The sequence below is a fragment of the Gillisella vitis genome (assembly GCF_021559775.1).
GTDB classification, from domain to species: domain Bacteria; phylum Pseudomonadota; class Alphaproteobacteria; order Rhizobiales; family Rhizobiaceae; genus Allorhizobium; species Allorhizobium ampelinum.
This window is the reverse complement of the sequence record NZ_CP056047.1, coordinates 460749-576091: the sequence shown is the minus strand read 5'-3', so window position 1 is coordinate 576091 and position 115343 is coordinate 460749. Positions and strand designations below refer to the sequence as shown.

102 protein-coding genes, 2 tRNA genes and 1 riboswitch (2 of these 105 cut by a window edge) are annotated in these 115343 nt (G+C 58.4%); of the genes, 51 read left to right on the top strand and 53 right to left on the bottom strand.

What is annotated here, in order from left to right; translation table 11 throughout:
• Positions 1–805: the 5' portion of a L,D-transpeptidase gene (locus AVCG78_RS02590; RefSeq protein ID WP_071202761.1), read on the bottom strand. 29 nt of this gene lie to the left of the window's left edge; only the first 805 of its 834 coding nucleotides appear in the window; the start codon lies at positions 803–805; its stop codon lies off the left edge, out of view.
• Positions 806–1013: 208 nt separating this feature from the next.
• Here AVCG78_RS02590 and AVCG78_RS02585 point away from each other — a divergent pair, with 208 nt between their 5' ends.
• The 5 genes from AVCG78_RS02585 (at position 1014) to AVCG78_RS02565 (ending at position 4774) form a co-directional block, all read left to right on the top strand.
• Complete coding sequence (locus tag AVCG78_RS02585; protein WP_071202760.1) at positions 1014–1568, top strand: hypothetical protein; 555 nt, start codon at positions 1014–1016, stop codon at positions 1566–1568.
• A 59-nt stretch (positions 1569–1627) separates the two neighbouring features.
• Positions 1628–2212, top strand: a complete 585-nt coding sequence (locus AVCG78_RS02580; RefSeq protein WP_071202758.1) for a hypothetical protein — start codon at positions 1628–1630, stop codon at positions 2210–2212.
• 58 nt (positions 2213–2270) lie between these two features.
• Positions 2271–2915 (top strand): hypothetical protein, encoded by a 645-nt coding sequence (locus AVCG78_RS02575; RefSeq protein ID WP_071584850.1) that lies wholly within the window; start codon positions 2271–2273, stop codon positions 2913–2915.
• A gap of 79 nt (positions 2916–2994) precedes the next feature.
• The gene (locus tag AVCG78_RS02570) at positions 2995–3885 is read left to right on the top strand and encodes a thermonuclease family protein (protein WP_071584849.1); all 891 of its coding nucleotides are present in this window, start codon (positions 2995–2997) and stop codon (positions 3883–3885) included.
• Positions 3886–4141: 256 nt separating this feature from the next.
• A complete protein-coding gene (locus AVCG78_RS02565) occupies positions 4142–4774 on the top strand; it encodes an NAD(P)H-dependent oxidoreductase (RefSeq protein ID WP_071202966.1) in 633 nt (210 codons plus the stop codon).
• 93 nt (positions 4775–4867) lie between these two features.
• On the opposite strand, the gene AVCG78_RS02560 is transcribed toward AVCG78_RS02565, so the two are convergent.
• The 5 genes from AVCG78_RS02560 to AVCG78_RS02540 form a co-directional block, all read right to left on the bottom strand.
• On the bottom strand, positions 4868–5467 hold the full coding sequence (locus tag AVCG78_RS02560) for a LysE family translocator (RefSeq protein ID WP_071202752.1): 600 nt from the start codon (positions 5465–5467) through the stop codon (positions 4868–4870).
• A 613-nt stretch (positions 5468–6080) separates the two neighbouring features.
• Entirely contained in the window at positions 6081–7079 is a 999-nt protein-coding gene (locus AVCG78_RS02555) for a TauD/TfdA family dioxygenase (RefSeq protein ID WP_071202749.1), read from the bottom strand.
• Between the two features lie 13 nt (positions 7080–7092).
• On the bottom strand, positions 7093–8037 hold the full coding sequence (locus AVCG78_RS02550) for an amino acid--tRNA ligase-related protein (RefSeq protein ID WP_156582902.1): 945 nt from the start codon (positions 8035–8037) through the stop codon (positions 7093–7095).
• A 398-nt stretch (positions 8038–8435) separates the two neighbouring features.
• Entirely contained in the window at positions 8436–9461 is a 1026-nt protein-coding gene (locus tag AVCG78_RS02545) for a hypothetical protein (protein ID WP_071202747.1), read from the bottom strand.
• A 63-nt stretch (positions 9462–9524) separates the two neighbouring features.
• The gene (locus tag AVCG78_RS02540) at positions 9525–10997 is read right to left on the bottom strand and encodes an MDR family MFS transporter (protein ID WP_071202964.1); all 1473 of its coding nucleotides are present in this window, start codon (positions 10995–10997) and stop codon (positions 9525–9527) included.
• A gap of 293 nt (positions 10998–11290) precedes the next feature.
• Between AVCG78_RS02540 and AVCG78_RS02535 the strand changes: the two genes are divergently transcribed.
• Positions 11291–11860, top strand: a complete 570-nt coding sequence (locus tag AVCG78_RS02535; protein ID WP_234665087.1) for a MarR family winged helix-turn-helix transcriptional regulator — start codon at positions 11291–11293, stop codon at positions 11858–11860.
• A gap of 254 nt (positions 11861–12114) precedes the next feature.
• The gene (gene ggt / locus AVCG78_RS02530) at positions 12115–13881 is read left to right on the top strand and encodes a gamma-glutamyltransferase (protein WP_174089642.1); all 1767 of its coding nucleotides are present in this window, start codon (positions 12115–12117) and stop codon (positions 13879–13881) included.
• Between the two features lie 37 nt (positions 13882–13918).
• On the opposite strand, the gene AVCG78_RS02525 is transcribed toward ggt, so the two are convergent.
• Complete coding sequence (locus tag AVCG78_RS02525) at positions 13919–14443, bottom strand: DUF2087 domain-containing protein (RefSeq protein ID WP_071202745.1); 525 nt, start codon at positions 14441–14443, stop codon at positions 13919–13921.
• 249 nt (positions 14444–14692) lie between these two features.
• Between AVCG78_RS02525 and AVCG78_RS02520 the strand changes: the two genes are divergently transcribed.
• From AVCG78_RS02520 to AVCG78_RS02505, 4 genes are all read left to right on the top strand, one after another.
• Positions 14693–15346 carry a glutathione S-transferase family protein gene (locus tag AVCG78_RS02520; protein WP_071202743.1) on the top strand — a complete coding sequence of 218 codons (654 nt, stop codon included), beginning with the start codon at positions 14693–14695 and terminating at the stop codon, positions 15344–15346.
• A 3-nt stretch (positions 15347–15349) separates the two neighbouring features.
• A complete protein-coding gene (locus AVCG78_RS02515) occupies positions 15350–15844 on the top strand; it encodes a GNAT family N-acetyltransferase (protein ID WP_071202741.1) in 495 nt (164 codons plus the stop codon).
• A gap of 203 nt (positions 15845–16047) precedes the next feature.
• Positions 16048–17721, top strand: a complete 1674-nt coding sequence (locus tag AVCG78_RS02510; protein WP_071584848.1) for a phosphoethanolamine transferase — start codon at positions 16048–16050, stop codon at positions 17719–17721.
• Between the two features lie 145 nt (positions 17722–17866).
• Entirely contained in the window at positions 17867–18481 is a 615-nt protein-coding gene (locus AVCG78_RS02505; protein WP_234665088.1) for a hypothetical protein, read from the top strand.
• A gap of 701 nt (positions 18482–19182) precedes the next feature.
• Here AVCG78_RS02505 and AVCG78_RS02500 read toward each other — a convergent pair.
• Positions 19183–19542: a DUF4406 domain-containing protein gene (locus tag AVCG78_RS02500; protein ID WP_071202734.1), complete on the bottom strand. Its 360-nt coding sequence runs from the start codon at positions 19540–19542 to the stop codon at positions 19183–19185.
• Positions 19543–19655: 113 nt separating this feature from the next.
• On the opposite strand from AVCG78_RS02500, the gene AVCG78_RS02495 reads away from it, so the two are divergent.
• The gene (locus AVCG78_RS02495; protein ID WP_071584847.1) at positions 19656–20411 is read left to right on the top strand and encodes a DeoR/GlpR family DNA-binding transcription regulator; all 756 of its coding nucleotides are present in this window, start codon (positions 19656–19658) and stop codon (positions 20409–20411) included.
• Positions 20412–20441: 30 nt separating this feature from the next.
• Here the strand turns inward: AVCG78_RS02495 and AVCG78_RS02490 are convergent, their stop codons facing one another.
• The 6 genes from AVCG78_RS02490 to AVCG78_RS02465 form a co-directional block, all read right to left on the bottom strand.
• Entirely contained in the window at positions 20442–21449 is a 1008-nt protein-coding gene (locus tag AVCG78_RS02490; RefSeq protein ID WP_071202730.1) for an asparaginase, read from the bottom strand.
• 104 nt (positions 21450–21553) lie between these two features.
• Positions 21554–23467, bottom strand: coding sequence for an O-linked N-acetylglucosamine transferase, SPINDLY family protein (locus AVCG78_RS02485; RefSeq protein WP_071584846.1), 1914 nt, complete (start codon positions 23465–23467; stop codon positions 21554–21556).
• Between the two features lie 116 nt (positions 23468–23583).
• Entirely contained in the window at positions 23584–25497 is a 1914-nt protein-coding gene (locus tag AVCG78_RS02480) for an O-linked N-acetylglucosamine transferase, SPINDLY family protein (RefSeq protein ID WP_071202725.1), read from the bottom strand.
• Entirely contained in the window at positions 25484–27421 is a 1938-nt protein-coding gene (locus AVCG78_RS02475; protein WP_071202723.1) for an O-linked N-acetylglucosamine transferase, SPINDLY family protein, read from the bottom strand. Before AVCG78_RS02475 ends, AVCG78_RS02480 begins: the two co-directional genes overlap by 14 nt.
• A 490-nt stretch (positions 27422–27911) precedes the next feature.
• Positions 27912–29927 carry a methyl-accepting chemotaxis protein gene (locus tag AVCG78_RS02470; protein ID WP_071584844.1) on the bottom strand — a complete coding sequence of 672 codons (2016 nt, stop codon included), beginning with the start codon at positions 29925–29927 and terminating at the stop codon, positions 27912–27914.
• 257 nt (positions 29928–30184) lie between these two features.
• Positions 30185–31183: an NAD(P)H-quinone oxidoreductase gene (locus AVCG78_RS02465; protein WP_156582904.1), complete on the bottom strand. Its 999-nt coding sequence runs from the start codon at positions 31181–31183 to the stop codon at positions 30185–30187.
• 144 nt (positions 31184–31327) lie between these two features.
• On the opposite strand from AVCG78_RS02465, the gene AVCG78_RS02460 reads away from it, so the two are divergent.
• Positions 31328–32458, top strand: coding sequence for a DUF1963 domain-containing protein (locus AVCG78_RS02460; RefSeq protein ID WP_156582906.1), 1131 nt, complete (start codon positions 31328–31330; stop codon positions 32456–32458).
• 13 nt (positions 32459–32471) lie between these two features.
• Here the strand turns inward: AVCG78_RS02460 and AVCG78_RS02455 are convergent, their stop codons facing one another.
• Complete coding sequence (locus AVCG78_RS02455; RefSeq protein WP_071202715.1) at positions 32472–34283, bottom strand: GGDEF domain-containing protein; 1812 nt, start codon at positions 34281–34283, stop codon at positions 32472–32474.
• Positions 34284–34517: 234 nt separating this feature from the next.
• Between AVCG78_RS02455 and betI the strand changes: the two genes are divergently transcribed.
• The 5 genes from betI to betA all read left to right on the top strand — a co-directional run bounded on the left by betI (position 34518) and on the right by betA (position 40652).
• Entirely contained in the window at positions 34518–35120 is a 603-nt protein-coding gene (gene betI, locus AVCG78_RS02450; RefSeq protein ID WP_071202714.1) for a transcriptional regulator BetI, read from the top strand.
• Positions 35121–35143: 23 nt separating this feature from the next.
• On the top strand, positions 35144–36634 hold the full coding sequence (gene betC, locus AVCG78_RS02445; protein ID WP_156582913.1) for a choline-sulfatase: 1491 nt from the start codon (positions 35144–35146) through the stop codon (positions 36632–36634).
• 2 nt (positions 36635–36636) lie between these two features.
• Positions 36637–37278: a glutathione S-transferase family protein gene (locus AVCG78_RS02440; protein WP_071202712.1), complete on the top strand. Its 642-nt coding sequence runs from the start codon at positions 36637–36639 to the stop codon at positions 37276–37278.
• Positions 37278–38741 carry a betaine-aldehyde dehydrogenase gene (betB, locus tag AVCG78_RS02435; protein ID WP_071202956.1) on the top strand — a complete coding sequence of 488 codons (1464 nt, stop codon included), beginning with the start codon at positions 37278–37280 and terminating at the stop codon, positions 38739–38741. Before AVCG78_RS02440 ends, betB begins: the two co-directional genes overlap by 1 nt.
• Before the next feature lie 258 nt (positions 38742–38999).
• Positions 39000–40652: a choline dehydrogenase gene (betA, locus tag AVCG78_RS02430; protein ID WP_071202710.1), complete on the top strand. Its 1653-nt coding sequence runs from the start codon at positions 39000–39002 to the stop codon at positions 40650–40652.
• A 4-nt stretch (positions 40653–40656) separates the two neighbouring features.
• Here betA and AVCG78_RS02425 read toward each other — a convergent pair whose 3' ends face one another.
• The 3 genes from AVCG78_RS02425 to AVCG78_RS02415 form a co-directional block, all read right to left on the bottom strand.
• Positions 40657–41022 carry a type II toxin-antitoxin system VapC family toxin gene (locus tag AVCG78_RS02425; RefSeq protein ID WP_015915238.1) on the bottom strand — a complete coding sequence of 122 codons (366 nt, stop codon included), beginning with the start codon at positions 41020–41022 and terminating at the stop codon, positions 40657–40659.
• Complete coding sequence (locus tag AVCG78_RS02420) at positions 41016–41228, bottom strand: ribbon-helix-helix domain-containing protein (protein ID WP_015915237.1); 213 nt, start codon at positions 41226–41228, stop codon at positions 41016–41018. Before AVCG78_RS02420 ends, AVCG78_RS02425 begins: the two co-directional genes overlap by 7 nt.
• Before the next feature lie 72 nt (positions 41229–41300).
• Positions 41301–42590: a phosphatidylglycerol lysyltransferase domain-containing protein gene (locus tag AVCG78_RS02415; RefSeq protein WP_015915236.1), complete on the bottom strand. Its 1290-nt coding sequence runs from the start codon at positions 42588–42590 to the stop codon at positions 41301–41303.
• A 285-nt stretch (positions 42591–42875) separates the two neighbouring features.
• Here AVCG78_RS02415 and AVCG78_RS02410 point away from each other — a divergent pair, with 285 nt between their 5' ends.
• A complete protein-coding gene (locus tag AVCG78_RS02410) occupies positions 42876–44222 on the top strand; it encodes a chloride channel protein (RefSeq protein WP_234665089.1) in 1347 nt (448 codons plus the stop codon).
• Positions 44223–44225: 3 nt separating this feature from the next.
• Here AVCG78_RS02410 and AVCG78_RS02405 read toward each other — a convergent pair whose 3' ends face one another.
• Complete coding sequence (locus AVCG78_RS02405) at positions 44226–45191, bottom strand: flagellin N-terminal helical domain-containing protein (protein WP_071202706.1); 966 nt, start codon at positions 45189–45191, stop codon at positions 44226–44228.
• 492 nt (positions 45192–45683) lie between these two features.
• Positions 45684–45760, top strand: a riboswitch (Fluoride riboswitch).
• A gap of 82 nt (positions 45761–45842) precedes the next feature.
• On the opposite strand from AVCG78_RS02405, the gene AVCG78_RS02400 reads away from it, so the two are divergent.
• Positions 45843–47291 (top strand): voltage-gated chloride channel family protein, encoded by a 1449-nt coding sequence (locus AVCG78_RS02400; protein WP_071202702.1) that lies wholly within the window; start codon positions 45843–45845, stop codon positions 47289–47291.
• Positions 47282–47692: an ester cyclase gene (locus AVCG78_RS02395; RefSeq protein ID WP_071584838.1), complete on the top strand. Its 411-nt coding sequence runs from the start codon at positions 47282–47284 to the stop codon at positions 47690–47692. Before AVCG78_RS02400 ends, AVCG78_RS02395 begins: the two co-directional genes overlap by 10 nt.
• 27 nt (positions 47693–47719) lie before the next feature.
• On the opposite strand, the gene AVCG78_RS02390 is transcribed toward AVCG78_RS02395, so the two are convergent.
• Complete coding sequence (locus tag AVCG78_RS02390; RefSeq protein WP_071202698.1) at positions 47720–48577, bottom strand: hypothetical protein; 858 nt, start codon at positions 48575–48577, stop codon at positions 47720–47722.
• Positions 48578–48812: 235 nt separating this feature from the next.
• On the opposite strand from AVCG78_RS02390, the gene AVCG78_RS27440 reads away from it, so the two are divergent.
• Positions 48813–48899, top strand: a complete 87-nt coding sequence (locus AVCG78_RS27440; protein ID WP_444875226.1) for a small membrane protein YohP — start codon at positions 48813–48815, stop codon at positions 48897–48899.
• Between the two features lie 132 nt (positions 48900–49031).
• On the opposite strand, the gene AVCG78_RS02385 is transcribed toward AVCG78_RS27440, so the two are convergent.
• A tRNA-Gln gene (locus AVCG78_RS02385) sits at positions 49032–49105 on the bottom strand.
• 204 nt (positions 49106–49309) lie between these two features.
• On the opposite strand from AVCG78_RS02385, the gene AVCG78_RS02380 reads away from it, so the two are divergent.
• The 3 genes from AVCG78_RS02380 to AVCG78_RS02370 all read left to right on the top strand — a co-directional run bounded on the left by AVCG78_RS02380 (position 49310) and on the right by AVCG78_RS02370 (position 51288).
• Complete coding sequence (locus AVCG78_RS02380; RefSeq protein ID WP_015915230.1) at positions 49310–49870, top strand: type 1 glutamine amidotransferase domain-containing protein; 561 nt, start codon at positions 49310–49312, stop codon at positions 49868–49870.
• Positions 49871–50011: 141 nt separating this feature from the next.
• Positions 50012–50308 carry a cupin domain-containing protein gene (locus AVCG78_RS02375; protein WP_015915229.1) on the top strand — a complete coding sequence of 99 codons (297 nt, stop codon included), beginning with the start codon at positions 50012–50014 and terminating at the stop codon, positions 50306–50308.
• A gap of 71 nt (positions 50309–50379) precedes the next feature.
• On the top strand, positions 50380–51288 hold the full coding sequence (locus AVCG78_RS02370; protein WP_409065488.1) for an MBL fold metallo-hydrolase: 909 nt from the start codon (positions 50380–50382) through the stop codon (positions 51286–51288).
• Positions 51289–51328: 40 nt separating this feature from the next.
• Here the strand turns inward: AVCG78_RS02370 and AVCG78_RS02365 are convergent, their stop codons facing one another.
• A complete protein-coding gene (locus AVCG78_RS02365; RefSeq protein ID WP_071202694.1) occupies positions 51329–52228 on the bottom strand; it encodes a DUF1499 domain-containing protein in 900 nt (299 codons plus the stop codon).
• An 858-nt stretch (positions 52229–53086) separates the two neighbouring features.
• Between AVCG78_RS02365 and AVCG78_RS02360 the strand changes: the two genes are divergently transcribed.
• Positions 53087–54133 (top strand): LacI family DNA-binding transcriptional regulator, encoded by a 1047-nt coding sequence (locus tag AVCG78_RS02360; protein ID WP_071202955.1) that lies wholly within the window; start codon positions 53087–53089, stop codon positions 54131–54133.
• A gap of 201 nt (positions 54134–54334) precedes the next feature.
• On the opposite strand, the gene AVCG78_RS02355 is transcribed toward AVCG78_RS02360, so the two are convergent.
• Both AVCG78_RS02355 and AVCG78_RS02350 read right to left on the bottom strand, forming a co-directional pair.
• Positions 54335–54841 carry a methylated-DNA--[protein]-cysteine S-methyltransferase gene (locus AVCG78_RS02355; protein WP_071202691.1) on the bottom strand — a complete coding sequence of 169 codons (507 nt, stop codon included), beginning with the start codon at positions 54839–54841 and terminating at the stop codon, positions 54335–54337.
• On the bottom strand, positions 54838–55770 hold the full coding sequence (locus AVCG78_RS02350; RefSeq protein ID WP_071202689.1) for a DMT family transporter: 933 nt from the start codon (positions 55768–55770) through the stop codon (positions 54838–54840). The genes AVCG78_RS02355 and AVCG78_RS02350 overlap by 4 nt, the downstream gene beginning before the upstream one ends.
• A gap of 113 nt (positions 55771–55883) precedes the next feature.
• Here AVCG78_RS02350 and AVCG78_RS02345 point away from each other — a divergent pair, with 113 nt between their 5' ends.
• Positions 55884–56468, top strand: a complete 585-nt coding sequence (locus tag AVCG78_RS02345; RefSeq protein WP_071202687.1) for a bifunctional transcriptional activator/DNA repair enzyme AdaA — start codon at positions 55884–55886, stop codon at positions 56466–56468.
• Between the two features lie 237 nt (positions 56469–56705).
• On the opposite strand, the gene cysN is transcribed toward AVCG78_RS02345, so the two are convergent.
• The 5 genes from cysN to AVCG78_RS02320 all read right to left on the bottom strand — a co-directional run bounded on the left by cysN (position 56706) and on the right by AVCG78_RS02320 (position 63465).
• Positions 56706–58244 carry a sulfate adenylyltransferase subunit CysN gene (gene cysN, locus AVCG78_RS02340; protein ID WP_081355437.1) on the bottom strand — a complete coding sequence of 513 codons (1539 nt, stop codon included), beginning with the start codon at positions 58242–58244 and terminating at the stop codon, positions 56706–56708.
• 1 nt (position 58245) lies between these two features.
• Positions 58246–59202, bottom strand: coding sequence for a sulfate adenylyltransferase subunit CysD (gene cysD / locus AVCG78_RS02335; RefSeq protein ID WP_041696300.1), 957 nt, complete (start codon positions 59200–59202; stop codon positions 58246–58248).
• Positions 59203–59359: 157 nt separating this feature from the next.
• The gene (locus tag AVCG78_RS02330; protein ID WP_071585004.1) at positions 59360–60109 is read right to left on the bottom strand and encodes a phosphoadenylyl-sulfate reductase; all 750 of its coding nucleotides are present in this window, start codon (positions 60107–60109) and stop codon (positions 59360–59362) included.
• A gap of 461 nt (positions 60110–60570) precedes the next feature.
• Positions 60571–62544 (bottom strand): methyl-accepting chemotaxis protein, encoded by a 1974-nt coding sequence (locus tag AVCG78_RS02325; RefSeq protein ID WP_071202681.1) that lies wholly within the window; start codon positions 62542–62544, stop codon positions 60571–60573.
• 504 nt (positions 62545–63048) lie between these two features.
• A complete protein-coding gene (locus tag AVCG78_RS02320) occupies positions 63049–63465 on the bottom strand; it encodes a hypothetical protein (protein WP_015915220.1) in 417 nt (138 codons plus the stop codon).
• A gap of 359 nt (positions 63466–63824) precedes the next feature.
• Between AVCG78_RS02320 and AVCG78_RS02315 the strand changes: the two genes are divergently transcribed.
• From AVCG78_RS02315 to AVCG78_RS02305, 3 genes are all read left to right on the top strand, one after another.
• Positions 63825–63901, top strand: a tRNA-Pro gene (locus tag AVCG78_RS02315).
• A 423-nt stretch (positions 63902–64324) separates the two neighbouring features.
• Positions 64325–66121, top strand: a complete 1797-nt coding sequence (locus AVCG78_RS02310) for a type I secretion system permease/ATPase (RefSeq protein WP_071202677.1) — start codon at positions 64325–64327, stop codon at positions 66119–66121.
• Positions 66122–66131: 10 nt separating this feature from the next.
• Positions 66132–67520 (top strand): HlyD family type I secretion periplasmic adaptor subunit, encoded by a 1389-nt coding sequence (locus AVCG78_RS02305; protein WP_081355436.1) that lies wholly within the window; start codon positions 66132–66134, stop codon positions 67518–67520.
• A 138-nt stretch (positions 67521–67658) separates the two neighbouring features.
• On the opposite strand, the gene thrH is transcribed toward AVCG78_RS02305, so the two are convergent.
• From thrH to AVCG78_RS02290, 3 genes are read right to left on the bottom strand one after another with little or no spacing between them, the layout of a single operon-like run.
• A complete protein-coding gene (gene thrH / locus AVCG78_RS02300) occupies positions 67659–68330 on the bottom strand; it encodes a bifunctional phosphoserine phosphatase/homoserine phosphotransferase ThrH (RefSeq protein ID WP_015915217.1) in 672 nt (223 codons plus the stop codon).
• Complete coding sequence (locus AVCG78_RS02295; protein ID WP_015915216.1) at positions 68327–68956, bottom strand: LysE family translocator; 630 nt, start codon at positions 68954–68956, stop codon at positions 68327–68329. Before AVCG78_RS02295 ends, thrH begins: the two co-directional genes overlap by 4 nt.
• A gap of 60 nt (positions 68957–69016) precedes the next feature.
• Entirely contained in the window at positions 69017–69775 is a 759-nt protein-coding gene (locus AVCG78_RS02290; protein ID WP_071202674.1) for a 2OG-Fe dioxygenase family protein, read from the bottom strand.
• 114 nt (positions 69776–69889) lie between these two features.
• Between AVCG78_RS02290 and AVCG78_RS02285 the strand changes: the two genes are divergently transcribed.
• A complete protein-coding gene (locus AVCG78_RS02285; protein WP_234665090.1) occupies positions 69890–70840 on the top strand; it encodes a LysR family transcriptional regulator in 951 nt (316 codons plus the stop codon).
• Positions 70841–70846: 6 nt separating this feature from the next.
• Here AVCG78_RS02285 and AVCG78_RS02280 read toward each other — a convergent pair whose 3' ends face one another.
• The 3 genes from AVCG78_RS02280 to ppdK all read right to left on the bottom strand — a co-directional run bounded on the left by AVCG78_RS02280 (position 70847) and on the right by ppdK (position 76274).
• Positions 70847–71890 carry a hypothetical protein gene (locus tag AVCG78_RS02280; RefSeq protein WP_071202672.1) on the bottom strand — a complete coding sequence of 348 codons (1044 nt, stop codon included), beginning with the start codon at positions 71888–71890 and terminating at the stop codon, positions 70847–70849.
• Between the two features lie 97 nt (positions 71891–71987).
• The gene (locus tag AVCG78_RS02275; protein ID WP_071202670.1) at positions 71988–73424 is read right to left on the bottom strand and encodes a vWA domain-containing protein; all 1437 of its coding nucleotides are present in this window, start codon (positions 73422–73424) and stop codon (positions 71988–71990) included.
• 165 nt (positions 73425–73589) lie between these two features.
• Positions 73590–76274, bottom strand: a complete 2685-nt coding sequence (gene ppdK, locus AVCG78_RS02270) for a pyruvate, phosphate dikinase (protein ID WP_071202668.1) — start codon at positions 76272–76274, stop codon at positions 73590–73592.
• Positions 76275–76752: 478 nt separating this feature from the next.
• Here ppdK and AVCG78_RS02265 point away from each other — a divergent pair, with 478 nt between their 5' ends.
• Together AVCG78_RS02265 and AVCG78_RS02260 are read left to right on the top strand one after the other, a co-directional pair.
• Positions 76753–77256 (top strand): invasion associated locus B family protein, encoded by a 504-nt coding sequence (locus AVCG78_RS02265; protein WP_015915210.1) that lies wholly within the window; start codon positions 76753–76755, stop codon positions 77254–77256.
• 179 nt (positions 77257–77435) lie between these two features.
• Positions 77436–77993, top strand: a complete 558-nt coding sequence (locus AVCG78_RS02260; RefSeq protein ID WP_071202947.1) for an SH3 domain-containing protein — start codon at positions 77436–77438, stop codon at positions 77991–77993.
• Between the two features lie 51 nt (positions 77994–78044).
• Here the strand turns inward: AVCG78_RS02260 and mhpT are convergent, their stop codons facing one another.
• The 5 genes from mhpT to AVCG78_RS02235 form a co-directional block, all read right to left on the bottom strand.
• Positions 78045–79295, bottom strand: coding sequence for a 3-(3-hydroxy-phenyl)propionate transporter MhpT (gene mhpT / locus AVCG78_RS02255; protein ID WP_234665091.1), 1251 nt, complete (start codon positions 79293–79295; stop codon positions 78045–78047).
• Positions 79296–79582: 287 nt separating this feature from the next.
• Positions 79583–79999, bottom strand: a complete 417-nt coding sequence (locus tag AVCG78_RS02250) for an Ivy family c-type lysozyme inhibitor (protein WP_071202663.1) — start codon at positions 79997–79999, stop codon at positions 79583–79585.
• A 117-nt stretch (positions 80000–80116) separates the two neighbouring features.
• Positions 80117–83578 (bottom strand): AAA family ATPase, encoded by a 3462-nt coding sequence (locus tag AVCG78_RS02245; RefSeq protein ID WP_071202662.1) that lies wholly within the window; start codon positions 83576–83578, stop codon positions 80117–80119.
• Positions 83579–83893: 315 nt separating this feature from the next.
• Complete coding sequence (locus AVCG78_RS02240; RefSeq protein ID WP_071202660.1) at positions 83894–84577, bottom strand: DsbA family protein; 684 nt, start codon at positions 84575–84577, stop codon at positions 83894–83896.
• A 198-nt stretch (positions 84578–84775) separates the two neighbouring features.
• Positions 84776–85324, bottom strand: coding sequence for a DUF721 domain-containing protein (locus tag AVCG78_RS02235; RefSeq protein WP_071585001.1), 549 nt, complete (start codon positions 85322–85324; stop codon positions 84776–84778).
• Between the two features lie 72 nt (positions 85325–85396).
• Here AVCG78_RS02235 and mutY point away from each other — a divergent pair, with 72 nt between their 5' ends.
• From mutY to AVCG78_RS02220, 3 genes are read left to right on the top strand one after another with little or no spacing between them, the layout of a single operon-like run.
• Positions 85397–86563, top strand: a complete 1167-nt coding sequence (gene mutY / locus AVCG78_RS02230; RefSeq protein ID WP_071202655.1) for an A/G-specific adenine glycosylase — start codon at positions 85397–85399, stop codon at positions 86561–86563.
• A gap of 3 nt (positions 86564–86566) precedes the next feature.
• A complete protein-coding gene (locus AVCG78_RS02225) occupies positions 86567–87175 on the top strand; it encodes an HAD family hydrolase (protein ID WP_071585000.1) in 609 nt (202 codons plus the stop codon).
• Entirely contained in the window at positions 87175–87450 is a 276-nt protein-coding gene (locus tag AVCG78_RS02220) for a putative quinol monooxygenase (protein ID WP_071202651.1), read from the top strand. The genes AVCG78_RS02225 and AVCG78_RS02220 overlap by 1 nt, the downstream gene beginning before the upstream one ends.
• A 36-nt stretch (positions 87451–87486) precedes the next feature.
• Here AVCG78_RS02220 and AVCG78_RS02215 read toward each other — a convergent pair whose 3' ends face one another.
• The 6 genes from AVCG78_RS02215 to AVCG78_RS02190 form a co-directional block, all read right to left on the bottom strand.
• Positions 87487–89187 carry an O-linked N-acetylglucosamine transferase, SPINDLY family protein gene (locus tag AVCG78_RS02215; RefSeq protein WP_071584999.1) on the bottom strand — a complete coding sequence of 567 codons (1701 nt, stop codon included), beginning with the start codon at positions 89185–89187 and terminating at the stop codon, positions 87487–87489.
• A gap of 25 nt (positions 89188–89212) precedes the next feature.
• Positions 89213–89821, bottom strand: a complete 609-nt coding sequence (locus AVCG78_RS02210; protein ID WP_081355433.1) for a pyridoxamine 5'-phosphate oxidase family protein — start codon at positions 89819–89821, stop codon at positions 89213–89215.
• Between the two features lie 79 nt (positions 89822–89900).
• Positions 89901–91757, bottom strand: coding sequence for an O-linked N-acetylglucosamine transferase, SPINDLY family protein (locus AVCG78_RS02205; protein WP_071584998.1), 1857 nt, complete (start codon positions 91755–91757; stop codon positions 89901–89903).
• 336 nt (positions 91758–92093) lie between these two features.
• The gene (locus AVCG78_RS02200; protein WP_015915196.1) at positions 92094–93227 is read right to left on the bottom strand and encodes a site-specific DNA-methyltransferase; all 1134 of its coding nucleotides are present in this window, start codon (positions 93225–93227) and stop codon (positions 92094–92096) included.
• Between the two features lie 184 nt (positions 93228–93411).
• A complete protein-coding gene (locus tag AVCG78_RS02195; RefSeq protein ID WP_071202645.1) occupies positions 93412–93843 on the bottom strand; it encodes a DUF1284 domain-containing protein in 432 nt (143 codons plus the stop codon).
• A 105-nt stretch (positions 93844–93948) separates the two neighbouring features.
• Positions 93949–94617: a GntR family transcriptional regulator gene (locus AVCG78_RS02190; RefSeq protein WP_071202644.1), complete on the bottom strand. Its 669-nt coding sequence runs from the start codon at positions 94615–94617 to the stop codon at positions 93949–93951.
• A 154-nt stretch (positions 94618–94771) separates the two neighbouring features.
• Here AVCG78_RS02190 and AVCG78_RS02185 point away from each other — a divergent pair, with 154 nt between their 5' ends.
• Positions 94772–95461 carry an HAD family hydrolase gene (locus AVCG78_RS02185; RefSeq protein WP_071202642.1) on the top strand — a complete coding sequence of 230 codons (690 nt, stop codon included), beginning with the start codon at positions 94772–94774 and terminating at the stop codon, positions 95459–95461.
• A gap of 37 nt (positions 95462–95498) precedes the next feature.
• Here AVCG78_RS02185 and AVCG78_RS02180 read toward each other — a convergent pair whose 3' ends face one another.
• Complete coding sequence (locus AVCG78_RS02180; RefSeq protein ID WP_071202640.1) at positions 95499–96425, bottom strand: diacylglycerol/lipid kinase family protein; 927 nt, start codon at positions 96423–96425, stop codon at positions 95499–95501.
• Positions 96426–96472: 47 nt separating this feature from the next.
• Positions 96473–97108 carry a hypothetical protein gene (locus AVCG78_RS02175; protein WP_234626816.1) on the bottom strand — a complete coding sequence of 212 codons (636 nt, stop codon included), beginning with the start codon at positions 97106–97108 and terminating at the stop codon, positions 96473–96475.
• Between the two features lie 299 nt (positions 97109–97407).
• Here AVCG78_RS02175 and thrC point away from each other — a divergent pair, with 299 nt between their 5' ends.
• The 4 genes from thrC (at position 97408) to AVCG78_RS02155 (ending at position 103825) form a co-directional block, all read left to right on the top strand.
• On the top strand, positions 97408–98805 hold the full coding sequence (gene thrC / locus AVCG78_RS02170) for a threonine synthase (protein WP_156601647.1): 1398 nt from the start codon (positions 97408–97410) through the stop codon (positions 98803–98805).
• A gap of 20 nt (positions 98806–98825) precedes the next feature.
• Positions 98826–100130, top strand: a complete 1305-nt coding sequence (locus AVCG78_RS02165; RefSeq protein ID WP_071202636.1) for a M16 family metallopeptidase — start codon at positions 98826–98828, stop codon at positions 100128–100130.
• Positions 100131–100256: 126 nt separating this feature from the next.
• The gene (locus tag AVCG78_RS02160; protein WP_015915188.1) at positions 100257–100871 is read left to right on the top strand and encodes a GNAT family N-acetyltransferase; all 615 of its coding nucleotides are present in this window, start codon (positions 100257–100259) and stop codon (positions 100869–100871) included.
• Positions 100868–103825, top strand: coding sequence for a sensor domain-containing phosphodiesterase (locus tag AVCG78_RS02155; RefSeq protein ID WP_234665092.1), 2958 nt, complete (start codon positions 100868–100870; stop codon positions 103823–103825). Before AVCG78_RS02160 ends, AVCG78_RS02155 begins: the two co-directional genes overlap by 4 nt.
• A gap of 40 nt (positions 103826–103865) precedes the next feature.
• Here AVCG78_RS02155 and AVCG78_RS02150 read toward each other — a convergent pair whose 3' ends face one another.
• The gene (locus tag AVCG78_RS02150; RefSeq protein ID WP_081355440.1) at positions 103866–104549 is read right to left on the bottom strand and encodes an ArsR/SmtB family transcription factor; all 684 of its coding nucleotides are present in this window, start codon (positions 104547–104549) and stop codon (positions 103866–103868) included.
• Between the two features lie 149 nt (positions 104550–104698).
• On the opposite strand from AVCG78_RS02150, the gene AVCG78_RS02145 reads away from it, so the two are divergent.
• Entirely contained in the window at positions 104699–105631 is a 933-nt protein-coding gene (locus tag AVCG78_RS02145) for a DMT family transporter (protein ID WP_071202633.1), read from the top strand.
• Here the strand turns inward: AVCG78_RS02145 and AVCG78_RS02140 are convergent, their stop codons facing one another.
• A complete protein-coding gene (locus AVCG78_RS02140) occupies positions 105632–106237 on the bottom strand; it encodes a YqgE/AlgH family protein (protein WP_015915184.1) in 606 nt (201 codons plus the stop codon).
• Between the two features lie 241 nt (positions 106238–106478).
• Between AVCG78_RS02140 and AVCG78_RS02135 the strand changes: the two genes are divergently transcribed.
• From AVCG78_RS02135 to AVCG78_RS02115, 6 genes are all read left to right on the top strand, one after another.
• Positions 106479–107360, top strand: coding sequence for a protein-disulfide reductase DsbD domain-containing protein (locus AVCG78_RS02135; protein ID WP_071202631.1), 882 nt, complete (start codon positions 106479–106481; stop codon positions 107358–107360).
• Positions 107361–107431: 71 nt separating this feature from the next.
• Positions 107432–107917: a peroxiredoxin gene (locus AVCG78_RS02130; RefSeq protein WP_015915182.1), complete on the top strand. Its 486-nt coding sequence runs from the start codon at positions 107432–107434 to the stop codon at positions 107915–107917.
• Positions 107918–108429: 512 nt separating this feature from the next.
• Positions 108430–108555 carry a hypothetical protein gene (locus AVCG78_RS27185; RefSeq protein WP_267889551.1) on the top strand — a complete coding sequence of 42 codons (126 nt, stop codon included), beginning with the start codon at positions 108430–108432 and terminating at the stop codon, positions 108553–108555.
• Entirely contained in the window at positions 108552–109316 is a 765-nt protein-coding gene (locus tag AVCG78_RS02125; protein ID WP_071202628.1) for a metal ABC transporter ATP-binding protein, read from the top strand. The genes AVCG78_RS27185 and AVCG78_RS02125 overlap by 4 nt, the downstream gene beginning before the upstream one ends.
• Complete coding sequence (locus tag AVCG78_RS02120; RefSeq protein WP_071202626.1) at positions 109313–110185, top strand: metal ABC transporter permease; 873 nt, start codon at positions 109313–109315, stop codon at positions 110183–110185. Before AVCG78_RS02125 ends, AVCG78_RS02120 begins: the two co-directional genes overlap by 4 nt.
• A gap of 15 nt (positions 110186–110200) precedes the next feature.
• A complete protein-coding gene (locus AVCG78_RS02115; protein WP_071202624.1) occupies positions 110201–111097 on the top strand; it encodes a metal ABC transporter substrate-binding protein in 897 nt (298 codons plus the stop codon).
• 64 nt (positions 111098–111161) lie between these two features.
• On the opposite strand, the gene AVCG78_RS02110 is transcribed toward AVCG78_RS02115, so the two are convergent.
• Genes AVCG78_RS02110 through AVCG78_RS02100 form a run of 3 tightly spaced genes read right to left on the bottom strand, consistent with a single transcriptional unit; the run spans position 111162 to position 112923 of the window.
• Positions 111162–111470 (bottom strand): Dabb family protein, encoded by a 309-nt coding sequence (locus tag AVCG78_RS02110; RefSeq protein ID WP_071202622.1) that lies wholly within the window; start codon positions 111468–111470, stop codon positions 111162–111164.
• A 26-nt stretch (positions 111471–111496) separates the two neighbouring features.
• Positions 111497–111961 (bottom strand): ribonuclease HI, encoded by a 465-nt coding sequence (gene rnhA, locus AVCG78_RS02105; RefSeq protein WP_060719077.1) that lies wholly within the window; start codon positions 111959–111961, stop codon positions 111497–111499.
• Positions 111958–112923, bottom strand: coding sequence for a homoserine kinase (locus tag AVCG78_RS02100; protein WP_071202939.1), 966 nt, complete (start codon positions 112921–112923; stop codon positions 111958–111960). Before AVCG78_RS02100 ends, rnhA begins: the two co-directional genes overlap by 4 nt.
• A 311-nt stretch (positions 112924–113234) precedes the next feature.
• Between AVCG78_RS02100 and AVCG78_RS02095 the strand changes: the two genes are divergently transcribed.
• From AVCG78_RS02095 to AVCG78_RS02085, 3 genes are all read left to right on the top strand, one after another.
• Positions 113235–113705 carry a gamma-glutamylcyclotransferase gene (locus AVCG78_RS02095; RefSeq protein WP_015915175.1) on the top strand — a complete coding sequence of 157 codons (471 nt, stop codon included), beginning with the start codon at positions 113235–113237 and terminating at the stop codon, positions 113703–113705.
• Between the two features lie 125 nt (positions 113706–113830).
• The gene (locus AVCG78_RS02090; RefSeq protein ID WP_071202620.1) at positions 113831–115033 is read left to right on the top strand and encodes a pyridoxal phosphate-dependent aminotransferase; all 1203 of its coding nucleotides are present in this window, start codon (positions 113831–113833) and stop codon (positions 115031–115033) included.
• A 66-nt stretch (positions 115034–115099) separates the two neighbouring features.
• Positions 115100–115343 carry the 5' end (the start) of a LysE family translocator gene (locus tag AVCG78_RS02085; protein WP_015915173.1) on the top strand. Its footprint extends 359 nt past the window's final position, so the window shows 244 of its 603 coding nt (coding positions 1–244); its start codon is at positions 115100–115102; the stop codon falls past the right edge of the window.

Sequence of the window (115343 nt, the reverse complement as noted above, 5' to 3'; positions counted from 1 at the left end):
GCACACGGGAATAAAGATCAATCACGTCCTGATTGAACATGCGCACGCAACCAGATGACACGGCCTTGCCGACGGACTGCCAATCGGGCGTGCCATGGATACGATAGAGGGTGTCGCGGCCATTCTGGAAGATATACAGCGCCCGCGCGCCAAGCGGATTGCGCAGGCCCGGCTCCAGCCCGCCTTGCGCGGCGGCAAACTGGCGCATGTCGGGCTGACGCTCGACCATGTCGTCGCTTGGCGTCCAGCGCGGCCAGGTCTTCTTGAACTGGATGACGCCCCGGCCCTGCCAGGCAAAGCCCTGCTTGCCGAGGCCAACGCCATAGCGCATCGCCCGGCCATTGGCCTCAACCAGATAGAGATAATGCGCCTTGGTATCGACCACGATGGTGCCGGGCCGTTCCGTGGTCGGATAATCAACCTCCTGCCGCAGGAAGCGCTTGTCCACCCGGTCGAGCGGAATGGCAGTCAGTGTATGACCGTCATCGCTCATCTGCCCGTAAATCGCCTTCTGCATCGGCGTAGCAAAGGGCGAAACATAGGGCTCGGCTGCTGGCATGCCATAGGTCTGGTGGAAAGGCGTCTTGAACAGGCCGAGGAATTTATTGGGCTTTTCCGTCGGCGGCGCGGCCATCGGCTGGTTCCAGGTCGGCGCGGTCTGGGCGGCAAACACTTCCGTATTCATCCGCTGCGTATCCGTGACGAAATAGCAACCGCCGAGTACGGACAGCGACAGGCAGCCAAGCCCTGCCAACAGGGCGCGAGCGACACGGGAAAACGGGCGGACAAAAACAGTGGACGACATTGCGCAACCTGGCCTGGTTCGAGATTGCCACGAGAATGGCAGACGCGGCTGGCGCGAAGCTGGTGAAGGGGTGAGCTTTTAACAGAAACAAAAACGATGGGGCCGCCGCGCCAATCACCTTAGAGAAACATCGAAATGCAATCAAAGATAGAAAGTTACACGCAAGCCTTGATTGATAATTCGATTAAAAATTAAAGCGGAGGTCGAGTTGAGCACAACAATTTCATCCACCACGACATCGTCCAGCAGCGTTTATCAATCAAAGCAGACGCCACGGCTGCCCGACGATTTTTACGAAACCGAATACACAACGCTGGAAGATCTTCCCGCTGAAGATACCGACAGCAAACCAGCCACCGTATGGGGCGTATTGCATCTCAGCACGGGAACTGTAACGCTCTATAATGAAGGCGGCTCCAGATACAATCCGTACGAACAGGGAACCGACTTTTCGGAATGGGGTGAGGGTATCGATTGGGAAAACCTTGATACCCCGGAAGAACGCGCCGCCGCCATCATGGAAAAACACGGCGGCAAACTCACCGCAAGCGCTGTCGAAAGCGGCGACAAGAGTCTGACCAGCGAACTGATGAGCAAGATGTTCAGCAGCGATGCGCTGGTGGATCGGATGTTGATGACCAGTTCCGGTGAAAGCCTGCAAGAAGGCTTGCTGCCCTCAGACGAAGAGGCGAATGGGGCGCAAGCGAGTGCCTCGGCCACATCAGCCGCCAACACACCGCAAGTGCAATCCACAGCCGCCTGATCGAGCGCCGCATTGCGGCACCGGGGTTTTTCATTTCCATGCTCATAGGAGGGGTCCACTTGAGCACCACGATTTCATCCACGGCAGTTTATGCAAACGCCTATACTCCAAGCCGATCCGAGGGCGTCACGGCGCAGTCAACGCAAACGACATCGAGCCAAAGCGATTCAAGCAGCACGATGGCGACGAGAGTCGCGCAGAGGTGGGCGGAAATAGCTGCCGCAGAAGCAAACACGGAGTTAGACACGACGCCTCGCCAGATCTGGGCGACGCTACAAATAGGCAGCACGCCCGTCGCCATCGATACGGAAGGCGGTGTTTCCTATAGCGGCACCGAACTGGATATCGATATCGACTGGGAAAACCTCAATGCCGCCGAAGAACGCGCCGAGGCCATCATGTCCAAATACGGCGGCACGCTCACCACGAGCGCGGTCGAAAGCGGGACAGAGAGCATGACCAGCGAACTGATGAGCAAGATGTTCAGTAGCGATGCGCTGGTGGATCGGATGTTGATGACCAGCTCCGGTGAAAGTCTGCAAGAGGGCTTGCTGCCCTCAGACGAAGACGCGAATGGGGCGCAAGCGAGTGCCTCTGCCACATCAGCCACCAGCACACCGCAAGCGCAATCCACAGCCGCCTGATCGAGCGCCGCATTGCGACATCGGGGTTTTTCATGTCCATGCTCATAGGAGGAGTCACATGAGCACTACAGTTACACCCGGCATAGCGTATGCCTATGGCTATTCCTCGACCAAGGCTGCGGAGGCCGATACCGAGTTTATGGCGAGTTTGCCTGACGATAGCCAGCCCAAGACCGCCTTGCAGGTGGAAATGGAACAGATGTGGGCGGAGGCTGCGGCGGAGCAGGCCAAGATTGAAGCCGAGAGCAAACCCGCAACAATCTATTCAAAGATGGAAATCAGCATTGGAACGGTTACCATCTACAATGAGGGCGGCTGGATGTTTACTCCTTATGAGCAAGGAGAAGGAAGTGCCGATGTCATGCAGCAGTTTAGAAACAGTATCGACTGGGACAATCTCGACACGCCGGAAGAACGCACCGCTGCCATCATCGCGGAATATAGCGGCAAGCTCACCGCAGACGATTTCGAAAGCGGTGACAAGAGTCTTAAGACCGAGCTGATGAGCAGGATGTTCAGCAGCGATGCCCTGGTCAACCGCATGTTTCTAACCGATACGGGCGAAAATATTCAGGACGATTTGGCCGAGACGGATGAAGATACGGCCACGGATCAAGGCGCAGAGGCCGCGCCGTCTCCGGCCACCACCGCGGCGGCGGCCAGCGAGTTGTTGGCGGTGCAGGGTCTGGCCGCAGCCGTCTGATCGGCCTTCTCTGTCTCACCCATGACACAGATCTGCGGTTTGCTGATGCCCAACCATTGATGGTAACGGAGGATCGCCCATGGCCTTGCAGAATTATCGCTACGTTCCCGGCACGATCATCATCATCGGCAAGCAGCCGGATGGCGATTCGGTGCGGTTTCGCCCGGATGATGAAAGCCTGCTTGCCGATATCTACCGCGCTCATCTACTGCGCCCCGCCAAGGACGGCAGCCATCAACTGCGGCTGGAAGGGATCGATACGCCCGAAACCCATTACGAGAGCAAGGCGCAGCCGCGCGGCGGGGTGGCGCGGGATTATCTGCTGCGCGATCTGATCGGCTTTTCCTCGTTTTCGCTGTCGAAAGAAACCGTCACCGCTGCCGAGCCGCAAACCATCCAGGCCGGTATTCTGACGGCCTCCGCCGATGTTCATGGGCGGCCGATCTGCTATCTGACCTTTGACGGCAATCCGTTTTCCTCCGGCGAGACCGGCGCGATTTCAACCAAAACCCTGGAGGCCAGCGCCAATTACCGGTTGATTTCCAGCGGCATGGCCTATCCCATGCTCTATAGTTCCGCGCCGGTAGATCAGCGCGAGACCATTGCACAGGCCGCAAGACAGGCGCGCGATGCGGACCTCGGCGTCTGGTCGGTGGACAAGACGGAACGGTTTGCCCTCACCGACCTCAGCGATCTTGGCTGGGCGAGCGGCAGCAAGCCGGGCGCGGACGAGGAAGACGGCACCGGCAAGGCCCAATTGATTTTCCCGAAACTCTTCCGCCGTGGCTGCGATTTTCTTAAATCCGGCGAGACCGATCTGGTCGAGTGGCTGCGCAAGACGGAAAGCGAAAACGACAAGGTGATTATCGACAACCGCACCGAAGTGCCGCTCTCGCAATTGCTGCGCCGGGAAAACGACCGCTACCGTTTCGATGCCGACCTGACACAGGCGGTGTTTGTCGAAAAATAGCTTCGCTATGCCTTCGAAAATCCGCGGCAATCCATGCGGGGTGAACGCTGTATTCATCATCCTGCCCGTTGCGGATGACTGCCTGCCCGCCTACATCGGGCAGGCAATTTTTCTTCCATAATACGCAGGGTCATCGAAGATGGCATTTCGTATTTCCTTTTCGAATATCTCAAGCCTTTGCTGCATTTGAGATATTCGAATGTCTTCAAGGCGAGGATGCGTGAGCATCTTCGAGCCTTCGCATAAGGATAGTATCGTGCTGCTTGATAAGTTGAACTGGCGTTATGCCGCCAAGAAAATGGACCCGTCGAAGACTGTTGCCGAAGACAAGGTCGAGCGTATTGTCGAGGCGGCCCGGCTGGCGCCGACTTCCAGCGGCCTGCAGCCGTTTTCCGTGCTTGTCGTGACCAACAAGGAGATCCGCGAGCGGATCAAGCCGATCGCCTGGAACCAGGGCCAGATTACCGATTGCTCGCATCTGCTGGTGTTTGCCGCCTGGGACAATTACACGGCGGAACGGATCAACACGATGTTTGATCTCACCAATGCCGAGCGCAATTTCACCAATGAAGGCTGGGAAAACTATCGCAAGATGCTGCTGGATACCTATCCGCCGCGCGACGCCGAAGTGAATTTCGAACATGCCGCTCGCCAGGCCTATATCGCGCTGGGGCTGGCACTGACGGCTGCCGCCTTTGAAGAGGTTGATTCAACCCCGATGGAGGGTTTCGACCCGGCAGCGCTGGACGAAATCCTCGATCTGCGCGCCAAGGGCCTGCGCTCCGTCGCCATCCTGCCGCTGGGCTATCGTCAGCCGGAAGGCGACTGGCTGGTCAACCTGAAAAAAGTCCGCCGCGCCCGTGAGGATTTTGTCATCGAGGTGAAGTGAATCGTTTGTCGGCAGGGATATCGAACGGCCCGTGCCGACAAATTCTGTCAGCTTCAAACGCATGCAGCAGCATGGCATCAAAAATTTAGCGTCTTATTTTGCAGCAAAGCAGGCCACCAAGACGAGACATATTGCGGATAGATACTTAAATATCTTACTATCGGCACCAGAATTCTTAAGAAAAAACTCTCGCGTCAGACCGGACGTGACAACCGTTACTATATCGAAAATAAATGCGATGACCACAAATATGATGGCCAGCTGCGATGTTTGCAAGAAATATCCTTTAGACGGATCAATAAAAGCAGGAAGGAAAGCCGCGAAGAACATCGTAACTTTCGGATTAAGTAGCGAAACGATGAGACCCTGAAAAAAATAGCTTTTTTTCTGTGTTTCTGCCTCTGCTGTACGGTCGCTTCTGGAACGAATCGTTTTCCAAGCGATATAAAGAAGATAAATCGCGCCCCCATATTTGATAATATAAAGAGACGCCGAAACCGAAGCAAAAAGCAATGACAATCCAAATGCAGAAGCAAGGGCATTTCCAAGCGCACCCATAGCGACGCCAGACGCGGAAAGTACGCCCGCACCAAACCCGCCCTCCACTGTACGCGATAAAATATAGATGACAGCCGGCCCGGGGATAGCAACAATAGCAAGGCAAGCAAGAATATAAATCCAAATATCGTTCACGTTAATACATTTCCAGAATTTGCAATTTTGGCTTCAATTCCGATCAACGTTGAAACGAAAGAAACGCTCCACTGTTAATACGAAAACCGTTATCTTACATGAATCATCACGGAAAACCACATTGACTTAATAGGAAAGCATGAAGAGGTTGCTCTCAGAGCCGCCTTAAATTCATTGAAAAATCTCAAACACATCTTGTACTTGAGATTTTTTTAAAAGAAATACAATTATTCGCTGTCAAACATTCGTTGCATATATTGATCTTTGCATAACACGACACGTTCGGGAACCGCAACCCTGGATTTTCATTCCCAGGCGGATCTGGCTTGGCTTCCTTCTGCTCCAAACGACTCTTTATAAAATATTTGAAGGCATGCAAGCGTGCCCTCGCCGGGGGTATGATACGAGGTTTCATTGAAAATGGCAGTTCGTATTCCGTTTGAAAATATCTCAAGCCTCTGAAGTATTTGAGATGTTTTCAATTTTTCAAGTCGGGGGTGCGCGCACATCTTCGAGACCTGGTATGAGACGGGAACAATCATCTTTGCCTCTTCGGATTGCGCGCTACAGCGCCGTCACCAGATATGGTGACAGCGCTGTAGAACCATGCAACCTAGACAGCAAATTGCCGCTCGTGAAAGCGTAGTTCCTTCAGACGCCTGAAATCTTGGACCACATTGATCTTCTTCAACCAGCGGTCAGAGCCGTCGTAACGCGGCTGGAAAGAACGACGCCCATGAACGGCACGATGGTTATCGACGATCAGCAGCTCGCCCTGCGCGATAACGACATCGCGTTGTGCCTGTTCGATGCGCTCTACAAGACGCTCATAGGCCGCAACGGATTTATCCTGTAAATTGATAGGCTTCATGAACTGGGGGTCGATTCTGATATAGGGATCGACGGGATTGCCGAAAAGCACACTTTCAACAGGCGGATTTTCGATCATCGCCTGCATTTTGGCGTGGGCAATCCGCCCCGCTTCATGGGTTACGTGCGCGAGATGGCTGGCATGATCCGGGTCAGGCAGAAACATGAAATTTTTGTTGAATAAAAACTTTATGTCATTTTCGTCGGTTTCTGGCGGCAGACACGCGACGGTCGTTGCCACTCCTTGCGGATTGCGCATCCCGAATAAAAGGATGAAGTCTGGCCGGTGATCAGAAAATGCATCTTCGGTATGCCAAACCAGCTCCTCCTTGCTGCCTGCACCCAATTGTGAAAATTCCGCAGTCTTCATCGGCACGATATTCTGCGTCAGATGCCCATCCTGCTGGCTCGCAAAAGAAAAAGGCGTCCCCAGACAACTGGCCATCAGGGCAAGATAAATATCTTCTCGCATGATCGTGCGCGCTGGATCGGGACGGGTTGTGGCAGGCGTTAGGCCAATTGAAGCGTCATCCACGGTAAAACCGGCAATCCGCAACGTCGCACCAAGGCCTTCCGACCGATAGTCAGCCAATAGCCTACGAATGGAAAGAGGCATCTCCTCGCAAGCTGTCAGAGCCATTCGATGGAGATGGTTTTCGTCGCGTACACGGCTATTGATTGATGCGATCAGATTTTCGATGGCTCGATATTCTTCGGGATTCAAATAATAGATATCACCCATTGCAAGCCACCCGTCACTTCATGCCGGGGATATTGCGGTTGGGGCCATGATCATGCGGCTGCACAAAGTCTAGGACCGTACGCGAGCCAGAAATGAAACGAAGAAGGCGCTCGAATCCGATACCAAATCCCGCGGTCTGGATCTGACGCGTACGTTTCCATTCAGCGTGACCATGGGTTAGGCTTTCCTTGGACTCTCCCAAATTGCCAACCGACTGCGCCAGAATTGCATCACCCGTTTTTGGGCGAATTCCTCCCGTTGCCAACTCTCCGTAACCAAATGGCAACATAAGGTCGTAGGTGTCATAATTGCCTTCAGCGTTTTCGTGATAGACGGCATCACGAACACCTTTCGGATAATTGTAAATCCAGAAGGGCCGGTCGAATTTCTTGCTCAGATTTTGATCTTCATCAAAGGTGAGATCCGTTTGTCGCCCCTTTTGCGCACCGACAAGTCGAAGCGCCTCAGCAAATGTAATTCGGGGAAAGGCACCACGCTGGATAGCGGCTATGTGGTCGTGCGAGTCTACCGTATTGACATCAGTCATAACAGCGGCGTTAGAGGACAGATATGCCGCAACACCCACCAAAAGCTGTTCTGCTGTCATGAAGACATCTTCCATCGATTCCGTCTTCCACTCGACTTCGACCTGAAAGAATGTGTTCAGATGCTTGCGAGATACCGCCTCCCCCTCCTGAAGAAGACGAACACATGGGGCAAGGCAGTAAACTTTATTTAGAAACTCTGTAGCTTGCTGCTTTTCAAAATTATGACTGACAGGAAGATAATATGCTTCTTTTCCCGTCACAGTCACCTGTCGTTCAATGTCGTGAGAAGCAAGCTTCTTGACATCGGGCCGCAACCGGTCACCGATAACGGCATAGGAGTGGAACGCGCCCGGCTCAAGCTCACGCGACAGAACTGACGGGACGATTTCGTGAAACCCATAGTCCCCCATTGTCTTTCGAACAGCTGACAATGTTGCAGCGGTCCAAAAATAGGTCTGAGAACTTGAAAAACTTCTTTTTTATTCAATCACTTTTCAGCTCCACTCAAGAATGCATGGGCGCACTTTTTAGCGAGGATTCTCACGATTACAACTATAAATTATTATTATAAATCATTTCAATCTTAGATTTAAAATTCACAACTGATCGTTGATTTCCGAAATGCACACATAGACCTCCGGCTCTTTCTACGGGTACCATCGACGGCAAGAATCGGAGGACTCGCACATCGGCTCCTGCGATGTGTGTTACGGCGCCATGCGCCATATGTGGCGCACAAAAGTCCGCCGCGCCCGTGAGGATTTTGTCATCGAGGTGAAGTGAGGCCTGCCACCGGCAGGCGCGTTCCTCATTCCCGGCAATCGGCCAGCGCTGTGACCGGCGCATTGACGATCAGCACCCCGGAAGAAGGGTAGACCCGGCTGAGAACTGCGGTTACTTCGGGACTGACCACCCAAACCTCCCGGCCCTCGCCACTGCATTGCGCATGGCGGGGGCCGAAAGTGGCTTCCAGCGCCTCTTGCGCCTTGCGAGAGCCGAACAAGTCGTTTTCGCCGGTGGACAGGAAAAGGCTGGACGGTTTGCCGAACCTGGAGACGGGACAAAGGCGCAGACTGGCTGAGAATGTGCCAATGCCGCCAAGCTGCTGCTGCGGTCTGGCGATATCCAGTTGCGCCGCGCAATTGTCCGGCCTTTCAATGGCGCTTTCACCATAGGGCTTCAGCCAGGCCGCCATGGCGTCCGCGTTGGTCCATGGCGGCGGCTCACTCTTCAGCCGGGCAAACAATGCCGCCAAAGCCGCTTTGTCCACCAGCGCATTGGGCGGCGCGGAATTGATCGTGCAATTGGCATCCGGAGGGGCCGACGCAAACAGCGTCAATTGCGCGATGGTTTCCGTCTCATAGACATCGGTCCGCAAGGCAAGCGAGTGGTCCCGGTGAGCTGCCCAATAGGCGTGGGTATCATCGCTACAGGCCGGATCAGACGGACCAAAAGCCTGGGCAAGCTTTTGGCGAAAACGATCCGCCGCCGCCTTATCCGTAAAACGCATGTCGATCAGCGTGCCGCGCACCTCACCATGAATGACCGGTAGAATATAGGCCAGACCCGGGACATTGCCCGTCAACTGGTGCAGGATGGCCGTTTCTTCCGGCGGGGAGACCAGACCGGCGAAATGCCCGGCCAGAACCGCTTCATCCCCCAGCCCCTTTTCCAGATCGCCGACTTTTTCGACGATCCGCGCCGCATCCTCATCGCCCAGAAAGCCCGGATCACGGGCGGTAAAAGGCTCCTCCGCCAAAGTGGAGACGGTAAGGGAGAGGGCCAGCAAAACAGCAGCCGCAAGGGCGAAAATTATGCGGTGTACCGGGGCCATGCTCGCTATGCTACCAAAGAGTGCTTTGCTCTGTGGTAGCATAGCACCCTTATACCGGGCAAATCACTCCGCCACGGCCTCCACCGGTTTCGGGGCCCCGCCGGTCGGCAACCGGACGTTTTTCAGGCAGCAGGATGCGATGAAGCCGCAGCCAATGATCAACGCCATGCTGATGAATACCGGCCCGAACGCATGGGCATAGGTGGCCGAGACCGCTGCGCGGGCTGCCGGGTCTAGCGCCGCAATGGCCGCCGGTGTCAGGCTTTCGATATTACTGACGCCAGGGATTGCTGCACCGCCAGTCATGAAGGCCGACAGCACCGCACCATAGATGGAAATGGCGATGGAGGCACCGCCCATGCGGGTCAGCGTCACCGTGCCGGTCGCCGCCCCGACATCCTTCTGGGCCACGGCATTCTGCACGCCAATCACCGGGATTTGTTGGCCGATACCGACGCTGATGCCATGCATCAGCATCAGCACGCCAATCACCGTGATCGGCGTGCCAACAGGCAATTGACTGAACAGGATAAAGGCAATGCAGCTGCCCGCGCCGCCGATGATACCGAAAATCTTGTAGCGACCTGTCGAGGAAATCAGCCGTCCGCTGCTAAGCGAACCTATGGCGATGCCACCGGTTACCGCAATGAACAACAGACCAGCCAGCGTCGGCGACAGCCCGGTGGTGGTTTGCAGATAGAGCGCAACGTAATTGACCGAACCGATGCCGACAGCACCGCTGGCGAGTGATATGATCCACAACAGCCGGGCGGTGGAATTGCGCATCAGGCTGATCGGCACCATTGGTTCTGCGGCCCGCTTTTCCACCTGCACGAACAGCACGGCGCAGACCAGGCCGAAGGCAACGACGCCGAGGCTTCCCGGTGCCACCAGTGAACCGAAAATCTGGCCGCTATCGGCCCAGAACACCACGCTGGTCACAGCACAGGCCAGCAGCAGCGCCCCGGCATAGTCGATTTTCGGACGCCGATGCGGCTTGCGATAGGGCAGATAGAGGCCAAGACCGACCAGCACCAGAATGCCAATCGGCAGGTTGACGAGAAAGATTGACCGCCAGCCGAACAGGTCGCTCATCGTGCCGCCCAATGTGGGGCCGACCGCGCCTGATGCCATCAGCACCAGGCTGGAATAGCTCTGATAACGAGCCCGCACCCGCGGCTCGAACAGGTCGGCATTGACGGAAAAGATCGACACCATGATGCCGCCGCCGCCAAGCCCTTGCAGCACCCGTGCGGCAATCAGCGTGTTCATCGAAACGGCCGAGCCGCAAATCAGCGAGCCAACGGTAAAAATCGCGATGGCCGTCATCATCACATATTTGCGGCCAAACAGATCGCCCAGCTTGCCGTAGAGCGGCATGACCGCGCTCATGGCCAGAAGATAGGCCGACCCCACCCAGCCGAACCGCTCCAGCTGGCCAAACTCGCCAACGATGGTCGGCAATGCCGTGGAAACGATCTGATTGTCCAGCGTCGCCATGAACAGCGCCGTCATCAGGAACAGAAACAACATCATCCGTAGGCGCGGATCAGGCACCAGCGACTGGAAGGGGGGCGGCTCGACCGTCTTGGGAGCGACAGCCGGATCGGACAGGGCAGTATCCATGCGGAAATCTCTTTGGTTGCAAGGCTGAAGGAGTTGCAAAGGCTCGATTGTCTGGGGTGCTATGGTCCGAACGAGCGAAAAACGGACGGTTCATTGCTCTTGTCATATATGTGATAAAAGCATATATTGCATTTTATTGTCAATCTGCACATATATGATAAAAGCACATATTTTCGTGAACTCCGATCTGCACTGGCTTGCGCATGACCCAACCTCAAGACCGCGCCGAACACGCAACCGCCCTGGGTGCCGATCTTGTTGGTGAGCAAGCCCCTGCGGGCGTCGAAAATGCTTTGGACGGCATTTCCCAGACCATGGCCCGGCTGCGGATGATGATGGGCCGCCGCTTCATGTCGCGCATAGCGCTCAGCCGGATGAGCGAGGGCCACGGCATGGAGCTTTCGCATTTCGATGTGGTGAAGGTGGTTTCCCATGCCGCGCGTGGCCAGGAAGTGACCGTCGGGGTGATTGCCGAGCAGATGCGCATCGATCCATCGCGGGCAAGCCGCGTCGTGGCCGATCTCGTCCGGCGCGGCGCCCTACGGCGCGAGGCGTCACAGGCCGATGCCCGGCGCACCATCGTAACCCTGACGCCAATCGGCGAGGAATTGTTGCATCACTTCGACACTGTGCGCCGCGAGGTGATTGGCCAGACCGTGGAAGACTGGAGCGCTGACGACATCATAACATTCGAAACCCTGTTCGACCGCTTCATCTGTGGGCTGGAATGCCGGGGAACGATACTGGCCAAAGAGGCCGGAGATAAGATTTAATACGAAGGGGCGCCTTCCAGTCATACCTCAGATTGCCGCCGGTTTTGCATGACGTCGGGTGCGCATGAAACGATCGATCTGAAAATCGGTCTGATCTTGCCGTTGCCGTGGTTGCAAGATCCGTTATGGGTGATACCTTTCGACCTCGCTGGATGACCGTATTCTCTTTCGGCCAATATTGTGTCCCGGAAAAGGGAAATCCGATTTTTCCGAAAAGACAAACAAAAACCTGTTGTGCTCCAGAGGTCGTTTTCATGATTATGTTCCGCTCCAGATCTTGGTTGTTCCCATCATCGAGCCTGTTGACAGCGCTGGTACTGGTGCTTGCGCCGATGACATCGCTTCATGCCGCCTCGCCTGCCCCGGTCGAAGGCCGAAACGGCATGGTGGTCACGGCTCAACATCTGGCCACCGATATCGGCGTTGCGGTGCTGAAATCCGGCGGCAATGCTGTCGATGCCGCAGTGGCCGTCGGCTATGCGCTGGCGGTGACCTATCCGACCGCTGGCAATATCGGCGGCGGTGGCTTCATGACCATCCGGCTGAAAGATGGCAGTACCGATTTCATCGATTTCCGTGAAAAGGCGCCGCTGGCCGCCAAGAAGGACATGTATCTCGACGACAAGGGCGAGATCGTGCCGCGCGCCAGCCTGGATGGTTATCTGGCCGTCGGTGTGCCCGGCACCGTCAAGGGGCTGGAATTGGCGCGGGAAAAATACGGTACCAAGGACCGCGCCGCCTTGATCGGTCCGGCGATTGCGCTGGCCCGTGACGGATTCACGCTCAATCAGGGCGATGCCGCCATTCTGGCCGGTGGTGCCAAGCGGTTGGCAAAAGACCCGGCGGCGGCGAAAATCTTCCTGAAAGCCGATGGCGCGCCCTATGGCGCAGGCGAAGTGCTGAAACAGCCCGATCTGGCCCATGTGCTGGCCAGCATTGCCGAAAAAGGCCCTGACGCTTTCTACAAGGGCATGCCCGCCCAGGCGATTGCCAAGGCCAGCGCCGATGGCCGGGGCATCTTGACCGCCGCCGATTTCGAGACCTACGCGGTGCGCGAACTCAAGCCGGTCGAGTGTGATTATCGCGGCTACCATATCATCTCCTCGCCGCCGCCATCGTCGGGCGGGGTGATCATCTGCGAAATCCTCAATATTCTGGAGGCCTATCCGCTGGCTGAACAGGGCTATGGCGCAGCCTCTACAGTCCACCAGATGGTCGAGGCAATGCGCTATGCCTATGTTGATCGCAATGCGGCGCTGGGCGATCCTGACTTCGTCAACAATCCGCTGCCTAAAATGCTGGACAAGGCCTATGCCGCCGAGATCCGCGCCAAAATTACCCCCGGCAAAGCAGGTCAATCCGCCAATCTGAAACCGTTCGGGGGCAAGGAAAGCACCGAGACCACGCAATATTCAATCATCGACGGTCAGGGCAATGCGGTGTCCGTCACCTATACGCTGAACGGTTCGTTCGGGGCGGGCGTCGTGGCCCCCGGCACCGGTATTCTGCTCAACAACGAGATGGACGATTTCACCTCAAAGCCCGGTGTGGCCAATCTCTACGGGTTGGTGCAGGGCGAGGCCAATGCGATTGCCCCGAAGAAAACGCCGCTCTCCTCGATGAGCCCGACCATCGTCACCAAGGATGGCAAGCCGTTCATGGTGATTGGCAGCCCCGGCGGCTCGCGCATCATCACCATCACGTTGGAAGCGATCCTCAATGTGGTGGATTTCGGCATGGATATTTCTGCCGCCGTCAACGCGCCGCGCATTCATCATCAATGGCAGCCGGACAAGATCTATTACGAGCCTTATGCCCTGTCGCCCGATACGCTCCAGAAGCTGAAGGACATGGGCTATACGCTGGATGGCGGCAATGACGGCCCGGTCTGGGGCCAGGCCGCCGGCATTCTGGTCGGCGGCAAGAGCGTCTCTGACATTGCCAAGGCCGCAGACAAGGCATCCGGCTATTTCGGCGCCATCGACACCCGGGCCGTCGCCGGTTCCGCCAAGGGTTATTGACGCAGCTTGCCGACAAAGACGGTGGCCTGGGCCGCCGTCACAGGCCGATCAAGGCCAGGGCGTCCGACGGCGGACGCCTTTCCACCCGCCGGTAGAGGCGGCAATCCAGCGTGCGCGACAACAGCCTGTTGTTGACCATTTCCCGACGCAGCAAGACATGGTCGCCAAAGCCGTTCAGGCTTTTGAGCAACGCATTGACCTCCACTTCCGGCAGATCCCTGTCGGCGGGAAAGGCCGCCCAAAGCTTCCACAGGCTCAACCGCTGATGGCTGGTTTTCGATGGCCAGCGGATCAGCACGCCCTTGTCATCGAAGCAGCGCGCCACTGCCTCGACAAGCCGATAATCGACCGGCGGATCGGCGGCCTTTGGCAGAGCCAGCCTTGCCTGGGCCGCACGTGACGCTTTCCAGTGCTGGAAGTTGGCGTGGCCTGAGGCGCGGGCGAGCATATTGAGAAGCTCGACATGGCCGGGCGCTCCGCCATGCTTCTGGAGCTCACGGCCAAGACTGCGGGCAAGATCGGAAATATCTGTGATTTCATATGGGTAAGTCAGACGCGACATCGCTTTATCCTTCGATAGATGCGCCCATGCAATGCCGGTAACCACCGTCCTGCCAGCGGGCGCATAAAGCGTGCCGTGGATCTTAGATGATGCAGGTTTAGCTCTCCTTTGCAGGAGCGGTGATGTCTGGGTGAACTGCGGACCCTGTTAAGAGTGATAGAAGCAAATTGTTTTCAGTGTCAATCCCGTGCTTCCCAAGGCTGCATTTCAAGGATAGCCTCACCTCCAAATCACCCTTGGGAGACTCCGATGTTGAAAGTCTATGGCTGCTATAAATCCCGCGCCACGCGCGTCATATGGCTTGCGGAAGAGCTGGAACTGGCCTTCGATCATATCCCGGTTCTGCAGGCGGTGAAGCTGGACAATCCACTGGCACCGGATGCGCCGATCAACACCCAGTCGCCAGCCTTTCTGGCGATCAATCCGTTCGGGGCCATTCCGGCCATTGAAGATGACGGGTTGGTTCTGTTCGAATCGCTTGCCATCACCCTCTACCTTGCCAAGCAATATGGCGGCGAGATCGGTCCGAAGGATCTGGAGGAAGACGCGCTGATGATGCAGTGGTCGCTGTTTGCTGCCACCGAAATCGAAGGCAATGCGCTGAAAATATCCCGGATTGCCATGGATGGCCGGTTGGACAGCGAAGCCGGTCAATCGGAAGCAGCAGCAGCCGCCCGGTTGCTAAAGAGGCCGATGGCCGTGCTGGAAAAGCATTTCTCGGCCAAGGAATTCGCCGTTTCCGACCGTTTCACGGTGGCTGACATCAATCTCGCCGAAATCGTTCGCTACGCCCAGCCTTATACGCCGGTGATGGACGCCCATCCGAGCGTCAGTGCCTGGCTTGACCGCTGCCAGAGCCGCCCGGCCTTCAAGGCCATGTGGGAAAGGCGGGCTGCGGAGTAATCGATGCACCCGGCTCTGACCCTGGCGCCGCTGGCGCGAAACGACAGCGCCCGCGTGCTGCATCTGGCTTTGCCGCCGGAGCAGCAGATGTTTGCCGGGCCCATCGAAAACGTTATCGACGACGGCGATCAAACGGTGGATTTTCACATCGGCAGTGTCAGCGATGGCCCTGTCTGCTTCTTCAAGATCGACAGGGACTATAATACCCGGCTCACCGGCTTTGACTTGGCGGAGCAGGGTTTCCAGCCCGGCGATCTCGGCCTGCGGGCGCTGATCGTCGGCAGCCAATTTCAGGGAAAAGGCTATGGCAAGGCAGCCATGGCTGCGCTACCCGCCTATCTCGCCCGCCATTATCCGGCCAGACACTGTTTTCTCACTGTCAATCTGCGCAATCCGGCGGCGATCGGCCTTTACACAAAAAGCGGCTGGCAGGATACCGGCCAAACCTATCTGGGCGGCAAGGCCGGGCCGCAGATCCTGATGCGGCTGGAGCTCTGACAGGTCCGATAGTGGCTCACCAGCAGGTGGTGCCAGCCTCTACCCCTAAAAACAACCTGAAATTGCTTTTTCCGCCAATACATTCTGTGGAAAGGTTAGCTTCTAGCGCCTGAAATCGTTATTTAGTATTTTCCAATGTTCAGCTTACTGTCAGGACTGCGTGCCATGCGACCGACATAAAACTGTCATGTGGAGGATATTGCTTGAGTTATCGTGCCGGAAAAGCCAGCCTCTTCAGATCAAGACCACAGATCGGCAGCGTGACGCTGTGCGTCGTTACCACGGCCTATCTGCTGGCGGTCACCAACACCAAGTTCTGGATCAAGGCGCATAGCTATCTGGCCGATACCTCGCCATTGGCCTTCGGCCTGTTTGCGCTCGGCATTTCCGCCATGTGCCTGGCGATCCTCACGCTGTTCTCAGCAAAATACCTGGTAAAACCGGTGCTGATCTTCCTGGTGATCACCGCCTCGCTAGCCTCCTGGTTTACCGACCAGTTCGGCACGATCATCGACCGGGAAATGATCCGCAATGCGGCGGTTTCGACCGGAGCGGAGACGGCCCATCTGCTGACGCCGCGTTTTATGATGCATGTGGTTCTAACCGGTCTTTTGCCCTCGCTGCTGATCGTCTGGCTGCGGGTTCGCCACCGGCCCTTCCTCAGCAAGCTTGCCCATAATGCTGGTATCATCATCGCCTGCATCGCGGTGTTTGCCGCCTCCGCCTTTAGCGATTACCGGACCTTTGCAGGCGTTGGGCGCGCCCATAACGATATCCTCGACCGGTTGAACCCGTTCCTGCCGATTGCCAATGCCGTGCGCTATACCATCGACGCCAACCGGGATCGGAATATCGTCGCCCAACCGATTGGCACCGACGCCCACCGGATCAATACCGCCGCCCTCACCAAGCCGCGCGTCACTGTCATCGTTGCCGGGGAAACCGCACGGGCGGCGAATTTCTCGCTAGGCGGCTATCAGCGCGACACCAATCCACAGCTAAAAGCCCGGGGCGTGACCTATTTCAGCAACACGACCAGCTGCGGCACGGCAACTGCCGTCTCCATCCCCTGCATGTTCTCCGACCTCACACGGGCAAGCTATAGCCACCGCAAGGCCGCCGAGCGGCAGAACCTGCTGGACGTGCTGGGCTATGCCAAGGTCTCCGTCACCTGGCTGGACAATGACACAGGCCATTACAATGTCGCCGACCGGGTGCCCTATACGTTCCTGCCGCCGTCAGCCGATCCGCGTTTTTGCAAGGACGGCGAATGTCTGGATGGGATCCTGACCGACAAGCTGAACGGCTGGCTTGACGGGATCAAGGGCGATAGCGTGCTGGTGCTGCATCAGCTGGGCAGCCACGGCCCTGCCTACTACGCCCGCTATCCGGAGGAGTTTCGCAAGTTCCAGCCGGATTGCCGCGCCAATGATTTTGGCAAATGCAGCCCGCAGGAAATCCGCAACGCCTATGACAACACCATTCTCTATACCGACCATATCGTTGCCGAGGTGATCGACACGCTGAAACAACGGTCCGGCACGTTGGCTGGCGCCGTCGTCTATTTGTCTGACCATGGCGAGTCGCTCGGCGAAAACGGTATCTACCTGCATGGCATGCCCTATATGGTGGCGCCAACCGAACAGACCCATGTGCCGCTGCTGTTCTGGCTGGCCGACGATCTGGCCAAGGATGCCGGATACGACCGGGGCTGCCTGGCAAAAACCACAGCCGAACCGCGCTCCCATGACAATCTGTTCCACAGCGTGCTGGGCCTGATGGATGTGTCGACCAAAGTGTACAATCCCGCCCTCGATGTGTTTTCCGGCTGCCGCCGTGCGCCGGGCGCCGTGGCAACTGCCGAACCGGTCAAGTAGCCGACACCAACGCCTGCTCTCAACTATTCGTGTCCGCGCCTTGAAAGAGCAGCGGCCGCGAACAGATCTGTTAGGATATCTCGACAGGTTGCCAACCAACCCTGCCAAAGGCTCAACAGAAAGCAGCACCATGCTACGAACGACAATGGTACGATCGAAAACAACCCTCTCTCTTCTCGCAGGCGGCTTTCTGGCGCTGGGTATTGGCATGAGCGCTGAGGCGGCGGAAGCGTTGCGCATTCGCGGCACGGTCGAAAGCTTTGAGGGCAAGGTGCTGACGGTCAAGACCCGCGAGGGGGAAACCGCGAAGATTGCCCTGAAGGACGGCTGGAAAATCTCCAGCGTCGCCAAGGCTTCCGCCGAGGCGATCAAGCCCGGCGATTTCGTTGGTATTGCCTCGGCTCCCAAATCGGATGGCGGTAACAATGCGCTGGAAGTGGTGATCTTTCCCGCCGCCATGAAAGGCACCGGCGAAGGCAGCCGCCCCTGGGATCTTCAGCCCGGCAGCACGATGACCAATGCCACCGTGGCCAATGCCGTCAAAGCCGTCGATGGCCCGACCCTGACCCTGACCTATAAGGGCGGCGAAAAAACCATCTCCATTCCCGAGGGCACGCCCATCGTCACCTTCGCTCCCGCTGTCGAAGCCGACCTGAAGAGCGGCGCCACCGTGTTCGTCAACGCCGAAAAAGCCGAGGACGGCACAATTGCTTCAAGCCGCGTGGTGGTCGGCACCAAGGGCGTCGTACCGCCGATGTGATGCTACTAAGCTCTGGCTCTCGGCAGATTTCCGGTGGCCAGAGCTTACGTGCTTTTGCTGGAAATAGCTCTTTTCCCAACGCATTTCCGATTGCCAAAACCGCTTCGCACTTTTGCTAGAAATGCTTTAATAATAGCAGCCCCAAGGTCCGCAGCGACGATAGTAATGGTGCCGGTTGTCCAGGCTGGCACCAAGAACAGCCCCTCCGAGGACGCCGATTGCTGCGCCGGCAGCCACATTGCTTTCAGCCTGCTTGGCCTGCATGCGATTGCTTTGATAGGTCGCCCCGACACATTTCCGATAACGCGCCGTTCCGGGCTTCAAACCTTGCGCGCTACAGGTCATTTCCGCATTGCTGGCAGATTCCTGAGGTGTCTGGCATGAAACCAGACCTGACAAAATCACCAGACTAAAAAGCCCGTGCAAAACTCTTCTCATCAACATCTGTCCCCTATTCTCTCCACAATCCTGGCCACAATCCTGGCAGAAACTGCGATTTGATCGCTCCTGCCGGTCACCGCCGCAATCCTGCGGGGTAATGCCGGGTCATCCAGTGGCATGGGAGATAGAGGGAATCCATTAGCTCATGTGTTCTATTGGATTTGCAACTGCGCCTCCTTTATGATCACCGGCCAAAACCGGGCAAATGCCCGGCTTCGGTTCGTCTGTTCTACGAAGGTTCGCTATCGCGCCTCCTCATATTACACGACCACATCGGGCACATCCTCCAGCCGGGTCCAGACGGGAATACCCCGCTCATTGGCAATCCGCACATCGTTGTCGGCGCCTTTGGAAGCACCGGGCAGGCGCAATACACCATCGCAAAGCGCCAGCAGCCGACCCGCGACCGGGTGGAAAATCTCCTCATAGAGCGCGTCGCCGACATCCGTGCCACCGGCCGCATGCCAGATCGGCAGCGCCACCCATTCCCCGATCATCGGCACATGACCCGCCTGAAACAGCGCATAGGACGGGGCCTCCAATGCCCTCAGATTGGCCGCCATTTTCACCGGGTCGTCACCGGTCCCCGAGCGATAAGGGCCTGCAATCAAAATCAGCATTTCTCTCTCCATTAAACTGCACGAATATCCACAAATCTGCACGATTTCTCTTGAGAGTCGAGTCAAAATCGTCAATATATGTAGTTATGTGAAATTTCAGGTATTTTCGTGCAATGCTGACTCATCAACGCAAGGCTCTCATTCTCTCCCGGCTACAACGCGACGGACGGGTGATCGCCAAGGATTTCGCCGCTGAACTCGACCTGTCGGAGGACACCGTTCGCCGTGACATGCGCGACATGGCGGCAGCGGGATTGCTGGCGCGCGTGCATGGCGGTGCGCTGCCGCTTTCACCGGATCTGCCGGATTTCTCGACCCGAAAAAGCCGGGCGGGCAGCGAGAAACAGGCTTTGGCAACCCGTGCCGTAGCGCTGGTTCAGCCGGGGCAGATGATCTTTCTGGATGGCGGCACCACCAATGCTGAAATTGCCCGGCTGCTGCCGCAAAATCTCGGCCTGACGGTGATGACCCATAGCCCGACCATTGCTGTCGAGCTGGAAAGACGCAGCGATATCGAGGTCATCCTGATCGGCGGGCGGCTCTATCGGCATTCGATGGTGGCGGTGGGTGCAGTGGCGGCAGAAGCGATTGCAAGGCTGCGCCCGCATCTGTTCTTCCTGGGTGCGACATCCGTCCACCCCCAGCATGGCGCCACCACTGGCGATGCGGAGGAAGCGGCGATCAAACGGATAATCGCCTCGGTCAGTGCCGAAACCTATCTCTGCCTGACCTCGGAAAAACTGGATACACTGTCGCCCTGCCAGATTCTGCCACTGCCAGCCCTGGCGGGATTGATCGTCGGGCCCAGTGTGGAGGCGGAGCGTCTTACCCCCTATCAGGCGACAGGGATCGCGCTTTTCCAGGCATGAGCCGTCGTCAGGATATGAAATCGCGAGAGATCAGGAAAACAGCACGTCGGTCACCCTGACATCACCGACATGGCGGCCTTTCCAATTGTGCATCGGCTTGTTGGCCATGGCCAGCAGCGCCAGCCGCTCGGGACTATCCTTTTCGAAATAGCGGGCCAGCAGCGCCGTCACCATCGCTTCGGCGGCGCGCGTCGTGCCGTCATCCGCCTTGACCGCAATCGACAGGCCCTGTTGCGGCAGAACGGCGCAGAACACACCTTCAGCACCGGTCTTGGCGAAGATCTGCCCCGGTGCGACCTGCATCATCTTCGTGCAGGCGCGTGCTGTCCCCGCCACGTAATAGGGCTCCGCCATGCAGGCATCGATCAGCCGTCTGGAGGCCTTGGCGCGCAGCGGCTCCAGCCCCTGCCCCATCGCCATCCTGGCAAAACCATGGGCCAGCGCCTTCAACGGCACTGCATAGCTCGGGATGGAGCATCCGTCGGTGCCGCAATGGTCACGGTCCAGCACGGCGCCTGTCAGGCTTTCCATGGTCGCCCGGATATCGCGTTGCAGGGGGTGGTCGTATTCCACATAGCCTTCGACCTGATAGCCAGCATGTACGCAGGCGCAGACGAAACCTGCATGTTTACCGGAGCAATTGTTATGCAGCGCCTGCGGCTTTTCCAATGTGCGGGCCTGATGGATCAGGGTTTTCTGGTCGAAAGACCAATGAGCGCCGCATTCCAGCGCATCCACATCCAGCCCGGCCCTAGCCAGCATCAGCGCCGCCAGTACCACATGCTCGTCCTCGCCGGAATGAGAGGAACAGGCCAGCGCCAGTTCCTTGTCGCCGAACCCATAGGCATCAGCAGCACCACTTTCCACCAAAGGCAGGGCCTGCATGGCTTTGCAGGCCGAGCGCGGAAACACGCCCGCCTCGATATCTCCGGCGGAAAACACCACCTGGCCATCCCCATCCACCACCACGGCCACGCCATGATGGCGGCTTTCGACGCGGTTTCCACGGGTGACTTCAACGGTAATGGGATTGGTCATGATGGCGAGGCCTTACGTGTTTGGGGACCCTGTTTGATTAACGCAGAATGCGACAGGGCGCATCCCTAAACAAGCTGGCAAGAGTCTTACAGTGCTGTGCGCACTTAGAAAGACATTGACCGGATCGGCAGGGCCGGCACGTCGATATGGTCGGGCGCAAGCCCTGCCCTGGCCCGCGCCGCCATCATCTCATAGGCGCGTTCCAGATGCCGGGTGAAGCGCTCGGTGTCGAACAAAGGCTCCCTGAGGCGGTTGGCTTCGAGCTTTTGTTTCAGGGCGACGATCTTTTCCGGGTGAGCGGCGAACTCTACCGCCCTTTCGACAAACTCTTCACCGTCCCGCGCCACCAGTTCGGGCAGGCCGATAGCCGTCAGCAGGCTTTCTGACACCCTCGCAGCAAAGCTACGACCCTTTTTCGTCAGGACCGGCAGGCCGCCCCAGAGCAGATCCGAGGTCGTGGTATGGCCGTTATAGGGGAAAGTGTCGAGCGCCAGATCGGCGAGGCCCACCCGGCTGAGATGATCAGGATAATCGACCCCTTGGGCAAAGACGATACGGTCGCGGCCAATGCCGAGGCGAGCGAATTCCTCGGCGAAATTCGCCTGCAATTGCGGCCCGCTGCACAATATCCACAGCAGGCTATCCGGCACGGCGTTCATGATCGAGGCCCACAGGGTGATGCTTTGCGGACTGATCTTGGCGGGAGAATTGAAAGAGGCAAACACAAAGACCTCTTCCGGCAGCCCGTGATCGGCCCGCTTCAACGGTTTGGGGCGCGGCTTGGTCAGGCTGCAATTGCCCTGATAGGTTTCCGGCAGGCGGCAGAGTTTTTCCTCAAACCAGGGCTTGGCATCGTCGGGTGTGACGATGGGGTCTGTTATGTGATAATCCAGCCCCGCACCGTGCACCGAGCCGGGATAGCCGATCCAGCTGGCCTTGACCGGCGCATCCGAAAGAGCGACAGCGGCAAGCCGGTTGCCCGCCGTGTGTCCCTTCAGATCGATGAGAATATCGATCCCGCGCCGGCTGATATCCTGGGCGATCCCGTCATTGTCCATCTGGCCGACAGCGATAATTTCCGATTGTAGCACTGGGTCCCAGGTCTTCTGGATGGCGGCCTGCCCAGGCGGGGTATGGCAAAAGAAAGTAATGTCGAAACGGCTGCGGTCATGGGCCAGAAAGACATCGTAAAGAAGATACATGGTGGCGTGGATGGTCAGATCCGAAGAGAGATAACCGATCTTGAGTTTTTCGCCCAAAGGGCGAACCGCGCGCCGTGGCATGACAGTGCCCACATTGCGCTGAAGCATGTCGGTGCCGCCGCAAGGACCGTTGATCACCGCCTGATCGTCGCTCCAGTAGCAGCGCGATAGAGGCTGATCACGATAAAGGATCTCCGCCGTCAACGGATCTTCAGGCGTTTTCATCATGTCCAACCATTGTCTTGCCACCGGAAAGAACAGGCTGGAGCGGCAGAACATGAAATAATTCACCGCGACAAAACTGTCCCCGGGGCTTTCCGAATAGCGCTTTTCGATGATCGGCTTCAGCTTGTCCGGTTTGCGTGTCAATTGGTAATGGTTGATGACAATCTGCAAATGCCAGTTATTGGTCATATCGAGAAGCGGCACCAATTCATCCAGTGGCGGATGCATGCCCGCCCCCAGCAGCATATTGGCGATCTCGCCGACAAAACCCGCATCATCAGCATTGGCGCGCGCTGCGGCAACAGCAATGCCTTCCAGCAGATCGACGCGCCGCTCGGCCAGATAAAGCTTGGCGGCGAATTTCAGGAACTCGGCACGCTTTTCCGGCAAAGCCGCTGCCGACCGGGCAAAGGCTTGCGCGGCCTCGATCTTCTGGCCGAGCTTCAGATAGATATTGGCGGCCAGCATTTCGGCCTGTCCGGCTTTTCCGGCCCGCGCCAATTGCTTGACTGCCGCCTGCGCATGACCGAGAGCCTTTTCGAACGCGCCCTGCCGGTAGGCATTGAGCGCCAAATCCATATCCTGAGCCATGATCCGTCAAGCCACCTGCATGTTCAATCCATGCGACGGCAGGAACATGCCGCAGCATCATCTCGGATAGAGGAAAACCATTGCCCGAGGCTTGCCCGGCGGCGGCGGCGTGACGCTTATACCGACAAGGCCGGTACGTCGATCCGGGTTGGCGCTAAGCCCGCGCGGGCGCGCTCCGCCATCAGCTCATAAGCCCGCTCCAAATGCCGGGTGAAGCGAAGCGTGTTAAACAGCGGCGCGGTATCGCGGCTGGCAGCAAGATGGCTTTTCAACGCGGCGATCTTGTCCGGTTGCCGGGCCAGTTCTGCGGCCAGACTGACGAACGCCTCCTCATCATCAGCCACCAGTTGATCGAGGCCGACAGCCTTCAACAGGCTTTCCGACACCCGCCCGGCAAAACAATGCCCACGTTTGGTCAAGACCGGCAGCCCGCCCCAAAGCATATCGGAGGTCGTCGTATGGCCGTTGCAGGGGAAGGTATCGAGCGCCAGATCGGCCAGCGGCAGCCGGTGGACGTGGTCGCCATAATCCTGCTTGGCGGCAAACAGGATGCGGGCCGGATCGATGCCTTCCGCCACAAAGGCCGCCTCCAGGTTGGTTCTTGCAATGGCATCCGGGCAAAGCATCCACAACAGGCTATCGGGTGCGGCCCGCAATACTCTAGCCCACAGGGACATGGTCTGCGGCGTGATCTTGTGGACGCCGTTGAAGGACGCAAAAACGAAGGCATGCTCCGGCACCCCATGATCGGCACGCCGCGACGGCCTTGGTTGCGGACGGCTGGCAGCGCTGTTGGCCTGATAGCACTCCGGCAGGCGGCAGAATTTTTCCTGGTAAAAAGCCTCGGCACTGTCAGGCGTCACCACCGGATCGGTGATGGCATAATCCAGATCGACGCCGGACACCGGGCCGGGAAAGCCGAGATAGGTTGCTTTAACTGGCGCCGACGACAGATTGACGATGCCGAGCCTGGCACCCGGCGTATGGCCTTTCAGATCGACCAGAATATCGACCTGCCGACGGTCGATTTCGCCAGCCGCCGCCTCGTCGGAAAGATCGCGCACGCTGACAAGCTCCTGGCGTAGCTGCTCCGGCATGGCCTGCTGATCGGCGCTGTAGGTCTTTGCGGTATAGCAAAATAGCGTGATCCTGAACCGACTGCGATCATGGGCCAGCAGGCTGTCGAGAAACAGGGTCATGGTTGCATGGGCGTGAAAATCGCTGGAGAGATAGCCGATATGCAGGGGTTGTTCGCTCTTTTCCATTATCCGGCGGCCGATTTTCCGCCGCGGCGGGCGGGCGGCAAAGCTTTGCGCCAAGGCCAAATGCTCGCGCACGGGCTTGGCCTGCACACTCTGGTCTTCGCACCAGAGCACGCGCGACAGCGCCTGCTCGACCTGCAAGACAGCACGGACGTAAGGCTCGTCCGGGGCGGCCATCAATGCCTGATGACGGGCGATGGTGGCAAGATCGACCAGGTCATGGGCGCTGGCAAAGCGCAGGCCTTCGATGGCGACATCGTCAGGCACGGTTTCGCGGGCCTCATCCAGCAGCGCTTTCAGCTCCGGCAATTGCCAATTGGCGCGGTAGAAACTGGCGGTAAAAAACATCGCCGGGCCACTCGTCCGGTCAAGATAAGGGATCAGTTGTGTCACCGCCTGACGGGCCGGGTCGTCCCAAGCTGCCAGTAGGGTCTGAGCCATAACAAGCACAAAGGCCGGATCGTTGCGGTTGAGAAGGCCCGCCTCCAACCCGATCCGACGCGCCTCATCCGCCTGTCCGGCCTGGAGAAACAGTGTCGCCGCCAGCTTCAAAAACGCAGGGGCCTCGGAGCGATTGGCCTTTGCCGCCTGGGCAAATGCGGTGGCGGCAGCTGGCTTGTCGCCGCGCTTCAGCAGGATATTACCGACCAGGGCCTTCGCCATCGCATGGTTGGGCGCTTTTTTGGCAATCACGGCGTGCGCCGCACCCAGCGCCGCGTCGAAATCCCCGGCCTGATAGGCCTTTACCGCCACATCAAACGTTGCCATGGCCTGCCTCTTGCGGCGTGAAAAACGGTTGCTTGCGCGCAGGCAAGGCGGGAACATCAATATGATCGGGTTGAAGACCCGCCCGCGCCCGCTCCGCCATCATCTCGTAGCCACGCTCCAGATGGCGTGTGAAGCGCTCGGCATCAAACAGCGGCGCGGTTAAAATCTGGGTGCGCAAACGCATTCGAAGCGCCTCCAGCCGGTCTGGGTGCTCGGCGAGATCGACGGCGCGGGCGATAAAATCATCCGCATCCTGCGCCACCAGTTCCGGCAGGCCGACGGCCTTCAGCAGGCTTTCGGAAACACGACCAGCGAACGCCTTGCCTTTCTTCGTCAGGACAGGAACCCCTGCCCACAGCGCATCGGATGTGGTGGTGTGGCCGTTGTAAATAAAGGTGTCGAGCACCAGATCGGTTGCCGACATCCGGGCCAGAAACTCCGCACTCGGGCAATTATCGAAGAAGATCAATCGCCCGGCATCGATGCCCTGCTGCGCGAAGGCGGCGCGCAGATTGTCCGCCACCGCAGCGCGCGCGCAGCTTATGGAAAGGACGGCCTCAGGCACACGTTTCAGAATCTGCGCCCAGATACGGATCGCCTGACGGTCGATCTTCTGCGACCCGTTGAACGAGCCGAACACAAACCGACCAGATGGCAACCCAACCGACTCGCGGCTTGCCCTCTGCTGCCAAGTCCGGCTAGACACGCTGTTGGCCATATAGGTTTCCGGCAAGCGGCAGAGCTTTTCCTGATAATAGGGCTTGCTGCTATCGGGCGTGATGATCGGATCGGTGATCGCATAGTCCAGATCGACCCCGATCACCGCACCGGGAAATCCCATATAGGTAACTTTGACCGGCGCGTCGCAAAGGTCAACGACATCAAGCCTTGCCCGCGCCGTATGCCCATTCAGATCCACCAGGATATCCACCTCATTTTGGCGTATCCATTCGATGATGGCGGCGCTGGACAGGTCGCGAACCCGGACGACTTCGCCGCGCAATTGCTCCGGCCACGTCGATTGATAAGCCTCGCAACCGACGGGAGAATGGCACAGCAGGATAATATCGAACCGCGAACGGTCATGCTGCAACAGGGCGTCATAGATCAACGTCATCATCGGATGAAGGCGAAGATCGCTGGAAAAATAGGCGATGCGAAGTCGGCCCTGCGGGCGGATCGCCCGGCGCGCGAGAGGTTCTGCCCCTTGCGCACGGTGACGCATGACTTCGAGCGCTCCGAAAAACGGCTTTGCCGCCTCACGCTCGTCATCGGTGCGGATGATCCTTGCCAAACCCAGCTCAAAAGCCGCCAGACGCTCCCCAAAACCCGGTTCCCGCAACCTGGCCGCAAAATGATCCGTCACCGCGAAATCGCAGCGCTCATGGGCGCGTAGCGCCAGAGCGGCAAGCAGGAAAGCATTGTTGGGGTAGCGCGCAGCATTGGCCAGCAGAATGGCATATAACGCGTCCCTGTCCCTCGAGGTCGCAATGAAAGCAATGAGAAGATTGAGATGCGGACGTTTTTCACAATCCAGTGCGCCGATAATCGCATGGGCCTCGCCGAGCCGTCCAAGCGTGGACAAGGCAGTCACAACCTTGAACACCGCTGTCTGATGATCGGCAAGCCGTTTTGCCACGAGATCGACAAGCCCGGCAAGCGGCTCGAACTGGCTCTCGGAAAACATCAGATCAATGGCCAGCACCAGACAATCATTCGCCTTGGCCGATGCACTGTGTGCCACCTTCAGAAAAGCCTTGGCCGCCCCGGCCCTGTCGGCTTGCTTCAACCGGATGCCGCCGGTGAGGAAATCCAGATCAGCGATCCGATCCGGGTCCGTTTCATCGGTCGCATCGGCCAGCGCCAGCGCCTGGTCCAGATCGCCGCTTTGATAAGCCGAAAGTACCAGTTCCAGGGTGGCCACGCGATGCTCCAACAACAAACACCCGTGTCACTGGAATTATCTATTCCACAAGGCAACACCGGGTTCCAACGCCGGATACAGATGGCCCGGCCCTCTCATCCATAAAAACAAGAGTTTGCGCGGGGCTGGAGAGACATCATGGGATGAAGAGGAACGATCAACCGAACAGCAAAAAGGGCCGCTTTCGCGACCCTTTCCTCCTGGCCTTGCGGCCATGAATTTTGCATGAGTTTGGCCTGACTGAAGACCCGGCGGCACAGCTGCCGCCGAAGGAAGATGGGATCAGATCGAGGGCTGCCCCTTTCCGACCATCACCATTCCAAAGCCCTCTACGCAGACCGAAATCTCATTAGACATTGGATCACCTTCCTTTCTTTCTGTTGACGTTGATAAGAAGGTAGGCCCGATTTTGCGGAATTTCAAGCGCCGTCTTCCAAAAGGTAGAAATGGAACAAAGGTCCAACGGGCTGGGCCAGCGTTACAGTGCGGCTCAGAACTCCTCCCAATCCTTTTCGATCGCCAGGGCGGTATTACCTCGGCTGGAGGACACGGGTCGCCGCCCCGCAGGGGCAGAGGCCATTGCGGAATGGGAGGGCGCCGAGTGGGACGAGACTGGGCGGGATGGGGCCGACGCCTGCGTACCGGTGTGTACTTTGAAACGCGCCACCAGCGTGGAGAGATTACTCGCCTCGTCGGCCAGTTTATTGGTGGCGGCGGTCGATTCCTCGACCATGGCCGCATTCTGCTGTGTCGTCTGGTCCATCTGGTTGATGGCAGTATTGATCTCGCTCAGACCGGTCGATTGCTCCCTGGCGGCCTGGGCGATGGAATGGACATGTTCATTGATCTTCACGACATGGCTGCCGATGGTGCCCAGCACGTCACCCGTCTCCGTCACCAGGGCCACGCCGTCGGCCACCTCGTTGCGAGAGCGGGTGATCAGCGTCTTGATGTCCTTGGCGGCGCCCGCCGAGCGTTGTGCCAGTTCGCGCACTTCCTGGGCAACGACAGCAAAGCCCTTGCCAGCCTCGCCTGCCCGCGCCGCTTCCACGCCGGCATTCAGCGCCAGAAGATTGGTCTGGAAAGCGATTTCGTCGATGACATTGATGATGTTGCCGATCTCGTTGGAGGCCTGCTCGATGCGCTCCATGGCGGCAACCGTATTTCTGACCACGTCGCGGGACTGTTCGGTGCTTTGACGCGCCTGGGCGACCATGTCGGCGGCCTCACCCGAACGGTCAGTGGAACTCTTCACGGCGGATGTTATCTCCTCGAGTGCTGCTGCGGTTTCCTCCAAAGAGGCCGCCTGCTGCTCCGAACGCTTGGACAAATCGGAGGAGGCATGGCGCAACTCGCCCGCGCCACTCTTGATCATGTCGATAGCGCCGCGGACTTCCGTCATCACCACCCGCAGGCTCTCCATGGTCGCGTTCATGTTTGTCTGCAAATTGAGGAACACGCCCTTGAACTCGCCACGCATGGCTTCGGTCAGATCGCCTTCGGCCAGAGCCGCGACCACGCGATTGGTTTCAGCTACACCCAGATCGACAGAGGTCACCAACTGGTTGACGCTGGCAGCGAAGCGATTCAGGTCTTCGTTGTCATAGCGCTTTTGAATGCGAGCGGAAAAATCGCCCGCAACCGCCGATGACACGACGTGGGAAATATTGCTCTGCAAATCCGCATTCTGAGCCTGAAGCGCGACTTCCTGCGCATTGAGATCACGAACCTTTTCCGCATTCTGCTTGAACACCAGCACGGCGCGGGCCATGTCGCCGATCTCATCCTTGTTACTTGCATAGGGAATGGTTTTGGACAAATCGCCCTTGGCCAGGTCTGCCATGCAATCGGTGATCCGCTGGATGGGCGCCGCAATCGCCCGGCGTCCGAAGAGCGCCGAGCCGATCATCAGCGTCACCAGCAAAACCGAAAGACAAAGGGTAATCGCCGAGGCGGTATTTTGCAGATGAAGGCGCTCTTCGTTGGTCTCCTCGACCTTCTGCTTGACAGCAATCACCGTCTCATCAACAAGGGCGGCCAGTTCGTCGTTCATTTTTTTCAGAGGCGGCAGGCTGGCGGAGACATCTGCCGAAGAACGACCGATGACGGTTGCCAATTGGGTGATGGCCGCGCTGTAATTGGTCAGCAGTTCGCCAATGCGGCGAGCCCGCTCCTGATTGGCGGGCAATCGCATGTCGGCCCTGGCGATGTTTAGATATTTCTCGGCGGAACTGTGCCGTTGCTGGAAATACTCGACTGCGGCCTGTTGCTGCTGCTGGGACGTTGCCAGGCGCAGTTCACCCACGCCGATATCCATGCCGCGCAAAGACGCTTTCATGTCGATGATATTGCGGGCGATCCCGGACTGGACCTGGCCCTGGGTGACAGCCCTGTCGACCGCTTGAGACAAAAGCCATCCGGCGACCGAGATGATGAGGACAAGGACAATGCCTGCACCGGACATGACCGAGAGTTTGCTTCCTATACGTGTAATTCCAAACGCCATGAAGATTCACCCTGACAAATAAAAGAGTTGTCATGCTTTCTTCAAGGCGGACTGGGCAAATCATTTGCTGAAATAGAAAACCGCGAAAGCAAATCGAAATTATTATGCATTGATACTTTTAATAAGCACTTAAAAAACAATCATATGCGGCGCTATTGCGAATGTTTTGTGACAGCCTCATCCGAATTAATCGCTGCCAAACCACAATCTAAAGAGGCAATTTTAACCACCTGCTCGGACGCGAGCGGAAACATCTTTCAAAGCGTCAGCACAATCTTGCCGATATGCGTGCTGTCTTCCATCAGCCGATGCGCATCCGCCACCTTGTCGAACGGCAGAACGGTATGAATGACTGGCGCGACGCTGCCCTGCTCCAGAAGCGGCCAGGCGCTCGCCAAAAGGTCATCACGGATGGCGCGTTTTTCTTCCGCGGTGCGCGGGCGCATCGTTGATCCTGTCACCGTCAGGCGCTTGACCATGATCGGGCCGAGATTGACCTTTTCGGCCACGGCACCGCCGAGAAAAGCAATGATCGACAGGCAGCCATCCTTGGCCAGCGACGCAATATTCTTTTCAAAATAGGACGCGCCGATCATGTCAAGGATGATATCGACACCTTTACCATCCGTCTCGGCCTTCACCACCTCGGCGAAATCCTCACTCCGGTAATTGATGGCCCGGCGGGCGCCGAGCTTCAGGCAGGCCTCGGCCTTTTCAGCCGAGCCAACCGTGGTCAGGACATCGGCACCGAAAGCACGGGCAAGCTGGATGGCCGTGGTACCAATGCCCGACGAGCCGCCATGGATGAGGACCGTTTCGCCTTCCGTCAATCCCGCCATCTGGAACAGGTTGGCCCAGACGGTGAAGAAGGTTTCCGGCACCGCCGCCGCTTTCACCGCATCGAAGCCCCTGGGCCAGGGCAGGCTTTGGCCTTCCGGCAGGATGCAAAATTCGGCATAACCGCCGCCATTGGCCAATCCGCAGATCTTGTCGCCAATGGCAAAATCGCTCACCCCTTCGCCCAGCGCCACCACCCTGCCAGCCACTTCCAGGCCGAGAACAGGGCTTGCGCCCTTCGGCGGCGGATAGCTGCCCTGGCGTTGCGCCACATCCGGCCGGTTGACACCTGCCGCCTCGACCTTGACAAGGATTTCACCGGCTGCTGGAGCTGGCAGCGGACCATGGGCAATTGTCATGACCTCAGGCCCGCCGAAGGATGGGGTATCGACATAGCGCATGTGCGTGGGAAGCGTCATCTTTTGCCTCTGGACTAAGTGTACCTCGACCTTATCTAGAGACCGAGAGACGAAAAGAAAAGAAGACGGATCGACGCGGGGCGGCATAAGTCCTTCTAATACCGAACGAATGACCCAGAATCCCGATAGTTCAGGACCATTTGAATGCACAAAAAGCCCCTTGCCCCGCATCTCTTCACCCGTCGCAGCGTTCTTGCCGGGGCGGCTGGCCTCCTGGCTTTCGGTAACGCCACAGGCACCTTCGCGCAGCAGCGCAAAGCTGGCCCTTATTTCAAGACAAAAGACGAACTCGACCAGTCGTTGAAGACGTTCGGCGTGGGGTCCTGGGATCGAAGCAGCCTGCTGCAACAGGCCCGGCCAACGACCATTCTTAGCTCGACAGCGCTGGAGGATAAGGACATTCCTGTCGGCGCAAGTAAGATCGGCGGCGCGCCGGACATGCCTGAGAACACGGACTGGCCAATGCGCAAGCCGTCCTCGAGCGGCAAAAGAGACGTTGACGTCCTGCGCAAGCTGAATGCCGAGAACCCCAGCCCCTATTACCAGCAGATGATTGACGCCAAGCAACCGCTCGCCAACCGGGATGCTCCGCTTGCCTTCGTCCTGCAATTCGATCTTGCCGCTGCCGCCGCAGCCGGCCCTGTCGATCCCGATATTCCCACCGACGGCCGGCTTCTGGTGTTCTTCGACCTCGTGCTGCTGCCCTGGTTTGGCGAGCAGCAGGCGGAAAAATCCTTTTCCCTTCTCTATCTTCCCGCCGCGCAGAGCGAGTTGAAACGCCGTCCCGTCCCTGATCTCGGCATGGCGCTTTGGGGCGAGCGACATGAGGGAGACACCGACGAACAGGCGATGCGATTGCCATCCGCCCGGATCGATCCAACCTTTTCCTATACGCTGCCGGGCGATGGGTCCTATCCGATGCTGACCCGCTATCCCCATCCGCAGGAGCCGCCGCATCGGGCCTGGCTGGATGCGCTGACCAGCGGCCCCGGCGACGGTTGCCAACTCTACGGTTGGCCGAACTTCGTTCAATCCGACCCCGCCATCGATCTCGGTGCCGAAGACGTGAAATTCGATCTGCCGCGCAACGACGATTACATCCGCACCATAAGGGGGCTTGCGGGCCCCATCGAAAACTGGATTCCCCTGCTGACGATCACCGGCTATGCCAGCGACAGCGTCGATTTCAACGGCGGTTATTATGTGATGATCCGCCGCACGGATCTGCGCAACAAGGATTTCTCAAAGGCGGTCATTGTTTATCAGACCGATTGAGCCGAAACCCAACTCACCCGATCGGCTGCGGCGAACGGATGCCGGAGACAAAAAGGCCGCTATCGCTGTCCTTGGCGCTTTTCTTGACGCTGGCGATTTCCGACGACAGGCGGCTGACATCATCGACAACCAGCCCCTGCGGTAATTCCAGAACACCGATGGAGCAGCGCATCAGCGGAAAATCGCGGTCGATACCATGACGGTCCGTGCCACGAATACGGCCTTGCGCCCGGTCTTCCGGTGAATAGAGAGCGGCGACATCGCCGTGGAAATCCGAGAGCAGCCGGTCGAGGATCTCGACGACTTCCTCGCCAGTCCAACCGATCAGGCCGATGAAGAAATCGTCGCCGCCGACATGGCCGAGAAACACGCCATCGGCGAAGAAATAACGGCGCATCAGCGCGGCAAACAGCGAAATGGCGTGGTCGCCCAGGTGAAAGCCGTAGTGATCGTTGAAGGGTTTGAAACTGTCGAAATCACAGTAGCAGAAATGGCGCAGGTCATCGCTATCACGACCGCTGTCCTGCATGAAATCACGAATGGCGCGATTGCCCGGCAGGCCGGTCAGCGGGTTCTGCTCCTGGGCGGTCTTCAACTGCTTTTCATTGATGATGCGCACCAGCGACGCCGCCGAGACCACGCCCGCATAGCGCAGATTTTCGGTCAGCAGCACGCAATCGCTGCCCTCGGTATTGGAGAAGATCGCCATCAGCCTATCGGCATCGGCATCAAGCCCCACGACCGGAGCGTGATCAACGAATTGCGAGATCGTCCGCTCATAGACCTTGTTCTTGAGAAGATCGCGCCCGAAGGGCTGATAGATATATTCCTTCAAATGCACTTCGTGGATAATGCCGCGCGGCTCGCCATTGGCGTTTAGAACCGGAAAGAACGACTGGCGCGGATTGCGGCGAAACAGGTCGAACACGCTATCGACACTGTCGTTTTCATAGACCGTCGGCAGGCGCTCGATCTGCTTGCGGATCAGGATTTCGTCCAGCGATTGGCTGGAGCGCCGTGACTGACCGATATCCTTCAGATGCCGATAGTGGGATTTCAGCTCGGCCAGATGGGTGGTGGGCCTGGCAATATACCAGCCCTGGACGAGATCCACGCCAAGCTCGCGACAGGCGATGAACTCGCCTTCCGTCTCGATCCCCTCGGCAATGACCCGCACGCCAAGCACATGGGCGGTCTGGACGATGTTTTTCACCAGATGACGTTTGCGCGAATGACTGTCCAGACCTGAGATGAAATGTCGGTCGATTTTCAGATAGTCGATGGGGAAATCGCAGAGCAGCTTCATCTCGGCATGGCCAACACCGAAATCGTCAATGGCAATCTTGAAGCCAGCACTGCGCAGACGCACCATCAGACCGGCAAATTCCGGCACTTCGGTATTGTTGAACCGCTCCGATAATTCAAAACACACGGACGACGGCGCAATCCTGGCGGCGCGCAGATGCGCCAAAAGCCCGTCGATAATCGTCTCTCCTTGTGCAATCAGCCGCACATCGAGATTGAGAAACAGCGTATAGGCCGCATGATCGGGCAGGCTGGCAAATTTGGCCAGCGCCCTGCTTGCCACCATCTGCTCCAGCGCCAGCAATTGCCCCGTCTCATGGGCCTGATCGAGAATATCCAGCGGGGTCTCGAAACCGATCCGTTCCTGACCGCGCATCAACGTTTCATAGCCGAAGACTGCCCCGGTCTGGACCTCGACAATCGGCTGCATGGCATTTTCCATTACGACTTTCGCCAGCGTCAGCAATTGATCGCTGGCATAGCGGCGTAATACTCCGCGTTCCGTCGCAATCGCCACCATTGAAATATCCCTGCGCCCAAATTGTTTAAGTTTACGGCACGGTGACGGCAAAGCCTGAAGGAAATCTTTACCGGGGATGAAAGTTTTGTGACAGCCCCCGGAATGGCTAAGTCAGTCGGGTGTCAGCCCACGCTCGACAATCATCTGGACCTCGGACCGGCATCCCGCTGGCTGATTTTTATTGATTGATCAGTCAATCAAGAATAGATTGATGATCATCAGAAAGGATAGGCCATGCCAAAACTGGGAATGGAGCCGGTCAGACGAAAAGCCCTTGTCGATGCAGCCTTGAAAGCCATTGGCACGCATGGCTCGCTGGCTGTCACCATGTCTGAAATTGCCCGTACCGCCGGGGTTTCTCCGGCTTTGGCCCATCATTATTTCGGCTCCAAGCAGCAATTGCTGATCGAAACGATCCGCTCGCTGTTGAGACAATTGCAAGCTGATGCCGCCAGCGCGCTGACCGCGGCAACCACCCCGCGCCAGCGGATTAGCGCCGTGATCCGTATCAGCTTCCAGGCCGACCAGTTTGCGCCCGATACCGTGGCGGCCTGGCTTGCCTTCTATTCCGAAGCGCAACGCTCGGAAGCAACCCGCCGCCTGCTGGTGATCTATGCCCGGCGGTTGCGCTCCAATCTGGTCGACGCCCTGCTACACCTGACCAGCAGGTCTGACGCCGAGCGTATTGCAGAAGGCACGGCAGCAATGATCGACGGGCTCTACATTCGCCAGAGCCTGCGGGCAGCGCCGCTGTCCATTGATGCCTCTGTCACACTGGTGGAGGACTATGTCAGTGGCCAGTTACATGCCATCAACCTTGGGGAGCCCAGACCGTGACCAGAGCCAATATTCTCATCATCATGGTCGATCAGCTCAACGGCACGCTGTTTCCCAATGGCCCAGCAGACTGGATGCATGCGCCGCACCTGAAAGAGCTGGCAGCCCGTTCCGCCCGCTTTCAAAACAACTACACATCTTCGCCGCTCTGTGCCCCGGCCCGCGCCTCTTTCATGGCCGGTCAACTTCCCAGCCGCACGCAGGTCTATGACAATGCGGCGGAATATGTGTCGTCCATTCCCACCTATGCGCATCATCTACGCCGCGCAGGCTATTACACGGCGCTTTCGGGCAAGATGCATTTCGTAGGCCCCGACCAATTGCACGGCTTTGAAGAGCGGCTGACCACCGACATTTACCCCGCCGATTTCGGCTGGACACCAGATTATCGCAAACCCGGAGAGCGGATTGACTGGTGGTATCACAATCTCGGCTCGGTGACCGGCGCTGGCGTTGCCGAAATTACCAATCAGATGGAATATGATGATGAAGTGGCATTTCTGGCCAATCAGAAGCTCTATCATCTGAGCCGTGAGAATGATGATGCAGATCGCCGCCCGTGGTGCCTCACCGTCTCCTTCACCCACCCGCATGACCCTTACGTGGCCCGCAAACAATACTGGGATCTCTATGAGGATTGCGCCCATCTTCTGCCAGACGTCGGTGCGCTAGCGGACCAAGACCCGCATTCCAAACGGCTGATCCATGCCTGTGATTATGACAATTTCAATGTGACCGAGGAAGACATCCGCCGCTCGCGCCGCGCCTATTTCGCCAATATCTCCTATATTGATGACAAGGTGGGCGAGTTGATCGACACGCTGACCCGCACAAGGATGCTGGACAACACCTTCATCCTGTTCTGCTCCGACCATGGCGATATGCTGGGCGAGCGTGGCCTGTGGTTCAAGATGAATTTCTTTGAAGGCTCGGCCCGTGTGCCGCTGATGGTGGCAGGCCCCGGCGTTGCCCCCGGCCTGCATCAGGCTCCAACCTCCAATCTGGATGTGACGCCAACGCTGTGTGATCTGGCCGGAATTTCCATGGATGAGATCATGCCCTGGACCGATGGCATAAGCCTCAAGGGCATGATCAGTGGCGAGGCCCGCACCGCGCCGGTGCTGATGGAATATGCCGCCGAAGGCTCCTACGCGCCCATGGTGTGTATCCGTGAGGGGCAATGGAAATATGTGCATTGCGCCCTTGATCCCGACCAATTGTTTGACCTTGAGCGTGATCCGCTGGAGCTGACCAATCTGGCGGGCGATCCGGCTTATGCCGATGTACTGGCCGATTTCACAGCTAAGCGCGAAGCCCGCTGGGACATGGCCCGCTTTGATGCGGCGGTGCGTGAAAGCCAAGCCCGCCGCTGGGTGGTCTATGAAGCACTTCGCAACGGTGCCTATTATCCATGGGATCACCAACCGCTGCAAAAGGCATCGGAGCGCTACATGCGCAACCACATGGACCTGAATGTGCTGGAAGACAGCAAACGCTATCCGAGGGGAGAGTGACAATGCTGACGATCTGGGGCCGAAAAACATCCTCGAATGTGCAGGCGCTGATGTGGTGCGTTGGCGAACTTGGTCTCGACTATGTTCGCCATGATATCGGCCATCGCTACGGCGGCAATGACACGCCGGAATTTCTGGCCATGAACCCGAATGGCACCGTGCCGGTTTTGCAAGACGGTAATGGTGAGCCTCTGTTTGAGACGGGAGCGATCCTTCGCTACCTCGCCAGCCGTTATGCATCGTCCCCATTTTGGCCAGATGATCTGGCGGGTCGCACCCGTGTGGACATGTGGGCTGAATGGTCCAAAGTGAATATTGCGCAAGAGTTTACCTATCCCATATTCTGGCGCGTGGTGCGCACTGCGCCGAAAGATCGTGATCCCGCCGCCATTGCAAAAGCCATGGGTGTGCTGGGCGCAAAGCTGGATATTGCCGAACAGCGGTTAGCAAACCACGCCTATCTGGCGGGTGATGCGCTGACCTTGGCCGATATTCAATTCGGCCATGTGCTGTTTCGCTATTTCGATATCGACATCATGCGCCCAGAGCGCCCCGCCCTTCACCGATATTATCAAAACCTGACCACGCGCCCCGCATTTCGCGAGCATGTGATGGTGTCTTACGAAGAATTGCGAGTTCTATGATGAAAGCCCAACCCAAAGCCTCTCACTTCATTGATGGTGAATACGTTGAAGACGCAAGCGGCACGGTGATTGACAGCATCTACCCCGCCACGGGTGAGGTGATTGCCCGCCTCCATGCCGCCACGCCTGCGATTGTGGAGCGGGCCATTGCATCGGCCAAGCGGGCGCAGAAGGAGTGGGCCGCCCTTAGCCCCACCGCTCGTGGCCGCGTGTTGAAAAAGGCGGCCGCGATTATGCGCGAGCGCAACCGCGAACTGTCGGAGCTGGAAACGCTGGACACGGGCAAGCCTATACAAGAAACCATTGTGGCGGACCCGACATCGGGCGCGGATAGTTTTGAGTTTTTTGGCGGTATCGCAGCGGCAGGACTCAACGGCAGCCACATTCCGCTGGGCAATGATTTTGCCTATACCAAACGGGTTCCCCTTGGCGTCTGCGTGGGCATTGGCGCGTGGAACTATCCGCAGCAGATCGCCTGCTGGAAATCGGCCCCGGCCTTGGCGGCTGGCAATGCCATGGTGTTCAAGCCATCGGAAATGACGCCGCTGGGGGCTTTGAAGATTGCCGAAATTCTGATTGAGGCGGGCGCGCCCAAGGGCGTGTTCAATGTCATTCAGGGCGATCGGGAGACAGGGCCTCTGCTGGTCAATCATCCCGATGTGGCCAAGGTGTCTTTGACTGGCTCAGTGCCGACGGGGCGCAAGGTTGCTGCGGCGGCGGCTGGGCATTTGAAGCATGTGACCATGGAGTTGGGCGGCAAATCACCTCTGATCGTGTTTGGTGATGCCGATATCGACAGCGCCATTTCTGGGGCAATGCTGGCGAATTTTTATTCCACGGGACAGGTTTGCTCCAACGGCACGCGGGTATTTGTTCACACGACTATTAAGCAGGTCTTCCTTGAACGCTTGAAGGCCCGCACGGAAGCGATTGTGATTGGCGATCCGCAAGATGAGGCCACCCAGATGGGGCCTTTGGTGTCGATGGCGCAGCGGGAAAAAGTGCTGTCCTATATTGACAAGGGCAAAGCCGAGGGCGCGACACTGATCACGGGCGGCGGCATTCCCAACAGTGCATCGGGCACTGGTGCGTTTATTCAGCCCACCGTGTTTGCCGATGTGACTGATAGCATGACCATCGCCCGCGAAGAGATTTTTGGCCCCGTGATGTGCGTGCTAGATTTTGATGACGAGACTGACGTGATTGCTCGCGCCAATGCCTCGGAATTTGGCCTCGCGGGCGGCGTGTTTACCGCTGACATCACCCGCGCCCATCGCGTGGTGGACCAGTTGGAAGCCGGAACACTATGGATCAACACCTATAATCTCTGCCCGGTGGAAATGCCGTTTGGTGGCTCCAAACAATCCGGTTTTGGTCGCGAAAATTCGCTGGCGGCCCTGGAGCATTATTCGGAGTTGAAGACGGTTTATGTGGGCATGGGCAAGTGTGAAGCGCCGTATTGAGGGCTTCATTTCCCTGAGTAACATTTAGGGCAGAGCAAGATTTCCCCCCCTCTGTCCTGCCGGACATCTCCCCCTTAAGGGGGGAGATCAGATCAAGTTTATCCGCTCAGTCCTTCTTCAGCGGCAACGTTTACCGTAGCCCTACGTGAAGAAAGAAAATGACGGGCAAACTCTGGGTCGATCTCCCCCCTTGAGGGGGAGATGGCTGGCAAGCCAGAGGGGGGTACATCCGCACCGCACCAAATGGAAACAACCACAATGCACCAGGCAGATTTCATCATCATCGGTTCCGGCTCGGCAGGTGCGGCCATGGCCTATCGCCTGTCAGAAGATGGCAAGCACACGGTGATCGTGCTGGAATTTGGCGGATCAGACATTGGCCCCTTTGTGCAAATGCCTGCCGCCCTCGCCTTTCCGATGAATATGGACCGCTACAATTGGGGCTATGTCACCGAGCCGGAACCACACCTCAACAATCGCCGCATGATTGCGCCGCGTGGCAAGGTGGTGGGTGGCTCGTCTTCCATCAACGGCATGGTCTATGTGCGCGGCCATGCGGAGGATTTTAACCGTTGGGACGAGCTCGGAGCGACTGGTTGGTCCTATGCCGATGTGCTGCCTTACTTCAAGCGCATGGAGCATTCTCATGGCGGTGAAGAGGGCTGGCGCGGCACCGATGGTCCCCTGCATGTACGCCGGGGCGAGGTAAAAAATCTGCTATATCAGGCATTTATTGATGCCGGAGCGCAGGCCGGTTTCCCCGTGACCGAGGATTACAATGGCCGCCAACAGGAAGGCTTTGGCCTGATGGAGCAAACCAGTTGGCAAGGTCGCCGCTGGTCCACCGCCAATGCCTATCTGAAACCGGCACTGAAGCGTGACAATTGCCTGATGATCCGCTGTTTTGCCCGCAAGATCGTGCTGGAAGGCCGCCGCGCTGTGGGCGTGGAAGTGGAGATTGGCGGCAAGATCGAGGTGATCCGCGCCAACCGCGAGGTGATTGTTGCCGCCTCCGCCTTCAACTCGCCGAAAATCCTGCTGCTCTCCGGCATTGGCCCGGCGGCGCATTTGCGCGAGATGGGCATTGATGTGGTGGTGGATCGGCCCGGCGTTGGCCAGAACCTGCAAGACCATCTGGAATATTACCACCAGTTCAAATCAAAACTGCCCATCACCCTGCATTCCAAAAACAACTGGTTCTGGAAAGGCGTGGTCGGCGCGCAATGGCTGTTGTTCAAGAAAGGCCTTGGCACCTCCAACCAGTTCGAGGCTGCCGCCTTTATTCGCTCAAGCGCGGGCGTAAAATGGCCCGACCTGCAATACCACTTCCTGCCGATTGCCGTGTCCTATGATGGCAAATCGTCAGTGGAGGGCCATGGTTTTCAGGCCCATGTCGGCTATAACATGTCGAAATCGCGTGGCTCTGTGACCTTGCGCTCACCGGATGTCAAAGACGCTCCCGTATTGCGCTTCAACTATATGAGCGATGCGGAAGACTGGGTGAAATTCCGCCATGCCGTGCGGATCACCCGCGATATTTTCGCGCAAAAAGCCTTTGATCCCTATCGGGAATCCGAAATCGCACCGGGATCGAAAGTGCAAACCAATGACGAGATCGACGCCTTCCTGCGCGAACATCTGGAAGGCGCCTATCACCCCTGCGGCACAGCCAAAATGGGCAGTAAAGATGATCCAATGGCCGTGGTCGATCCCACTTGCAAGGTGATTGGCGTCGAAGGCCTACGGGTGGCGGATTCATCGATTTTCCCGCATGTCACCTATGGCAATCTCAACGGCCCCTCGATCATGACCGGCGAAAAAGCGTCCGATCATATTCTTGGTCGTGATCCATTGCCCCGCAGCAATCAGGAGCCCTGGATTAATCCAGATTGGCAGTTAAGTGATCGGTAAGACGTCACAGCCGATAGGGAATGCGGATGCCGGGATGATTGCCCGGCAAATCCTTGGTATCCCGGGTTACCAGCAGCATGTCATGGGCCAGAGCACTTGCCCAGACAATCGCGTCAGGCAGTTTCAGCCGATGCGCACGCCTCAACGCAACTGCACGCTCGGCCACGGTCTGATCGATAGCAATGCAGCGAAAACTGCGAAGAAAAGCAGCGGTCGCTTGCCCGTTCTCATCGGATGCGCCAACCATGACCTCCATCCAGGTCACCATGCTGATCGCCTTTTCCTCGTAAAGCGAAAGCTCCTGCCTGGCTGGTTCCTTGCCGTTCAGAAAATCGATCAGGATATTGGTATCGAACAGCGCTTTTACCATTCGTCGCGCAGGGCCTGCTGATAGGCAAGGCCATCCGGTTGGTTTTTCCAGAGACCAAAGCCGTGATCCAAATCAGGCTTCTGCCGTTCTTCCAGCAACGATGCCACGGCCTGCCGGATCAACGCTGCCCGGGAAATTTTTTCCTGGCGGGCAATCCGGTCCAGTTTCACCACGGCATCGTCATCAAGGTCGATCAATGTTCTCATAGCGCACCTATCATATATCGCTATATGATATACATCGACCCATGGTTACGATCAAGCAGGCGCGAGACACCGCTATCGCCGCACCAGTTTTTTGATCCCGCCGCTGATCAGCAGCGCGGTATCGACCACGGCGGGCAATGCTTGACGCCGGTCGCTGACGGCGAGGTAGCGGGGTTGCCAGTCGGGATCGAACTTAGCCTTGAAGGCGTGGACGCCTTTGAAATTATAGAGCCGCTCGCCATTCTCATAGACAAGACGGCCAAGGCGGTGCCAAAGCGGGGCGGACGCTCGGTCCGACAGGCCGGACAGCGGCGCCATGCCCATGTCAAGCTGGCGATAGCCTTCCGCTTTCAGATGCAGCATGATCTTCACGAACAGCAGGTCCATCATGCCGCGATGCGTGCCGGGCAGATGCCGCATCAGGTCGATGAAGGCGTCCTGTTTTGTCTCGGTGGTCAGAATATTGGCAAAGGCGACAATCCGGCCTTCAAGGCGAATGATGGCAACCGGATGGGCGCAGAGATAACAGCGCTGGAAGGTGCCGAGCGAAAAGCCCTTTTCTCCGGCCTTGTGATGGGCCAGCCAGACATCCGAAACGTAAGCCAGTTCATCCAGCAATCCCGCTACTTCGGCTGGCGGCACAATGGCAAATTCCAGTCCGTCGCGCTCGGCGCGGTTGATCGAGCGGCGCAGTTTCAGCCAGTCGCCACCCTTCAGGTCGAAACGGTGCAGATCGACAATCGCCTGATCGCCCAGCTTGAACAGCCGCAGGCCCGCATCCGCCGCAACAGGCAGAAAGTCCGGGGAGACCTGGTAGAAGGCAACGCGGCAGCCGCAAGCCTTTGCCTCTTTCAGCAATTTCGTCACCAGCTGCGGCCAGGCAGCCCGTGGTCCGACCGGGTCGAACAGCACGACGAACCGACGACCGCGGCGTGCATACATCAGGAAAGCATCACCCTCATTGGAAAACAGCACCTGCTTATCGCCGAGCGCCACCAGGCCTGCCGCCGCCCGGGAATTTTCCCGCACGATGCGCCCAGCCAATTGTGTATGAGCAGGTGATGCACCCGCCCGAACCGGCCTGATCTGCTGCTGAACAACACGGCCAGCCGCGATGGCACCCAGCAATGACAGCGTCGCTAAGCTCGCGCCGCCAATATCCTGATGCAGTTTGTAAACGAGGCCAAGCTCCGCCAGGGGCTCCAGCAGGAATTCAATCGACAGCAGCGACAAAGCCGCAAGGCCAAGCGCCAACACAAGGCGCAAGAGCTTGCTGGCCGCATGCCAGCCAAGACCTATCCCGGCAACCAGGAAAAATCGTCCGGGCTTGATTGAAACGTCGGTTTCCAATGCATTCACCATCAGCCCCGACGTCCTTCGCCCGAGAAATATTAGGGATTATTCACTCCGCCATGCTTATGGCAGCGCCCGGTAAACATGTCGTGAAGCGGATACATGAACAATCGGTAAAATACCAGACCCGTGCAGGCGCAAAGGCCATTGCCGCCCTTATGGTCAAGTAACGATTTTTGAAAACCTGTCGCCAATGTTGGTCCCAAATCGCTAAATCCCCAACCTTCTAAATCTCTTGGGATTTCATCGATTTCGATTTAAGGAGTGATGCAGTAGCCATCTGGGAGTTGCCTCATGCCGCGTTCCACGCCCTCGAAAATGCTGCGGCGCTCGCGCGCGCTCAGCGGTTCCTGGCGGATGTGGAAAATGCGGCTGGTCTTCTGGGCCGGTGCCGCTGCTATCGGCGTCGTTAGCGTCGGCTTTGCCTGGCTGGCAGACCGCGCCCAAGCGCTGTTTCACACGATCACCCACGCCACGCAATGGACCTTTCTCCTTCCGCTTCTGTTGACGCCGGCAGGCTTTGCGCTTTGCGCGCTTCTGGCGGCCAAGGTTTTTCCCGCATCACAAGGCTCCGGCATTCCCCAGGCGATTGCCGCCCGTCATATCGATGATCCGGCTGGGCGCAGCCGGTTGCTGTCAATGCGGATTGCTATCGGCAAGGTGCTTTTGACCGCAATCGGTCTGCTCTGCGGCGGATCGATCGGACGCGAGGGACCGACCGTGCAGGTCGGGGCCTCGATCATGCTGTTTTGCGCCCGCATTGGCGGGATGGCGCGGGCAGATGGGCTGATACTGGCCGGATCGGCGGCGGGCATTGCCGCTGCGTTCAATACGCCGCTGGCCGGAATCGTCTTTGCGATTGAGGAAATGAGCAAGACCTATCACTCCCGCGTCAATAGCCTGGTTTTGATCGCGGTGATCGTTTCAGGCCTTGCAGCCCTCGGCCTGGTCGGCAGCTATACCTATTTCGGCACCGCCAATCCCACCGTCTCCGGCTTGCGTGATTGGATGCTGGTCGGCCTCTGCGGCATTGGCGGCGGCGCCTTCGGCGCGCTGTTCAGCGCGGGGGCGCTGACCTTTATGCGCCGGATACGCCGGTGGACTCAGCTATCGGCAATGCCCTTGCGGCGCGCCGTGTTGCTCGCCGCCGTTTGCGGACTGGGCGTGGCGCTGATCGGCATCCTGACTGGAGGTGCCACCTACGGCACCGGCTATGAACAGGCGCGCGGCGCGGTGGAGGGCCAGGCCCTGCCCCTGCTGTTTTTTGCACAAAAGCTGGCGGCCTCGTTCCTGACGATGATTTCCGGCATTCCGGGCGGGATTTTCGCACCCTCCCTATCGGTTGGGGCGGGGCTCGGCAGCACCGCCGCCAGCCTGACCGGCTCCAGCATTGCGCTTGGCGCCATTCTCGGCATGGCCGGCTATTTCGCTGGCGTGGTGCAGGCGCCAATGACCGCCTTCGTGATCATCATGGAAATGACCGCCAGCCATGATAGCGCCATCGCCATCATGACCGCAGCCATGCTGGGCTATGCGACGTCGCGGCTTCTGTCACGCGAACCGCTCTATCACGGCCTGTCGCGCCCATTCCTCGCCGAAGCGATCCGCGCCAGTCGGGCGGCGGAGCGCAGCCAAAGCTGACAGTTACAACAACTGCGAGAGGGATTGCACACTGGTATTGACGATAGACAGGGATTTGATGCCGAGTTGCTCCTTGGCCTGGAGGGCTTTCAGGCGGCTCGATTCCAGGTTCATGTCGGTATCGACCATATTGCCGACGCCCTTGCTGATCGAGCCTTGCAGGTCCTTGGAAAATTCATACTGCATCTCCACCCGGTTGCTCATCGCACCCAGCGTACTCGCTACGCCATTCATCCGTTCGGCCATGGCATCGACCACCTTGATCATGTCATCGATATCGGCATTCGTGGTGCTGTCTTCCAGCCTGATCTCGTCATGGGTCGTAGAGGCCTTGGAGCCATTGAACATCACCCAGGTCTTGGCCGTGCCAAGCTCCGTCGCAAAGCCGGACCCGGTGAGAATACCCCCTTCCCCATCCAGATCGTCGATCAGGTAATTGACCTCGGACGTGCCCGGATCGCCGCCAGCATTGTAATCAATCGTGTTGATGCTGATCCGGCCTTCGCCATCACGCACGAAGGAGCCGACCAGATTGCGATTGTCCTTGTCGCTCGTGGAAGAGCGCAATAGCCAGTTTTCCTTGGAAAAGGAGGAGGATTCGGCGATGGAGCGGAACTGATCGCGGATCTCGTCCAGTTCGGTATTGATCTTGTCGCGTGAGGTGCCGCCTTCACGCGCCAGCACCAGACGCGCCTTCACATCCATCATCAGATCGGTCGACGTACTCATGCCACTTTCAGCCGTGTCCAGCACGCCAGCGGCCATGGACAAGGCATCCTGCACCGCAGACAAGGATCGATTGTCGGAGCGCATCGTCGTGGCAATCGACCAATAGGCGGCATCATCAGCCGCGGTGGCGACCCGGTAACCGGTCGTGACCCGCGCCTGACTATCATCGCGGCTGGACACTGTATGGCGCAGGCTTTGAAGCGCGGTATACGCCGCAACATTGGTGTTTTTACTCGTCATACGCTCACTCACATACTCAGTACAAAACGGGCTCAGTACAAAACAGGCTCAATACAAAACAGGCGAAACACAAGCCGTCCGCAATACTGGACAGCATGTCACCTCGCTGTCGCGAGGGCTGCAAACATCCAGTCACCCGACGACAACAGGAAACGGTTCGTGGATGCGCAGGCAACCACGTTCAACGGCTCCAAAGTCAGAATTTCCCCAAACAGACGCCCCCGCCAGACGTTCCCAAAAGACCGAATTTCGTAAAAGCGGATGGATGATTTATAGGGCCGTTAAGGTTAAGTCCTGCCCAAGGAAGATGGTGAACGGAGGATAAACAACGCGCTTTTGCGATTAACTTTCTGGATTTTGCCCTTGGTTGCAGACATCGCTGCGACGAGAGCATCGTGCGGCAAAACCGAAACAGAACGATGCTATCAACGATGAAAAAACCGCGCCCTCCGTCCTGCCCCCATTGACTTTCATGGGTGTCAATCGATATTCGACTGTAACGGCAATGGATTCTGCCGGGCACGAAGCCGAACCGCTTCCTTGATGAAGCCGATGACTCCTACTCAACACGCCAAGGCGAAGGGGTAGAGTCATGTCCAGAATTTCCAGGCTGTTTTTTCCAATTGAATTTACCGTTTCGGGAGCGTCAAAATGAGGACGATCCCAGCATTTCCTGACCTTCGTTTATTTATTGGTCTTCGTTTGCACCAGATCCGCAGCCTGACAAAATGGATCGCCGTCACGGTGCCGATGGCCGTCATGGTTGGCTCGCTCGTCGCCCTGTTTCTGTGGAGCCTGGATGAGGCAACGCGGCAGCGGTTTGCCTATCCCGATCTGATCTATGCCATGCCAATTGCCGGGTTTGCCATGGTTTGGGCCTATCAGCGCTTTGGCAAAGCGGCAGAAGGCGGTAACAACCTGATCGTCGAGCAGATCCACGAGCCGGGCGGCGGCGTGCCGTTACGCATGGCGCCGTTCATTCTGGTGAGCACGGTCTTGACCCATCTGGTCGGCGGTTCCGCGGGACGGGAAGGCACGGCGGTGCAGCTCGGCGGTAGCCTTGCCAGCGCCTTTGCAAAGCTCTTCCGGCTGGCACAAGGCGATGTCCGCATCCTGCTGATGGCCGGGATTGCCGCAGGCTTCGGCGCGGTCTTCGGCACGCCGATTGCTGGCGCGGTGTTTGCCCTGGAAGTGCTGACCATTGGCCGGATGCAATATGAGGCCCTGCTCCCGGCTCTCCTGGCTGCCGTGGTGGCCGACTGGACCTGCCAGGCCTGGGGGGCGAGCCATACCCATTACGTCATCGCCTATCTCAAGAACATGCCGGATAGCGGCGGGTTTCATCTCGACGCACTGATCATGCTCAAGGTGGTGTTTGCCGGAGCCGTATTTGGGCTGGCGGCACATGGTTTTGCCGAGATTTCGCATCTGGCAGGTGCTGCTTACAAAGCCTTGCTTCCCTCTGCACCCCTGCGTCCGGTGCTGGCCAGCGCCATTCTGCTTGCCTTGGTCTGGCTGCTCGGCACCCGCGATTATCTGGGGCTGGGCGTCTGGTCACCCAATCCGGGCGATGTCACCATTCTCAGCTTTTTCCGCCCGGATCATGTGGATGCATGGAGCTGGGCCTGGAAGGCGCTGTTTACCGTCGTTACCCTCAGTGCCGGTTTCAAGGGCGGTGAAGTCACGCCACTGTTCTTCATCGGGGCGGGACTTGGCAATGCATTGGCGGGCCTGACCGGCGCGCCGACAGACCTGTTTGCCGGCCTCGGCTTCGTCGCCGTTTTTGCCGGGGCCACCAATACACCGCTTGCCTGCATGATCATGGGCCTGGAGCTGTTCGGCGCCACCCATGCCGTCTATCTCGCTGTCGCCTGTTTCACCGCCTATCTCACCAGCGGCCATTCCAGCATCTACCTTTCGCAGCGCATCGGCGTGCCAAAGCATGCCGCCGGTCACATCCCCGCAGGTATCGCGGTGCGCCATCTGCGCGTAACGAGGTCTGCGCCAAGCCAGGAAGACAACGACAAAAGCCGCAGCAGCAAATCCCTGAGTCAGGCATGTTCCGATGATCACCAACAAGGAGGGCCAAAATGCCGGTAAAACAGCTTGTAGACCAGTACCGTGCCTATATCGATTGCCTCAACCGCCAGGCCTGGGATGAATTGGGCATCTTTGTCGATGCCGAGGTTCGCCACAACGACCGCTTGCTCAAGCTTCATGGCTACCGCGACATGTTGGTTCAAGACTTTATCGATATACCGGACCTGCGGTTCGACATTCAACGGATCGTCTGCGAGCCACAGCAGATTGCCGCGCGCCTCTGCTTTGATTGCTCTCCCAAAGGCCTGTTTCTGGGAGTGCCCGTCAATGGGCGCCGGGTGGCTTTTACCGAAAACGTCTTCTATGACTTCAACGGATCGAAAATCGCCAATGTCTGGTCGGTCATAGACAAGGTCGCCATCGAGGCTCAACTTCGGTCGCCATCTGGCACCAAGCCTTGAAGAGGCTATTGTCGACAGAGTATGACCTTACTCGTCCGGCGCGTCCGAGGGCTGGATGGCATGTACCAGTCTTTGAACGATCTCTTGCTTGACGCGGGCCTTCTTTCCTCCCGCTTCCAGAAGCTCTTTCAGGAACTCCGAAAACAGCCGCGCTCTTTGAAAGACAATCGAGTGGTTGGACGAGGCAGCCAGAAATACGTCAATCGATGCCACATGCGCGACCTTAGCCATGTGCAAATGGTCCATCCAGAAATGATTATAATACGGATTGGTAAATTCCGAGGCTGAAAAAATTGCTGCGGCCATGCCCGTCCGGGTGGAAGCCCTATACAAATCCTCGATATCGAGCAGGTGATCTGGCGTATGCTGCACCGCCAGCGAGGGTGATATTTGCAAACGGCGCTTCAACTCCGCATCGGCAAAGGTTTGCGGTGAACAGGCAAGCACGTCGTAATGGGGGCACATGGCACCAAGCGCAAGCGCCGCATAGCCGCCGGAAGACTGGCCAAACACCAGACAGGGCCGGCTCCCAATAAATTGGCGCCCGATATAGCGACGTAAAAAGGACGCAATGCCATCGATATCCGGCAGCAAGTTCGACCCGCCATACCACCAGCTGACCGTATCCTGAAAATAGAAAACCCTTGATCCGAGGCCTCGGGCCACCGACAGCATCGAAAAGCGCTCAAGATTTCCGCCGAAGATCACCAGATCGGTCTTGCTCGATCCATCTCCCTCGAAGACCACGCAGCCCAACTGTTCGGAAAACATATTGAGTTCGGAAATGAGATGCCGCAGCTCATCCAGCGTCAGGGCAGATAACGATGTCGGGGAATATTTGAAGGATATGCCATGCCCGACACTATCCTGAAAATCTACATTCACGGCCCACAACCTTCAAAGCATGCTTTTCGGCGGCATAGGTAATCGATCTGGTATGCATTGGCAAACCATGAAACAGCGATCTCTCATTGAATTTACCAGGCAGCGGCAATGGTCCAGAAACGTCATCGCCTGGTCGGGATTGGAACTCAAGTCAGCCTAGATCGTTGAAAGACCTGAAACAGTCAGTCGCGGATCGCATCTTCTATCGGCTGCTGACAATCGAAGGAGTAGAAAAATGCTGAAATTCATTGGTGGCACGATCGGGGCCATTTTCCTGATCGGTCTGATCGTCGTCGTCTTGCTGCTCAAGCTTATTTTTTGAGAGGGCGGGCTTTCAAAAGCCCGTTTCAGGCGTTCGTCCAGCAAAAGTCTCACCCGTTTTCTAAGGCAATCCACTTTTGTTTTCGACCATCAGCCTTCTGACGTCGATCTCAACGATGTGGCATCGAAGCAGTGGCTGGGGCGCCTGGATTCGAACCAGGGATGGCGGTACCAAAAACCACTGCCTTACCGCTTGGCTACGCCCCATCACAATGCACGCGGATCAATGATGCCGCGCGTTTGGCATGCCGGTCATTAGCAAAAGCGCGCACGGGCTGCAATCGCTGATTTGATATTTTTCGTGGAAAGCGTCGAGGAGTATCGTCTTTCAAAGGTTAATAAATTTCGGAACGATCCCCCGCCCCATCTGTTGTGATGATGAACCACCACGAAACAGAAAAGGACTTAGAGATGACAAAGATTAATGAAGCAAAGATCCTTATTCTTGCCACTGATGGCTATGAGCGTTCGGAATTGCGGGTTCCGCTGGATCAGTTGAAGGCCAAGGGCGCGTCCGTGACCATCGCCTCCTTGAAAAAGCAGCCGATCAAAAGCTGGGACGACAAGAACTGGGGTGACACGGTCGATGTCGACCTCACTGTCGAAGAGGCTTCTGCCAGCAATTACGATGCGCTGGTTATTCCCGGTGGCCAGATCAATCCGGATATCCTGCGGGCCGATGCCAAGGCCGTCCAACTGGTGCGCGATTTCGTCGCCTCCGGCAAAGTCGTCGCTGCTGTCTGCCATGGGCCTTGGCTGCTGGTTGAAGCTGATGCATTGCGCGGCCGTCAGGCAACGTCCTATGCATCGATCCGCACCGATGTGAAAAATGCCGGTGCCCGCTGGGTTGACCAGACCGTGGTTGCCGATCAGGGCATTATCACCTCGCGAAATCCAGGCGATCTCGATGCGTTCGTCGCGAAAATCGTCGAGGAAGTCGAAGAAGGCCGTCATGAGCGGCGCGCCGCCTGATCTGTTTTCCCATCTGAAAAATGGAGCACCCCTTCCCTGGAACGGGGTGCTTTCTTTTGGCGCGTCAACAGCTTTACTCCGCAACCAGCATGCTTATCATAGAATTTTTTCGAGACACGCTTGCAGGATAAGGATTTCGACATGCCCGGATATTCCGCTCGCCCGCCTGCCATTTCCACGCTTTTGATCGATGATGCCGTGGTGCGGGTGACGCGCTGGGATTTCGAGCCGGGGGCCGCCACCGGCCATCATGTCCATGGACTTGGCTATGTCGTGGTGCCAATGACGGATTGCGACTTCCTGATCGAGGACACAGCCGGCGAACGACGCGTCACCAGCCGGGCTGGCGAGGCTTACCGGCGCGAGGCGGGCGTGGAGCACAATGTCGTCAATGGCGGCACGCGGCCGATGAGCTTTATTGAAATCGAATATAAATGAGGGGCCTGCCATGTCTGTTCCTGGCACCGTTCGCCCTTGAGTTTTGATAGATCATGACAAGCCAGCCCCATATCAGCCAGCCACAAATAAGCACCGATTATCGTGCCGACCATGGACGCCGCGTGCCCATTATCAATGGCGTCGAACGGGTCACCGCCAATAATCCTTCCGCCATGACCTATATGGGCACGAACACCTATATCATCGGTGAAAAATCGGTCTGTGTGATCGATCCCGGCCCCGATAACCCTGCGCATTTCCATGCTTTGCAATTGGCGCTGCGCGGTCGCGAAGTCAGCCATATCATCGTCACCCATACCCACCGCGACCATTCCGGCCTTGCCCTGCGGCTGCAAGACCTGACCGGAGCAAAGCTGGTGGCCGAGGGCCGACACCGGCTGGCGCGCCCCTTGCACCCTGGCGAGACGGCGGCGTTTACCGAGAGCGGCGACCGGGATTTCGCTCCTGACATCACCCTTGGCGATACCGAGCGGCTGGAGGGGGATGGCTGGGCACTGGAAACCGTGCTGACCCCCGGCCATGCCGCCAACCATGCCGCCTTCGCGCTTGCTGGAACCGGCATCCTGTTTTCCGGCGATCATGTCATGGCCTGGGCGTCAACGGTGATTGCGCCACCCGACGGATCGATGCGCGATTACATGGCCTCGCTGGATGTTCTGCTGGCGCGCGACGATCTGGCCTATCTGCCCGGGCATGGTGGGCCGGTTCTGTCTCCCCTCGACCACGTCTCCCGGCTGAAAGGCCATCGACTGAACCGCGAAGAGACCATTCTTGGCCGCGTTCAGGCCGGAGACAGGACGATAGACGAGATGTTGGCCGCCATTTACCACAATATCAGCCCCGATCTCTATAAGCCCGCTGCCCTGTCTATTCTGGCGCATCTGGAAGATCTGGTGGCACGGGGCGCTGTCCAATGCGAAGGGCCAGCCTTGGCCGACAGCCGGTTTCACCCGGCTTGATCAGCACATGAGCTGAAGATATCACCGGTCCGATCAGCGATCACTGGCTGGCGATACCCAGCAATTCGCCATCCAACGCCGTCAGGTAGCCATTGGCGATGGCGGCGGCAAAACCGAGATCGTGGGGACCGTAGCGGCTGGAAACTCTGATATCGACCAACACCGTTTCCTCTTCTTCCCGCAACCGAATGAGAATATCGAAGGGGAAGCCAAGAATGAAATTGCGGGTGGTGGCCTGGATGCGGATCACCCCGGGCGGCTCGTTATCGGGAATGAGATCCTGGGCCTGCGGCTGTGGACGCGGGGTTGGCACCGGCACGGGTGCAGGCCCGGTTTGTGTCCCGGAGACTGTTGCCGGGGCCTGAAAATCCGGGCGGGCATAAGCGGCCCCGCGCGTGGCCGTTACGCTCCAGCGCTGGTCGGACGCCACTTTGCGCACCGCTTGATAGACCCGGTCCAACGCCCCGTCATAGCGGCGCACGGTCAGGGTCGGATAGGCCTCGGCCTGTAGACGGGCTTGAACAACGGCATCGCTCAGTGGGCGCGGCAGCCAGCTGGATTTCGACGCTGGGGACAAGATCCAGCCGGGCGGATCGGTGGGGTCGCTGACCACTTCATAAAGCTCCGGCCGGGTCTGGTAGCGCTCAGCGGCTAGCCCCAGCACCGAAAGCGGCAGAGCCGCGATGACCAACGCCCGGCTGGCAGCCAAGCCGCCCTTTGCGCCGATCGACCAGAGCCGCCACAGGCCCCAGAGAGCAAACGGCACCGATAGCGCCGCCAACCCGCCACAGAGCAGAACCACAAGCACGAAGCTCGGCATGGACAGCGGGCCGAAACGGAACCCAAGCCAGGCCACCACCAGCAACAGCAGGGACAAAAACGCCAGCCGCCAGGCCCAGCGGGCGGCGATGGAAACGGGACGAATGAAACGGATGGTCATGCGGAATGCGCCGTCTCCAGATCTTCTGCTGAACAATGTCTGAAACCGATGGCGAGTTCTGGAATTGTGCAGCAGGTATCAAAATTTCCACGATCTCAAAGGCATCAAAAACCCCGGTCGATGACCGGACAGTGTCAGCTTTCAATGCATGTACAGCCTTGCAGCTGGAAACCATAGTCTCTCTCACCCCATACCGCATAAATTCTCCGGTCGGAATCGATTTCAGGAAAGTTGCCGCAAAACATCCTTCGCGCACTTGATAAAACGCAAGGCGCTTTGCGAGGACTTGCTGCATATATGTTGTATGAATATTCGCTATAATAGCTTATTTCTGTTGTATAATTTCATCCGTAGCGCCAACCGGAACCGAGCAACACTCTCATGGAAACACAGTACGGCCAAGCTAGCTTACCGATCTTTTCTGACTGCCGCGTCCACGCCTTTAATGTAAAGGACGAGGAATTCAGCAATTTTTAGTTGCTTTACTCTTAAGTTCAGGTTGTCTTGTTCTGAAGTGCTTATTAGAATGTGTCAATATTTATCCGGTCTATTTCTTGGAAAAAACCGGTGGGTGGGAGCCTTGGGAGGGGTGCATGACATGAACCGACATAAAAGCCTTTTGCTTAAAGGTATCCAGACATGCGGCAGATTTCAGAGGATTTAAAATCCCATCAGAATCAATGGCTTCAGATATCTTCAAAGTAACGAACATGGCTCGTTTTCAATGATTTCCGACAGGAAATCAAAAGCGGAGGGCACAATCGGCGATAACGGCCTGCATGATCCTTGCCGATCCCGATAGACGGATCGTTCAGCCAAGTGAATATCCGCAGTGCTGGCAAATGAGTGGGCAAGCAAATGACCGGGGGCAGAGTGGGGAAAAAAATCAGGGCGTCGGGCAATCGCCTGACATTGAACGAAGTTGCGGAGAAAGTCGGCGTTAGCCCGATTACCATTTCAAGGGCGCTGAACAAGCCGGAAAAAGTCTCTCCAGGACTGCGCGAAACGATTCTGAAAATCGTCGAGGAACTCGGCTATGTGCCCGACTACGCCGCGCGGGCCTTGGCGAGCAGAAACAGCAATACGATCGGCGTCCTGTCCTCGTTGCTGGGCACCAATATTTTCCCCAAGGTCATGAAGGGTATCGAGGATCGGGCATGGGGCACCGGCCTGCGCATCCAATATGTGAATACGCGCTACGATCCCGATGAAGAGCTTTACCAGCTCAGACAGTTTTTCGCGCAGAAGCCGACAGGCATCATCATTGGTGGCGTGCAAGTCGATCCGCGGGTGACGGAAATGCTGCATGATGCGCCCTGCCCTGTCGTGCAGTTTATCGATATCAGCTATCCGCCGGTCGATATGGCCATCGGCATCAACAATGCCGCCGCCGCCGATGTCGCCATCCGGCATCTGCTGGATGTGGGCTATCGCCGGATCGCATTCTGCTCGACCGGTACCGATATTCCGGTGCGGATGCGGCTGGAGAGCTATCGCAACAGGCTGAGGGAAGCAGGGCTTTACAATCCTGATCTCGAAGTCAATGTGGACGCGAACGATTGCTTCGGATCAGCGGGCAAGACGCTCGACACATTGTTTGCCGCCGATCCCGAGGTCGATGCCGTCCTGTGTTGTCATGACGACCTGGCGCTTGGCCTGCTGTTTGAATGCCAGCGGCGCGGCATCAGTATTCCCGACCGGCTCGGACTGTGCAGTTTCACCGACCTCGATTATTGCGCCCACACCGTGCCAGGCCTGACCACGGTGCGCACCCCGCTCTATCAGCTCGGCTACCGCGCCACCGACATGATCATCCGCAGCCAGGACAAAATCCGCCAGAAACACACGACGGATCTCGGTTTCGAGCTGATCGCCCGAGGCTCCACCCGCCGTCCCAAACCATGAACCATACGGTGGCTCACCAGCCGCCAACCGGGGCTTGAATATCAGCCCAAAACCTGTAGACAGACCCCGAACGCGACCGCCGTTATCTATAGAACGGGGTCGGGCGGCCGATTGACGTCACGCTGCTGCCACGAGATTACGTGGCCGTTCCTTTGGTTTTCAGACAGCTATAAGGGCCTGGCCTATGTGAGCGCGACCGCCTCACAGCAATCGCAGTTGATCACTGACAGTGCTGGCTCGCTCCAATGCGAGAAGCCACTTCTTTGTTTCGATGCCGCCGCCAAATCCGGTGAGACTTCCATTCGCTCCAATGACCCTATGGCACGGAATAATAATCGGGATTGGATTGTTGCCGTTTGCAGCACCGACGGCCCGGTTCGCCGCTGGATTATCTATGCGGCGTGCCAATTCGCCATAACTAATCGTTGCGCCAAACGGAATTCGTGTCAGCTCCCGCCACACAGAAAGCTGAAAGCTGGTTCCCTGCAGATCGAGCGGCAGATCGAAATTCAGCCGTGTCCCTTCAAAATATGCCTGCAACTGGCCCTTCACGTCGCCAAAGATCTTGTCATCAGGCCTCCATTCCGGTCGCAGCGTGATGGCACCTTTCCCCTTCGGAAAACCAAGGTGAGATAGGTGGTAGCCGTCACCTGCCAGCAGCAGGCGACCAATTGGGCTGTCCATAAATGTATAACGAACTTCTTTCATCGAATGCTCATATAGTTCTGTCTGCGAAGACATCGCAACAGGCGACCGTCGATCAACAGCAGACCAACAGAAATCAAAACCATGCCAACAAAATGGTTGATCGCCAGTACCTCCCCCAGAAAAAGGCTTCCAAGAAGAATGGCGCTCACAGGAATTAGCAACGTGACAAGCGAACTGTTGATCGCGCCGCCAACAGCGAGAATGTGAAAGAAGATGATGTAGGCAAGCGCGGTCGATAATAATCCCAATCCGATAAGGGCTGCGATAACTGTACCGCTCGGCATCACCAAAAGCCACGGCGTGTCGATCAGCAGGACAATCGGTATCATGATGATCGTTGTCGCCATCGTTTGGCCAAATGCGCTTGTCGCTGGCGCGATGCCCATCCGTCGGAAGCGCCGACCAAAGACGCCCGCGAACCCATATGACAGAGCCGATGCCAGGCAGGCGAGTAGAGCCAGGAACGGAACTGCATGCGATGAAAAGGCATTTCCCGCCATGAGCAGCGCGACACCCATGAAGCCCAAGACAATGCCAGCGAGTTTATTGAGGGTCATGCGTTCATCTGTTGTGAGGAAATGTGCCACGATGATCGAGAAGATTGGCGTGGTTGCGTTGAGGATCGACGCCAGGCCGCTGGCTATCTGCGTTTGCCCCCAGAAAAGCAGGCTGAACGGGATGAGATTGTTCAAGAGGCCCATACCGAAAAATGCGACCCATGTGCCAATTGCTATTGGAATGGCCTGTCGGGTTGCGCGCAGATAGATGAACAGCGCGAACGCAGCAATGGCGACCCGCGCAAGAACGACAATGAAGGGCGGTAATTCGGCAAGGGCAACCTTGGAGAAGAAGAAGGCGCCGCCCCACAGAACGGATAGAATTATTAGGAGAGCCCAGTCGTAGATGCCCATAGTTTGTGTTTTCTGCATTGTGTAATCCTGCCTTAAAGCGTCACGACAGATTGAACCTGCTCTCTGCTGGCCGCTCGCCGGATTCGGACTCTGTCCTTCTAAGGGGCGTCGAACTCGTGTAAAATGATGCCATGAATTTGGATATTTCCATCTGCGAGCAGGCGTGGCTGGCACGCGATCCCGGTTTCGACGGTCGGTTTTTCATCGGCGTACGAACAACTGGAATCTATTGCCGTTGTGTCTGCCCGGTGCGCCTTCCCTATCGCCGCAATGTCGAGTTCTTGCCCAGCGCAGCGTCGGCGGAGCTGGCGGGCTATCGGCCTTGCCTGCGTTGTCGGCCGGAATCTGCCCCTTTCTGTCCGGCCTGGAAGGGAAGCGTTGCGACCGTTGAAAAGGCAGCCAGACTCATTCGGGAAGAAGGAGCGCTTGATATGCGCGGTGCAACTGTTGATTTGCTTGCGGAACGTGTTGGCGTTGGCGCACGCCATCTCTCGCGGCTGTTTCAAAAACATCTCGGAGCAAGCCCGATGCAGGTGGCAAAAACGGCTCGCGTGCAACGGGCAAAGCGCCTGCTGACAGAAACAGACCTACCGATAACCGACATTGCTTTGCAAGCTGGTTTTGGGAGTCTCCGGCGCTTCAATGCCGTTTTTCAGGAGGTCTACAAACGCCCACCGACTGCCATCAGGCGCACGATGGTGTCGCAAAATTCCTAGGATTTTCAAATAAAATTCCATCGCAAAACGTTTTTGCAGAAATGGATTATTCGCCGAGAGCTTTACGTCACGATCCATGACAGCCTCGCACCGAAAGCAAGCATATCCCCGCCCTCACCGAGCCTCTCATACCAATAAAGAACCCACGCGATTGATAAAAACAAAAGCCGCCATGCGTTTCTCCAACACATGACGGCTTTCACAAATCAGTTCACCGGCCAATACAGCCGATGAAAATTACCCTTTAATCCCATCCAGCAAATCCCGCGCCGCAGCTGTCGTCACGCGGCGCAGTTCCACTTCGTCGCGGCGGGCGGCCAGCAGTTCGGTGGCCATGAGTTGGTCGGCGAGGTCGGCGGGCAGCGAGAGAAGGACGCGGGCTTCGCCGGAGTTCAGGCCATCAACATCCGAGCGCTTGGCGGTGATCATGCCGCCTGCTACCGTGTTGTTGGTGTCGGGGTCGATCAGGATGAAGGCGCCGGTCGAGCGGTTCTGCTCATAGGGGTCAAACACCGCCTTTTCGTCGAAGGCCAGATGCACCTTGCCGATGGCGTTCATCGCCAGGCTTTCCGCCGGACCCCATTTGCCGTTTTTCAGATCCAGTTGCTGAACTGGCTTGACCTGGACACGCTGGCGGCGTGAGCCGCTTTTCAGCCAGTAGCGCTTATTGGGCAGAATGCCGTCCGGCTGCAAAGCCACCAGCTGCGCATCGAAGGCGAGGCCGACCTGTGGCTCGGCATCGAGCGAAACGATCATGTCGCCGCGCGATACATCCACCTGCCGGTCGAGCACCAAGGTAATGGCATCGCCAGCCACAGCCGCATTGCGCACCAGATCGAAGGTGACGATCTGCTTGACATTGGCAATGGCACCCGACGGCAGGATGGCGACGCTGTCGCCCGGCTTGACCGCGCCACCGGCCACCGTCCCCTGGTAGCCGCGAAAGCTTTCACCCGGACGCGACACGCGCTGCACCGGCAGGCGGAAACCCGTCGATTGTGCCGAACGCGAGGTGGCGCGTTCCAGCGCTTCCACCAGCGTCGGGCCGTCATACCAGGGCATCGGCTCCTGGCCGGAATAGACGACATTTTCGCCCTTCAGCGCCGACATCGGAATGGCCGTGGTCTGGCGCACGCCGAGCGTCAAGGCGATGTCCTTGAATTCCTGGACGATGGCGTCAAAGCCTGCCTTGTCGTAATTGGTCAGGTCGATCTTGTTGACGGCCAGGACGAATTGCTTGATGCCCATCAGCGAGGCAATCGTCGCATGGCGACGGGTCTGTTCCAGAATACCGGCGCGGGCATCGACCAGCAGCACGGCGAGATCGGCGGTCGAGGCACCGGTTGCCATGTTGCGGGTATATTGCTCATGGCCGGGGGTGTCGGCGACGATGAAGGAGCGCTTGTCGGTGGCGAAATAACGATAGGCGACATCGATGGTGATGCCCTGTTCGCGTTCCGCCTGAAGACCGTCGAGCAGCAGCGCGAAATCCGGCAGGCCAAGATCGTTCTGCTTGCCGCTATCGCGTCGCAGCGTTGCCGCCTGGTCTTCCTTGACCGCCTTGGTATCCCATAGCAACCGGCCGATCAGCGTCGATTTGCCGTCATCGACCGAACCGCAGGTGATGAGACGCAAGGGGCGGGAATCGCGGCCGCTATAGGCGGCCTCGGACTGAGGGACTACATTTGCCAAGGAAAGCCCCTGCGACGGTTCTTTGGAGGAAAAATCCGATGTGGACGCCAGATTGGCGGCGAGTGCGGTTGCGCTTGCGGTCATCTCAGAAATATCCTTCGCGTTTCTTCTTTTCCATCGATCCGGACTGGTCACGGTCGATAGCGCGACCCTGACGCTCGGAGACGGTGGCAATTTCCAGTTCGGCGATCACGTCATCCAGGGTCCGGGCCTCGGATCGGAGCGCGCCGGTCAGCGGGAAGCAGCCGAGCGTGCGGAAGCGGATCGAGCCATGCTGGACCTTTTCGCCCGGCAGCAGTTCCAGCCGCTCGTCTTCGGCCAGGATCATCATGCCATCGCGCTCAATGAAGGGCCGCTTTTCGGCGAAATACAGCGGCACCAGCGGAATGTTTTCCGCCTGAATATAGCGCCAGATATCGACTTCCGTCCAGTTGGACAGCGGGAAGGCCCGCACGCTTTCACCCCGACGGATCATGCCATTATAGACATTCCACAGTTCCGGGCGCTGGTTGCGCGGGTCCCATTTATGGTCGGGCGTACGGAAGGAATAGATCCGCTCCTTGGCGCGCGAGGCTTCCTCGTCGCGGCGCGCACCGCCGAAAGCAGCGTCATATTTGCCGGCGTCCAGCGCCTGACGCAGCGCCTCGGTCTTCATGATATCGGTATAAAGCGCCGAGCCATGGGAAAAGGGTGTGACACCTTCGGTCTTGCCACGCGGATTGGTATGGACGACCAGATCCAGATCATAGCGCTTCGCCATCTCATCGCGGAAGGCGATCATTTCCTTGAACTTCCAGCCGGTATCGATATGCAGCAGCGGAAACGGCACCCGGCCCGGATAAAAGGCCTTGCGCGCCAGGTGCAGCAGCACGGAGGAATCCTTGCCGATCGAATAGAGCATCACCGGATTGTCGAACTCGCCGGCCACTTCGCGGAAAATATGGATCGCCTCGTTTTCCAGCGCCTTCAAATGCGGATCGAGCGGCGCACGCGCCACGACCTCCTTGGAATGCGGATCAAACTCGGACTGGTGCAAATGCATGACTTGATTTCCAGATGCGTGCGGCCCAGATGCGGGCTGCGAGGACGGCTGCGGGGGCAGGCTCTGTACGGACATAAAACATATTCCTAGTTGCCGATGACTGGTCTTGGCTAGCCTTGAACGGGAAAAACCTCGCCAAAAACCCAGAAAGCGGCTGTTAAAGGGAACTGGAATTCAGCGATGGGATGGCAGCGTCCGGCACATGCAGGCCGCATTCGCGCTTCTCGTCGTTTTCCCACCACCAGCGGCCGGCCCGCTCGGGCTCGCCCGGCTTGATCGCACGGGTGCAGGGTTCACAGCCAATCGAGGGATAGCCACGCGCATGCAGCGGATTGATCGGCACGACCTGATTTTCCACATAGGCGTTGATATCGTCCAGCGACCAATCGGCCAGCGGGTTGACTTTGATCAGGTTACGCTCCGCATCATATTCGGCGAACGGCGTGGTGGCGCGATTGCCGGACTGGCTGCGGCGCAAGCCCGTCACCCAGACCGAAGCACCGTTCAGCGCCCGCGCCAGAGGAACCAGCTTGCGCACATGACAGCAGGCATGGCGCGCTTCGACGCTTTCGTAAAAGCCGTTCAAGCCATATTTTGCCGCATAGGCGTCAATATCGTCCTGATCGGGCGCATATTGCGTGATGGAAAGACCGAAACGCTCTTCAGTCTCGGCGATCAGATCGAGGGTTTCCTTGAACAGGCGACCGGTCTGCAAGGTTGCAACCTCAATGGAAAGGCCGGCAAGGCCGATTGCCGCCGTAATCACCTGATCCTCAAGACCGAGGCTCGTGGTGAACACCGACCGACCGCCAAGCTCCTGCACAAGACGCAGACGGGCGGTGAGATCAAGATCAGCGAGAGCCGCGTCCAGGGTGGCAACGGCCTGAGGATTGGATTGCGATGTCATTCGTTCTATTTCCTAGAGGGCGATTTCCCAGAGGGTAATTTCCTAGCGGGCCTACTCAATGTCCGACCAAGGCCCACTCCCAGTGGCTGCGCTTGGCATAACCTGGCTGCGCCCGGCATAAGCCTGTCATTTGACCAAGTATCGATGGTTTTATCGCCAAAAGACAGGAATTGCCTTTTATGCTGCCGCCAATGCGGAGCAAATATCACTCAAAGCCAAAGATATGGCGCAATTCCTGCCGCCCCTTCATTGTACCCCTGCCCCCGTTCCTCTCTTGCCTTTGTGGCTGCCGCTCCGGCTCATTCCAAACTAAAATGCCGGCCAAACTAAAATGTCGGCCAAACTAAAACGCCGGAAAGCAAGGCTTCCCGGCGTAATATCCTTGATAACAGGGGAATCTCCCCTTTGAGCGTTGCAGTTACTGCACCTGCAACTGCTCAGCAGTCTGGCAAACCATAATCTCAGAACTCTTCCCAGGACTGATCGGCAGCAGCAGCCGTCGCTGACGATTTGCCGGAAAAGGCACTGGCGATCTTGCGGCCAAGCGCACGGGCGGGTGAAGCAACCGGAGCCTGAGCGGGATGAACAGAGGCGGGACGAACCGGGGCGGCATAGGCCGATCCAGAATTGAACCCACTTTGCCCGCCGCCAGACAGCTTGAATTGCGACAGCAACTGGTTCAGCGAGGCGACTTCTCTTGCCAGGCCGTGGCTTGCAGCCGTGGATTCCTCCACCATCGCCGCGTTCTTCTGGGTGTCCTGGTCCATCTGGTTGACGGCCGTGTTGATCTGCTGGAGGCCGGACGACTGCTCATGGGCCGACTCGACGATAGCGCTGACATGCCGGTTGATTTCCTGCACTTCGGCCACCATGGTTTGCAGTGCGGTACCAGTTTCACCCACCAGCTGCACGCCGGACTGGACCTGGCTGTTGGAGGTGGTGATCAGCGCCTTGATGTCCTTTGCCGCATTGGCGGAACGCTGGGCAAGCTCGCGCACTTCCTGGGCAACGACCGCAAATCCCTTGCCTGCTTCACCGGCACGAGCCGCTTCGACACCGGCATTCAGCGCCAGAAGATTGGTCTGGAAGGCGATTTCATCGATGACGCTGATGATGTTGGAAATCTCAGCCGATGACTTTTCGATCTGTTCCATGGCGATCACGGCGCGGCGCACCACTTCACCGGATTGCTCTGCGCCGGCCTTGGTGCGCGAAACCAGGGTTCCCGCTTCCTGGGCACGACGGGTCGAATCCTTCACCGTGGTGGTGATTTGTTCCAGGGCTGCGGCCGTTTCCTCGACGGAAGCTGCCTGCTGTTCAGTCCGCTTGGCCAGATCATCAGCTGCCGACTTTATTTCATTGGCACCCGCATCGATAGCGCTAGCATTCTGGGCGACATGGGTCAGCGCTTCCTGCAATTTTTCAGCCGAGCTGTTGAAGCTGGCGCGCACGCCATCCAGATGGGCGACGAAAGGCTGGCCGATCCGATAGGAGACGTCGCCATCGGACAGATGCGAAAGCCCGTTTGCCAGATTGTCGACCGCAAATTGGATATCCGCCGCTTCCCTGGCCTTTTGCTCCTCGCGCTCCAGACGCTCTTTTTCCGAGAGGCTGCGATTGGCCGCGGTTTCCTGCTCCAGACGGGCGCGCTCGACGGCATTGTCGCGGAACACGCCGACAGCGGCAGCCATCTGACCAACCTCATCCTTGCGCGCCAGGCCTGGTATTTCCTGCTGCGTTTCACCGTTTGCCAGCGCTATCATCCGGCTGCGAAGCTTATCGATCGGACCGATAATGCCACGCGAGGTGACGAACAGAGCCAGGATGATGGCCATAAGCATAACGCTGCCGACAATGGTCAATGACGTCAGGATGGTTGAATTCGTCTGGTCGGTCAGTGCATCACTTTTTTTCAGGAGGGCCGTCGTATTGGTGTTATTCCAGTCGCGAAGATCGTCACGCCATTTGGCAATCAATGGATCCGCCTTGACGAGAAGAGCTCTGGCTTCATCGCGCTTTCCATCGGCAACCAATTGAACCGCCTTGTCGGTCAGGGCCTGAATATCGCGGGCGCGGCTGGCAAACTGGTCGATATCACCTGACAGCTCGGGCACAAGCGCCTTGGCAGCATCCAGACGCTTGAATACGGTCGAAACCGCATCTGCATAGGCTGCCTTGACGGTAGCCACATCGAGTGAACCAACGTCGTATGCGATAAGCTGATAGGCGCCGTATCCCATCGCCAGCAGAGAGGTCGTTGTCCGATACATCTGGCTTGCCGCGATACTGTCGGTTGCGATGAAATCAGAATATTCGGTATCCGTGGACTTATAACTACTGGCCGCGTAGCCCAGCCCGCCGACTCCGATCATGCAGACCGGAACGATCAGCGACAAAATTTTCGTGCGAATGCTCGCATTGGCCAAAAAAGACATTATGCCTCGCCTCTTAAAACTGATGGGGGGTGGGGAAGGAACAGAGGGAGAGGCAAGCTCTCACGAACCTGACGCTGCTTTCTTGGCTTGGCAAGAGTGCGACAGGCCACCCATCATGGGTGTTTTAACGATAGATTTCATATAGCACAATTAAGATTTAATATTTCCCTAAAATAGGTTGGGTAAATTCGAAAGGTCGAAGTCATACCCGCAACGAAAAATCCCGCCTCACCCAGACCGTGGAAATATTCGACTAACAGGTATTGAAAACCGGTCGCTGGGACGCAGTTTTGCCGCCGGCGCAAGGCCAGATTTCCAAAGAAACCCATTTTGAGCAGGTCTGTGCGTGAAAGCACGAATCTCTAAATGACGCCCCCACCAAAAAAGGCGAGGTCGCCTGACAACCTCGCCTTGGTTCATCGTTGACCTTTAGAAGACACGGTTTCGAAAACCGAACACCATCAAATGATGTTTGCGCGGCCCCTCATCACGTGGATCACCGCATTATGCGCCGCCCAGAAACTCTTCGCACCAGGTCTTGCCGCTTTCGACAGGCCTGTCGATGACAGGCTTGATCGCACGGATGACATAATCCGGAGAGACCGTGACCCGCACTTCGCAGCGCAGATATTCGGTGCGCCCGGCCTTGGTGACCTTGCCGCGCTTGCCATCGGGCGTTTGCGCATAGGTCGGAGCGACCGTGCGGGTCCTGAAGCCACCGCGCCAGCTATAGACGGTGGCACCGCCAGCCTGTTCGTCGTTGATCGGTGGTCCGAACTTGGCAAAGAAGGCACCCGCCGGCTGGCCGACCCAGCGCTCTTCTACCAGGTTTTTCTTCTGTACAGGCATGACACCCGATGTCGTGGTACATCCAGCCAGCGCCAGCGCCAAGCCAGCCGTCAGCATGATCCGAAAATTCATAATTCTGTCCCTTGGTAACCCGCTTCAAGCGGCCCGGCCGGGCAGAGCCCTGCCCCGGCCATCCCTGTGCCACTTTGTCTTTCGCCTTTATCCCCAAAACCTGAAATTGGAAATCACCAAGTTTCTCGCTCACGTCAACTTGTTTCAAAACGGCAACAGTGAAACACCACGAGCCGAAATTGACGCAAGATAATATTATTATTTAAATACAATGAATTAACTCAATCTTACTGCAACCATTCAATGCACGCAGCACCCTCTGCTTGCGGCATTCTTGCCCCTGTTGAAAAGCCATGATTTTTTTGAAGCCGCCCGCTTGTCTATTGTGAAACCCTGGTTTATACGAGCGCCACTGGTCACGGAGTGTAGCGCAGTCTGGTAGCGCACCACGTTCGGGACGTGGGGGTCGAGTGTTCGAATCACTCCACTCCGACCAGGTCAAAGGCTTCTCCCGAAGGCTGTTTCCTCCTCAATATTTAAAGCCCCTGCTTCTCGTGGTATCATCCTATACGATGTTATTTCATGACCGTTTTTAACTGGCTGCGCAGTCAAGGGCCCGAAGTTCCTGTATCCGGGACTGGCCGAAAAAATTGTAATATGCAGGATTTTTTTAAATCCTGCATGGTGGAGGGAATTGTACCTTAACGAGAAGATTGCCATAAAGACCTAAAAGGCTGAGTTGCAGACCGTGACCTCGGAAGGGTTACCAACTATCGTCATAATAATATGTTTTTTCTGCATTATTTCTAAAAACCACTCCCATTTAAGGGGGTCGGTAAAGAGGCCGGACAGGTCTCAGCCAGGGGTGGCTGTTCTGTCGGGCTCCGATTCAGGGGTTTTCAATGATCAAGAACTATTCATGAGCCGGAGTAAGACCACGCGCGGCGGCGTCGAGGAGTTACAGGCAGCCCTGGCGCGCAGCAAGGCGGGCTTCCTGTCCATTGCCCTGTTCAGTTTCTTCGTCAACCTTCTGGTCCTGACCGGACCCTTGTTCATGCTTCAGGTCTATGACCGGGTGCTGGCGGCGCGCTCTGAGGCGACGCTTCTGGTCCTGTTTCTGCTGGTCATTCTGCTCTATGCGATCATGGGCATTCTCGACCACGTCCGGTCACGCATCGCCGCCCGGATCGGGGCACGGCTCCAGAGCGAATTCGACATCAGGGTGTTTCGTGCCCTGCTCGATCGATCCGCACTGGCATCGAAGGGCGTTGCCGGTCCACGCGGCATGCGCGATCTGGACGCCCTGCAAAAAATGCTGGCGTCCTCGGCGATTTTTGCGGTTTTTGACATTCCATGGACGCCGGTTTTCCTGTTCGTGATCTTCGTTTTCCATCCCTGGATGGGCTATCTGGCGCTGGCGGGTGGGCTGGTGCTGATCGCGCTGACACTGCTGAACCAGCGCGGCACCAAGCGCATCCAGGCAAAAGCTGCGGATGCCAGCCGGATCAGCGACGAGATGACCATGGCGCTGGCTCGTGACGCCGAAACGGTCAAGGCCTTGGGCATGCGCAAGAGTGCGGCGACCCGCTGGCAGGCGACGCGCCACACGGCGCTCGCCGCCAGCATTGCCTATTCGGATGCCAATGGCTTTTACACAGCCGTGTCCAAAACCTTCCGGATCTTCCTGCAATCGGCCATTCTGGCGCTGGGTGCCTGGCTGGTGCTGCGCGGCGAAATCAAGGCTGGCGCGATGATTGCCGGATCAATCCTGATCGGCCGGGCGCTGGCACCGATTGAGACGGCCATTTCCCAATGGGGACTAATGCAGCGGGCGCAGGAAGGCTGGCGCAATCTCTCAACCCTGCTGGAGCAGATTCCCGAGGAAGACAGCCGCACCACCCTGCCGAGGCCCCGTGCCATTTTGCAGGTTCAGCAGGTTACCGCCGTACCGCCCGGCGAAAGCGTGGCGACGCTGCGGATGATGAGTTTCGAGCTTGGCCCTGGCCATGCGCTGGGCGTGATCGGCCCCAGTGGTTCCGGCAAATCGACCCTTGCCCGGCTGCTGACCGGTGTCTGGCAGCCGATGGCGGGCAAGATCCGGCTGGACGGCGCCGCTCTGGACCAATACGGCCCAGACGGGCTGGCCGACCATGTCGGCTACCTGCCGCAGGACGTGGTGCTGTTTGAAGGCACGATTGCCGAAAACATCGCCCGCCTCACCGCCGATCCCGACCCGGACAAGGTGATTGCCGCCGCTCGCAAGGCCGCAGCCCATGAGATGATCCTGAAACTGCCACAGGGCTACGACACCCCCCTGCCCGCCACCGGCCAGCGGCTTTCCGGTGGGCAGAAGCAGCGCATCGGCCTTGCCCGCGCCCTTTACGGTGATCCGGTCCTGCTTATTCTGGATGAGCCGAATTCCAATCTCGATGCGGAGGGTTCCGTGGCGCTGAACATGGCGATCCGCGGCCTCAAGGCCAAGGGCGGAGCAGCCGTGATCATGGCGCATCGCCCGGCGGCAATCGAGGAATGCGATCTGGTGCTGATCATGGACCATGGCGCCCGCGCCGCCTTCGGCCCACGCGACGAAGTGTTGCGCGCCCATCTGCGCAATGCCCAGCAAGTGGTTGGCACGAAGACAAATACGTCATGGGGGAATGCCAAACAGGAAACCACCATGACCGGTTTCGTACCCGGCGCCCCGCGCAAGCCATAGGAGAGAGACGATGAGCCTGTTTTCCCAGACATCGACGCCAGCCTCCTCTTCCCCGGCAAGCCTGCCCACATCCCCTGTGCCAAAGCGGGTGTCGTCCACCCCGGAACGCCACGTCTGGCAGGCCCGCGGTCACACGGCGCTCGGCTATGGCGCGCTGGCGGTCTTGGTGCTGGGGCTGGGTGCCTGGAGCGCACTGACCACCATCCAGGGCGCCGTGGTCGGCAGCGGCACGGTGGAGGTGGAAACCAACCGTCAGGTGGTACAACATCAGGCTGGCGGCATCGTGCAGGACTTACTGGTCAAGGAGGGCGATGTCGTCCAGCCCGGCCAGGTTCTGCTCAGAATGGATGAAAAGCTCGACCAATCCGAGCTGACGATCATTGAAAACCAGTTGTTTTCGCTGCTCGGCAATGCCGGGCGGCTGACCGCCGAACAGGATGGCAAGAGCGAGATCAGCTTCGACCCTGAGCTTGTCGAACGGGCCAAGACCGACAGCCATGTGCGCGAGATTGTCGAGGGCCAGCGCAACCTGTTGCAGGCGCGACAGGAAAACCGCGACAAACAGGTCGGGCAATTGCAGGAGCGCAAGCACCAGACCGCCCAGCAAATCGAGGGCTTGAACGCCAAGCTCAATGCGCTGCGCCAGCAAAGGCAGTTGATCAGCGAGGAACTGGCCGTGCAGCAGAAATTGCTGCGCGACGGCCTGACCCAGACCAGCAAGGTGATGACGCTGCAACGGTCCGAGGTCGAGGCAGACGGCGAGATCGCCTCGTCCATGGCCAGCATTGCCGAAAGCCGCGCCAAGATCGCCGAGATCGAAATCGCTATTCTGAATGTTAGTGGCGAGCTGCGTGAACAATCGATCACCGATCTGCGCAATGCCGAAGCGCAGATTGCCGAATTGCGTCAGAAACGGGTCTCCTCCCTGGAAACCCTTGGCCGCACCGAAGTGACCGCGCCAACCGGCGGCGTGGTGTTCGGCCTGACCGTGCATGCGTTGCGCACCGTGGTCAAAGCGGCAGAACCGATCCTCTATATCATACCGCAGAATGTCGGGCTGGTGATCACCACCAATTTGCCGCCCAATGAAATCGATCAGGTGCATGTCGGCCAGAAGGCCGATCTGGTGTTTGCCGCCTTTGATCGACGCCAGACGCCGGATATCCACGGCACGGTGATTGAGGTCTCCGCCGACGTGTTCAATGATGAAAAGACTGGAAACAGCTTCTATAAGGCGAAGATAAAGCCCGATGAACAGGAAATTGCCCGACTGGGCGATGTCCAGGTCCTGCCGGGGATGCCGGTCGAAACCTTTATCCAGACCACGGAACGCTCACCCTTCACCTACCTCACCAAACCGCTGGCCAGTTATTTCAACAAGGCATTCCGGGAGCGGTGACGCTGCTGCATAATTCCTTAAATCGGAGTCGATTTAAGGAATTATGCAGCAGATTTAAAACGTTACAGCACCGTGCGTTTTATAAAACGCACGGTGCTGTAAGGAAAACTCTAGCATGATACGTGGTCGTATATGCTGTCAGCCGAAAGCGCTCCCCAGGAAAGTCGTGGCCCTCTTTGAGGCCGATCTGCTATTGATATAAATGGCTTCATCGAGGATATCGAGGACTTCACTATAGGATGATGTAGCCCGCAGATCCGGCGCGGCCAGCAGCGTCGCCATCGAGGGCTGAAACAGCACGCCATAGGTCGCCGCACGGATCATTGAAATGTCGTTCAACGCGTCGCCCATTGCAAAATGGGCGCACCCCTCGGTATCGACGGCGTCGAAACAGAGATGTTTTCCAGCCAGCCCATTCCAGAAGTCGAAGCCGGTGACGATATCCTCGTCATTGGTCTGAAAACTGTGACAGAGGACCTGATCAGCAGCGATCTGCTCGATAAAATGCCGGTTCATCGGGCTGAAGGAATCCGAGACGATCACCACACGCCCACGCAGCTTGAGCGCTGCGAGGAATTCCACCGCCCCATTGAACAGATCGAGTTCCGCGACACTGGCGCAGATTTCGGCCAGGGTAACGTGGTGATCGGACAGGTGCTTGATCCGCTGATCCAGCAATTGACGGTAATCGGGAATTTCCCGCGTGGTCGCTTGGAGTTCGGGAATTCCGAACGACTTGGCGATATGCGGCCACATTTCCGGAACGAGAACGCCTTCGAGATCGATGAAGGAACAGATGGATGCGGTCATTGCGCGCCACTCCCCAAAGTGCCCGCGGTGAACAGAATGGCCCCCAGCGAGGCGAGCACGACCCCGATCAGGATATTGAACAGGCGCTGGCGACGCAGCACAACGGTTCGAATGGCCGGGTTGGACAGAAAGGTCGAAACGGATGCGAACCACAGCAAATGCGACAGGGAGATGAACAGGCCCCAAAGCAATTGGTGCGACAGCGGCGTGTCCTTACCGATGAATTGCGTGTAGAGACTGATCACGAAAATCGACGTCTTCGGATTGAGACCATTGGTCAGAATACCGGTCATCATTTCCCGGCCCATGGATCTGTCGCTGGGAACCAGACTGCCTTCGACATCGCGTATCTTGCTGAAGGCCGTGGCCAGGCCCGCATAGACCAGATAGGCCGCGCCGACGAATTTGATGATATCCAGAATATTGGGGAAAATATGCTGGATGATCGCAATGCCGAACATGGCATAGATCACATGAAACCAGCAGGCGATGGCAATGCCCATCGAGGCCGCCAGCCCGGATTTGCGGCCATAGAGAAAACTATTGCGCGACACCATGGCAAAATCCGCGCCGGGGCTGAGAACGGCCAGCCAGGTTATCGAAGCAATCAGAAGTATTTGTTCCATAAATATGTGGGCTCCGGATCCGGCAACAGCCGCGCGGTTCCGCGCGGCTGACATCTGCATTTATTTGCGGCGGAAGGTCAGGACCAGAACATCGCGCAGGCCCTGCTGGTCGGGATCGAGCTTGGTGATCGGCGTTACGCCATGGGCAACGCGTTCATCATTGACAATTGCAGCATCGAAGGGGTCCGTCAGCGTAAATTCCGCCAGCTTGACGCCGTCCCGATCCAGGATGGAGGTTTCGCCACCAACAATATTCTGCCGATTGATGAGAACCATCAGCACGAAATCCACACCGTCGCGGTGAACGCCTTCAGGTGTTGGCTTTCCACCGGTCTGCACGGCTTCAATGCGGAACTGATGCAACTCCATGTGCCAGGTCGAAAAAGGCGAGAGAGCGCCGAAGGTGGAAGAGGCGAAGGAGAAAATCGCCTGCATCACCGGATTTTCAATGGTCGATGCCAATACCGGCTCGAAATGGCGCTCAATGCCGCCATTCAGAGGATTGTAGGAGGTCGTTTGGAAATGTGGCTGATGCTTTTCGAGACTGACGGGCCCGCCCTTAGGCGCGCCCGTCAGGGTTGCGTACCGGCGAAGGCGATATTTGCCGCCGTCGGCCATATAGGTATCCGGTTTAAGATCATCCCAGGACGCCTGAAAATCAGCAATGTCCTGGCTGCTAAAATGGCTTTGATGAATGACATCGAGAAAATTGTTGCCTTCAAGAAACACAAAATCGAAGTCATGCAACTGTTGGCAGACATCGATATTGGTCACATTGGCCGGATCGCTGTGCTTTAAAACTGAAATATTGCCTTGCATTAAAATGGCTCCGATTTAATCGGCGTAACCCGCCGACACCGATTATCAATCATATGTTGTGTTTCGTGAAAACCGATATATTTTCGAGCAAAAGCGTGAGGTAAATTCACACATATGACCGACAGTTCCGAATTCCGATCCAGGATGGCGCGCCTGCCACAATTGGGGGCTTTGAAGGCCTTTGCGGTGGCGGCGCGGTATGAAAGTTTTGTGTTGGCGGCCCAGGAATTGCACGTCACACACGGGGCGATCAGCAAGCAGGTCAAGAATCTGGAGGAAAGTCTGGGCGAGCCGCTGTTCCTTCGCCGTAACCGGGCGGTCTTCCTGACGGAGCGCGGTCGTCAACTGGCGGCCAGGCTTGCCTCCGTGTTCCAGGATCTGGAAAATGTCGTCACGGATTTTCGCAGCAATGCCTATGCGCAACCCCTGATCGTCTCCTGCGAACCGACGCTCTGCCTGAAATTCCTCATACCAAACCTTGGCGATCTGAAAGAAAGGACCGGTCTGGATGTCAAGGTTCTCGCCGCGGGCGGAAAAATCGATTTTCGCCGCGATCACGTCGACCTTGCCGTGCGGCGCAACGATTTTGCCATCGACCCCCGCCTGCATGTGAGGGAACTGGCGCCGGAAGCGATGGGAATGGTTTGCACGCCGCAGGTGGCGGCTGATCTCAACAACGCACCTCGCCCCAGCGTACCGGCCCTGCATACCCGCTCGCGTCCCGATGCCTGGCTGAACTGGCGCAAGACCCAGCCGGGAACCCGCAAGTTCAACTCGGACATTTTTTACGAGCATTTCTATCTGGCCCTTGAGGCGGCGATGGCTGGCCAGGGTGTCGCGCTGGCATCGATCCATATGGTGACGACGGATATGGCAGCCGGACGACTGGCCGCACTCGGTGCGTTTCATCAGGATGGCACCCATTATCTCGCCGTCTCCAATAGCGATTTTGCCGCCGATGAACGACGGCTGGTATTCACCGACTGGCTGTCGCAACGCATGCGCGCCCATCTTTCACAAGCATCAAATGCACGCCCGACCGCAGAAACAAGGCATCTGCCATAAGCATTCTCATCCACCAATCTTCGGTGTTTTCAACCCCTCGAACACGGAAGGGGCATTGGGGTCAGGCTTTGGTTCCTCTTCCAGGAAATCAGGCACCTGCGTGCCATTGGAATTCATCGAGCCGTAGGCGCCCTTATCTTGCAGGGCAGAGGGGTCCTGCAGGGCAGAGGGGTCGGTCGGAGCTGTACCGGGATCCTCGCCATCGATTGACAGGTCCGGCTGGCCGAGATCGACGGGCGGCTGGGTCTTGATTGGCAGCGGCACATAGAGCGAGACGGTGACGATAATGGCAATGACCAGCAGCCAGCTGCCGAGGATACGCGAGGGAATGTTCAGCCAGGGGCCCTTGAAGCAGCGTAGCAGAAAGGCCGGGGTGAGAATGATCCACAGGGCCGAAAGCACAGAGGCAATCGCAAAAGACGGAATGCCGACGCCGAAATCGTCCAGGCCAAGAAACAACGAGAAGGAAAAACCGACAACAGCAGCGGATGCCAGCATGGCCCGATCCCGCCAGCGCCCCGAAAGCCAGAGACTGGCACCGGTGATGGCGACGGCCAGCGGTGCGATCAGGTAAAGCACCTGCCCCAGCGCGCTTTCGCGGATGGCGACGAAAATCGGGTCGAAAAATAGCAGCATGACCGATAAGACGCCGAGAAACACGCCGATGGTAATGGCGAATTGTCGGGCGCTGGGCATCATCGCACAGGCGACCGCGATGCCTAGCATGGCCAGAACCAGATCATATACCGAGAAGGTGAACAGCGCGCCCAGCTCGGTGAAACCATAATCATGCGGCAGGCTTTGCGACACGGCCAACAGGAACAGGCCGAAACCGGCCAGCAGCGCACTGGCGCGAAAACGATCCGTCTTCATAACGCGGCGGGCCTGCGCCCATTTGTCATTACCGGAGGCAGCCGCAGGACCGGCCTTGCCCTGCCCCTCGCGCTGCTGCTTGCCAGATTGTAAGCCGGGCGGCGTGGTGTCGCGGCCCTTCTGACGGCGTTTGCGGGAGGTGGGCGCCGTGGAGGATGTCCGGTGCGTGTCGTTCATCGGGCCTGGCCTTTGCGAGTGTGACGACCCGGCCTATCTCATAATCAAGGCGATTTGTCACCCGCACTGCTATTCATCCCGTCTGTCGCCGTCCTGTTCACTGCGTCAGCCGCACCGTACTGCCGATAATGTTCTTGGAGATCGCCGTATAGACATCCTTGATATTGGTGGTGGAGGCGCTGAAGTAATATTTGGTTCCGCTGGAACAGGTCTGCAAATTCTGGACATCGGCTTCCGAACTATAGGAAATCGCGTAAATCTCGATATTGTTGGATTTGATCGAGTCGCAAGTTGTCAGAAGCGCATTGGTGGCGATGTCATTGCAGGCGCTTGTGCGGGTCTTGTTGCAGATCCAGTCCAGCTTGTCAGAGTCACTGGGTCCGTATTTCACATTCATCTCACCATCGGTCATGAAAACAATAACCTTCTTGACCTTCTCGGAATAATCGGCGGGCGAGGTCCCTCCACCCCATGCCGAACGCCATTTCGGCGACAGCGTGTACCATCCCGCCAGCATACCGGCATCGAGCCGGGTGGAGCCTTCCGACGTCATGTTGGCGATGGCGCTTTGCAACGTGCTAAAGCTCGACGTCAGGGAGACGATGGGTGGCGGGCAGAAACTGGTAGAGGAACCGCTATTGGAATCCTGGGCCACGAAGGCCTCGGTGCTGGGTGGTGCGTCGCTCAGGCCATTGGTGCCGATGCTACCACTATCTTTCATTTCGACATCGGCACGTGGCTCGACGCAGCCGATCCAATAGTAATTTTTCGAGGTATAGGCGAGCGGCGTCACATTATCGATCCACTGCGTGAAACTATAGCTTGAGGACGAATAATAGGACTTGGGATCGGTCCAACGGCTAGGAACGGCAGCATTGCCACCATAAGCCTTCAGCCAATCCTTATGGGGAAGGCCGATGTTGAAACGACTGGAAAACGGCGCGATGGCGATCTTGCTGCGTTTGGCAACCGTCGCATCATTGGCAAAGGAGGTTAGAAAGCTCTTCACCGCCGTCTGCATCGGCCCGAAACGCCCTTCCTCAATCATCGAGCTGGATACGTCGAGCACCAGGGACACTTCGAGATCGATATTGCCCGGCAGCGCCGCACAGGACTTGACGGAAACATTCACCGTCTTGACCCCGGCCAGTTGCATGAAACTGGTGGGAACGCTTTCGCCGACGACGACGCAGATTTCCTTGCCATCCGCTGACAGGGTCGGGCCGCTCAACCGTTTGGGGACTGCGGCACTATCGACATCATTGGCGCCCTGATCCGCCGTATCGGAGGCGAGATAGCTATCGATCTCCGCCGCCAGGGCATCGACGCCCGAGGACGAGGAATAGCTCGAAGCCGCCGCCAGGATAGCCGAATCGGAAATCACCTGGATATCATTGCGATGGTCCCGCGACGAACTGTAGTCCAACGCTGCACCGACGGCCAAAAGCAGCGGCATCAGCAGAATGGCCGACATGATGGCAAAATTGCCATTGTCATCAGCGATGAATTTTGAAAGCAGGTCTCTAAAGCGCATTTTACCCAACCATGTGCTGAAGCGTCCGGGACACCAGTCCTGTTCTTCAATCCTTGTTGGGTAGCTGTTTTATAAAACCATTTGAAACAAAGCCGAAATTCAATTGATAAAATGCAACTGAACAGGGCATTTTGTGCCGAAACGGCGAATAAACATTAGTTGGCTTCAAACTTCCTTCGCCATGAGGCGCCTTTGCTTGATACTTGCCTGGGCGGCGGACAGCCGGGCGATCGGCACCCGGAAGGGTGAGCAGGAGACGTAATCCAGCCCGACATCCTCGCAGAAATGGATCGAGGCCGGGTCGCCGCCATGTTCGCCGCAAATACCGAGCTTCATATCGGGCCGGGTCTGGCGACCGCGCTCGGCGGCCATGCGGATCAGCTCGCCGACCCCGTCGAAATCCAGCGAGATGAATGGATCGCGCTCGATAATCCCCTTGCGCTGATAGGTCGGAAGGAAGGCGGCTGCGTCGTCGCGTGACATGCCGAACGTCGTCTGGGTCAGGTCATTGGTGCCGAAGGAGAAAAACTCCGCAGCCTCGGCAATCACATGGGCGCGGATGGCGGCGCGCGGCAACTCGATCATCGTGCCGACCAGATAGGAGATTTCCAGCTTGCCTTCCCGCATCACTTCGGAGGCAATCCGGTCGATCACGCCCTTCACATAATCCAGCTCGGAGCGCAGCCCGACCAGCGGCACCATGATCTCAGGCACGACCGGTGCACCGGTCTCAAGGCCTGCGGCAACAGCGGCTTCGAAAATCGCCCGCGCCTGCATCTCGGCAATTTCAGGATAGGAAATCGCCAACCGGCAGCCGCGATGGCCGAGCATGGGGTTGAACTCGTGCAAAGCCTCGACCCGCTGCGCCAGCGCGCGCGGCTCCATGCCCATCGCCACCGCCACCTCGGCGATTTCCTTGACGGTCTTCGGCAGGAATTCATGCAATGGCGGATCAAGCAGACGGATCGTCACCGGCAGGCCATGCATGATGGTAAACAGCTCGGTGAAGTCCGAGCGTTGCATCGGCAACAGCTTGTCGAGCGCGGCGCGTCGTCCGGCCTCGTCCTCGGCCAGGATCATTTCGCGCATCACATGGATGCGCTCACCTTCGAAAAACATATGTTCGGTGCGGCAAAGTCCGATACCCTCAGCGCCGAAAGAGCGGGCGGCCCGCGCATCGCCCGGCGTGTCGGCATTGGTGCGCACCGTCATGCGACGCGTGCGGTCGGCCCATTGCATCAGCTGGGCAAAATCCCCCGACAGTTCCGGTTGCAGCATCGGCACGGCGCCCTGCAAAACCTGGCCGGAAGAACCGTCTATGGTAATGATATCGCCCTTCTTCAGCTTGACGCCGACGCCCAGCAGCACGCCATTGCGGATATCGACCCGCATGCTGCCGGCACCGGCCACGCAGGGAATGCCCATGCCCCGCGCCACCACTGCCGCATGGCTGGTCATGCCGCCACGGGTGGTCAGGATGGCTTCGGCGGCATGCATGCCGTGAATGTCTTCCGGGCTGGTTTCCATGCGCACCAGAATGACCTTGCGGCCTTCCTCCTTGGCGCTAACCGCATCTTCGGCGGTAAAGACGATTTCGCCGGTAGCCGCCCCCGGCGACGCCGGCAGGCCTGAGCCGATCACATCCCGCGCCACGCGCGGATCGATGGTGGGATGCAAAAGCTGGTCCAGCGACGCCGGCTCGATGCGCGACACCGCCTCGTCCTCATCGATCAGCCCTTCCGCCACCATATCGACAGCGATCTTCATGGCCGCCTTGGTGGTGCGCTTGCCGGAGCGGGTCTGCAACATCCACAGCTTGCCGCGCTCAATGGTGAATTCCACATCCTGCATGTCGCGGTAATGGGTTTCAAGCTGCGCGCAGACCGCCGTAAACTCGGCAAAGGCCTTGGGCATCAGCTTTTCCATCGACGGCTTGTCGGAACCGCTTTCCAGCCGCGCCCGCTCACTCAGGGATTGCGGGGTGCGGATACCCGCTACCACGTCCTCACCTTGGGCATTGACCAGAAATTCGCCGTAAAGCTGGTTTTCGCCCGTCGACGGGTTGCGGGTAAACGCCACGCCGGTGGCCGAACTGGAGCCGAGATTGCCAAACACCATGGCCTGGATATTGACCGCCGTGCCCCAATGGCCGGGAATATTGTGCAGCTGCCGATAGGTGATGGCGCGGGCGTTCATCCAGCTGGCAAACACCGCTGCCACCGCCCCCCAGAGCTGAACCTCAGGGTCCTGCGGAAAGGGTTCGCCCAGCTCATCCTCGATCAATTGCTTGTAGAGGTCAGTCACATGCTGCCATTCGTCGGCGCTCAGTTCGGTGTCGAGTTCATGGCCAAACCGGCCCTTCTCATGCTCAAGAATTTCCTCGAACACTTCGTGATCCAACCCCAGAACGACATCGCCATACATCTGAATGAAGCGGCGGTAACTGTCCCAGGCAAAGCGAGCGTCTCCGGCGCGATGGGCAAGACCGACCACCGTCTCATCGTTCAGGCCGAGATTGAGAACCGTATCCATCATGCCCGGCATGGAGGTGCGCGCACCCGAGCGCACCGACAAAAGCAGGGGATTTTTGGCATTGCCGAACGTGCGTCCGGTCTCGGCTTCGATCAGGTCGATACCGGCCAACACCTCTGCCTTCATGTCGTCGGCCAAACTGCGACCATGGGCGTAGAAATGCGTGCAGGCATCCGTGACAATCGTCAACCCCGGCGGCACGGGCAGGCCAAGACCCGCCATTTCAGCGAGATTGGCACCTTTACCACCCAAATGTTCAACATCGCCAGCACCGCCCTCAGCCTTGCCGCCGCCGAAGCTGTAGACCCACTTCCCCATGGTCGTTTTCTTTCTCCGCCCGACTGTTCTTGTTTTCGCATCGGATTGCCCGAAAACCGGTTTCCACTTTTCCGGTCCGATGCTTTTATCTCCGCATCGGATGATCCGAAAACCGGTTTCCACTTTTCGGTCCGATGCTTTTATCCCTCAAAAGACTTAGCGCATTCGTGATCCGTTGAAAATCTCATAATATCAATCGTATCCCGCATTGCAGCATAATTGCGGCATCCCGCGCGAAAGATCCGTGTGTCGAGGCTCGACGCGGTATAGAGCGATGACTGATACCGGAACGCGGCCTACATCTGTTTCGATGGTAATTTTCTTGGTCAATCCATTGATATTTCACGAATTTGCGACGGAATGTCGCAAATTGGCTCAACCAATTGTGAAGAGAAATTAACGTCGCGGTAACCTCATGGCTGGCGGATTGGGGTAGAGAACGAACCGCGACCCACTCAACCAAAGGAGATTGCCAGATATGTCATCACTACAAACCGTTGCATTAATGCTTGCCATTCTTGGGTTTTCGGCGAGCTTTGCATCGGCAGCCCCTCGGATGGTCAAGCAGTTCGATCACTGGGGGCTGTTTTCCTACAAGGATGGCGGCAAGACCGTTTGCTATGTGCTGTCCGTGCCTTCAAAGGAAGATCCTGTGGGCATCGACCATGGCAAGAATTTCTTCCTGATCGCCCCGAAAAAGACCGGCGGCGTCAATTATTACCCCCAGGCCGTCATGGGCTACAACGTCGCTCAGGGCTCGACCATCGATGTGAACGTCGATGACAAGACGTTTCAGATGGTGCCGAAAGCCAATGTCGGCTGGACCCGGCTGGAAGCAGAGGACGCCAAGGTGATTGCCGCCATGAAGCAAGGTCGCCGGATGACCGTGAAAACCACCTCGAAGCGCGGCACCCACACCACCTATACCTATTCGCTCCAGGGCGTTTCGGCGGCGCTGAAACAGGCCCAGGCCTGCCGCTGACATGTCCAAAACCGACCATGCCTGAGAAACGCCCCCTGACCGCCAAAGGCGGTTGCATACACAGGCTCCAAGATGATGACGCATTCTCGCCGTCAACAGATTTCGACCATCTCAAATGTATCGAGGCCTTGAGACATTTGAAAAGGGAATACGGTCCGTCATGTTCAGTGGCTCCCCGTGTGAACCGCCGCGCCCTGCTGGCCACCCTGTTGCTGACCCCGTTGATCGGGGCGGCAAGCCTGCTTGCGCCCGGCACGGCTGCGGCCATGCCGATGCTGCGGCAGACGGGTCGCGTCACCGGCTATCCCCTGCCCCGATTTGCCTCGTTGAAGGCCGACAGGGTGAGGATGCGGGCTGGCCCTTCCACCGATTACCCCGTCCGCTTTATCTACGAGGCTCGGGGCCTGCCGGTGGAAATCATCGAGGAATACGACAATTGGCGGCAGGTTCGCGATAGCGACGGCACCAGCGGCTGGATGTCGGCTGTCATGCTCAGCGGCGCGCGCACCGGCCTTGTCGCCCCCTGGCGCGGCTCAAAAGGCGATCTCGTCATGCTGCGCACTCGCCCGCTTGCCACGGCTGCCATCACCGCCCAACTCCAGCCACGGGTACGGCTGAAAATCGGTGGCTGCGACGGGCATTGGTGTTCCGTCTCGGTAGAACGAGGTGGCCCTTCCGGCTTTGTCCGGCAGGGCCTGGTCTGGGGCGTTTATCCCGGAGAAACCATCGGCAGTTGAGGTTTTACAACCAGAATGCCAGACGGTTTCCCAAGCAAGATCCGCAGCCGGTCAAGGCTTGACCATGGAGGGCGTTGCATGGCCTGGCACACCCTTCGCAGTGCTATCCTGCGGCAGGTCGCGCAGCCGCGACAACAGCAGAACGGTTGCGATACCAGCGATAACAGCCACCGGCACGATCGCCATCAACACCTCGGTCGGCGAGCGCCCAGCAGCAATCAAACCACCGGCAAACAGCGGCCCGACCACCGAGCCGACCCGTCCGACGGCGACAGCAAGCCCGACACCGGTGCCACGAACATCCGGCGCATAGCATTGCGGCGCAATGCCGTAGAGCAGCGATTGAGCCGCCATGACGCTCACCCCGATCAAGGCACCGGCAATGGCATTGGCGGCAAAATTGGCCGGTGCCAGTCCCAGCAGCACAAGAGAGACCACCAAAAGAAGGAAGCAGAGCGAGCCGTTGAAGACCTTGCGCTTCCCATCAAGGAACCATCCACCCGTCAAGCCACCCACGGCCCCGGCGATATTGAAAATCACCTGAATGAGGCCAGCCTGCTGGCGATCCAGCCCGCGCGTCACCAGAAGGGTCGGCAACCAGTTGAGAAGCAGATACAGGACCATGATGCCAAAGAAAAAGCCCGTCCAGAGCAGGACGCTGCGCAGCGCCGTATCGGGGGAGAAAACCTGACGCCAGGCACCCTCCTTCTTGGTCTTTTCTGACTTTTCGACCTTGAGCTGCGGCAACATCATAAACAGCGGCAGCACGAGCAGCATCGGCATGATACCGCCTGCGATGAAAATGGTGCGCCAGTCGTCGTGCAGACCGGCCATGGCCACCACGCTTGCAATCGCCCCGCCAAACGGAATGCCAGCATACATGATCGACACCGCCCGGCCGCGCCGCTCCGGCGTGGTCGATTCGACAGCAATGGCCACTAGGTTCGGCAGCGCCCCGCCCAGGCCGACGCCGGTGAGGAACCGCATGGCGATCAGCCCTTCCACGGATGTGACTGCTGCCGTGGCGAGCGAGAAGATCCCGAAGATGAAAAGCGCCAGGCTAAGACCCAAGCGGCGTCCGAACCGGTCGGAGATCATGCCGCCGGAAACGGCGCCAAAGATCAGGCCAAACGTTGCAGAAGAAAAGAACAGCCCCATCTGGGCGGGTGTCAGCCCGAAGACCGGCGCCAGTTTCGGCGCCGCCACGCCCGCAGCCTGAAGGTCGAAACCTTCAATCATCGCCGCCAGAAAAACCAGAAAAATGATCCGGGACGAGCCCGGTCGCGATGTTGTCGACAGCATAATGCCTCCCATTGATGCCGATAACGGTTCAACCGCTCGCCTCCTCGCGCCCGGTCAGACCTTTTTGGATAATCCTACAGCGATCATGACCACGCCATAGGCGCGGCAAGATGCTGTAAAGTATGTTGAGCATACTATTGGAATTGGCATTTAGCAATCGTGGCTTGCCAGCGAGGAGAAAATACCTCCGCAAAAAGGAAAACCTCTATTTTCTATTTCAATACAAAGGATTGCAATTTTTCATCCGTTGCAGGCAGCATGATTTAAAATCGCTATTTCTCAGAGTATCAGCCGGGAGCACGCGCCAATGCGGTCTTTTCCGCCTCGCTTGGCATGCCGAGGAAGATCTCGCCTTCCGCCTGGTCCTCAATACGCATCACCGCATGCTTGCCATCGGCGGAAAACAGTACACGAACGGCGCTTTGCTCGCATCGTTTTGGCTGGCAGGCGTAGAATAATTGCATGGGCTTGGCGTCAACAGGCATTTCGACCGAAGCCAGCCCGATATAATCATCCTTGCGGACCATGTTCAGCACCCAGAGCGGAATGCCCTGCCGCCCGCGCACCAGCCCCGTCAGCGCCTCGCGATGCGGCTTGGAGGTTTTCACGGTCTGCGCAAGGAAATTGCCGGAAAGATTTTCGGCTGCTGCCGGAATCGCAAAAAGGCAGGCAAGAGCGGTCAGCAGCAGTATCCAGCGGGGCATGCAAATCTCCTGTTTATGACTGCCCGACAGGTTCACGGTGAACAAGCCAGACCGTCCTTCCCTCTGCATGTTCCTTTCGGTCCGATGCCGGTAGCCTAGGCCTGCCGTCGAAGACGGTCACACAGCCTCGCGCAATTGCTCCGCCGTCTGCAAATCCACGGACACCAGTTGCGAGACGCCCTGTTCGGCCATGGTGACGCCGAACAGCCGGTTCATGCGGGCCATGGTGATCGGGTTGTGGGTGATGATCACGAAACGGGTCTGGGTCGAGGCGGCCATTTCGTCCATCAGGTTGCAATAGCGCTCGACATTGTGGTCGTCGAGCGGGGCGTCCACTTCGTCAAGCACGCAGATCGGAGCCGGATTGGTGAGGAAGACCGCGAAAATCAGCGCCATCGCCGTCAAAGCCTGCTCGCCGCCCGATAGCAGCGTCATGGTCTGCGGCTTCTTGCCGGGCGGACGGGCGAGGATTTCGAGGCCAGCATCCAGCGGATCGTCACTTTCGATCAGCTGCAATTCCGCCGTGCCGCCGTTAAACAAGTGGGTGAACAGCCGCTGGAACTGCGCATTGACCACGTCGAACGCCGCCACCAGGCGTTCCCGGCCCTCGCGGTTCAGGCTCTGGATGGCGCCACGCAGCTTGCGGATCGCGTCGATCACGTCGTCGCGCTCCTTGATCAGCGCGGCGAGCTTGTCGGAGAGTTCCTTCTGCTCTTCATCGGCGCGCAGGTTGACGGCACCCAGCCGTTCGCGCTCGATTTTCAGGCGGTCCAGATCGCGCTCGACCTCGCGCAGATCAGGGATCGCGTCATCGGGCTTCAGCCCCGTGAGGCGGAAGGCTTCGTGCGGGCCGACATTGAGCGCTTCCTGAATGCGGGCCTCGGCATCCTTGCGCCGCTCGCGTCCAGACAACAGCCGTTCTTCCGCCCGGCCCCGGCGCTCACGGGCTTCGGCCAGCGCCGAAAGGGCGCTCGCGGCGAGCTGATCGGCCTGACGCTGGCGGGCCTCGGCCTCCACCAACCGGTCTGCTGCGGCGCGGCGGGCGCTCTCGGCCTTGTCCAGCTCGCTCATCAGCAGGCGGCGCTTTTCGTCGAATTCGTCGGGGGCAGCGTCCAGCTCGGCCATTTCGTCGCGGGCTTCCGCCTCGCGCTCCCTCAGCGTGGCGATATGCTGAGCAGCACTTGCAGCACGCTGCGCCCAGCTTTGCCGCTCCTGACGGATCGCCATGATCCGGCGCTGGCGCTGGTCGTTTTCGCGGGCAAACCCTTCATGACGGGCACGGGCTTCGGCCACCAATCCGCGACCGGTGGCAACCTCCATCTGTAATTGCCGCAATTGTTCGTCCAGCGCCGTCAGGTCGGCCTGATCGGCAAGGGCAATCTGCGCTTCTTCGGCCAGGCTTTCAGCCTCCTCGATCTGGGCGCGAAGACCGTTGACCGCCTCTTCCACCACGGCGCGACGGCGCAGCAGATCGCCGCTGGCACGCTCGGCAGCGCTTAACGCCTCGCGGGCTTCCGACAGCTGACGCAGGATCAACCGCTGGCGCTCACGCCCTTCGCCAAGACGCGCTTCGCTCGACGTTACCGCCTCGCGCGCTGCCGTCAATTGTTCTTCAGCGTCTTCCAGCCCGATGCGAGCCTCGTCAATCTCTTCTTCCAGCGCCTTTAGACGGTTCTTCTGGGCAAGGCGAAGGGCTGCCGCACTCGGCGCTTCCGAGCCGGTAACATGGCCATCCCAGCGATAGACGGCCCCTTCGCGCGTCACCAGCCGCTGGCCGGGCTTCAGATCCGGTTGCAGGCGTTGCGCGGTATCCGCATCGGTGATGCCGATCTGCTTCAGGCGACGGGACAACGCTTGCGGCGCGGAAACATGGGCTGCAAGCGCCACGATGCCAGCGGGCAAAGCCGGATCATCACCATCCGGCCCGGGCATGGCCCAATGGGCGGGAGCCTGTGCGTCGAGCGGGCTTTCCAGATCATCGCCAAGGGCGGCCCCCAGCGCCGTTTCAAAGCCGCGCTCCACCGTCAGTGCATCGGCCACCGGCGAAAACTCTCCGGCGCTGGCCGAAGAGGCCAGCATTTTGGCAATGGTTTTCGCCTCGGTTTCCAGCGCCGCCAATGCAGAGCGGGCGGCTTCCACCGGGCCACGGGCCAGCGCCTCGGCCCGACGGGCGGCGCTTAAAGCCTCTTCCGCTTGCGCAACCGTGCTTTCGGCCTCTTCCACCGCATATTCACCGGCTTCCACCGCCTCGCGCTTTTCCTCCGGGTCCGGCAGGGCGGCGAGCTTTTCGGCCACGGCGTCCAGTTCGCGGCCTGCCTCGTCGGCCTGACGCTCCAGCCGCAGCCGCTTGTCGGCGAGGTCGCGCAGCGCCCGTTCCAGCTGGTTGCGCCCGGCTGCCGCTTCGGCGCGGTCGGCGGTCGCAGCGGCAAAGCGGGCTTCGCTGTCAGCAAGGGTTGCCGATGCTTCCTCGAAAGCAATGCGCAGATCGTCGGCCTCCTGGCCGCTTTCCGTCAGCACGTCTTCCAGTTCGGATTCCTCGGCAGCGAGCCGCTCGAGAATTTCGGCATTGTCATCGACCAGCCGTTGCTCCCGGGCAATGTCTTCTTCCAACTGCAACAGCCGCCGGGTCAGTTCGTCGCGGCGTTTGAACAGCCGTCCGGCATCTTCCTCCAACTGGCTGCGGGCAATCTGCAAGCGTTGCAGGCTGGCTGCGGCCTTGACCTCTTCGTCACGCAACGCAGGCAATTGCAGGCTGGCAATGGCTTGGGCCTTGGCCGCTTCCATCTGCGCCTGCGCCCGCTCGGCCACCAGCGAGGTCGTTTCGTTGAGCGAGGCTTCCGCCTCGGCCTCGGCCTGCCGCGCTTCCGTCCAGCGGATATGCAGCAGCATGGCATCGCGGGCGCGGATATCAGCGGACAGCATCTTGAAGCGATTGGCCTGCCGGGCCTGGCGCTTCAGGCTCTCGATCTGGCTTTCCAGCTGGGCGACAATATCCTCCAGCCGCTCCAGATTGGTTTCGGCGGCTCGCAGCCGCAGTTCCGCCTCGTGGCGGCGCGAATGCAGTCCGGAAATGCCAGCGGCTTCTTCCAGCAATTGTCGGCGTGCCTGCGGTTTGGCCTGGATGAGTTCGCCAATCCGCCCCTGGCCGACCATCGACGGCGACCGCGCCCCGGTCGAGGCATCGGCAAACAGCAATTGCACATCCTTGGCGCGGGCTTCCTTGCCATTGATGCGATAGACCGAACCGTTTTCCCGCTCAATGCGGCGGCTGACCTGAATTTCGTCGCTGTCGTTGAAGGCGGCGGGCGCGGTGCGGTCTGAATTGTCGAGATAAAGCCCAACCTCCGCCGAATTGCGGGCGGGGCGATTGCCGGAGCCGGAAAAGATCACGTCATCCATGCCGGAAGCGCGCATGTTCTTATAGGAGTTTTCCCCCATCACCCAGCGCAGCGCCTCGACCAGGTTGGACTTGCCGCAGCCGTTCGGCCCGACCACGCCGGTCAATCCGCGTTCGATGATGAATTCGGTAGGCTCAACGAAGGATTTGAAGCCGACGACACGAAGCTTGGTGAACTTCATGGGCCTATCCCAACAAAGAGATCCTCAGGAGCAGCAGCCTCTGAAGCGTATTGTCTGCCAGATTGAGAAGGTTTTTGTAAGGAACAGTCAAAGGGAAGACCGTGTGGCTCCCCCTCACCCCGCCTCCGCTGCGCTCGGCGGACCTCTCCCCGCTGGGGAGAGGAGAACCGGGACGCTGCGGCTCCTGACTCTTCTCCCCTGCGGGGAGAAGGTGGCGGCAGAGGCAAGAGGTGGGCGAAGCCCAACACTGACACCGACCACAAAAAAACGGGCGCATGGCTTTCGCCACCGCCCGTCTTGATCGGATGCGCAGTGTCAGAGAAGGCTGTCGATGAGCGCCGACATGGATTCAACCGACATATCTCCAGAATAGCTTTTGCCGTTGATCAGGAAGGTCGGGGTTGCGTTGACGCCGAATTGCTTGGCGCCAAGGTCCCGCATTGCGGTTACATCACCGGCAAGCTTGGTGTTCGTCAAGCAAGCCTGGAAGCTTTCCTGTGTGAAACCAGCCATTTTCGACATTTGCAGCATCGCACCACGCACATCGCCGTTGTCAGGCGCGGCCCAGGAGCGCTGCTGCTTCAGGAACATGGTGATGAAGGGATAATATTGATCCTTCGGGGCGCAACGCGCCAGCATGAAGGCGGCGGTGGCGGCGGGATCGAAAGGAAACTCGCGGAACACGAAATAGACCTTGCCGGTATCGATGTATTTTTCCTTGATCGTATCGAAGGTCGTGGCGTGAAAATGGGCGCAATGCGGGCAAGTCATCGAGAAATATTCAACGATCTTGACTGGCGCGTCGGGCTTGCCGAGTGCCATGTCCGGCAGCGGGCCGGGTTTCATCACCTCTGCCATATCGACATCATGGTCGGGCTTGGGCATTTCGGCGGCGGCAAAGGCCGGGCTCACCATACCGGAGACGGCGAGGCCTGTGGCCGCCGTGGCGATACCGGCCAGGAGATGGCGCTTGGTCAGGGTCAGTTCTGAATTCGACATTATTTCACCCGCATAGAGTAACGATCGTGCTGTAAACCTGCGCCCGGTTATACCTGTCTCACACACCCTGACAATACATCATCTGGCAAGACATCGCTCGCAAGACTGAGTTGTCGCGAGACAGGCACACCACCGCCCCACAGCACGGATTAGACTGTATGTGAGGGTTTTGGCCTGCCAATTCAAATTACAAAGCTGTCATTTCGGCTTTTTTTGCGACAATACCGCCCGGCCCAGCCGCTCGACTGCTTTTTTGAGCTTGTCGCTCTCAATCCCCTCAGTCATTTCCGAGAGCTTTTTCGCCTGCACCGCGTCCAGACGGCCCGGCCCGCGCCGGTGCTTGGCGGTATTCGACACCGGTTTTTGCACGATGCGAATCTGCCCGATGGCCGGATAGCCGAAAAACCCGTTGATGCGGGCAATCAACTCGCCCTGCGCATGGTTGAGAAACAGCGCCCGCGCCCCTTCGCAGGCAATGGTCAGGACGCCCGCCTGATACCCGCCGGAACGACCGGCAGGCGCACTCGACTTCGGGCCGGGTTTCTGGCCCGAATCCTGTCCGGCATAGTCGCGCCTCGGCCAGACGATCTTTTCAGGCCGTGTGCAATCGGCAAAATCGGCCCCGGCAATCTCGTCCCAGGACGACAGCAGCGCCGTCGAAATCCCGGCGCGCCGTGCAATCACCGGATCGATGATACCGTTGGCCAGTTCCGAAATCTGGGCAGCGCCGCGTTTTTTGAAGGCCATGGCTGGATGGTGCCTCGTCATTGCAATCCGGAACGCTTGATATGCGCCGTGATTCGTCACCATATATATAGTATGAGCATGAAAACCCGAAAACCTGCCGAACAAACCCTTCACGAAGACGGGCTTCACCAAGATGGGCCTCACCAAGAGGGACTAAGCGCTGACGAGCTTCTCGCCTGGTATGACCGCCATCACCGTGATCTGCCCTGGCGGATCTCGCCGCCGATGGCGGCGCGCGGTATAAGGCCCGATCCCTATCACATCTGGCTGTCGGAAGTGATGCTGCAACAAACGACGGTGCAGGCGGTCAAACCCTATTTCCTGAAATTTCTGGCCCGCTGGCCGAAAGTCACCGATCTGGCTGCCGCCCCCACCGAGGACGTGATGGCGGCCTGGGCAGGCCTTGGCTATTACGCCCGCGCCCGCAACCTGAAAAAATGCGCCGAGGCCGTCGCCGATCTGCATGGCGGTATCTTTCCCGACACCCAGGACGGCCTGCAATCGCTGCCCGGAATTGGCGATTATACCTCCGCTGCCATTGCCGCCATTGCGTTTAACCGACAGGCGGCGGTGATGGACGGCAATGTCGAGCGAGTGATATCAAGGCTATACGCGATTTCCGATCCGCTGCCCGGGGCCAAACCGGCGATCAAGGCACAGGTTGCGGCGCTGACGCCCATTGAGCGGCCCGGCGATTTCGCGCAAGCGATGATGGATCTGGGCGCGACGATCTGCACGCCAAAACGGCCTGCCTGTTCGCTCTGTCCGTTCAACACCCACTGTCTGGCGCTGAAAGCCCATGATCCCGAGCATTTTCCGGTCAAGGCAGCGAAAAAGGCCAAGCCGATACGGCTTGGTGCCGCCTTCATCGCTCTTGATGACCGCAACCGCATCCTGCTGCGCAAGCGCGCCGACAAGGGGCTTCTGGGTGGCATGACGGAAGTGCCGACCACCGAATGGACGGCCCGCATCGACGGCGACGACAGCGAGGCCAGCGCGCCGATGGACGCCAATTGGCGCGCCTGCGGGGTGGTCACTCATGTGTTTACCCATTTCGAGCTGCGTCTGACGATCTTCCGGGCCGATGCGGTCAAGGGACGGCCCGACGATTACCATTGGGCCGATCACGGATGGTGGGAGCCGCTCATCAATCTTGAAGCCCAGGCCTTGCCGACGGTGATGAAAAAGGCGATCACCCAGGCTATACCCGAGGCCTTCGCAGCCAGAAAAATGGAATAGAGCATGGCAGAGATCCGGCATATCGTTTTCGACATCGGCAAGGTACTGATCCATTACGACCCCAACCTGCCCTTCAGCCGGATCATCCCGGATGCCAAGGAGCGGCAATGGTTTTTCGACAATGTCTGCACCCATGACTGGAACATCGAACAGGACCGGGGCCGTACATGGGCCGATGCCGAAGCCCTGCTGATTGCCCAATATCCCGACCGCGAAGCGCATATCCGCGCCTTTCGCCAACATTGGCGCGAAATGGTGCCGCATGCCTATGATGGCACGGTCGAGATCTTCAATGGCCTGATTAATGAGGGCCGCGATGTGACCATGCTGACCAATTTCGCCGCCGACACGTTCACTGAAGCTCGGGAGATGTTTCCCTTCCTCAACCGCCCGCGCGGCGTCACAGTGTCGGGCGAAGTCGGCCTGATCAAGCCGGATGTGGCGATTTATCACCGCCATGCCACGGACTTTGGTCTCGATCCGGCCCATTCGATTTTCATTGATGACAGCCTGCCCAATGTGGTGGGTGCCAAGGCGGCTGGTTGGCAGGCGGTGCATTTTGTCAGCCCGGAAAAGCTCAAGACGGATCTCACTAACGTCGGTGTGCTCTGATGGCCAAAGTGTTTCTCGACGGCTATATCGACGTCACAGAGGATCGGCTGGAAGCCGTGAAGGCGGCCCTGCCTGAGCATATCGCCCTGACGCGGGCAGAGCCGGGGTGCCTATCTTTCAACGTCGAAGCTTGCCCTACTGTCGCCGGGCGTTTTCTTGTTTCGGAAGTCTTTGTTGATAAGGCCTCTTTCGACGCGCATCAGCAGCGCACGAAGGCATCGAACTGGTTCACGGTGACGCAGGGCATCGCCCGGGATTATACGATCAGGGCTTGATAGCCCTGATCGCCAGCCTACTCCCTCAAAACCTTGTCATGGGAACGGCCTTGCCGGAACATCCATATGATCCGGCTCCAGCCCGGCCTTGGCGCGCTCAACCATCATCCGGTAGGCGTCTTCGAGATGGCGGGTAAAGCGGTCGGTGTCAAACAGCGGCGCGGTGTGCCGGTTGGCGGCGATCCTGTCGCGCAAGTCTTGAAGACGGTTTCTGTTGTGCGCAAGGTCTTGCGCCTGGGCAATGTAATCATCAACGGTCTCAGCCACCAGTTCCGGTACGCCAAGCGCGGTCAGCAGGCTTTCAGAAACGCGGGAGGCGAAATTCTGGCCCTTCAGCGCCAGAACGGGCACCCCGGCCCAAAGGCAATCGGAAGTGGTCGTATGGCCGCAACAGGGAAAACTGTCGAGAACAAGATCTGCTGCGGACAGCCTGGCGAGGTGATACGGATAGGCAAGTGGCGGCGTGAAGATCAATCGTTCCGCTGACAGGCCATGGCGCGCGAACAGTGTCCGGAGATTGTCCTTGGCAATGTCGTTTCTGCACAGGATCCACAGGATGCTGTCCGGCAGATCCGCCATAATCTTCAGCCATGCCTCGACAGTTTGCGGGCTGAGTTTCTTGATGCTGTTGAAGGATGCCAGAACGAACCTGTCCTGCGGCAAGCCCAAAGCTGCTCGCGGCACTGCTGGCGGCAAGGGCCGGTTGATATTGTCATTGGGTTGATAGGTTTCCGGCAAACGGCAAAACTTTTCCTGGTAAAACGGCTTGTTGGACTGAGGCGTCACAATCGGATCGCCGATGATATAGTCGCAGTCTATGCCGATGCCGCTGCCCGGAAAACCAAGCCAGGCCACCTGTATCGGCGCAAGGCCGGAATTGACCAGACCTATTCTGGCATCCTTGGTATGGCCTTTCAGATCAACAAGAATGTCCAGGTCGTCATTCTGGATCATCGTGCTGGCCGCCGCATCAGACAGGTCGCCGATTTGCTTGATCATCCCCATGCGGGCGCGCGATCCGTTGTCGCTTTCGACCAATGCCTTGTTTGAATAGCAATAGAGGATAATCTCGAAACGGCTTCTGTCATGGCGCTCAAGCACGCCCTGCAACAGGATCATCGTCGCATGAGAACTGAAAAAATCGTTGGAAAGATAGCCAATCCTGATCTTGTCACCAAACACATGCGGTTTTTGCCGGCGCATTGCGCGGATCTGCGGCGATATGTCTGGCCGGCCCTCGCCCAGGATGCGGGCTTGAATGCTCTCATCGCTGCACCAGTGGAGAATGTTGAACGGCAACTCACAGGACATGGCAAATTCATCACCCGCCAGTATTGCCGCCAATGCCGCATCATTGGCAGCTTTCAGCTCATCCAACCTTAGGAAATCGAACAAATGATGCCGGCGAAAAATAGCGGCAGCATGGTCTCTCGGCTCAACCTGCAATATGCGTTCGGCTGAGGCAAAGGCTTTTTCAGTATGCCCGGCCTTTTTATAGAGTTCGAATGCAACTTTGTTCAGCCTTATGCCATCAGTGGCAACGAGGTCCGCTGCAAGAGTATAATGATCCGCCGCCGTCTCGAAATGCCCAAGCCGATAATGGCATTGGGCAGCCATGATGATCATTCGCGGATCTTGCCTGGCAGGCGGCAAGAGTGCGGCAAATTCATCGAGCGCCTGTTGAAACAGACCCTGGGCATAAGATGAAGTGACTTTCTCGGCAGCATCAAAGGTCATGGCTTTCTGAAAACTCTACCGAGGATCAATACAGGCTCTTCCTCGACCGCTCGGGCAATTCCTGGTCATAGGCTTCGCCATCGAAGCCGTTGACGATGTTTTTCAGGATCTGGCCGGGTGATGGCAGGGTGGACCGCTCGACATAGCGGGAGGAGTCCCAGAGATTTGAGCGGAGAATGGCCTTGGCGCAGTGGAAATAGACGCTGTCGATGGCAAGCAAAATCACGCTTTTCGGCAGCTTTCCATCGACGGCAAAGCGGGCCAGCAGGTCCGGGTCGGCGCTGATCGTAGCCCGGCCATTGACCCTCAGCGTTTCGCCGACGCCGGGGATGAGAAACAGCACAGATGTCCGACCGTCTTCGATGATGTTTTTCAGGTTATCGATACGATTGTTGCCAGGGCGGTCGGGGATGGCCAGCGTCTTGCGGTCAAGAATTGCCACGAAGCCAGGCGCATCGCCCTTTGGCGAGCAATCGGTGCCATCAGCGCCGACTGTAGCGAGCAGGATGAAAGGCGAAGCGCTAACGAAGGCGGCGTAATCATCGTTCAGATGGTCGATTTCCTTGGCAAGTGACGTCTCCTTCACTGTGCCATAGAGGGCTTCCAGCTGTTGCAGCGTGGTAATGGTCATCATCCGCCTCCCGCGTTATCGCGCATTATACCATGCCAGATTGCGCGCCATAATCATCGTTTACCCTGATGATTCACCCGGATCAACCCTTGGCGGCATCCACGCAAATCGCCTCCAACGCCGCCTCGAAATCGCGGGTGAAGCGGGGCGTATCAAACAGCGGCGCGGTGTCGCGGGCTTGAAGGAGGTTCTGGCGCAGGTGAGATTGGCGGACCTCATCCTGCGCCAGTTCGACCGCCAGGCGGCCGAATTCGGTAAGATCGTTGGCGACCAGTTCGGTCAGGCCAACGGCACTCAAAAGACTTTCGCTGACGCGGCCGGCAAAATTCGTGCCTTTCCAGGTCAGAACCGGCACACCAGCCCAAAGGGCATCCGCCGTGGTCGTATGGCCGTTACAAGGCCCGGTATCAAGGGCGATATCAGCATAAGGCAACCGGCGCAAATGCTCCGAGAGCGGTTTTTTCGGTGCAAAGATCAATCTCTCCGGCGCCACTCCCAGCCGGACAGCTGCGGCGCGAAGATTGTCTCGCGTCACTGGTAGCATATCAATCAGCCAAAGCACCGACCCATCAACCGATTTCAGTATTTCCATCCAGGTTTTGAACACCTGATATCGAATTTTCACCGCTTGATTGAAAGAACAGAACACCACACCCTGTTCCGGCAAGCCGTGAAGGCTACGCGGGCCGTCGCGCATCACCTTTTCACGGCTATTGTCATTGCACTGGTAACTATTGGGCAGCCGGAAGATTTTCTCGGCATAGAACGGATCCGACGATGGCGGGGCGACAATGGAATCGGCAATGGCATAATCAATGCCAACACCAACCACGCTGCCTGGAAAGCCGAGATAGGCCACCTGCACAGGGGCCGGGCGGCGGCAGAAAATCCCCAGCCTGTTCTCGAAAGTAAATCCCTTGAGGTCGATCAGGATGTCGAGATCAAGCTGCCGTATGGCGGCAGCGGCCTGATCGTCATCCAAGTCAAGAATGTCGACATAGTGATCGATGGCCTCAAGGAAACGTTGGCGCAGCATGCCCTTGCGGTTCTTGGCTGCGGTATGGCAAATGCCGAAAATCTCAAAACGGTCGCGATCATGGTTTTCGATCACGCCGGTTAAAAGCGAGAGCGTCGCATGCTGGTATAAATCCGCTGAGACATAGCCGACCCTCAGCCTTTGCCCGGACCGGGCCTTGTAAGGCCGCCGTAGAGCAACCGTGCCTCGATGCTTCTCCCCCGTCCGGATCGCACTCAGGACATGATAGGCCTCATCGCCAGACCATTGCAGCGCCCGGAAGACGTTTTCGCGAATGTCCAGAACCGCCCCATCCGCAGCATAGGCAGCCTCAAGCTCCCCCTGTAGCCGCGTGGCCAGCTCGAAATCGCAAAGGTTCATGGCGCACCAGAACAACTCTGTCAGCGCCAGCCGTTCCGTTGGACGGGCGTTGTAGGCCGCTTTCAGCACGACAAATGCTTGTTCCGCCTGCCCTGCCCCCAGCAGCACCATGCCTGCATTCAACCAATTGTCGAAATCGCGGCCAATCGTCACCAGCTTAAGCGCATAGGGTAGCGCCTCCGGATAGCGACCCGCTTCGCGGTAGAGGCTGCAAATCGAATGATTCGCATCGACATCGTCAGGCATATAGCGGTGCAGCGCCAGCAAGGCACGTAGAGCAAGATCGTCTCGCCCGGTTTCCAGATAGTGAGAGCAGGCGCGAAAAGCGACATCACGTTTGCGCGACGGTGTAAGCGCAATCACACGCTCAAACAGTCCGGCGGCCTCAAGCCGGTTGCCAAGACGCTCATGCACGGTGGCGGCGAGAATATGGGCTTCGGCATTGCTTCGTTCGGCTTGCAACAGGCGCGAAACGGTGTTCAGGGCCGCCTCATAGGCGCCCTCCCCGTATTGCTCCAGTGCCTGCCTGTATAAAGCCGCCAAAACCCGTCTCCCATCTGTTGAAGATGGGAAATAAAGCGGCAGACTTGTCCGAACCTGTTTAGTGCTTCGAGAATAACCGCTAAGTGCTTATAACTAGATATCTAATTTATATTAGCCGCACATCTGCAACTTGAAGATACGACAACCTAGACCTATCATAAAAATTACAACCTGCGTACTTGAGGCAAGGCCAAAATGCCCGGCGCGGAAACCGTGCCGGGCATTGTCACTTTCATCGGTACTGAGTACAAAAACCGACGAAGATAGTCAGCATCGGCGCCGATGATTAAGAAATCGTAACGGCGGCAGACACTGCGCCGACCCGGCACGATAAACTCATCCCGCCAACTTGCCCATGCTGGCGCGCACCAGGCTGCGCAAGTCATCGATCGGCTTCAACTTGCCTGCGTCCTCGTAGTGCCAGAAGGTCCAGCCATTGCACGCATCCAGGCCGCGAACCTTCGCGCCAACCCGGTGGATGGAGCCGGCTTGCGTGCCGGACACCAGCGTGCCATCGGCGCGGATGATGGCGCTATGGCGACGCTTTTCGCAGCTCAGCACCTGGCCGGGCTGCAAAAGACCGCTGTCCAAAAGCGTATTGAAGGCGACGCGCGGCTCGGATTTCTTGCCGGTCAAGACCGTCAGTTCCACCTTGCCCAGCGCTTCGACCGCATCGATGCGGGCGGAAGCGGCGTCGATATAGTCCTGCTCACGCTCAATGCCGACGAAATTGCGGCCCAGACGCTTGGCAACGGCGCCAGTCGTGCCGGAGCCGAAGAATGGGTCGAGCACCACGTCGCCAGGCTTGGTCGAGGCCAGGATAACGCGGGCCAGCAGGGCTTCCGGCTTCTGGGTCGGATGGATCTTCTTGCCGTCCTCGCCCTTCAGGCGCTCGCCGCCGGAGCAGATCGGAAACAGCCAGTCGGAGCGCATCTGCACATCGTCGTTGGAGGCCTTCAGCGCATCGTAATTGAAGGTATAGCTCTTGGCCTTGGCATCGCGCGAGGCCCAGATCATCGTTTCATGGGCGTTCTGGAACCGGCGACCCTTGAAATTCGGCATCGGGTTGGTCTTGCGCCAGACAATATCATTCAAAATCCAGAAATTCAGATCCTGAAGCGTCGCGCCGACCCGGAAAATATTGTGATAGGAGCCGATAACCCAGATGGTGCCATGCGGCTTCAACACGCGCCGGCAGGCAAGCAGCCAGGCGCGTGTGAAGGCATCGTAAGCCTCGAAAGAGGCGAACTGGTCCCATGCATCGTCCACGGCGTCGACAACAGACTGGTCCGGCCGGTGGAGCATGCCCCCCAACTGCAGATTATACGGTGGATCCGCAAAGATCGCATCCACCGATTGATCCGGCAGAGCCTCCAAAGCCGCAACACAGTCGCCCTTGATGATACTGTTCATCCAGGCGAAGGGATCGTTGGAGCGACGAAGGTCGGCGAGCGGGAAAACAGAGGCCATGGAATACTCACTGGTTACGCTGACGCAGCACATATTTAACAGTGCCTATGGTTACCGAACTTGGTTACCAAATGCTGAACGGTGAGCTTAAATTTCCATGCAATTTCAGGTCGGCAGCCAGATTGCCTGTTGTCGGGTCTCAACGGCCAGGGAATTCGAGGACGGATGATCCCGAGATGGGCGATCAAGCCGCGGGCGGATTCACCAACGCTCCGCTGTAGCCCTCAGCCGCTATGCCATCACAGAGCGACGACCATTCGCAATCATGACAGGCAGACCGCACCGAGCCCGTGGCAAAGGCGGCCCGCAACCGCGCCAGCAGGGCGGCATCCGGGGTGATGACCGTGCCGGTCGCCACCGGGCGAGACAGCAACTGGGCCACGGCATCCTTGGCTTTCCGGTCGCGCTCCAGCACACTGTCACGGAAACAATGAGCCGTTTCCGAATGGGTCAAGGGCTGACAGAGATCGTCGGGGCCATCGACGATCTCAATGGTTTCGCCCTCGGTCAACCGCGCTGCGACGCGGCGATAATTGGCGACGAAATCGGCAGTATAGCCTTCGCCGACAAAGGTCAGCATGCAGAGCAGATGATGACCGCGCAACCGCACCGTCATGGCATTAATCCTTCATTCGTTGGGCTTTATAGGTTGGGCTGGGCTTTTCCGCCTGATCAACACGTTTGTCGTTTTTACCGACCGTTTTTGCGCGCTCACGCCTCATCATCCGACAATCGCAAAACGCTCCGGCTGCGGCTCACCGCGGCGCGGCGCGGGCGCCCGGCCAATCCACTGCACATGCCGTTCCAGAATGGCAGCTGCCTCACCCACGGCGTTGCGGCGCAAGGCATCCAGGATGGCACGGTGGTCATGATCGGTGCGGCGCTCCCAGCCACTTTGCCAGCCTGCCAGCAGGAAATGAGCGCTGACCGCATGCAGGTCGTCGATGGCGGTCAACAGGCGCGGCATATCGCAGGTGGAAACGATCAACCGGTGAAAGCGTCGATTGGCCGCCTCCCAATCCTCGACATTGTCGGCGCGATCACAGGCGGAGGTCGCGGCTTCCGCTTCGTCCAGCAGCGCGGGCGTCAGATGGGGAGCGGCATGCTTCAGCGCCAGCACTTCAAGTGCGGCGCGCATTTCCGCCACTTCACGCACCTGTTTCAGATCGAAACTCGCCACCCGGACCCCGCGGCGCGGCAGACTGACGACCAAGCCCTGCGCCTCCAGACGCCGGAAGGCCTCCCGCACCGGCACCTGGCTTACCGAAAATTCCTCGGCAATATGGTCCTGTGCCAGCCGAATGCCGGGCTGCAATTCTCCATGCACGATGCGTTGCGCCAACACGCGGGCAATCCTCGCGGCTATAGTGTCGTCCTTGGCTTTGCTCATGTCTTCTGATTAGGCTTAAGGGGCAAATTTGTCGAGAGATACGCAGATCGGCCCTTAACATCTGGGCCATGAACATTCGGCAGATCTGCGTAATTGTTCTTTACCGCCATATCGTGTAGTCAGGCATTTCCCCCGACAACAGGATATGATGTGCATGGCTGGCTTCGACCTCACCCTTTTCGATTGTGACGGCGTGCTCGTCGATTCCGAAATCATTGCCGCCAAAGTGGAATCCAAGCTACTGACCGAGGCAGGCTATCCGATTTCAGTCGAGGAAATGGGTGAGCGTTTTTCCGGCATGACCTGGAAAAACATCCTGATGACCATCGAGAAGGAAGTGGATATTCCGCTCTCGGCCAGCCTGATCGACAAATCGGAAGCCCTGCTGGACCAGCGGCTGGCCCGCGAGGTCAAGCTGGTGGAAGGGGTCACCTACGCCCTGTCACGTCTGCAGGGGCCGCGCTGCATCTGCTCCAATTCCTCGTCACAGCGGCTGGACATGATGCTGACCAAGGTTGGCCTCAAGGAGTTTTTCGCGCCGCATGTCTATTCCGCCAAGGATCTCGGCGCTGACCGGGTCAAGCCGAAGCCGGATATCTATCTGCATGGCGCCGCCCAGTTCAACGTCAAGCCGCAAAATTGCGTGGTGGTTGAAGACAGCGTGCATGGCATCCATGCCGCCCGCGCCGCTGGAATGCGGGTCATCGGCTTTACCGGCGCCTCCCACACCTATCCCTCCCATGCCGACCGCCTGACCGAAGCCGGGGCCGAAACCGTGATCGCCCGGATGATGGACCTGCCAGCCGTCATTGCCGCCATGGCCGAATGGGACCATGTGATCTAAAGCTCGCTTCCAGCTTTTTGAAAGCGCCTGCGCTCATTCACCCAGGCGCCACTGCTGGCGGGAGGCGAACGGTGAGCGCTTGCGGCAGAATGCTGAAGCGCAATGCGCCGGGCCTGATCACTTCGCCATCGGCCTCGGCCATGGGGATCTTGCCGTGCGGCTCGATGTCGATCACCTGGCCGCGATGGGTCTCGATCGCGGACAAATTCGCATGACTGCCATTGGCGAAAGCCGCAAAGATCTTCAGATTGCCAATGGCGCCGCAATGGCGTGCAAAGACCAGATCGAGCTGGCCATCGTCCAGCAAAGCCCGCGGCGCGGCGCGCACTCCGGCGCCAAACCAGCTGCCATTGGTAACGGCGGCCACAAGAACCGCGCCGTCATAAACGCATCTTCCATCCACCGAAATGCGCAGGGCCGCTCCCTTGTAGCGGGCGATGCGCGCCAATGACATCAGCCGGTAGCGCAGGAAAGCCGGCATACGCGAGGGTCCACGGTTTGCCTCGATCGCCGCGACGATCTCGCCCGAGACGCCGGTACTGGCGACATTGATGAAATGCGTGGTCTGCGCCTCGCCACCGCCCACATGGCTTTGCAGAACTCCGACATCGATACGGCGCGGGGCGGCCGTAGCAATCGCCTGCAATTGGCGCTCGGTTGTTGCGGGCCAATCGAAATTGCGAGAAAAATCCGCGCCCGTGCCACCCGGCAGGAAGGCAAAGGCGGTTTTCGGATAAAGCGACGTCAGCAGCCCATCCACGGCCTGGCCAACCGTGCCATCGCCACCCACCACCAGCACCAGATCGGTTTCCGGCGTGACGGCGGCACGCACCTGGGGACCCGTCATGCCCTTGACGGTTTCGACCAGCGAATAGCCGGGAAAAATCTCCGCAAGGGCACGGGCCGTGCCAGGCCATGCGTGAGCACCGCCCGCCACAGGATTGCGAATGACCGTCACCCTCATGCCGGACTCATTGATGCAAGACCCATTATTGCCGCGTCACGACAGGCTTATTTACGCTTTTTGCCGGACGGCTTGCCTGTGGTCTTGGCCGGACCTTCATCGAAGCCGACAAAGATCTGCGTCGCCGCCGTGGCATTGGCAGCCATGGTGATATCGCGGCTAAACAGGAACTGGGCCGGCTGATCGGCGCTGGCGAGGTTGGCGGTAAACGGCACCAGTTCCGAGGACACCACCGTATCGCCATCGACGACGGCAACCCGGATCGGCATGTTGATCGATCCGGCATGGCCCTGCGGACCCGCCACCAGCCGTCCGGCCACCTGGACCTTGACGGTCAGCGTGGTGTCGGACTGGGTGCAGGCGCGGGTGGTTTCGGCAAGCGAGGCCTGGAACACCACATCCTGCGGATCCTTGGAACCCGACTTGGCATAGGTGCGGTAGAAGGACGTGCCATCGCGCAGGGAGATCTTCGGGCAGACGGCCTGAACCACGGCGCCAGAAGACGCTGCCGGGGCGCCAGCCGTGGCTGCACCAGAGACCGATGTCGTGGCATTGGAGCTGAACAGGCTGCCTCCACTGGCGCCAGAACTGGAGCCGGCCCCGGAGCCGCTGGTATTGCAACCGGCCAGAAAAACCGCCAGGACCGGAACAATAACCAGAGCCGACTTATTAACCTGAGCCAAATTATTCACCTGAGATGAGGCGGACGAGCCGCGCATTATAGATTGAAACACCGGGTCACACCTTCTGCATCATGACTTCGTCTCACCGCGTGGAGAATGCGGCCTGGAAACAGGAAAATCTCCCGCAATCAGCCTTTCCTTATCGGTTGGCGATGGTCTATACCAGCGGCGTGGCAAAAAATCGATCAGCTAGCGCGTGCTTTGTTGCAATTTTCGGCAAGGCATCGGCAAGACTCTGCATCATTGTTGCGGCCATTAAATTTTAGACCGGGCGTGACCTTTAGACCGAGGATACTGGCATGGACTTTATTTCCACTCGCGGCGAGGCGCCCGCTCTCAATTTTTGCGACGCGCTTCTGGCAGGCCTCGCCCGTGACGGTGGCCTTTACCTGCCCCGCGAATGGCCGAAAATGCGCAAGCGCGACATCCGGGCGCTGCGCGGCAAGACCTACCAGGAGGTCGCGTTCGCGGTGCTGAAATCCTTTGTGGACGGCGAAATCAAGGATGATGCCCTTCAGGCGATGATCCATGACGCCTATGCCACATTCCGCCACCCTGCTGTCGCGCCTTTGGTGCAGACCGGGCCGAATTCCTATATTCTCGAACTGTTCCACGGCACGACGCTGGCCTTCAAGGATGTTGCCATGCAATTGCTTGGCCGGCTGATGGATCACGTTCTGCGCGAGCGCGGACAGCGCGCCACCATTGTCGGCGCCACCTCGGGCGATACAGGCGGGGCGGCCATCGATGCCTTTGCCGGTCTTGATAATATCGACATGTTCATTCTGTTTCCCAAGGGCAAGGTCTCACCCGTGCAGCAGCGGCAGATGACCACATCCAAGGCCGGGAATGTCCGGGCGGTGGCCATCGAGGGCAATTTCGACGATTGCCAGGATCTGGTCAAAGCCATGTTCAACCATGTCGCTTTTCGCGACAAAGTACAGCTATCCGGCGTCAATTCGATCAACTGGGCGCGAATCATGGCCCAGGTGGTCTATTACTTTACCGCTGCCCTTTCGCTGGGGGGACCGGACCGCAAAATTTCCTTCACCGTGCCGACCGGCAATTTCGGCGATATTTTCGCGGGCTATGTGGCGCGCGAAATGGGCCTGCCCATCGATAAGCTGGTGATAGCCACCAATGATAACGACATTCTGGCCCGCACGCTGAAAACCGGACGCTACGAGATGCGCGGTGTGATGGCCACCACCTCACCATCGATGGATATCCAGATCTCCTCGAATTTCGAGCGCCTGCTGTTTGAAGCCAGCGGCCGCAATGCCGGTGAGATCCGTTCGCAGATGGCGTCCCTCAAGCAATCCGGCGCTTTCGAGATCAAGCCGGATGCGCTCAAAACCATCCGCAAACTCTTCCGGGCCGGGCGCGCCACCCAACAGGACGTGGCCAAAACCATCGCCACCACTTTGGCTGAAACCGGCTATCTGCTTGATCCCCATACGGCTTGCGGCGTGGTGGTCGCATCGAAATTCGAAAAGCCGCAAAGCCCGATGGTGACGCTGGCCACAGCCCATCCCGCCAAATTTCCGGCGGCGGTAAAATCGGCATCGGGTATTGACCCCGCGCTTCCGACGTGGCTTGCTGATCTCATGGATAGGGAGGAGCGTTTCGACGTCCTTGCCGGCGAGCTCGACGTGGTGGAGGCATTCATCTCCGCTCACTCGCGCGCCGGTGCTTAAGAAACGCGGAAAGATAGACCATGAATGTTGAGTGCACCCGCCTGCCTTCGGGGCTGACGGTCGTTACCGAAAAAATGCCGCATCTGGAAAGCGTCGCGCTGGGCGTCTGGGTCAAATCCGGTTCGCGCGATGAAACCGCCGAGGAACATGGCATTGCCCATCTTCTCGAACACATGGCTTTCAAAGGCACGAAACGGCGCAGCGCTCGCCAGATTGCCGAGGAAATCGAGAATGTCGGCGGCGAGCTGAATGCCGCGACATCGACCGAGACCACCTCTTATTATGCCCGGGTTCTGAAGGACGATGTGCCGCTGGCCGTCGATATTCTTGCTGACATCCTCACTGATTCGGCCTTCGATGACGAAGAGTTGATCCGTGAAAAGCATGTGATCCTGCAGGAAATCGGCGCTGCCTTCGATACGCCTGATGACGTTGTCTTTGACCGTTTCGCCGAAACCGCCTTTCGCGACCAGACGGTCGGACGCGGCATTCTTGGCACGCCGCAAACGGTGGATGGTTTCACCAGCGACCAGATTCGCGCCTATCTTGCCCGCAACTATACCACCGACCGGATGTTCGTGGTGGCGGCTGGCGCCGTCGACCATGAAAGCTTCGTGCGCCAGGTGGAAGACCGCTTCAGCACGCTGCGCACCAAGCCCGCCGTATCGCCGATCATCACCCCTGCCCGCTATACCGGCGGCGAGGTGCGCGAAAGCCGTGACCTGATGGACACCCAGCTTTTGCTCGGTTTCGAAGGCCGTGCCTATCATGCGCGCGATTTCTATGCCTCGCAGATTCTGGCCAATATCCTCGGCGGCGGCATGTCCTCCCGGCTGTTTCAGGAAGTACGCGAGTTTCGCGGTCTCTGTTATTCGGTCTATGCCTTTCACTGGGGCTTTTCCGATACCGGCATTTTCGGCATCCATGCCGCGACCGGCGGCGAAAACCTGCCGGAACTGGTGCCTGTGATCATCGACGAACTGCGTAAATCGGCGGAACGGATCGAGCAGCAGGAAATCGACCGGTCCCGCACCCAGATCCGGGCGCAATTGCTGATGGGTCAGGAAAGCCCTGCGGCGCGCGCCGGACAGATCGCCCGTCAGATGATGCTCTATGGTCGACCGATTTCCAATCCGGAACTGATGGAACGGCTGGAAAGCATTACCGTCGACCGGCTGACGGACCTTGCCGGACGGCTGTTCTTCGATGGTAGCCCACCGACATTGTCAGCCATCGGCCCGCTCGAACAGTTGGCGCCCATGGAAGACATTCTTTCCGCCCTTTCGGGGTCGCGCGACACGGTGCTCAAGGCAGCACGCGGCTGAGGTGATTGCTCAATCTGGCCTTGGGGTTGGCCGTTGAGGTTGAGCCATATCTTTCAGCAGGTTCCCGCAATTCCTCCTGCATTCGGTGGAGTGGGAACCGCAACTGTTTGGGTGGGGGTATGACAAATGACGCGGTCTGTGTTCGGGTTTCTGTCGCGCCAGCCGGAACGGCCTGAACTGCGTGACGGAACACGTCTGCTGCGGCTGCCGCGCAATGGCGATTATAATCAATGGTACAGGCTACGGTCCGAAAGCCGGGCTTTTCTTCAGCCCTGGGAACCGCTCTGGCGTCCGGACGAGCTGACCGAAAGCGCCTTTCGATCGCGTGTCATGCGCAATGCCCAGGAATATGCCTGTGGATTGGCCGTGCCGTTTTTTCTGTTTCGCGAAAGCGACGCTGTGCTGATGGGCGGGTTGACCATCGGCCTGATCCGGCGCGGCGTCTCCCAGGCCTGTATGATCGGATATTGGATGGGCGAACGTTTCGCAGGCCAAGGCCATATGTTTGCCGCACTTCAATTGGCAAAACCATATATCTTCAAGGAACTTGAGTTGCATCGTATCGAAGCCGCCTGTATTCCTGACAATGACAAAAGCATCCGCCTGCTGGAGCGGGCCGGTTTTGAACGGGAAGGTCTGTTGCGCGGATATTTGAACATCAACGGGCAGTGGAGAGATCATGCGATCTACTCGCTTCTGGCGGAACCTGGTGCCGTTTCCGGCAAAAAACTCTATTCATGAATATATTCAGATACTCATCCGAGGCCAATTCCCGGCGATTTTTTGAGCAGAAACAGGCCCTATCCAACCCGGGCCTGTTGCGGCTTGCCGCTGGCCTTCTGGTGCTGGTCCTGGCACTGACCGGGTTTGGCGCGGGCATGGGCCATGCCGCCGAACCGGTGAAGATTTCGCGTGACGATACGGCGCTCGACCTGACCGCCACCACGGAAATCCATCTCAATCAGGGTGAGGCATTTCAGGTCTCCACTGCCGCTGGGTCCGATGGCATCCGCCGCCGCATCGAAGTGCGCGCCTCATCAGCGCAGCACCAGGGCGATTGGGCGGTGTTCGCGCTCGCCAATGTGTCCGACGAGCAGTTGGAGCGGGTGATCGTCGCGCCACATTATCGTCTCGTCAATTCCAAGGTGTTCTGGCCGGATCTCGGCTCGCAGCGGATCATTTCCATCACTCCCAGCGAGGGATTTTCGCTGGACCGAGTGCCGAGCGACGATGCCGACGTGTTTCGCATCACCCTCAATCCGGGTGCGGTGGTGACGTTCGTGGCCGAACTGGCAACGCCGAACCTGCCGCAGATCTACCTGTGGGAGCCGGATGCCTATAAGGATACGATCAACTCGTTCACGCTCTATCGCGGCATCGTGCTGGGCATTTCCGGCCTGCTGGCGGTGTTCCTGACCATTCTGTTTGTGGTGCGCGGCACCTCCATGCTGCCCGCCGCCGCCTCGCTGGCCTGGGCGGTTCTCGCCTATATCTGCGTCGATTTCGGTTTTCTTGGCAAGCTGATCAGCATCACCACCCATAGCGAGCAGATCTGGCGAGCCGGGGCCGAGGTGGGTCTGGCCTCCGGCTTCGTGATCTTTCTCTTTACCTATCTCAACCTCAATCGTTGGCATGTGAACCTCGGCTACGCGACTTTTGCCTGGATCTTGGGCCTGGTGCTGCTGTTTGGCGTGGCAATCTACGATCCGTCGATTGCCGCTGGCATTGCCCGACTGTCCTTTGCGCTGACGGCCACGGCGGGGATCGCGCTGATCGTCTATCTCGGCTTGAACCGTTATGACCGCGCCATCCTGCTGGTGCCGACCTGGACGCTGATCATCGTCTGGCTGATTGCCGGCTGGATGACGGTGACGGGACGGTTGTCGAACGACATCATCCAGCCCGCCCATGGCGGCGCGCTGGTGCTGATCGTGCTGCTGATCGGTTTTACCGTCATGCAGCACGCCTTTGCGGGCGGTGGCTATAACCAGGGCCTGTTTTCCGATCTGGAGCGGCAATCCCTGGCGCTGACTGGGGCTGGCGACATCGTCTGGGACTGGGATGTGGCCCGCGACCGGGTGGTGACCATTCCCGATATTTCCACCCGGCTCGGCCTCAGCCACGGCGCGCTGCACGGGGCGGCCCGCAACTGGATCCCCAGCCTGCACCCCGATGACCGCGACCGGTTTCGCGCCACGCTGGATGTGCTGCTGGAACACAAACGCGGGCGGCTGAACCACGAATTCCGCATCCGCGCCGATGACGGGCATTTCCACTGGCTGCATATTCGCGCCCGGCCCGTGTTGGGAGCCAACGGCGAAATCATCCGCTGCATCGGTACGATTGCCGATGTCACCGAACAGAAAAACACCGTCGACCGGCTGTTGCAGGATGCGATCAACGACAATCTCACCGGCTTGCCGAACCGGGAAGTGTTTCTGGACCGTTTGCAGACGCTTTTGACCGTGACCGCCACCGCCGATACGGTGCGCCCGACGGTCATAATCGTTGACATCGACAATTTCGGTCGGGTCAACGACATGCTCGGCATTTCCGCCGGAGACAATATCCTGATCGCGCTGACCCGGCGGCTGCGGCGGCTATTGAAACCGCAGGATACGCTGGCCCGGCTTTCGGGAGACCAATTCGGCCTGATCCTGATTTCCGAACGCGATCCGGCCAAGGTCGCCGATTTTGCCGATGCGATGAGCAAGGCGATCATGGTGCCGATCAATTTCGCCAATCGGGAGATCAACCTCACCGCCTCCATCGGCCTTGTCTCCTGGGTGGACCAGCAGGAAAGCGCTGCCGGGCTGTTGTCGGATGCCGAGCTTGCCATGTACCGCGCCAAGCGCGGTGGCGGCAACAAGGTGGAGCCGTTCCGCCCGGCCTTCCGCGGCACCGTCTCGGAAAAGCTTCAGCTGGAAACCGAACTTGCCCGCGCCGTCGAGCGCGGCGAATTGACCATGGTCTATCAGCCGATCGTGCGGCTGGATGACGAGGAGCTGGCCGGTTTCGAAGCGCTGATGCGCTGGGAACACCCCAAGCGCGGCACGATCTCCCCCTCCGAATTCATACCCCTGGCGGAAAGCTGCGACCTGATCATGCCGCTCGGCATGTTCGCGCTGGAGCGGGCGGCAACGGATCTGGTCGAATGGGAAAAACAGACAGGCGAAATGCCGATTTTCGTCTCCGTCAACCTGTCCAGCGCCCAGCTGATCAACAACACGCTCTATACCGACATCCGCAGTCTGCTCAGCCGAGTCAATTGCAATCCGGCCCGGCTGAAACTGGAGCTGACCGAATCCGTCGTCGTCGAAAATCCGGAACAGGCAAGGCTGGTGCTGGAGAAGCTTAAGGATATCGGGCTCAGTTTGGCTCTGGACGATTTCGGCACCGGCTATTCCTCGCTGTCCTATCTGACCCGCTTTCCCTTCGATACGCTGAAACTCGACCGGGAACTGGTGACCGACACCAGCGAGCGGCGCAATATCCTGCTGCGCTCGGTGATCGGAATGGCCAAGGACATGGGCATGGATGTCGTGGCGGAAGGCATTGCCAGCGAGGACGATGGGGACGAACTGGCCCAGATGGGCTGCCACTATGGCCAGAGCTTCCTCTACGGCGCTCCGGTCGGCCCGGAAGCGGTCATGCGTCTTTTGAAGGACCAGCAACAGCGGGCAAAGCGGGCTTGATCATACCGGTGGGCGGGGCTGTTCCAGGCCCCGGTCTTCTTCACGCCATCCAGTCTTCCGTAACCCCGAATTGCGCCCGAAAGCCCTGCTGTCCGGCCTGCGTGATCCGCAGCGCCCTGCCCTGCGGCTGGCGCGCCACCCAGCCCAGTTCCAGCATTCTGTCCAGCAAGGCCGCGCCCAGCCGTCCGGCCAGATGCGGGCGCCGCTCGCTCCAGTCGAGACAGGTGCGGCAGAACGGTCGTCCGCGGGGTGTGGTCGGGGAAAGATCGATGCCGAAATCACAGAAAAATTGCTGGCCGGGTGGCGTCAGCGTCACAGCCTCCTCCCCCAGCTCGATATAGGCCTTGGTCTGCAAGCCATCGGCCAGCGCCACGCCGAGACGACCGGCGATGTGATCGTAACAGCTGCGCGCCGAGCGTAGCGCCAAGTCCTTAGGGCCGACCGGATGCAGGCGCCGTGGCCCATCGGCGGCAAGCGACATCAGCGTTTCCATCGCCGCAGCGACAGCGCGTCCCGCCAAACGGTAATAGCGGTGACGGCCCTGTTTTTCGACCGATAGCAGACGGCCCTCCACCATTCTGGCCAGATGGCCACTGGCGGTCTGGGCGCTGACGCCACCATGCAGCGCCAACTCGCCCGCAGTCAACGCCTGCCCGCCCATCAGGGCGATCAGCATATTGGCGCGGGCCGGGTCCCCCATCAGGGCGGCAATTTCAGCCAGCATGTTTCCAGACGCGATGTTCGACATGGCCTCACTATAGGCCGCTGAAGACGGCCTGTCATCATGCAACACTTCGGTTATGGCCGAAGCATTGCCGCCAGCGACTGGGCTACCAAGGCGCATCAAACCATCCCGACAGAAAGTGATAGTCCATGGAAAAACCGGTCCTTTTGAAAGAACTTGCCCTGCTTTTGGCTTTGGCAACAGTTTGGGGCGCTGCCTATAGTTTCATCCGCATCGGGGTGGAGACCATTCCACCGATCACGCTGATTGCCGCCCGCACCCTGCTGGCCGGCGGGTTGTTGCTTGCCATTCTGTGGATGCGCGGCATGACACTGCCCCGCGACAGCGCCACCTGGCGGCGGTTCTTCATCCAGTCCTGCCTCAACAGCGCCCTGCCCTTCACCCTGATTGCCTGGGCGGAACTGCATGTCGAGGCAGGGCTAGCGGTGATCCTCAATGCTCTGACGCCGATCTTCACCTTCCTGATCACTGTCGCCTTCACCCGGCATGAACACGTCGGCCTGCCCAAACTGCTTGGCGTCTTGCTGGGGATTTCCGGCACCTGCCTGATCGTCGGCTTCAACGCCTTTCATTCCGCCGGAACCGATCTCCTCGCGCAATGCGCCGTCATCCTGGCATCGGTCTGCTATGCGATGGCCGCGATTTTCGGACGGAATTTTAAGGGACTAGATCCAATGATGCCTGCCACCGGCTCGCTTTTATGTGGGGCGGCCATGCTCATTCCGCTCAGTCTGGTCGTGGACAAGCCCTGGACGCTGGCGGTCTCCGCCTCTTCGCTAGCGGCCCTGCTGGCGCTCTCGGTGTTTTCCACCGCACTGGCTTTTGTGATCTATTTCCGGCTTGTCCACACGCTGGGCTCGGTCGCCACCACATCCCAGGCCTATCTGCGGGTGCCGATCGGGGTCGGCATCGGCGCGATTTTTCTTGGGGAGCGCTATAGCCCGACCGTGCTCGCCGGTCTCGTCCTGGTCGTGGCCGGTGTCATCGTCATGACCCTGCCCGCTTCGCTCAAGCTACCCCGCATCCTTCGCCCGCTGCGACGCAAACCTCAACAGCCTTGATCAGGCGTGGCCAGCCTCTGCCGACAGGGTGGCGGGGCTGATGCCGATCAGGGCCAGCGCCCGGTCATATTTGTTGTCGAGGACCGGATCGAAGATCAGGTCTTCTGAGGCCGGGCAGTTCAGCCAGCCATTATTGGCGATTTCCGCCTCCAACTGGCCCGGCCCCCAGCCTGCATAGCCAAGCAGCATCGTGGCGCGCGCCGGGCCGCGTCCATCGGAAATGGCGCGGACGATGTCGAGCGTCGCGGTCAGGGAAATATCGTCGCTGACCGGAATGCTGCTGTCGCTCAGGTAATCGTCGGAATGCAGCACAAAGCCACGGCCGGTTTCCACCGGCCCGCCGCATTGAATGGGGAAGTTGCGGGCATGATCCGGCAGCATGATCGCATCGTTCTGGTCGATCAGGTCGAGATGCAGCAGGATATCGGCGAATTTGACCGGCTGGGTGCGGTTGATGATGAAGCCCATGGCGCCAGCCGTCGTATGGGCGCAGACATAGACCACACTGCGGGTAAAATTGCCGTCCGCCATGCCGGGCATGGCGATCAGGAAATGGCCGTCGAGAAACCCACGTTCACGATCGGACTTCAAAGTGGAAAAAGCCATGCTGCCTCCGGTTTGTTCGGAACGCCGATCTATCGGAAAAGAACATCATACGCCGTCGTGCCGGGCATTCCCCTCGCATCCGCCAAGCGCCGCCCGGCATTTCATATCTGCTTCTGGCGCAAGTCATATCCTTAAGCCATGGTCTTCAAGATGGGGCATAGTTGCGCATCAATCAACCGAAAATGATAAAACCGTAAAAAGCGTGATTGGCAGCGGTGATAGGGCTGGTCTAAATAGCCGCATGATCCTTCCTTTGTTTTCCAACCGTCCGGTTTTTCCTGCGCTACCCGGCCTGCTCTTTGCGGGTCTCCTGGCGCTGACACCTCTTGGCGATGCCTGCGCCGCCACCTCCGACTGGGCAACCAGCGATGGGGGCCGGATGCGGGTGATCGTGCTGCCACCGGCTCCGGATGGAACCCGGCAGGCAGGCCTGCAGATCGAGCCGAATGACGGCTGGTTCACCTATTGGCGCGAGCCCGGCGACAGCGGAATCCCTCCGCAACTGACCGCCGCGCCGGAGGCGAAGGTCACGCCCTCGCCGCTGAGCTTTCCGGTGCCCAAGCGCATGGATATCGGCAGCGTGCGCGATGTCGGCTATGACCATGCGGTGGTGTTTCCCTTCACCCTGAAAAGCAGCGGCGAGGACTGGCAGAGCCCCCTCAAGCTAACGGCCTTCATCGGCATGTGCCGCAATATCTGCATTCCGTTTCAAGCCGACCTCAGCATCGATCTCAGCCACGAGGAAACCACTGATGTCGGCGAGGTTAAGCTGATCGACAAGGCCAAATCCAAACTGCCTGCGGCGGCTGCGGAGGATTTTTACGTCTCGGACTTCGAGATGGCCCACGATCTCTCCAGCCTCGACGTGTCGTTGGTCCTACCCGATGGCTCCAAGGACGAGCCGCGCATTCTGGTGACCGGGCCGGAAGGCTATCTGTTTACCGAATACAAGGCGGTGCAAAGCAAAGGCAATAGCCGCACCCTGCGCATCGCCCTGCCGAAGCTTCCGCGCAATTATTCGGTGAGCGGCAAGACCTGGCACATTCTGGTGGCAGCCGGCAACAAACGGACCATGGAAGCCCCGCTTGCCTTCGCAACAACCCGCCCTATAGTGCAGCCCTGACAGTCAATGGCCGCTGGCGGGCTGCGCTTTTGGAACAGACTGAGACATCAAGCACAATGAGGAGAGATTTCATGACGATTGCAATTGGCGATACGGTTCCAGCGGCAACATTCAAGGAAAAAACCGCCGACGGCCCGGTCGAGATCAGCACCGAAGACCTGTTCAAGGACAAGAAGGTCGTGCTGTTTGCCGTACCCGGTGCCTTCACCCCGACCTGCACGCTGAACCATCTGCCCGGCTATCTGGAGCACCGCGACGCACTGCTGGCCAAGGGCGTCGATGAGATCGCCGTCCTCTCCGTCAATGACTGGCATGTCATGGGCGCCTGGGCGCAGCATAGCGGCGGCATGGGCAAGATCCATTTCCTCGCCGATTGGGATGCAAGCTTCTCCAAGGCGCTCGGTCTCGACATGGACCTGTCGGCGGGCGCACTCGGCGTGCGTTCCAAGCGCTATTCCATGCTGGTGGAAAATGGCGTGGTGAAAAGCCTCGATATCGAGGAAAATCCCGGCCAGGCCACGGTTTCCTCGGCTGAAGCCATGCTGGAACGGCTGTAAGCTTTCTCTTTTCACCGGTTTTCTGGAAAGCTGTCTTTTAGCGTTCCATCAAGACAAAGACCCCGGAGGCTCATGCTTCCGGGGTTTTTTATGAAGCTTAGAGTCTGTCAGGTTCAGAGTGATACAGTAAACGACGCAACGGTTTTGCTCCTGGTCTACCCCCCTCTGTCCTGCCGGACATCTCCCCCTCAAGGGTGGAGATCGATACGCGGAAGCTACTTAACCTAAAGAAACCTCTTTATTTTCAGCATATTAAATCGCTAAAAAGGTATGCGGTCTGTGCTCATTGCCGATCTCCCCCCTTGAGGGGGAGATGCCTGGCAAGGCAGAGGGGGGTAAGCGGCACATAAAAACGTTTGCGTCGTGTACTATGTCAGATTGACCAGACAGACTCTAGATGGCCTGGGATAAGGCTTCTAAATCCGCGAAGAACACTTGCCATCGATTTGCCATTATTGTTATATCGTTACACGTAACGTTATTACATATAATTCACGATCGGAGTGCGGGCCTTGCAGGACGAAGATCCCATCTTTCCCAGTTTGCTGGCACGGTCCGCCGTTATGCGGCTGGGTTTTGCTTTGGCGCTGATTGGCCTGACCTGGCTTGCCATCCAATGGGCGGTGGCCCTGCCATGAGCAATCCTGTGATCCGGCTCACCAATCTGACCGTCGCCTATGACCGGCATCCGGCTGTACATCACGTCAACGGCGTGATCGAGACCGGCAGCCTGACGGCGATTGCCGGGCCGAACGGGGCAGGAAAATCCACCCTGCTGAAGGCGATCATTGGCGAATTGCGCCCCGCCGAAGGCACGGTGGAGCATAACCTGAAACGCACAGATTTTGGCTATCTGCCGCAGGCCGCCGACATCAATCGCCGGTTCCCGATCAGCGTATTGGACACCGTGTTGCTCGGCGCCTGGCGTAACAGTGGCGCTTTTGGCCGCATCGCCAGATCCGACATGGATAAAGCCGGCCAGGCCCTGGCAATGGTCGGGCTGGAAGGATTTGAGAAGCGCCATATCGGCGCGCTGTCCGCCGGCCAGTTCCAGCGGGTGCTGTTTGCCCGGCTGTTATTGCAGGATGCCAAGGTGATCCTGCTGGACGAGCCTTTCACCGCCATCGATGCTCGCACCACCCGCGACCTGATTGACATTATCCGCGGCTGGCACGGCGATGGCCGCACGGTGGTTGCGGTCCTGCATGATTTCGACCAGGTGCGCAGCCATTTCCCCCAGACCCTGCTGCTGGCCCGCGAACTGGTCAGTTGGGGTCCGACCCAGGATGCCCTGTCGTCTGCCAATCTGCTCAAGGCCCGCGCCATGGCCGAGCGCTGGGACGAGGATGCCGAAGTCTGCCGCCCGGCAGACCAGAAAACATCAAGGCCCGCCGCATGACCGCCTACGATCTGCTAATCGCGCCGTTTGCCGATTACGGCTTCATGCGCCGGGCGCTGGTCGCTTCGCTTTGCCTCGGCCTCGGCTCCGGCCCAATCGGGGTATTCCTGATGCTGCGGCGCATGAGCCTGGTTGGCGATGCCATGAGCCATGCGGTGCTGCCCGGAGCTGCGATCGGCTACCTGATTGCCGGGTCCCTGTCGCTAACCGCCATGGGGTTGGGCGGGCTGGTGGCCGGTCTCTCCGTGGCGCTGCTGTCGGGCTTCGTTACCCGCTCCACCGTGTTGCAGGAGGATGCCAGCTTTGCCAGTTTCTACCTGACATCCCTGGCGCTTGGCGTGCTGATCGTGTCGCTACGCGGTTCCAATATCGATCTTCTGCATGTTTTGTTCGGGACGATCCTGGCCATTGACAATGATGCGCTGGTGCAGATCGGTGCCATTGCCTCCTTCTCGCTGCTGGCACTGGCCCTCATCTATCGGCCATTGGTCACTGAATGTCTCGATCCGGGCTTCTTGCGGGCCGTCGGCGGTCGTGGACCGATCTATCATTTCCTGTTCCTGTTTCTCGTCGTGCTTAATCTGGTCGCCAGTTTCCAGGCGCTCGGCACGTTGATGGCCGTGGGGTTGATGATGCTTCCTGCCGCCATTGCCCAACTCTGGTGCCGCAGCCTGCCTGGCATGATGGTGGTGGCGGCGGCAAGCGGCATCGTGGCCAGCTATCTCGGCTTGATCGCCTCCTACCATCTGGAACTGGCCTCCGGGCCGACGATCATCCTAGTCGCGGCGCTGTTTTACGGCCTGTCCATTCTTTTTGCACCCTCCGGTGTTTTCCGGCGGTTTCTTCCCAGTTCCCATCTGAAAGCCTGATCACAGGAGATCACTATGAAAAGTAAACTGTTATTGTCCGCAGCCCTGCCGCTGTTAATGACCCTGTCCGCCGCACCGGCCTTTGCCGAAACAGTGAAGGTTGTCGCGTCCTTCACTGTGCTGGCCGATGTGGTGAAACAGGTTGGCGGCGATCATGTCACCGTCTCCAGCCTGGTTGGCCCCGATGGCGACCCCCATGAATTCGAGCCGTCGCCAGCCAATGCCAAGGCTCTGAAGGCCGCCGATGTGACATTCGTGTCCGGTGAAGGCCTGGAAGGCTGGATGGACCGGCTGATCACCGCCTCCGGCTACAAGGGCAAGCCAGTCGTCGCTTCCGAGGGCATCAACACCCGCACCATGGAAGAGGATGGCAAGACCGTAACCGATCCGCATGTGTGGAACAGCCCTGTCAATGTGAAGGTCTGGGTCGCCAATATCGAAAAGGCGCTGACCGCTGCCGATCCGGCCGATGCCGAAGTCTTCAAGGCCAATGCCAGCGCCTATACCAAAAAGCTTGAAGACATGAACGCCTATGCTCATGCCAAGTTTGACACTATCCCTGAATCCGAACGCAAGATCCTGACCAGCCACGACGCCTTCGGGTATCTCGGCCGCGAATACAAGATCAGCTTCCTGTCGCCGCTCGGTCTTTCCACCGAAAGCGAAGCCTCTGCCGCCGATGTCGCCAAGTTGATCGAGCAGATCAAGACCGAGCATGTGAAGAGCTATTTCTTCGAAAACTCCAACGATCCCCGTCTCGTCAAGCAGATCGCCAAGGCAACCGGCGCCACATCCGGCGGCGAGCTTTACGTAGAAGCCCTGTCCAAGCCCAAGGGCCCGGCTTCGACCTATGAGAAAATGTTCCGCTACAATGTCGACAAGCTGGCCGATGCCATGCGCAAATCAAGCTGATCCCTCACAATCAGCCTGATAGGGCCGCCCCGATCAACCCTACACCTGCCGGGACGGCCACTTTTTATGCCTCGAGGTCGAAGACCAGGATGCCAGACAACCCGCCATCCGTCGCGGCGACAATGCGGTCGCCGACCGCGATATGATCCGGATGCTTCAGGTAATAATCGCGCACCGTGGCATCTTCGAAACTCACGATAAACCCATCGACGAATCCGCCATTCAAACCTTCCGGCGACACATTCTGACCGGCGCGGACCTCCAGCATACCCGGCACAACCTCCTTCAATGCAATGATGGCATCATAGATCGACTGTTTCTCAGCGTCAGAGACCGCCGACTTGAACCGCAGAAAAACGCAGTGATAGATCATCGGTAACTCCTTGTGGGATTGTGCGATTATAAGATTGGCTTCGAGCCTGCACCGCCCTTTTTGAAGGGTTCCATGCCCTTGCGGGCCAGCTCATCGGCCCGTTCGTTTTCGGGATGACCGGCATGGCCCTTGACCCAGTGCCAGGTCACCTTGTGGCGCTGGTTGGCGGCGTCGAGCTGTTGCCAAAGCTCACCGTTTTTCACCGGCTTCTTGTCAGCGGTCTTCCAGCCGTTCTTCTTCCAGCCGAAGATCCATTTGGAAATACCGTCCATCACATATTTGCTGTCGGTATGCAGATCGACCTCGCATGGGGTCTTCAGCGTGTTCAGCGCGGTGATCGCTGCCAGCAGTTCCATACGGTTATTGGTGGTATCCGCCTCGCCGCCGCAGAGGTCTTTTTCCACCTCGCCATAGCGCAGCACCGCACCCCAGCCACCGGGACCGGGATTGCCGGAGCAGGCACCATCGGTGAAGATTTCAACATGTTTCATTGCGGCCACCCGTATTCGGCAGCGGTCTCGACCGCTTGGTGGAAGCGCAGCTTGCGCAGATATTCCAGCGGCTCCTTCTTCACCACCATGGCGCCTTCCGGCGTGGTCAGCCAGTCGTAAAGCCGGGTCAGCAGAAAGCGCAGCGCCGAGCCGCGGCACAGAACCGGCATGGCGGCAACCTCGGCCGGGGACAGGGAGCGAACCGCGAGATAACCGTCGATCATCGCCTTGCCCTTGGTGATATTATAGCTGCCGTCCTTTTCGAAGCACCAGGCATTCAGGCAGATCGACAGGTCATAGGCCAGAAAGTCGTTACAGGCGAAATAGAAGTCGATCAGTCCTGACAATTGGTCGCCAAGGAAGAAGACATTGTCGGGAAACAGATCGGCATGGATAACGCCTGCGGGAAGATCCTTCGGCCATTGCCCGGCCAGATGCGCCAGTTCGGCATCGATTTCCGCCTTAAGGCCGGGAGAGACCTCATCGGCGCGGGCGCGCGCCTTTGGCCACAGCGCCTGCCAGCCAGCAAGATCCAGCGCATTGTCGCGCCTCAGCGCAAATCCCTCTGCCGCAAGATGCATGGTCGCCAAGGCCTCGCCCACAGCCCGGCAATGCTGGGTTTCCGGCTTGCGAAGCCACATGCCTTCCAGAAAGGAAATCAGCGCCGCAGGGCGTCCGGACAATTCGCCCAGCAAAGCGCCATCCTTGCGTGGCAGCGGCAGCGGGCAATTGAGACCCTTGGCAGAGAGGTGATGCATCAACCCTAGGAAAAACGGCAGGTCATCTTTCTCCACGCGCTTTTCATAGAGCGTAAGGATCAACGCACCTTTGGTCGTATGCAGCAGGAAATTGGAATTTTCCACGCCCTCGGCAATGCCCTTGAAGGACAGGAGTTCGCCAGTGTCATAGTGTGCGAGGAAGTCTTTGAGGTCGACCTCGTTGATGTCGGTATAAACTGCCACAGATCGGGTCCGCATTCCGGTTGATTGGCGCACAGGGATACAATGACACGAACGCGAGAGCCAGCCCCGGCATGGATGGAGGCACAAAAAATGGTCACATATAAAAGGTGAAAAATATTTTATATAACCCATAAATTGCATTGACAGTTTTCAAATGAAATCATAATTAATCTGCAACGTATTTTTTGCTTTATTTTTGAAGCATTAAAAACAAATTGAAATCTGTAATACTGCATAAATGTAATCATCATCATCGATATATGAGATAAATACTCAGAATCAGAATTTACCCATAGAAGAGATATATTGCAATGAAATATTACTTCGCCTATGGGTCCAATCTCGATGTAGATCGCCTTGAGAAAGAGCGCCTGAATAAAGGTGGCATCTATTCCGTCTCGCGCGGACTTGGGCGTCTGGATGGATATGAATTGGTATTCAATAAGCCATCCGCCTATTTTCCGGGAGCCGGTGCCGCCAATATCCAGCCCAATACTGCGGCCCATATCTTCGGTACACTGAATCTGATGCCGCAGGCCGGTTTCGACATTCTCGATATCTATGAAAATGTTGAAACCCAACAATATGAACAGCTTGAAGTCGATGTCGTCGATATGAGCACCCATACGACGGTCAAGGCCATCACCTATATTTCCCTGAAGCATAATGTGGACGGTCTCAAACCGAGAACCGGCTATATGAACCACATCCTGGCGGGTGCCGATGTTCTGCCCGCTGCCTATATCGACTATTTGAAGTCCCTGCCTGTCATGCCCGACTAGAGCATGTCGCGCAAAAGGGTGAAGCGGTCTTCCGTCCGCATTTCTCCACCCCGTATTTTAAGTCTATCCCGTTATCGCAAACCGCTGCGCATTCTGATGCAACAGGGGTGAGGAAGATCTGTATCATGACGATAGTTGCCCGTTCCGTGTCTGAAATCCGTCCGTCGGAAACCATCACCATCAGCCAAAAAGCGCGATCGCTGAAGCTGGCCGGTGTCGATGTGATTTCCATGTCCACCGGTGAGCCGGATTTCGACACGCCTGACCATATCAAGGCAGCGGCTATTGCTGCGATCCAGCGCGGCGAGACCAAATATACCAATGTTGCCGGCATTCCTGAATTGCGCGAGGCCATCGTGCGCAAGTTTCAGCGCGAAAACCAGCTCTCCTACCGCGTTGATGAAACCATCGTCGGCACAGGTGCCAAGCATGTGATCTACAATGCGCTGCGGGCCAGCCTCAATCCCGGCGACGAAGTGATCATTCCCGCCCCCTACTGGGTCTCCTACCCGGAAATGGTCTCGCTATGCGGCGGCGTACCGGTGCGGGTTGCCACCACGCAGAAGGCGGCCTTCAAGCTGCGACCGGAGGATCTGGAACAGGCAATCACGCCACGCACCCGCTGGGTCTTGCTGAATTCGCCATCCAATCCATCGGGTGCTGCCTATACCCATGACGAGTTGAAAGCACTGACGGATGTGCTGATGCGCCATCCGCATGTCTGGCTTTTGACCGACGATATGTATGAGCATCTGGTCTACGGTGATTTTCAATATGTCACCGGCGCGCAGATCGAGCCCGGCCTGAAGGACCGCACCCTGACCGTCAATGGCGTGTCCAAGGCCTATGCCATGACTGGCTGGCGGCTGGGCTATGCCGCAGGTCCGAAAGTGCTGATCGATGCCATGGTGCTGCTGCAAGGCCAGCAAACATCCGGCACCTGCTCGATTGCCCAATGGGCCGCCGTCGCCGCCATGGATGGACCGCAGGACCATCTGGTGCAATTTCGCACCGCCTTCGACAATCGCCGTCACCTGATCACCTCCATGCTCAATCAGGCCAATGGCTTGACCTGCCTGCTGCCGGAAGGGGCCTTCTATGTGTTTCCCTCCTGCGAAAGCACCTTCGGCAAGACGACGGAAGGCGGTCGGCTGATCGAGACGGATGAAGAGTTCGTCACCGCATTGCTGGAGGAAAAAGGCGTCGCCGCCGTTCACGGCTCCGCCTTCGGGCAGGCTGGAAATTTCCGCCTGTCCTATGCCACGGATGAAGCCGCCATTACCGCAGCCTGCCACCGAATTCAGGAATTCTGCGGCAACCTGCGATAATTCGACACCCATTTTTATCGAGCACTGTAAACGCGGCTTCAGCGAAGCTCCGCGATTGGAAAAATCATGACTATTCTCGGAATTTCGTACCTGGCATTAGCCCTGTATTACTGGACAATGTCCGTCACACCCGGCCCCAACAACGTCATGCTGACGATGTCGGGCGTCAACTTCGGCTTCACGCGCACCGGCCCGCATATTCTGGGCATTGCCATGGGCTGCGCGGTACAGACATTCTTGCTGTGCGTCGGCTTTGGTATTCTGTTTGACTATTTTCCGGCGCTGCAAACCCTGCTGAAATGGGCGGGCG

Bases quoted from the DNA above. Each gene is read 5' to 3' on its own strand.
- AVCG78_RS02575 (WP_071584850.1), top strand. From the start codon at position 2,271: ATGAGCACTACAGTTACACCCGGCATAGCGTATGCCTATGGCTATTCC.
- AVCG78_RS02570 (WP_071584849.1), top strand. From the start codon at position 2,995: ATGGCCTTGCAGAATTATCGCTACGTTCCCGGCACGATCATCATCATC.
- AVCG78_RS02555 (WP_071202749.1), bottom strand. From the start codon at position 7,079: ATGGGTGATATCTATTATTTGAATCCCGAAGAATATCGAGCCATCGAA.
- AVCG78_RS02550 (WP_156582902.1), bottom strand. From the start codon at position 8,037: ATGGGGGACTATGGGTTTCACGAAATCGTCCCGTCAGTTCTGTCGCGT.
- AVCG78_RS02545 (WP_071202747.1), bottom strand. From the start codon at position 9,461: ATGGCCCCGGTACACCGCATAATTTTCGCCCTTGCGGCTGCTGTTTTG.
- AVCG78_RS02540 (WP_071202964.1), bottom strand. From the start codon at position 10,997: ATGATGTTGTTTCTGTTCCTGATGACGGCGCTGTTCATGGCGACGCTG.
- AVCG78_RS02535 (WP_234665087.1), top strand. From the start codon at position 11,291: ATGACCCAACCTCAAGACCGCGCCGAACACGCAACCGCCCTGGGTGCC.
- ggt (WP_174089642.1), top strand. From the start codon at position 12,115: ATGATTATGTTCCGCTCCAGATCTTGGTTGTTCCCATCATCGAGCCTG.
- AVCG78_RS02525 (WP_071202745.1), bottom strand. From the start codon at position 14,443: ATGTCGCGTCTGACTTACCCATATGAAATCACAGATATTTCCGATCTT.
- AVCG78_RS02520 (WP_071202743.1), top strand. From the start codon at position 14,693: ATGTTGAAAGTCTATGGCTGCTATAAATCCCGCGCCACGCGCGTCATA.
- AVCG78_RS02515 (WP_071202741.1), top strand. From the start codon at position 15,350: ATGCACCCGGCTCTGACCCTGGCGCCGCTGGCGCGAAACGACAGCGCC.
- AVCG78_RS02505 (WP_234665088.1), top strand. From the start codon at position 17,867: ATGGTACGATCGAAAACAACCCTCTCTCTTCTCGCAGGCGGCTTTCTG.
- AVCG78_RS02500 (WP_071202734.1), bottom strand. From the start codon at position 19,542: ATGCTGATTTTGATTGCAGGCCCTTATCGCTCGGGGACCGGTGACGAC.
- AVCG78_RS02495 (WP_071584847.1), top strand. From the start codon at position 19,656: ATGCTGACTCATCAACGCAAGGCTCTCATTCTCTCCCGGCTACAACGC.
- AVCG78_RS02490 (WP_071202730.1), bottom strand. From the start codon at position 21,449: ATGACCAATCCCATTACCGTTGAAGTCACCCGTGGAAACCGCGTCGAA.
- AVCG78_RS02485 (WP_071584846.1), bottom strand. From the start codon at position 23,467: ATGGCTCAGGATATGGATTTGGCGCTCAATGCCTACCGGCAGGGCGCG.
- AVCG78_RS02480 (WP_071202725.1), bottom strand. From the start codon at position 25,497: ATGGCAACGTTTGATGTGGCGGTAAAGGCCTATCAGGCCGGGGATTTC.
- AVCG78_RS02470 (WP_071584844.1), bottom strand. From the start codon at position 29,927: ATGGCGTTTGGAATTACACGTATAGGAAGCAAACTCTCGGTCATGTCC.
- AVCG78_RS02465 (WP_156582904.1), bottom strand. From the start codon at position 31,183: ATGACGCTTCCCACGCACATGCGCTATGTCGATACCCCATCCTTCGGC.
- AVCG78_RS02460 (WP_156582906.1), top strand. From the start codon at position 31,328: ATGCACAAAAAGCCCCTTGCCCCGCATCTCTTCACCCGTCGCAGCGTT.
- AVCG78_RS02455 (WP_071202715.1), bottom strand. From the start codon at position 34,283: ATGGTGGCGATTGCGACGGAACGCGGAGTATTACGCCGCTATGCCAGC.
- betI (WP_071202714.1), top strand. From the start codon at position 34,518: ATGCCAAAACTGGGAATGGAGCCGGTCAGACGAAAAGCCCTTGTCGAT.
- betC (WP_156582913.1), top strand. From the start codon at position 35,144: ATGGTCGATCAGCTCAACGGCACGCTGTTTCCCAATGGCCCAGCAGAC.
- AVCG78_RS02440 (WP_071202712.1), top strand. From the start codon at position 36,637: ATGCTGACGATCTGGGGCCGAAAAACATCCTCGAATGTGCAGGCGCTG.
- betB (WP_071202956.1), top strand. From the start codon at position 37,278: ATGAAAGCCCAACCCAAAGCCTCTCACTTCATTGATGGTGAATACGTT.
- betA (WP_071202710.1), top strand. From the start codon at position 39,000: ATGCACCAGGCAGATTTCATCATCATCGGTTCCGGCTCGGCAGGTGCG.
- AVCG78_RS02425 (WP_015915238.1), bottom strand. From the start codon at position 41,022: ATGGTAAAAGCGCTGTTCGATACCAATATCCTGATCGATTTTCTGAAC.
- AVCG78_RS02420 (WP_015915237.1), bottom strand. From the start codon at position 41,228: ATGAGAACATTGATCGACCTTGATGACGATGCCGTGGTGAAACTGGAC.
- AVCG78_RS02415 (WP_015915236.1), bottom strand. From the start codon at position 42,590: ATGGTGAATGCATTGGAAACCGACGTTTCAATCAAGCCCGGACGATTT.
- AVCG78_RS02410 (WP_234665089.1), top strand. From the start codon at position 42,876: ATGCCGCGTTCCACGCCCTCGAAAATGCTGCGGCGCTCGCGCGCGCTC.
- AVCG78_RS02405 (WP_071202706.1), bottom strand. From the start codon at position 45,191: ATGACGAGTAAAAACACCAATGTTGCGGCGTATACCGCGCTTCAAAGC.
- AVCG78_RS02400 (WP_071202702.1), top strand. From the start codon at position 45,843: ATGAGGACGATCCCAGCATTTCCTGACCTTCGTTTATTTATTGGTCTT.
- AVCG78_RS02395 (WP_071584838.1), top strand. From the start codon at position 47,282: ATGCCGGTAAAACAGCTTGTAGACCAGTACCGTGCCTATATCGATTGC.
- AVCG78_RS27440 (WP_444875226.1), top strand. From the start codon at position 48,813: ATGCTGAAATTCATTGGTGGCACGATCGGGGCCATTTTCCTGATCGGT.
- AVCG78_RS02380 (WP_015915230.1), top strand. From the start codon at position 49,310: ATGACAAAGATTAATGAAGCAAAGATCCTTATTCTTGCCACTGATGGC.
- AVCG78_RS02375 (WP_015915229.1), top strand. From the start codon at position 50,012: ATGCCCGGATATTCCGCTCGCCCGCCTGCCATTTCCACGCTTTTGATC.
- AVCG78_RS02365 (WP_071202694.1), bottom strand. From the start codon at position 52,228: ATGACCATCCGTTTCATTCGTCCCGTTTCCATCGCCGCCCGCTGGGCC.
- AVCG78_RS02360 (WP_071202955.1), top strand. From the start codon at position 53,087: ATGACCGGGGGCAGAGTGGGGAAAAAAATCAGGGCGTCGGGCAATCGC.
- AVCG78_RS02355 (WP_071202691.1), bottom strand. From the start codon at position 54,841: ATGAAAGAAGTTCGTTATACATTTATGGACAGCCCAATTGGTCGCCTG.
- AVCG78_RS02350 (WP_071202689.1), bottom strand. From the start codon at position 55,770: ATGCAGAAAACACAAACTATGGGCATCTACGACTGGGCTCTCCTAATA.
- AVCG78_RS02345 (WP_071202687.1), top strand. From the start codon at position 55,884: ATGAATTTGGATATTTCCATCTGCGAGCAGGCGTGGCTGGCACGCGAT.
- cysN (WP_081355437.1), bottom strand. From the start codon at position 58,244: ATGACCGCAAGCGCAACCGCACTCGCCGCCAATCTGGCGTCCACATCG.
- cysD (WP_041696300.1), bottom strand. From the start codon at position 59,202: ATGCATTTGCACCAGTCCGAGTTTGATCCGCATTCCAAGGAGGTCGTG.
- AVCG78_RS02330 (WP_071585004.1), bottom strand. From the start codon at position 60,109: ATGACATCGCAATCCAATCCTCAGGCCGTTGCCACCCTGGACGCGGCT.
- AVCG78_RS02325 (WP_071202681.1), bottom strand. From the start codon at position 62,544: ATGTCTTTTTTGGCCAATGCGAGCATTCGCACGAAAATTTTGTCGCTG.
- AVCG78_RS02320 (WP_015915220.1), bottom strand. From the start codon at position 63,465: ATGAATTTTCGGATCATGCTGACGGCTGGCTTGGCGCTGGCGCTGGCT.
- AVCG78_RS02310 (WP_071202677.1), top strand. From the start codon at position 64,325: ATGAGCCGGAGTAAGACCACGCGCGGCGGCGTCGAGGAGTTACAGGCA.
- AVCG78_RS02305 (WP_081355436.1), top strand. From the start codon at position 66,132: ATGAGCCTGTTTTCCCAGACATCGACGCCAGCCTCCTCTTCCCCGGCA.
- thrH (WP_015915217.1), bottom strand. From the start codon at position 68,330: ATGACCGCATCCATCTGTTCCTTCATCGATCTCGAAGGCGTTCTCGTT.
- AVCG78_RS02295 (WP_015915216.1), bottom strand. From the start codon at position 68,956: ATGGAACAAATACTTCTGATTGCTTCGATAACCTGGCTGGCCGTTCTC.
- AVCG78_RS02290 (WP_071202674.1), bottom strand. From the start codon at position 69,775: ATGCAAGGCAATATTTCAGTTTTAAAGCACAGCGATCCGGCCAATGTG.
- AVCG78_RS02285 (WP_234665090.1), top strand. From the start codon at position 69,890: ATGACCGACAGTTCCGAATTCCGATCCAGGATGGCGCGCCTGCCACAA.
- AVCG78_RS02280 (WP_071202672.1), bottom strand. From the start codon at position 71,890: ATGAACGACACGCACCGGACATCCTCCACGGCGCCCACCTCCCGCAAA.
- AVCG78_RS02275 (WP_071202670.1), bottom strand. From the start codon at position 73,424: ATGCGCTTTAGAGACCTGCTTTCAAAATTCATCGCTGATGACAATGGC.
- ppdK (WP_071202668.1), bottom strand. From the start codon at position 76,274: ATGGGGAAGTGGGTCTACAGCTTCGGCGGCGGCAAGGCTGAGGGCGGT.
- AVCG78_RS02265 (WP_015915210.1), top strand. From the start codon at position 76,753: ATGTCATCACTACAAACCGTTGCATTAATGCTTGCCATTCTTGGGTTT.
- mhpT (WP_234665091.1), bottom strand. From the start codon at position 79,295: ATGCTGTCGACAACATCGCGACCGGGCTCGTCCCGGATCATTTTTCTG.
- AVCG78_RS02250 (WP_071202663.1), bottom strand. From the start codon at position 79,999: ATGCCCCGCTGGATACTGCTGCTGACCGCTCTTGCCTGCCTTTTTGCG.
- AVCG78_RS02245 (WP_071202662.1), bottom strand. From the start codon at position 83,578: ATGAAGTTCACCAAGCTTCGTGTCGTCGGCTTCAAATCCTTCGTTGAG.
- AVCG78_RS02240 (WP_071202660.1), bottom strand. From the start codon at position 84,577: ATGTCGAATTCAGAACTGACCCTGACCAAGCGCCATCTCCTGGCCGGT.
- AVCG78_RS02235 (WP_071585001.1), bottom strand. From the start codon at position 85,324: ATGGCCTTCAAAAAACGCGGCGCTGCCCAGATTTCGGAACTGGCCAAC.
- mutY (WP_071202655.1), top strand. From the start codon at position 85,397: ATGAGCATGAAAACCCGAAAACCTGCCGAACAAACCCTTCACGAAGAC.
- AVCG78_RS02225 (WP_071585000.1), top strand. From the start codon at position 86,567: ATGGCAGAGATCCGGCATATCGTTTTCGACATCGGCAAGGTACTGATC.
- AVCG78_RS02220 (WP_071202651.1), top strand. From the start codon at position 87,175: ATGGCCAAAGTGTTTCTCGACGGCTATATCGACGTCACAGAGGATCGG.
- AVCG78_RS02215 (WP_071584999.1), bottom strand. From the start codon at position 89,187: ATGACCTTTGATGCTGCCGAGAAAGTCACTTCATCTTATGCCCAGGGT.
- AVCG78_RS02210 (WP_081355433.1), bottom strand. From the start codon at position 89,821: ATGATGACCATTACCACGCTGCAACAGCTGGAAGCCCTCTATGGCACA.
- AVCG78_RS02200 (WP_015915196.1), bottom strand. From the start codon at position 93,227: ATGGCCTCTGTTTTCCCGCTCGCCGACCTTCGTCGCTCCAACGATCCC.
- AVCG78_RS02195 (WP_071202645.1), bottom strand. From the start codon at position 93,843: ATGACGGTGCGGTTGCGCGGTCATCATCTGCTCTGCATGCTGACCTTT.
- AVCG78_RS02190 (WP_071202644.1), bottom strand. From the start codon at position 94,617: ATGAGCAAAGCCAAGGACGACACTATAGCCGCGAGGATTGCCCGCGTG.
- AVCG78_RS02185 (WP_071202642.1), top strand. From the start codon at position 94,772: ATGGCTGGCTTCGACCTCACCCTTTTCGATTGTGACGGCGTGCTCGTC.
- AVCG78_RS02180 (WP_071202640.1), bottom strand. From the start codon at position 96,425: ATGAGGGTGACGGTCATTCGCAATCCTGTGGCGGGCGGTGCTCACGCA.
- thrC (WP_156601647.1), top strand. From the start codon at position 97,408: ATGGACTTTATTTCCACTCGCGGCGAGGCGCCCGCTCTCAATTTTTGC.
- AVCG78_RS02165 (WP_071202636.1), top strand. From the start codon at position 98,826: ATGAATGTTGAGTGCACCCGCCTGCCTTCGGGGCTGACGGTCGTTACC.
- AVCG78_RS02160 (WP_015915188.1), top strand. From the start codon at position 100,257: ATGACGCGGTCTGTGTTCGGGTTTCTGTCGCGCCAGCCGGAACGGCCT.
- AVCG78_RS02155 (WP_234665092.1), top strand. From the start codon at position 100,868: ATGAATATATTCAGATACTCATCCGAGGCCAATTCCCGGCGATTTTTT.
- AVCG78_RS02150 (WP_081355440.1), bottom strand. From the start codon at position 104,549: ATGCTGGCTGAAATTGCCGCCCTGATGGGGGACCCGGCCCGCGCCAAT.
- AVCG78_RS02145 (WP_071202633.1), top strand. From the start codon at position 104,699: ATGGAAAAACCGGTCCTTTTGAAAGAACTTGCCCTGCTTTTGGCTTTG.
- AVCG78_RS02140 (WP_015915184.1), bottom strand. From the start codon at position 106,237: ATGGCTTTTTCCACTTTGAAGTCCGATCGTGAACGTGGGTTTCTCGAC.
- AVCG78_RS02135 (WP_071202631.1), top strand. From the start codon at position 106,479: ATGATCCTTCCTTTGTTTTCCAACCGTCCGGTTTTTCCTGCGCTACCC.
- AVCG78_RS02130 (WP_015915182.1), top strand. From the start codon at position 107,432: ATGACGATTGCAATTGGCGATACGGTTCCAGCGGCAACATTCAAGGAA.
- AVCG78_RS02125 (WP_071202628.1), top strand. From the start codon at position 108,552: ATGAGCAATCCTGTGATCCGGCTCACCAATCTGACCGTCGCCTATGAC.
- AVCG78_RS02120 (WP_071202626.1), top strand. From the start codon at position 109,313: ATGACCGCCTACGATCTGCTAATCGCGCCGTTTGCCGATTACGGCTTC.
- AVCG78_RS02115 (WP_071202624.1), top strand. From the start codon at position 110,201: ATGAAAAGTAAACTGTTATTGTCCGCAGCCCTGCCGCTGTTAATGACC.
- AVCG78_RS02110 (WP_071202622.1), bottom strand. From the start codon at position 111,470: ATGATCTATCACTGCGTTTTTCTGCGGTTCAAGTCGGCGGTCTCTGAC.
- rnhA (WP_060719077.1), bottom strand. From the start codon at position 111,961: ATGAAACATGTTGAAATCTTCACCGATGGTGCCTGCTCCGGCAATCCC.
- AVCG78_RS02095 (WP_015915175.1), top strand. From the start codon at position 113,235: ATGAAATATTACTTCGCCTATGGGTCCAATCTCGATGTAGATCGCCTT.
- AVCG78_RS02090 (WP_071202620.1), top strand. From the start codon at position 113,831: ATGACGATAGTTGCCCGTTCCGTGTCTGAAATCCGTCCGTCGGAAACC.